We start from the raw sequence: 112,399 nt of genomic DNA on the forward strand, positions 1-112,399 counted from the left end.
CATCGTAGCCGTCGGCGAGCGCGCTGATGAACTCGTGCGCTTCGGCGGCATCGGCGGCTTCGCGCACCTCGTCATCGCTCGCCGCCTGGCGGCCGAAGCGGATGTTGTCGGCGGCGCTGCCGGCGAAGATCACCGTTTCCTGCGGTACCAGCGCGATGGTGCCGCGCAATTCCTGCAGGGCGAGCGCACGCAGGTCCATGCCGTCGAGCCGGATGGCGCCGGTCTGCGGGTCGTAGAAGCGCAACAGCAGGGCGAACACGGTGCTCTTGCCGGCGCCGGAGGGGCCGACCAGTGCCACCGTTTCGCCGGGACGGATGTCCAGGCTGAAGTCGTGCAGCGCCGGCGCATCCGGCCGCGTGGGGTAGTGGAAGCCGACGTGCTCGAAACGCAGCGCGCCGCTGACCGGACGGGGCAGGGCGAGCGGCTGCGGCGGATCGGCAATGTGCGCCTGTTCGCCGAACAGTTCGCCGATCCTTTCCATGGCGCCGGCTGCGCGCAAAACGTCGCCCCAGACTTCCGACAGCCCGGCTACCGAGCCCGCGGCGAACACGGCATACAGCACGAACTGGCCGAGGATGCCCGCATTGAGCGTGCCGCCCAGCACGTCCCGCGCGCCGACCCAGAGCACCAGCGTGATGGCGCCGAAGAACAGCACGATCACCGCCGCGGTGAGCAGCGCGCGCATGCCGATGCGCCGGCGTGCGCTGTCCAGCGCACGGTCGATGGCGTCGCCATAGCGCCGGCTCTCGATGCCTTCACGCGCATAGGCCTTCACCGCGGGCGCGGCGTTGAGGGTTTCGTTGGCGATCGCCGCGGCGTCGGCGAGACGGTCCTGGCTGGCGCGCGACAGCCTTTGCACGCGGCGCCCGAACACCAGGATCGGCAGCATCACTGCCGGTATCACCAGCGCCGTGAGACCGGCCAACCGCGGGCTGGTCCACACCATCATGGCGCTGGCGCCCAGCAGCATCACCGCGCTGCGCAGGGCGACCGAGATGCCCGAGCCGATCAGCGCCTGTACCACTTCGGTGTCGGTACCCAGGCGTGAGGTCAATTCGCCCACGCGCGAGCGCTCGAAGAAGCCCACGTCCAGCCGGATCACGTGGGCGTAAAGCTTCGTGCGCAGCGCCGCGAGCGAGCGCTCACCGAGCAACGTGATGCAGAAGTAACGCGCCGCGGTGGCGAAGGCGAGCACCAGCGCCACGGCGAACAGGCCCAGGAAGGTGCGGTTGATCGTGTCGCTGCTGGCATGGCCGAAGCCGGCGTCGATCATGTGCCGCACGGCCATCGGCAACACCAGGGTCGAGCCCGAGGACAGGCCCAGGAACACCAGCCAGCCGATCGCCAACGCCTTGTGCGGCTTGAGGAAAGGCCACAGCTGGCGCAGGGCGCCGACGCGGGCGGTGGGCTTGCCGGGGGGCGTGGGGTCGCTCATCGAGGCGCCTGGAGGGGTGGAAGCCTCAAGAGGTGGGGGCGGGCGGGGATTCCCCAAGCGCTGCGCGGCTGCTCCCTTCCCTGTGCCGAGACAGGGAGCCGCGGTCGTTCGAGGCTTTGAGGCAAGGCTTCCCCCATCCGCCCTGTCGGGCACCTTCCCCCGTCGAACGGGGGAAGGATCACGAACCGGAATCCGGCGAGTGGGCCCTGGGAGGGTTTCAAGGCATCAGGCGGTGCCGCGGCCCATGCGGGCGATCCAGCGGTACATCACCACGATGCTGGCGACGAAGACGATGCCGCCGATCCAGATCGCCGGGGTATCAAAGCCATCACCGACCAGCGCCAGCGGGGTCTGCTTGCCGGAGATCGCCACGATCGCGGCGACCACCACGCCGAGCAGGCTTTCGCCCACGATCAGGCCGGAAGCGAGCAATACGCCCAGCTGCTTGGTCGCTTCGCCGTCCGGGCGACGGTCGGCGCGGTTGTCGAACCAGGCCCCGACCAGCGCGCCGACCACCACCATCAGCGTGGTCGAGGTCGGCAGGTAGATGCCCAGGCCGACCGCCAGCGGGGGCAGGCGCGCGCGGCTGGTGCGCACCAGCAGTTCGTCCACGATGATCAGTGCCACGCCGATGCCGGCGCCGATGGTGATCAGGCTCCAGTCGATGTTGCCGGTGATCACGCCCTGGGCGAGCGCCGAGATAAGGCCGGCCTGCGGTGCCGGCAATGCGCGGGCGGGATCGACGCCCGGGGCGCCGAGGAAACCGTAGGCCTGGTTGAGCAGGTCCAGCACCGGCGGGATCACCACCGCGCCGGCGATCACGCCGATCACCAGCGCCCACTGTTGCAGCGAGGGGGTGGCGTCGACCAGCTGGCCGGTCTTGAGGTCCTGCAGGTTGTTGTTGGCGATCGAGGCCACCGCGAACACGATCGCGGTAATGAACAGCGCGAACGCCACCAGCGCCTTGCCGGCGCTCTCGGGCATCATCGCCTTGACGCCCAGCACCAGCAGCAGCGCGGCGATGATCACCACCAGGATGCCGATGCCCGACAGCGGGCTATTGGACGAACCGATCAGGCCGGCCATGTAGCCACACACGGCCGAGACCAGGAAGCTCAGCACCAGCACGAAGATCACGCCGCCGATCACCAGCAGCGCGGTATGCGAGCCCAGCCCGCTGACGTTGGCGAAGTGGCCGAGCAACCAGGCCACCGGCACCAGGCAGATCGCCGTGATGAGGCCGACCACGCCGATCGGGATGTCGTGCTCGGTGCGCGGCAGGGTTTCCAGCTTGCCGGCCTTGCGCACGCGCGAGGCGGCCATGGCCCCGGCCAGGCCGCTGATCACCGGGTTGACCAGCTTGGCCAAGGTCCAGATCGCCGCCACGCCGATGGTGCCGGCGCCGACGAAGCGCACGTAGTGGCTCCAGGTCGCCTGCGCGGCATCCGCCGCTGAACCGGCTTCCGGGTGCAGCAGCAGGAAGTGCGGCACCGCCCAGCCCCAGCCGATCAGCGCGCCGACCAGCATCGCCACACCCACCCACAGGCCGACCAGGTGGCCGACCGCGAACAACGCGAAGGACAGGCTGAAGTCGAAACCGGTCGCCGCGCCGCGGTCCCCGACGCGGAAGTAGTCCGAGACCGCCTCGGCGAACACGCGCGTCTTGACGATCACGTAGAACACCGCCGAAACGATCGAACCCACGATCACCGCCTTGAGGCCGGCGCCGCCGGATTCGACCGACTCGGCCGCCTCGGCCGAATTGCTGGAGCCGACCTTGAGCACCTCGGCGCAGGCCACGCCTTCGGGGTAGGGCAGGTCCGAGTCGGTGACCAGCGCGCGGCGCAGCGGGATCGTGTACATCACGCCCAGCACGCCGCCGGTGGCGCAGATGCCGAAGGACATCCAGAACGGGAAGCCATTCCACCAGCCGATGATGATCAGGCCCGGCAGCACGAAGATGATCGCCGAGAGCGTACCGGCGGCCGAGGCCACCGTCTGCACGATGTTGTTCTCCTGCACGGTGGAGTTCTTCATCGCCCGCAGGATCGCCATCGAGATCACCGCCGCCGGGATCGAGGTGGCGAAGGTCAGGCCGGCCTTCAGGCCGAAGAACACGTTGGCCGCGGTGAACACCACGGTGATCACGATGCCGATGATCAGGCCGCGTAGGGTGAATTCGGTGCGCTTGGCGCCTTGGGATTGGACATTCACGAAAGCGGTTTCCGTTCTGGTTGGTTCCCCTGCGCGCCGATGGCGCGCCCCTCGCGACCGCTCCCCGGCAGGCCGCGGTGGGGAGCATAGCGTGGATGGGTGCGATGCAGCCTTCCCGGCCCGTCGGGCTTTCCGTTGCGCCACCTCTCGCGGATGTAGGAGCGCACCCTGTGCGCGACCGCCATGCGCAAGATGGCGCGATGGCCGTCCTCGAGAGGTGGGATGGAAAGGCAAGCACGAGCCCCGCGGTCGCGCACAGGGTGCGCTCCTACAGGATCAGGCGGGCACGGTTCCGGTCAGGGCTGCGGCAGGTGGGTGCGCAGGTCGTCGGGAAGGGCGATGTCCGGGTGGGCTTTGCGGAAGCGGGTGAGCCGCTCGCTTCCTTCCTTGTCGTTGCCCTGGGCGAACAAGTGGCGGATCACTTCGAGTTCGGCGGCCGGGTTTTCCGCCGCGAAGTTGGCGGCCGTTGCTGCGGGGGGCGCGGGGGGGGCGGGAGGCGCGGGCAGCGGCGCGACGAGGGCCGGTGCGGGGGTGGTGGTTTCTATGACCGCAGGCGGCGCCGGCATGGGTGCCGGCATCGGCACGGCAACCTGCTGCCTGATTTGTGGTTTGGCTTCCGGCTGTGCGAACGCCTTGCGGGCCGGTGGCTGCGACGCCCTCGCTGCCACGGCCTGCCGGGCTGGCGCTGGCTCGGCCATGGCTGGGGCGGGGGGCGCTGGTGGCGGTGGTGGGACGGCTGGGGCGGTCGGCGCCTGCGCGCTCCGCTCGGCCATGTCGGCGGGTGCTTGCGCGGCCGGCGCGGTCGCTTCGGGCAACTCGCGCATGTGCCAGGCCAGGCCGGCGACGAGCACGAGTGCGGCGGCGCTGCCCAGGGCCACCGGCCAGCGGGGACGGCGCACGGCGTGCGTGGCGGTTGCACGCTCGGCGTCGTCGGCCAGCGCCTTCGCGGCGGCCCGGAGCACGGCCTGGTCCAGCGCCGGGCCGGGCTCGGCCTGCGGCAGCTTGCGATACAGCGCCGCGAGCTCGACCTCGCCAGGCAGCTTTTCCGGTTCCTGCGGTGGCAGCGGAGTGTTCATTCGGCAAGCGCCTCGCGCAGTTTGTCCATGGCGTAGCGCAGGCGCGACTTCACCGTTTCGCGGCCCGCGCCGGTCACCTCGGCGATTTCCTCCAGGCTCAGTTCGTGTTCCAGCCGCAGCAGCACGGCAGTGTGCTGTTCGTCCGGCAGTTGTTCGATGGCACGTTGCAGGTGGCGACGCCGTTCGAACTCGGACAGCGCGTGCTCCGGCTGCTCGCCCTCGGGCGTGGCCAGGTGGGCGAACACCACCTCGGTTTCCTCGCTGCCGGCCTGCGGCCTGCGCGTGCGGAACTGGTCGACGACCAGGTGGTGGGCGATCTGCAGCAGCCAGGTGCGGAAGCGGGCCTGCGGCTGGTAGCGCGAGCGGGTGGCGATCACCCGGCTCCAGGTCTCCTGGAACACCTCCTCGGCCAGCGCCGCGTCGCGCAGGCTGCGCAGCACGAAGCGGTAGAGCGTGGCGCGGTGGCGTGCGTAGAGCGCCTCGAACGCGGCCAGGTCGCCGCGGGCATAGGCCAGCATCAGCATCGCATCCGGGTCGACCGCGGCGTCCATGGCCGGCGAGGGTACGCGATTTGTTTCGATGGTTGCCATCGGGTCCGGCCCCGCCGCGCGCCGGCGGCCGGGGAGGGATGCGCAAGGAGGGTGCGCATCCGCTGCCGCCGTCGCTGCGGCGGGGCCGGTGGCCTCAGCGCGCCGCGGTGGACGCGTTCCCATCGGGCGCGTGGGTGGCCAGGCCGTCGGCCAGTCCCACCAGTTGCACGAAGCCGGCGCGGTAGCCGTCCGGGTCGCGGCCGCGCGCCGCGTTTGCCAGATCCATGATGCGGCGATAACCGAAGTCGCCCGTGCCCTTGCCACCGCGCAACTGGTCGGCGAAGGCCGCCACCGCGGCGGCGAAGCGCAGCCGATCGCTGGCGCGGGCCGAGGCCTGTGCGGCGATCGGCTGTTCGATCAGGCGGCTGTGCGACTGCCCTGGCAGCTTGTAGCGCAGGCGCAGGAAGGCCAGCTCGTTGCCGTGCGTGCCGGACACCTTCGCTTCGCCATAGCGCAGCGGATCGATGCGCCCACCGTCCGAGCCTTGCGGCACGATTTCATACAGCGCGGTGACGTTGGCGCCGGCGCCGATCTCGCCGGCATCGACCTTGTCGTTGTTGAAGTCCTCGCGGCGCAGCACGCGCTTCTCGTAGCCGATCAGGCGGTACTCCTTCACCTGCGCCGGATTGAACTCGACCTGGATCTTCACGTCCCTGGCGATCGTCAGCAGCGTGGCGGACATCTCCTCCACCAGCACGCGGCGGCCTTCCTGCAGGCTGTCGATGTAGTGGTGGCTGCCGTTGCCGACGTCGGCGAGCATCACCGCCATGGCATCGTTGTAGTTGCCTTCGCCGAAGCCCAGCGTGGTCAGCGCGATGCCGCTCCTGCGGTGGTCTTCGATGCGCGTCCTGAGCGCCTGCTCGTCCACCGTGCCGACGTTGAAGTCGCCATCGGTGGCGAGGATCACGCGGTTGACGCCACCCTCGATGAAGCCCTGTTCGGCCTGTGCGTAGGCCAGGTCGATGCCGGCGCCCCCGTTGGTGGAACCGTAGGCGCCAAGCGCGTCGATGGCCGCCTCGATGGTGGCGTGCTTGTCGCCCGGCGTGGACGGCAGCGCCACGCCCGCGCTGCCGGCATAGGTGACGATCGCCACGCGGTCCTGCCTGCGCAACTGGCGCACCAGCTGCCGCAGCGAGGCCTTGAGCAACGGCAGCTTGTCCGATTCGTCCATGGAGCCGGAGGTGTCGATGAGGAACACCAGGTTGGCGGCCGGGATCTGCGCCGCCGGTACGCGGTAGCCCTGGATGCCGATCAGCAGCAACCGACGTTTGGCGTTCCACGGCGCCGGAGCCAGTTCGGTAGTGACGCTGAAGGGCTGCGCGCGGTCGGCTGGCAGCGCGTAGCCGTAGTCGAAGTAGTTGACGAACTCCTCGGCGCGCACGGCGTCGGCCGGCGGCAGAGCGCCTTCGTTCAACATGCGCCGCACGTTGGTGTAGGAGCCGGTGTCGACGTCGATGCCGAAGGTGGACACCGGCTGCTCGGCGGCCAGCTGCACCGGGTTGTCCTCGTGGTGGGTGTAGCGCTCGGTGTTGACCGGTGGCTGGCTCCACGAAGGTACGGATACGGCGTAGAGGGCGTTCGGGGCGACCGCTTGTGCCATCACTTCCATGGCGGGCGGGGCGGGCGGCGCGACCTTGCGCGTGATGTAGGGTCCCGGTGGCGTGGCGGGTGGCGGAGGCGGGGGCGCGGGCGTCGGAGCCGATGGGATGGTCGAAACGGGCGGGGCCTCGGCCGCGGGTTGTCGCGCGGACGGCTTTGCCGTGCAACCGACCAGGAGCACGAGCAATGCAAGCAGCAGGCTACGCAGGGCGTTCATCGGCGGATCTCCCTCTGGGTGTGGGAGATGAAACGGAGCGTCGACCCAAAAGGGGTTAAGCGATTTTTGTAGGAGCCCGCTCGCGGGCGATGCTCTTCGCGCGGGAAGCCAGGAGCATCGCCCACAAGTGGGCTCCTACAGGGGTGGCACCGTGCGCACGCGCGCCTGGCCACGGGTGAGGTCGACGATGCGCGCACAGGCTTCGTCGATCCGGTCGGCCGGCAGCTCCAGCTCCAGCGTGGCGCCTTCGGCGTCGAAACTCTCGTGTTCGATGCGCGCCTGCCAGCCGGGGCAACGGGCCTTGACCAACGCCAGGTCGGCGAACGGGCAGTGCACGATCAGCTGTGCCATCGCCACCAGTGGCACGCGTTCGGCCAGGCGCAGGCATTCGGCGGCGGTGCCGCCATAGGCACGCACCAGCCCGCCGGCGCCGAGCTTGATGCCGCCGTACCAGCGGGTCACCACGACCATCACGCGGTCCACGCCGGCCCCCTCGATCGCCTGCAGGATCGGGCGGCCGGCAGTGCCGCCGGGTTCGCCGTCATCGTTGAAGCGGTAGTCCTGCCCGATGCGGTAGGCCCAGCAGTTGTGCGTGGCCGCCGGGTCGGCGACCTCGTGCAGGAAGGCCATCGCCTGCCCGATCGACGTGACCGGTGCGGCCTGTGCAAGGAACCGGCTTTTGCGGATGTCCTGCGCGTGCCGGCAGGCGGCGACGAGGACGTGCAGGGTCTCGGACATGCAGATGGGCAGTGGCGTAACGGCGGCACGGTACCACGCCGTGCCGGCCTGGCCGCCTCAATTGCCGATCGACGGGCCCGGATCGGGATGGCGGAAATCCTGCGGCACGAGGTCCCGCGTCAGCCGGAACACGCCTTCGTGGACTCGTCGCGGCAGCACCACGTCGAGCACGGTGGTCTGGTGCGGCCCCAGCATCGCGAACAGGTCCTCGTCCGCGGCGCTGGCGGCGAGGACGTGGTGCACCAGTCCGGCCAGGTCGGCCGGTTGTACGCGCGCACCGTACGGGCGGTGGCTGGCCACGGCAGCACGCAGGGTGCGCCGGGGGTTGCGCGGGTCGGGCACGCGGGCGTCGCCGGCGAGCAGCGCATGGTTGAGGAACAGGGTGACGGTACAGGGATCGGCTGCGTTGGCCTGCCGGTCGGTCAGGAAGCCGGGCGGCAACTGGTCCAGGCTGGCCTCCGGACCGGCGGTGAGCAGGAAACCCGCGCCGGTGAGCGGCTCGCCCGTGTCGTCGGCCAGCCGCAGGACAAGCATGCTGCGCGGGTCGTGGATGTGCACGCGCGGGGCGAACGGGCCAGCCGGCTCCAACTCCACCTTGTCGGCATCGCGGGCCCGGTTCTCGGTGTCGAAGGCATCGCACACGGCCGCGTAGGCGCCAGCGTCGTTGACGGCGAGGCAGCGCACGATGGCGTCGACGGTCGCCGGGGCCGCGGCGGCGAGGATGCCCTGGTCCTCGCCCGAGTGCGCGGCGCCCGCAATCAGCTTGAACGCGCAACGCGGGCCACGCAGGAGGCTGAGCGAAAGCGTGTCGGCCGCGAGGCCGCGCTTCCCGGCCGCCACCGCCAGCACGGCATGGCGCGCGTTGAGATTGGCCGAGGCGATGCGCACCACGCCGTCGGAGCCGTTCTCGCCGGTGTAGCTGTTGAGGTGGTCGTAGAGCGAACGGTCGGGCCGGTCGCCGGTCAGCACGAACAGGAACTGGCCCTTCGCCGCCGGGTCGGCGCCATGGATGTGGTCGAGGTTGAGCGAAAGTGAAGCGGCGCTGCCCAGTTCCAGCCAGTCGAGGATGCGCTGCCCGGGCTCGACGCCGTTGAACCAGGCCTTGAGCCGGCCCAGCGTGCCTTTGCCCAGCCTGGCCAGCGCCGAGCCAAAATTCGCCGGCGCCAGCATCACCAGGTGGCTGAGCCGGATGGTGCTGTAGCTGCCTGGCGTGTCGCGTTGCGCACGCAGCCATTCGCGCACCACCGGACCGCCGGTCGAATGGGTGATGCAGGCGACGCTGCCGGTCGACAGGTGCAGGTCGCGCAGGGCGCGGTCGAACGCGCGCACCAGGTCGCCCATGGTCACCGCATCGTCGAAGCTCACGTATTCGGACAGGTAGATGTCGTGGACCGTCAGCGCCAGGCCCGCGCTGCGCGCGGCTTCCTGCACGCGCCGCGGCATGGCGCCGTAGACGGCGGTGCTGGTCACGCTCCAGCCATGGACGAAGACGAGCGTCGTCATGCGGTGGTCCTTCGTGGGGTGGCTGGAGCGTAGCAGGCGCGATGACGTCTCCCCGCAAGAGCGCAGCCTGCGTGCGACTGCCCGCACGGTCGCGTACAGGGTGCGTTCCTGCACGACCTTCCGCTCATCTTTGCGTCCGCATAATGCCGGACTCGACCGTGGAGAGCGCCGCCGATGACCGTGCACCTGCTGATCGCGTTGTTCGTCCTCGCCTGGCTGGCCGGCCGGCTGGGTTGGCGACGCTTGCGACTCACCGGCATCGTGCTCGCGCTGGCGTTCCTGGTCGCGGCCGGTTGCGGCGCGCTGCCTAAGCTGCTGCTGCGGGTATGGCAGTCACCCTACGCGCAGCGGCCGGCGCTGGACTGGGCGCCGTCCAATGCGATCGTCCTGCTCACTGCCGGGGCGACCTATCCACCGGGCGGGCCGCTAGAGCCGGGTCACACCGCCTATTCGCGCATCGCCGAGGCGGTCGTGCTCTACCGCGACTGCCGTGCGTCCGGCGCACGCTGCACGCTGCTGGTCAGCGGCGGTGATGCGGAAAACACGGGCGAGCCGCTCGCTCGCACCTACAAGCGCACGCTGATGCAACTGGGCGTGCCGCGCGAGGACATGGTGCTGGAAAAGCACAGCCTCACCACCTGGGGTAACGCCCTGTACGCGCGCGGCATGCTCCGGCAGATCGGCGCCGACCGCGTCTGGCTGGTCACCTCGGCGCACCACCTGCGGCGGGCGGTGTTCGCGTTCGAGCACTTCGGGATCAAGGTGACGCCGGTACGCGCGGACTATCTGCGCGGCGTGTGGTCGCTATTGCCCAGCGCGTACAACCTCTACGTCACCAATGCCGCCATGCACGAATACGTCGGCATGGCGCTGTATCACTGGTACGCGTGGCGCGGGCGGACCGACGTGCCGACGGAGAACGAGGGGCCGGCGGAGGACTGAGCTTCACGCCGGCCGGCGCATCACCATCAACCGCACTTCGCTCATGTCATCGATGGCATAGCGCACACCCTCGCGGCCGAAGCCGGACAGCTTGATGCCGCCGTAGGGCATGTTGTCGACGCGGAAACTGGGGATGTCGTTGACGATCACGCCGCCCTGTTCCAGCTCGTCCCAGGCGCGCATGGCGTGTTCGAGCCGGTCGGTGAAGATGCCCGCCTGCAGGCCGTAGTCCGAGTCGTTGACCAGCCCGATGGCCTCGTCGAACGTGTCGAACGGGGCAAGCAAGGCGAACGGGCCGAAGGCTTCCATGCGGTTGGCCCTGGCGTCGCGCGGCACGCCTTCCATCAGGGTCGCTTCCAGCATGTTGCCTTCGCGCTTGCCGCCGCAGAGCAATGTCGCGCCGGCGCGACGCGCTTCTTCGATCCAGCCGTGCAGGCGCTTGGCCGCGGCCTCGTCGATCATCGGGCCGATGAACACGTCCTTCCTCTTCGGATCGCCTGCCTTGAGCTTCTTCGTGGCGCTGACCAGCTTCTTCTTCAGGGCCTCGTAGAGCGAGGCGTGCGCGTAGATCCGCTGCACGCCGATGCAACTCTGGCCGGACTGGTAGAACGCACCGAACACCAGCCGCTGCACGATGGCATCGAGCTTGTCGCCCTGGTCGGCATCGACGATGCAGGCCGCGTTGCCGCCCAGCTCCAGCACCACCTTCTTGCGGCCTGCGCGGGCCTTGAGGTCCCAGCCGATCTGGCCGCCGGTGAAGGAAAGCAGCTTGAAGCGCTCGTCCTCGACCAGCGGCGAGGCTTCCTTGCCGCCGACGGGCAGGATCGAGAACGCGCCCTTGGGCAGGTCGGTCTCGGCCAGCACCTGGCCGATGATCAGCGCGCCGATGGGGGTCTTCTCGGAGGGCTTGAGCACGAACGGGCAGCCGGCGGCGATCGCCGGGGCGACCTTGTGCGCGACCAGGTTGAGGGGAAAGTTGAACGGCGTGATGAAGGAGACCGGCCCGATCGGCACCCGCCTGGTGAAGCCGTGATAGCCGTCCAGGCGCGGCGCGAGTTCCAGGTTGAGCGTCTCGCCATCCAGGCGCACCGCTTCGGCGGCGGCGATGCGGAAGGTCTCGATCAGCCGCGTCACCTCGCCGGCGGCGTCCTTGATCGGTTTGCCTGCTTCCACGCACAGCGCCAGCGCCAGTTCGTCGCGGCGCTGCTCGAAGCGCGCCACGCAGTGTTCCAGCACCGCCTGGCGCGCCCAGGGCTTGAACGCGCGCATCGGCGCGGTGGCCTTGACCGCCGCCGCGATCGCCTTCTCCATCGCGCGTGCATCGGGCACGGCCACGCGGGTGGCGACCTTGCCGCTGTACTTGTCGCGGACCTCGAGGTCGGCGTTGGGGTGCTGCGGGCGGTTGGCCAGGTAGTAGGGGTAGGTCTTCTCGAGCATGGACGTCTCCCGGAGGGGCAAGGGGCAGGGTGCCGCCGACGGCGTTGCCGACACGTGAGCCGATGGGCGTAGGGTGGGCTTCAGCCCACCATGGCCGCACGGGGAAGGTGGGCTGAAGCCCACCCTCCTAGGAGTTGTCGATCACCTTCAGCGACAACTGGCCGTCGGCCAGCCGCGCGCGCAGGGGCGTCCCCGGCGGCGCGTCCTTCGCGGTGCGCAACACGTGGCCTTCGCTGTCGAACACGATCGCGTAGCCGCGCTCCAGCGTCGCCAGCGGGCTGACCGCCTGCAGCGCGCGGGCGGACTGGCGCAGCGTCAGGCGGGCGCGTTCCAGTCGATGGCCCATGCATTGCTGCAGCGAGCGTTCGCGTTCGGCCAGTCGCCGCTGCAGCAACTGCAGTCGCTGGCGCGGATGCTGCGCCAGCAGGCGCGCGTGCAGTCGCTCGAGCCGGGTCGAGCGAGTGCGGACCTGCTCGCGCAGCGCCGCGTGCAGGCGACGGTGCAGTTGCACGAGCCGTTCGCGGTCGCGCGCCAGCCGTGCCTGCGGGCGCTGCGCGTGCAGGCGGGCGAGCAGGTGGTCGAGGCGCTGGGTCTGCGCCTGCAACCGGCGGCTTTGCAGCAGTTGCAGGCGTTGCGCCAACTGGCCCAGGTGCCGCCGCAGGGCAAGCGCGTCCGGCACCAGCAGCTCGGCGGCGGCCGAGGGGGTGGCCGCGCGCAGATCGGCGACGAAATCGGCAATGGAAAAGTCGATCTCGTGCCCGACCGCGCTCACCACCGGAACCGCGCTGGCATGCACGGCGCGGGCGACCGCTTCGTCGCTGAAGGCCATCAGGTCTTCCAGCGAGCCGCCGCCACGGGTCAGCAACAGCACGTCGTGGCGGCGCGTGGCCGAAGCCCTGCGCAGCATCGCCACGATCGCCGGTGGCGCCTCGCGGCCCTGTACCGGCACCGGTAATACTTCCACCTCGACCAGCGGCCAGCGCCGCCGCAACACGCTCAGCACGTCGCGGATCGCCGCGCCGGTGGCCGAGGTGATCACGCCGATGCGCCGGGCGAAGCGGGGCAGGGCGCGCTTGCGGGAGGCCTCGAACAGGCCTTCCGCCTCGAGCCGCGCCTTGAGCAGATCGAACTCGCGTCGCAGCGCGCCCTCGCCGGCCAGCTCCATGTGTTCGGCGACCAGCTGGAATTCGCCGCGGGGTTCGTACAGGCCGACCCGCGCGCGCACCAGCACGTGCATGCCGTCGGCCGGCTTGAAGCGCAGCCAGCTGCTCTTGGGCTTGAACATCGCCGCGCGCACCTGGGCGCCGGCGTCCTTCAGGGTGAAGTAGAGGTGCCCCGAGGCCGGGCGCGACACGTTGCGCAGCTCGCCCTCGATCCACACCAGCGGCAGCGCGTCCTCCAGCAGCCCGCGCACCAGCCGGTTGAGCGTGCTCGGGGTGAGGATGTTGCGCGGCGGGGCGGCGGGTTGGTCGGGGGTGCGCATGGACCGTCGAGCCTAGCACGAAGCGCTTGTTGAACATGCGCTTGGGCGAGGAAGTGCATGTTGGGTGTCAGTTCGTGGCGAGGCTTCCCCCATCCGCCTTCGGCACCTTCCCCCGCAGGCGGGGGAAGGCTCGATCGGGAGTTTTCCCGCGTGTACGGGTAGCCCTCCCCGCACCGCCGCCCGCTCGCCCCGGGCGGGCGGGAGAGGGCTCTACGGGATTTGCCCGTAGGTGGGAGGAAGCTCGCTCACGGTCCTTCCCCCGCGCGCGGGGAAAGGTGCCCGAAGGGCGGATGGGGGAAGCCTGGCCTCAGTCCCGCCGCCGGCGCAGCCGCCAGACCCGGATCGCCAGGTTCAACGCGAACCACGCGGACAGCACCGCGATAGGCCAGCTCACCACCTTTGGCCAGGCCAGTGACACCACCGCCAGCACGATCAACACGGCGATGCCGGCGAGCAGCGGCCCGCGCGCCGTATCGCCGAGCACGCGGCGGTCGGTCAGTGCGGCGCCGACCGTGTTGGCGATGCGCAGCGCGCCGGCCGCGGCCCGGCTGGTGCTGCCGCCCGGGCGCTTGGGGCGCGGCGGACGTTCGGTGCTGCTTTTTACCCGCGCGATATGCGGCCGGTGCCGACGCGGTGCCAGCACGATCTCGGTGGCGTTGGTGAGATCGCGTTCGTACTGCTCGGCCAGCAGCCCGGCGAAGCCGGTGTCCTCGACCGCCACGTCGATCTCGCGGTTGCCCAGCCAGCTGGCGATGTTGAGGTTGGACGAGCCCACGCGCGCCCACTGGCCGTCGGCCACGGCCGTCTTGGCGTGCAGCATCGAGCCGTTCCATTCGAACACGCGGATGCCGGCCTTGAGCAGCGGCCGGTAACCGGAGCGGGACATGCCGGCGACCAGCGGGATGTCGCTGGTGCCCGGCACCAGCAGGCGCACGTCCACGCCGTCGCGTGCGGCCGAGGCCAGCGCCTGCACGTACGGGGCCATGCCGACGAAGTAGGCGTCGGTGATCCACAGCGTGCGGCGCGCCATCGCGGCGACCTGCTGGTCGAGCCGGTACATGCCGGCGGTCGAAGGCTGGGTGGCGATCACGCGCAGGGCGATCTCGCCGGCCGTGTGGTCTTCCGGCGGCGGCAGCGCGAGGGGCTTGCCCATGCTCGCCCAGCTCTGCGCGAAGGCCTGTTCCAGCTCGGCCACCGCCGGACCGTGAAGCGCCACGCCCGTGTCGCGCCATGGCGGCACGCCGCGCGCGGCGTTGCCCAGCCAGCGCGCGCTGATGCACACGCCCGATAGAAAGCCGAGGTGGCCGTCGACCACCAGCAGCTTGCGATGGTCGCGGGTGATCCAGCCGAACGGCTTGCCCAACTGGGGCGGGTTGAATACGCGCACCTCGCCGCCGGCGCGGCGCAGGGGCTGCCAGAACGCGTAGCCGGACTGGCCCAGGCAGCCGAGCCAGTCGCACGCCACCGCGACCATCACCCCGGCCCGCGCGCGTTCGACCAGCGCGTCGCGGAAGGCGCGGCCCACCTCGTCGTCGCTGATCAGGTAGTTCTCCAGCAGGATGCGCTGGCGGGCGCCGCGGATCGCGGCGAGCCAGGCGTCGAAATGGGCCTGCGCATCGATCAGCAGCTCGACCGCGTTGCCGCCGATCAGCGGCGCACCGGCAGCACGGCTCAGGGCCTGTTCGGCCAGGAAGCGGCTGGGCGCGGAGGGAATCAGCGGGGTCGTCGCCATGGCGGCGAGTTTAGGGCATGGGCGGTGCGGTAAATGTCGCCGGGTCGATGCGCGTCTCTTGCGGCTTCTGCCATGATCGGCACATGCCGCCCGCGACGCGCCTCGACGACACTGCCGCCTGCGCACAGCTCATCGCCGACCGGCTGGGGGCGCATCTGTGCGTCGCCGCGCCGCTGGGCCTGGGCAAGCCGCATGGCCTGCTCAACGCGCTGTACCGGCTGACCGTGGCCGATCCGGCCCGGTCGCTGACGATCTACACCGCATTGTCGTTGACCCGGCCGCAGCCGAAGCCCGGGCTCGAAGCTCGCTTCCTCGCGCCTTTCCTGGAGCGGCACTTCGGCGCCGACTACGAGGATCTCGAGTACGCCCTGGCCGAGCAGCGCCACGCACTTCCCCCCAACGTGGCCGTTCACGAGTTCTATCTGCAGTCCGGCGCCTTGCTGCACGCGCCGCGCGCGCAGCGCGATTACATCAGCCAGAACTACACCCACGTCGCGCGCGACCTGGCCGCGCAGGACGTGAACCTCCTGGTGCAACTGGTGGCGCGGCGCGAGACGCCGGAGGGCGTGCGCTACAGCCTCTCCAGCAACCCGGACCTGACGCTCGACTTCCTGGCCCAGTGCGCCCGTGCCGGCAAGCCGCGGCCGCTGTGCGTGGCGGTGCTGCATCCGGACCTGCCCTACCTCAGCGGGCATGCGGAGGTCGCGGCCGACTTCTTCGACATGGAACTCGTTCCGGCGCGTTCGCCGCGCCTGTTCGCCCTCCCGCGCACGCCGGTGGGCGTGGCCGAATACGCGATCGGCCTCAACGCGAGTGCGCTGGTGAAAGACGGCGGCTGCCTGCAGATCGGCATCGGCGCACTGTCCGACGCACTGGTCCACAGCCTGCTGCTGCGCCAGCAGGACAACGCCGCCTGGCGTGACGGCCTGCGCGCGCTCGACGGCGAGAGCCCGACCCTGGCGCTGGCCCGGCGCATCGGCGGCCTGGAGCCGTTCGAGGCCGGCCTGTACGGCGCCAGCGAGATGGTGATGGACGGCTTCATGCACCTGGCCCGCGCCGGCATCCTCAAGCGCCGCAGCTGGGATAACCTGGCACTGGAGAAGGCCGCCGCCGCTGGCCGGCTCAATCCGGCCACGCCGGGCGGGCATTACCTGCGTGGCGCGTTCTTCCTGGGCAGCCGCGAGCTGTACGCGTGGCTCGACGCCACCGAGGCTACCGATCCGGATGCCATCGACATGTGCCCGGTCTCCAACGTCAACCAGCTCTATGGCGACCACCAGCCGCTGGCGGCCCTGCAGCGCCGGGGCGCGCGCTTCTTCAATACCTGCATGATGGCCACGTTGCTGGGCGGGGCGGTGTCCGACGCGCTGGAGGACGGCCAGGTGGTCAGCGGCGTGGGCGGCCAGTACAACTTCGTCGCGATGGCCCACGAGCTGGACGACGGCCGCTCGATCCTGCTGCTGCGCGCGACCCGCCGCGAGGGCGGCGAGGTACGCACCAACATCCGCTTCAACTACGGTTACACCACCATCCCGCGCCACCTGCGCGACATCGTGGTGACCGAGTACGGCGCCGCCGACCTGCGCGGCAAGAGCGACAGCGAATGCATCGAGGCGATGCTTTCGATCTGCGACGCGCGCTTCCTCGATGCGCTGGCTGCCGAGGCCAAGGCGAACGGCAAGCTTGCGCCGGGTTTCCGGATTCCCGAGGCATGGCGCCGGCATCGACCGGACTGCCTGGAACAGGCATTGGCGCCGCTCAGGCGCGGGGGGCTGCTGCCGACGTTTCCGTTCGGCAGCGACTTCACGGGCGACGAGTTGCGGCTCGTTCCCGCACTGGGCTGGCTCAAGGAGCATGGTGCGACGTGGCGCGGACGTCTTGCCGTGGCCAGCGCTTTCCTGCGGCCGGGCGAACCGGTGGCGGGCGAAGCGCCGGCGCTCGAGCGTATGCGGCTAGGCAAGCCCAAGGGCGTCGGCGAGCGCCTGCAACAGCGCCTCGTCCTGGCCGCCCTGCGCAAAAGTCGCCCCTTGTAGGAGCGCACCTGTGCGCGACCGCCATGCCGCAAGTCCGCGCACAGGGTGCGCTCCTACAACGGCGGCTTGACCACCATCAGGTAGAACACCGCCACGAAGGCGAAGAAGGCCGGGATGCCCAGCGCCACCCACAGCCGGAAGGCCCGCCAGTATCCCGGCGGCAAGGGCTCGCCGCGCGCCGCCGCGTCGACCGCCAGGTCCCGCATGCGCACCTGCAACACCACCACCGGCAACCAGCAGGCCACCGCCAGCGCGTAGAGCAGCGTGGACCAGCCGACCCAGCCGCTGCGCCAGGGAATCCCTGCCCAGTGCACCATCCAGAAGCCGCTCGCGGGCTGGAACACCACGGTGGTCGCGGTGAACAGCCAGTCGGCAATCACGACGTAGCGTGCCACCACTGCTACCACGCGCACGTCGCGGTGCAGGCTGACCACCAGCAGGTAGAAGGCCGTACCGATGCCGGTGCCGAACAGCAGCGTGGACGACAGCACATGCAGCCATTTGACGATGAGATAGGCCATCAGCGTCGCTCGGTGGCGTACAACGCGCCGATCAGCGCCAGCATCGGCAGGTTCTTCAGGATCGGCCCGAACGGGTGCAGCCAGAACGCCGGCAGGGCGATCGTGATGATGGCCGTGTAGGAAAGGATGAGCGCCACCTGCGCCAGGTAAGTGATCCGCAGCGCACGGCCGTGCAACGCCAACGTGGCGATGCCCAGCACAAGGTCGAGCAGTGCGCCGCCATAGAGCGCGGCGGACGCCATGGGACCGTGCAAACCGACGTGGGCCAGCAGGTCGAAACTGCCTGCCACCGGATACACGCCGAGCGACAGCAGCGCGGTCACCAGCCATACCAGCGCGACGGCGACCCGGCCCACGAGGGCCCAGACACGCCAGGCGAGCAGCACCCGCATGTCCGCCGCCTCGGCCCGCGACAGGAACAGGCGCGGCGGTCGCGGCGGATGGCCCAGCCAGTGCGTGGCGGACGCGGCATTGGCCGTGTTTCCGCGGTCGAGCATGGCCAGCGCCTCGCGGTCCACCCAGTGCCCGCCGAGCCGGCCGACGCGCGCCAGCCAGGTCGTCGGGATGCCGAGCACGCGCAATCGCCCACCACCGAGCGCACGCCGCAGCACCGACAGGTAGCGCGCCAGCGAGAGCGCCTGCGGCCCCACCGCGGCCAGGCTGGGTGGGCGCGCGTCGTCTTCCAGCAGGCGCACGGTCAGCGCCGCAACGTCATCGACGTGGATCGGCTGGATGCGCTGGCGCCCGCTGCCGGGCAGCACCGCCAGCGGCAGCCAGGAAAGCAGCATCAGCATCCGGCTGCTGGCACCGGTCGAGCCGAACACGAGCGAAGGCTGCAGCGCCGTCCCGGTCGGCACCATCGCGTGCAGCGCCGCGTCCCCGGCTCGCTTGCTGCGATGGAAGCGACTCGTCGCGTGTTCGTCGGCACCCAGTGCGGAGATCTGCACGGCGCGCGTGATGCCCGCGGCGCGACAGGCCGCAAACAGCGCACGCGGCGTCTGTGTGTGGATGCGCCGGAACGTCTGCGCGCCATGCTCGGCGAAGATGCCCACGGCATTGACCACCGCGTCGATGCCCTGGAGCCGTGGCAGCCAGTCGGCCTGATGGGTGTCGTGCGCGAAGTCCGCTTCGACATGGCCTACACCCGCGCCACCGCTACCCTGCCTGTGCCGGACGCCGCGCACGGGGCGATGGCCGGCCGCCTGCAGCGCATCGCACACGGCGCGGCCGATCAGCCCATCCGCGCCAAGCACCAGCACGCGCAAGCGCGCCTTGTTCCCTCCGGAGGCTTCCGTCATGCCCACGCCGCTCGCGCGCCTCAAACCCTCGTGGATTGCCCGCACCAACCTCAGCGGCGCGATCGCCGCAGTGCTGTCGAGCGTGGTGGTGGCGGCGTGTAGTGCGTGCGAAGCGCGCGCGCCGCTGGCCGGCGTGAATGCGGCCAGCCAATGGTTGTGGGGTCGGCGGGCGAAGCGGCACGTCGGGCCGAGTTGGCGCTACACGGCGGTGGGGTACGTGGTGCATCACTTCAGCTCGCTGTTGTGGGCGGGCATTTACGAGGCATGGTGTCTGCGCTGGCCCGCGCCGCCCCGGGTGTCGGCCGCGCGCGCCGCGGCGGTGGCGACGGCCGCTTGCGTGGTGGATTACACGATCACGCCGCCCCGGTTCCGCCCGGGTTTCGAGCGGCATATCGGGCGGGCCTCGATTGCAGCCGTGTACGTGGCTTTCGGCGTCGGCCTGTTCGCTGGCGCCTGGGCTCGGCGCCGGTACGCCCGCTAGGGCGTGGTGCTTTTCTGAGCTCCCTCTCCCCTCCGGGGAGAGGGTTGGGGTGAGGGGCCGGGGCTCGCGGGGGCGCCTCCTGCATAAGAGGGGGGCTTTGCTTGTCGTTCCTGCGTGGTATCCCCGCGACTTGGCTCGCCTGCGGCGGGCTTCCGATCGCCTGTCGGCGCTCGGGTCACTTTCTTTGCTGGCCCAAAGAAAGTAACCAAAGAAATGGCCTGGCTAAGCACGGGGTGGCTAAAAAGCTAGGTGCCTGTGCGCTTTGCTTGGTCAGTCGCTTGCTCTTAGAGGAGCTGCCGCCGCTTTACCGCGGGCGCTCGGGAGCTGAGGCCAGGGAGGCAATCCAGAGGCTTGGCTGGTATCGGCGTTTTGTGACTCTCCCTCTCGCGAAGCAGACATTCGTCATTGATACCCGTAGGGCTCGCGATCACGAAGCGAAACCAACAGTTTGCCGTCGAGCCAAGAGGTCATGCCGGTGCGCCCGAACACGACCGCTTTGAAGGCAAAATTGGTAGCCATTCCACGCCGCCGCAAAGCCACCCTTGCCCCAACTCCCGAGCGCCCGCGGTAAAGCGGCGGCAGCTCCTCTAAGAGCGAGCGACCAACCCATCAAAGCGAGGCGGCACCTAGCTCTTATCTCTCACCGGGTTTAGCAGGCCATTTCTTTTGGTTACTTTTCTTTGGGCCAGCAAAGAAAAGTGACCCGAGCGCCGGCAGGCGATCGGAAGCCCGCGGCAGGCGAGCCAAGTTGCGGTGAGGCCACGCAAGGGCGACAACCAAGCAACCTCCGTAGGAACCATCCCCGCGAGCCCCGGCCCCTCACCCCAGCCCTCTCCCCGGAGGGGAGAGGGAGCAGAGCGCGGCGAGCGTGCACAACCTCGCTCTCTTCCTGCATCAGCTCCCGAGCGCGCGCGGTAAAGCGGCGGCAGCTCCTCTAAGAGCAGGCGACTGACCCATCAAGGCGAGGCGGCACCTAGTTCTTATCTCTCACCGGGCTTAGCAGGCCATTTCTTTTGGTTACTTTCCTTTGGGCCGGCAAAGAAAAGTGACCCGAGCGCCGGCAGGCGATCGGAAGCCCGCGGCAGGCGAGCCAAGTTGCGGTGAGAGCACGCACGAACGACAGGCAAAACACCGCTCTCGCAGGCATCCCCGCGAGCCCCGGCCCCTCACCCCAACCCTCTCGCCGGAGGGGAGAGGGAGCGGGGCAGTGGTATTCTTGTGCATTGCCGCAGCCAAGGCGGCCCACTTTTCGTAGCGACCCATGAGCGACTCCATTCCCCAGCAGCCACGCCCCGCCGGCCCGGCAACTCGCCGCCCGAGCGTAGGCGTAAGCGTGGGCAAAGTCATGGTGGGCGGCGGCGCGCCGGTGGTGGTGCAGTCGATGACCAATACCGACACCGAAGACCCCGCCAGCACCGCGAAGCAGATCGCTGAACTGGCCCGCGCAGGCTCCGAAGTCGTGCGCATCACCGTGAACACGCCGGCGGCTGCCGCGGCAGTGCCGCGCATCGCCGAAAAGCTGGCCATGATGGGCGTGGACGTCCCCATCGTGGGCGACTTCCACTACAACGGCCATCAGTTGCTCGAAGCCGAACCGGCCTGCGCCGAGGTGCTCGCCAAGTACCGCATCAACCCGGGCAACGTCGGCTTCGGCAAGAAGAAAGACAGCCAGTTCGCATCGATCATCGAGAAGGCTATCCAGTACGGCAAGCCCGTGCGCATCGGCGCCAACTGGGGCTCGCTCGACCAGGGCATGGTCGCCACGCTGATGGACGAGAACGCGCAACGCGCCCAGCCGTGGGACGCCGGCGTAGTCGCGCGCGAGGCGCTGATCCGTTCCGCGCTCGATTCGGCCACCCGCGCCGAGCAGATCGGCCTGCCGCGCGATCGCATCATCCTTTCCTGCAAGGTGTCCGGCGTGCAGGAACTGATCGCGGTCTACCGCGACCTGGCCACCCGCTGCGATTACGCACTGCACCTGGGCCTCACCGAGGCCGGCATGGGCTCCAAGGGCATCACCGCCTCGGCGGCGGCGCTCGCGGTGCTGCTGCAGGAGGGCATCGGCGACACCATCCGCATCTCGCTAACGCCCGAGCCCGGTGGCTCGCGCACGCAGGAGGTGATCGTCGCGCAGGAATTGCTGCAGACCATGGGGCTGCGCGCGTTCACCCCGCTGGTCACCGCCTGCCCGGGCTGCGGACGTACCACCAGCGAGTTCTTCCAGGAACTGGCCAAGACCGTGCAGGGCCATGTGCGGGCCAAGATGCCGGAATGGCGCGTGATGTACGACGGCGTGGAAAACCTCACCCTCGCGGTGATGGGCTGCGTGGTCAACGGACCGGGCGAATCCAAACACGCCAACATCGGCATCTCGCTGCCGGGCAATGGCGAGGCGCCCTCGGCACCGGTGTTCATCGACGGCGAAAAGGCGATGACCCTGCGTGGCGACCACATCGCCGAGGAATTCGTCGGCATCCTGGACGATTACGTGGCACGCAAGTACGCCACCCGGACTGCCTGACCCCCGGCACCCGGCAGCCGCCAGGTTGCCGGGATGTGCGCTGGATCACGCGTTTCACATCCGGCTGTACAGGCTGGGGACAGTCTGTCGACAGTCCTCCTCATGGCGGGGAAGAATGCCGTCCGTGCCACCTGGTGCCTGGAGCCTGGCGTGTCGATCAGCCCGCAATTCCGAATCGCGTTTCTCTACGTCGCGCTCGCTTCCCTGTGGATCTGGCTCTCGGATCGTGCGCTCGCGTCGCTGGTGCTGGACCCCGACGCACGGGTGTGGGCGCAGAGCGCCAAGGGCTGGTTCTTCGTGGTGATGACCGGCGCGATGCTGTACTGGATGATCGGCAAGGACGTGCGACGACTGGCCGCAATCAACCGCCAACTGATGCGCGGCCACGAACAGACGCTGCGCGTGCTGGTGTCTGCCATGGATATCCGCCACAAGGAAACCCGCGACCACTCCGACCGCGTCATGCGCATGGCGATGGGCCTGGCACGGCTGGCCGGCATGCACGGGGAGGCGTTGCTGGCGGTCAAGTTCGGCGCGTTGCTGCATGACATCGGCAAGCTGGCGATTCCCGATGCCATCCTGATCAAGCCGGGCAAGCTGGACGACGCCGAGATGGCGCACATGCGCCGGCATCCGGAGATCGGGCGCGAGCTGATGGAGCAGGTCGACTTCCTGCGCGGCGCGATCGACATTCCCTATGCGCATCACGAGCGCTGGGACGGCGGCGGCTATCCGCGCGGATTGCGCGGCGAGGAGATTCCGCTGGCCGCGCGCGTCTTCAGCATCGTGGATGTGTGGGACGCGCTGAGCTTCCCGCGCGTCTACAAGCCGGCGTGGCCGGAGGAGGAGGTGCTGGCCTACCTGCGCGAGGCGGCCGGCAGCCAACTCGATCCGCAGCTGGTCGAACTGTTCCTCACCCATTACCCGGACCTCAAGGCGCTCGGCATGGCCGAGTCGCACCCGTCGCTGGAGCTGGCGCAGGCCTAGAGGCAGTCGGCAGCGGCTCGCGGGGCCACCTTGCGCCAGCGCAACGGATCGCACGGCTGCGCCGCCAGCGTGCGCACCTGCGCCAGGAACGCATCGCGCGGTAGTTCGCGCGCCCCAAGCCCCAGCAGGTGGGGGTTGCTGACCTGCGCATCGAGCAGCGGAAAGCCCCACTCGCGCAGCAGGGCCGCCAGTGCCACCAGCGCCAGCTTCGAGCCACCGCTGCGGGCGCTGAACATCGACTCGCCGCAGAACAGCCGTCCCACGCTCACGCCGTACACGCCGCCGACCAGCGCGTCGCCTTCCCACACTTCGACGCTGTGCGCGTGGCCCTGCGTATGCAGCGAGGCGTAGGCGTCGATGATCGCCTGGCCGATCCAGGTTCCGTGCTGGCCGGGCCGCGGCGCGGCGCAGGCGCGCATCACGCGCACGAAGGCCTCGTCGACGGTCACCCGCCAGTCCTTGCCAGCCAGTGCACGCCGCAGGCTGCGATTGGCGCGGAAGGTCGCCGTGTCGAACACGCAACGCGGATCGGGGGACCACCACAGGATCGGCTCGCCCGGGTTGAACCAGGGAAAGATGCCGCGCTCGTAAGCGGCCAGCAGCCGTCGCGGCGACAGGTCGCCGCCGAAGGCGAGCAGGCCGTTGGGCTCGGCCAGCGCATGGCGAGGGTCGGGGAAGCGCTCGGGCGCCATCGGATCGAGCAGCGGCAGGCGGATCACCGGCAGGCCCCGGCGTAGGGCGCGTGCGCGCCCAGTTCGGCAATGTAATCGTCCATCGCCTGTGCTTCGTGGACCAGCGCTTCGCGCACGGCCCGGCGGAATTGCGGATGGGCGAGGTAGTGACGCGAGTGCGTGCGTACCGGCACGAAGCCGCGCGCGAGCTTGTGCTCGCCCTGCGCACCAGGCTTGAAACCTGCGAGGCCACGGGCGATCGCATGCTCGATGCCGCGGTAGTAGCACAGTTCGAAATGCAACCCCGGCACCTCCACCCGCGCGCCCCAGTAGCGTCCGTAGAGCGTCGTGTCGCTTTGCAGGAACAGGGCCATGGCCTCGATGCGTTCGCCGTCCATCGCGCAGGCTACCTGCACGGCGCTGCCTAGATGGCCCAGTGCCTGGAAGAACGCGCGCGTCAGCGCGGCATGGTTGCCCTTGGCGTCGAAGGTGGCCGTGTAGAGCGCATGGATCTGGCGCCAGTCGTCTGCGTCCATGGTCCTGCCGTCGCGCATGCGGATGTCCAGGCCATATGCACTTACCTGCGCCCGTTCCTGCCGGATGTTCTTGCGCTTCTTGGACTTCAGCGTCGCCAGGAAGTCTTCGAAGTGCCCGTAGCCCTGGTTGTGCCAGTGGAACTGCACGTCCGAGCGCGCCAGCCAGTCGCTGCCGAACGCGTCCAGCTCCTGGTCCTCCAGGAAATTGGCGTGTACCGAGGACAGGCCCAGGCGATCGGCCTCCGCCCGCATTGCCTCCACCAGCGCCTGCCGCAGGCGCGGCGCGCGTGCATCGCGGCCGGCCAGCAGCCGCGGGCCCGGCACCGGCGAGTAAGGCACGGCATTGAGCAGCTTGGGGTAGTAGTCGCCCCCGGCGCGTTCCCAGGCACCGGCCCAGCTCCAGTCGAACACGAACTCGCCATGCGAGTTGCCCTTCAGGTACACCGGTGCGGCCGCGACCAGGCGGTCGTCCTCGTACAGGCCCAGGTGGTGCGCCTGCCAACCCCAGTCCGGACGGATGCAGCCAGTGCTTTCGAGCGTGTGCAGGAAGGCATGCGAGACGAACGGGTTGGCGCTCGCCCGCAGTGCGTCCCAGGTCGCCGCGGGAAGCTCGGCGATGGCAGCGTGGAAGCGGGCAGTGAGCATCGGCTGGGAGGCGGTGAGCTGGTGAGGCACCTGGCAAGACTAGCGAACTTGCGCGGGCTGACCCAAGCCTTCCATCGCCGTATATGGCCCCGCCTAAGAGATCATTTGACGCCCGCATGTTGCACCGCGCCATAATGCCCGCTCATCCCATGAGGACACGCGCAGTGGGCAAGGTCTGGAACTTCAGTGCGGGGCCGGCGGCATTGCCGCAGGCGGTGCTCGAACAGGCGCAGCGCGAGTTGCTGGACTGGCAGGGCAGTGGTGTGTCGGTGATGGAGCAGTCGCACCGCGGCAAGCGCTTCATCGCGATGGCCGAGCGCACGGAAGCGGACCTGCGCGAACTTCTGGAGATCCCCGGCGACTACGCGGTGTTGTTCCTGCAGGGCGGTGCGACCCAGCACTTCGCGCAGATCCCGATGAACCTGGCGGGCCCGGACGACACGGCCGACTACATCGTGAGCGGGCACTGGAGCGAGAAGGCCGCCGGCGAGGCCAGTCCCTACCTGCGCGTGAACGTCGCCGCGAGCAGCCAGGCCGACGGCTACCTGCACCTGCCGTCCCGCGGCGGGTGGCAGCTGAACCCGCAGGCCGCGTACGTGCACTACACCTCCAACGAGACCATCCACGGCGTCGAGTTCCATGACGTGCCGGACGTCGGCGAGGTGCCGCTGGTGGCGGACATGTCTTCCAACATCCTGTCCGGGCCGCTGGACGTGCGCCGCTTCGGCCTGATCTACGCCGGCGCGCAGAAGAACATCGGACCGTCCGGCCTGGTGGTGATGATCGTCCGCCGTGACCTGCTGGCGCGGCCGGGTCGGCCGATGGCTCGCATCTTCCGCTACGCCGAGCACGCCGCGGCCGGTTCCATGCTCAACACGCCCAATACCTTCGGCTGGTACCTGGCCGGGCTGACGTTCCAGTGGCTCAAGGGGCAGGGCGGGCTGGCCGCCATGGGCGAGCGAAACCGCGCCAAGGCGGCGCTGCTGTACGGAGCGATCGACAGTTCGGGCGGCTTCTACCGCAACCCGATCGACCCGGCGTCGCGTTCGCGCATGAACGTGCCGTTCACCCTGCACGAAGGCACCCTCGACGCGGCCTTCCTGGCCGAATCGGAGGCCGCCGGCCTGCTCGCGCTGAAGGGCCACAAGGCGCTGGGCGGCATGCGTGCCTCCCTCTACAACGCCGTGCCGCTGGAGGCAGTCGAGGCACTGGTGGCGTTCATGCGCGACTTCGCACGGCGCCATGGCTGAGCGCTCACCTGCTAACGTTTGGACTTCTTTACTGCTGGAACGCCAGATGACCGATCCCAAGGAATCGCTGGGCAAGGTGCGCGACCGCATCGACAGCATCGACCGTCAGATCCAGGAGCTGATCTCCGAGCGCGCCAACTGGGCGCAGGAGGTCGCGCGGGTCAAGGGCGAGGGCCTGTCGGCGATCGACTATTACCGGCCCGAGCGCGAGGCGCACGTGCTGCGCATGGTGGTCGATCGCAACCACGGCCCGCTGTCGGACACCGAGATGGTGCGGCTGTTTCGCGAGATCATGTCCTCGTGCCTGGCGCAGGAGGATCCGCTCAAGGTCGGTTTCCTCGGGCCCGAGGGCACCTTCAGCGAGCAGGCGGTGCGCAAGCACTTCGGCCACGCGGCCTACGGCCTGCCGCTGGGCAGCATCGAGGAGGTGTTCCAGGAGGTCGCTGCCGGGCATGCCGACTTCGGCGTGGTGCCGGTGGAGAACTCGGGGCAGGGCATGATCCAGGTGACGCTGGACATGTTCCTCACCTCCGAGGCGCGCATCTGCGGCGAGATCGAGCTGCGCGTGCACCAGTGCCTGCTGTCGAAAGCCGCATCGCCGGGTGACATCCGTCGCGTGTTCGCCCACGCGCAGTCGCTGCAGCAGTGCAAGACCTGGCTGAGGATCAACCTGCCGGATGTCGAGTGCGTGGCGGTCGGCAGCAATGCCGAGGCGGCCCGGCTGGCGCGGCACGCGGACGATGCGGCGGCCATCGCGGGCAAGACCGCCGGCAAGGTCTACGGCCTCAAGCCGCTGGCCGAAGGCATCGAGGACCGCGCCGACAACACCACGCGCTTCCTGGTGATCGGCCGCTCGCTGTTCCCGCCCTCGGGCAATGATCGGACCTCGCTGCTGATTACCGTCAACGACAAGCCGGGCGCGCTGTATGACGTGCTGAACCCGTTCGCCAAACATGGCGTGAGCATGAACCGCATCGAATCGCGCCCGGCGCACACCGGCAAATGGCAGTACGCGTTTTTCATCGACGTTTCCGGGCATATCGACGACGCGCCGTTGCAGGCGGCCCTGAAGGACATGGGACCGGTCGCCACGCAGGTGCGCGTGCTGGGCTCCTACCCGGTGGCCTTGCCGTGAGCGTCGGCAACCATGCCGCCGCGCGCCTGGACTGGATCAGCCGCCGCGGCGGACCGCTGCGCGGTGCGATCACGGTGCCGGGCGACAAATCCATTTCCCATCGGGCGTTGATGCTGGCTGCGTTGGCCGAAGGTACCTCGCGCATCAGCGGCTTCCTCGAAGGCGAGGACACCCGCGCCACCGCCGCCGTACTCGCGCAGCTGGGCGTCACCATCGAAACGCCAGCACCGGGCGAGCGATGGGTGCATGGCGCGGGCCTGCACGGCCTGCGCGGTTCCAGCCAACCGCTGGATTGCGGCAACGCCGGCACCGGCATGCGGCTGCTCGCCGGCTTGCTGGCAGGTCAGGCGTTCGATGTCACGCTGGTCGGGGACGAGTCGCTTTCGCGCCGCCCCATGCGACGGGTCACCGAACCGCTGGTGTGGATGGGCGCTCGCATCGACACCCGTGAGGGCCTGCCGCCGCTGCATATCCACGGCGGCCGGCGCCTGCGCGGCATCCGCTACGAATCGCCCGTGGCCAGCGCCCAGGTGAAATCCGCCCTGCTGCTGGCCGGCCTGTATGCCGAGGGCGAAACCGAGATCCTCGAACCGCATCCGACCCGCGACTACACCGAGCGCATGTTGTCGGCGTTCGGCTGGCCGATCCGGTTCGCGCCTGGCCAAGCGAGCCTGACCGGCGGACACGTGCTGCAGGCCACCGATGTACAGGTGCCGGCCGATTTCTCCTCCGCAGCATTCTTCCTGGTTGCCGCCAGCCTGGTGCCCGGTTCGGAATTGCGGCTGCGTGCGGTGGGTCTGAATCCGCGACGCACCGGACTGCTGCTGGCGCTCAAGCTCATGGGAGCGGACATCGAGGTGCTGGATGAGCGCAGCAGCGGCGGCGAAACCGTGGCCGACCTGTGCGTGCGCCATGCACCGCTGCATGGCATCGAGTTGCCGCCGGCGCTGGTGCCGGACATGATCGATGAGTTCCCCGCGCTATTCATTGCGGCCGCAGCGGCGCAAGGCACCACCGTGATCCGTGGCGCCGCCGAGTTGCGCGTGAAGGAGTCTGACCGCATCGCCAGCATGGCGGCCGGCTTGCGTGGGCTGGGTGTGCAGGTGGCGGAGACGCCCGACGGCGCCGTCATTACCGGCGGTGAGCTGGGTACGGGCATCGTCCAGGGCCATGGCGATCATCGCGTGGCCATGAGCTTCGCGGTCGCGGGGCTGGTCACCACGGGCGGTGGCGTGCATATCGAAGACTGCCGCAACGTGGCTACCTCCTTCCCCGGCTTCATGGAACTGGCCAACGGCTGCGGCTTCGCGCTGGCGGACGCGTAGCCGGAGGCCTCGCGACACTCTTCCGCAGGGGGCTTGAGTGAGGATCGGGGCGAGGCGTGCGCCTTGCGCTGCCCCACCTCCCGCTCTGCGGACGCTCTCTTCCGGCAGGAGAGGGACGAAGCGCGCGCTTCCGGCCAGCCCGATGCTAGGCTCGCTGCTTTTCCACCATGCGCCTCGTCATGTCCGTCCCGCCTTTCATCGTTGCCATTCCCGCCCGATACGGCTCCACCCGTCTGCCAGCCAAGCCGCTGCGTAGTCTCGGTGGTTTGCCGATGGTCGTCCGGGTAGCGCAACGTGCGCTGCAGGCCGGGGCGGGCCAGGTGGTCGTTGCAGTGGACGACACGCGTGTTGCCGCAGCGCTCGCCGGGCAGGGCGTCGATGTCTGCATGACCCGCGCCGACCACGCGTCCGGCAGCGACCGCCTGGCCGAAGTCGCCGACCACTACGGTTGGCCCGATGACGCCATCGTGGTGAATCTGCAGGGTGACGAGCCGTTCGCTCCGGCGGCCGGTATCCGCGAGGTCGCGCGCGCACTGGCCGAGGACGACGCGCCCATGGCCACGCTGGCCACGCTGATCACCCAAGCGCACGAGCTGTTCGATCCCAACGTGGTCAAGCTGGTGCGCGGGGCCGACGGGCACGCGCTGTATTTCAGCCGGGCGCCATTGCCCTGGGCCCGCGACGCGTTCGCCGCCGACCGCGAAACGCTGCCCCCGAACGTGCCGTTTCTGCGCCATATCGGGATCTATGCCTATCGCGCCGGTTTCCTTGGCCGCTACACGGGGCTGTCGCGCACGCCGCTGGAACAGGCCGAGTCGCTTGAGCAGCTTCGGGTACTGGAACATGGCTTTCCGATCGCGGTACGACTGACGCCCGAACCGTTCCCTCCCGGCATCGACACAGAGGCGGACGTGGAGCGTGCGGAGCGCTGGCTTGCCAGCCAGCCGTAAGCCGTAGGGTGGACTTCAGTCCACCGGCCGGTGACCCGGAGGGCGGGCTGAAGCCTCCCCGGGCACATGCCGCCGCCTGTTCGGCCACCGGTCACGGCGCCGCTTGCCGGAGCGGCTAGAATCGTCACATGCAGTCGCCCCAGACGCCGCCGTTCGACGGCAAGGCCTTCGTCCAGACCCTGACTACCTCGCCCGGCGTCTACCGCTATTTCGACGCCGATGGTGAGCTGCTGTACGTGGGCAAGGCAGGCAGCCTCAAGAAGCGTGTCGGTAGCTACTTCCTCAAGCCGCGAATGGAGCCGCGCATCAACGCGATGGTGTCCCAGATCGCGCGCTGCGAGGTCACCGTCACGCGCACCGAAGGCGAGGCGTTGCTGCTCGAATCGCAGCTGATCAAGTCGCTCAAGCCGCGCTACAACATCCTGCTGCGGGACGACAAAAGCTATCCGTACATCTATCTGTCCGGTGGCGAGGATTATCCACGCCTGGCCTTCCACCGCGGCGCCAAGAACCTCAAGGGCCGGTTTTTCGGACCGTACCCGAGCGCCTTTGCCGTGCGCGAAAGCCTCAACCTGATGCAGAAGCTGTTCAAGGTGCGCCAGTGCGAGGACAGTTACTTCCGCAACCGCTCGCGCCCGTGCCTGCAACATCAAATCGGCCGCTGCACGGCCCCTTGCGTGGGCTTGGTGTCGGTGGAGGACTACCGCAACGACGTGCGCCACGCCGAGATGTTCCTGGAAGGGCGCAGCAGCGCGGTCATCGATGAGTTGGCCGCTTCCATGGAAAAGGCCGCCGTCGAGCTCAACTTCGAGCGCGCCGCCGCGCTGCGTGACCAGGTTGCCGCGTTGCGGAAGCTGCAGGCGCAGCATCACGTGCAAGGGGCCAGCGCCGACATGGACGTGGTCGCCTGCCGTATCGAAGGCGGCATGGCGTGCGTGAGCGTGCTGTTCTTCCGCAATGGCATCAGCCTGGGCACCCGCGACTTCTTTCCGCGGCTGCCGCTGGATGCCGAGCCAGCCGACGTGCTGGCGCAGTTCATCGCCCAGTACTACCTGGAACGACCGGTCCCGCGCGAGATCATTCTGTGCGAGACGATTCCCGACCAGGCGCTGCTGGCGCAAGTGTTGTGCGAGCAGGCCGGCCACGCGGTGGAGATCAAGTCCAGCGTCCGCGGCGAGCGGGCGCGTTTCCTGCAGATGGCCGAGCGCAACGCGCAGGCGTCGTTGACCTCGCGGCTGGCCAGCCGGCAGACCCTCGGCGCGCGCTTCGACGACCTGCAGAAGCTGCTGGAGCTATCCGGCCCACCCCGGCGCATCGAATGCTTCGACATCAGCCACACCATGGGCGAGGCGACTGTTGCCTCCTGCGTGGTGTTTGGTCCGGAAGGGCCAGAGAAGTCGCACTATCGCCGCTTCAACATCGCTGGTATCACGCCGGGCGACGATTACGCCGCCATGCACCAGGCGCTCACCCGGCGCTTCCGCAAGGTGGCGGCGGGCGAGGGCGCCAAGCCCGACGTGCTGCTGATCGACGGTGGAAGCGGGCAGGTCGCACAGGCGCTGGACGTGCTGACCGAGCTTGGCGTGAGCGGCATCGAGGTGGTCGGCGTGGCCAAGGGCCCGGGGCGCCGTGCGGGCGAGGAAACCCTGGTGCTGGCCAACTCCGGCCGCGAGATCCATCCCGGCTCGGCCTCGCCCGCACTGCATCTGGTCGCAGCCGTGCGCGACGAGGCCCACCGCTTCGCCATCAGCGGGCATCGCAAGCGCCGCGAGAAGGCGCGCGAGCGCAGCATTCTGGAAGAGGTGCCGGGCATCGGCGCGCGGCGGCGCGCGGCGCTGCTCAAGGCATTCGGCGGCTTGGCCGGGGTCGAGGCCGCCGGCGTGGAAGAGCTGGCCTCGATCAAAGGCATCGATCGGGGCTTGGCCGAACGCATCTACAACACGTTACACGGCTGAAACGCAGACTCCCGTGCGACACTGATGATCGACAACCGACGGAAAGCATGATGCGCATCAATCTACCTACCTGGTTGACTCTGTTCCGAGTGGCGCTACTGCCGGTGATGGTAGTGGTGTTCTACCTGCCGTTCCGCGGGCACAACTTCACGGCCGCCATCGTCTTCATGCTGGCCGCCGTCACCGACTGGCTGGACGGATACCTGGCACGCCGGCTCAACCAGACTTCTGCGTTCGGCGCGTTCCTCGATCCGGTCGCCGACAAGCTGATGGTCGCGGTGACGCTGTTCCTGCTGGTCGAATCCCATCGCGGCGGCTGGCCGGGCATTCTGATGGCGGTGACCGCGGCGGTCATCGTGGGCCGCGAAATCAGCATCTCCGCCTTGCGCGAATGGATGGCCGAAATCGGCATGCGCGCCACGGTGAAGGTGGCGTTCGTCGGCAAGCTCAAGACCGTCATGCAGATGATCGCGCTGGTCGTGCTCATCGTGCAGCACGAGAAGGAAGCGGAGGCGCTGCGGCTGTACCACATTGGTGAAGGGCTGCTGGTGATCGCCGGTGGGCTGACCATCTGGTCGGGCATGCACTACCTGCGCGCGGCGTGGCCGATGCTGCGCGGCGAGCCGCCGAAGCAGCCCGGTGCCAACAAGCGTGCGGAGGCTTGACGAGTTCGTTTTCGCCGCTAAAATGCGCGGCTCCGATGCGGGAATAGCTCAGTTGGTAGAGCACGACCTTGCCAAGGTCGGGGTCGCGAGTTCGAGTCTCGTTTCCCGCTCCAGTTTCTCCGAAGCCCTGGCCTGAGCCGGGGCTTCGTCGTTTCCGGCAGCCGCTACGGAAACATGCAAAAAGCGCGGCCGGGGCCTTCACATCCGGCCCGGTTCTGCTATCCTTTCTGACTCTGACGCGGGAATAGCTCAGTTGGTAGAGCACGACCTTGCCAAGGTCGGGGTCGCGAGTTCGAGTCTCGTTTCCCGCTCCAGTTTCCGCAAAACCTCGGTTCACCGGGGTTTTGTTTTTTTAAGCGGACCGCAACCATGCGCTCCGTGCGCGATGGCCAGGTGGCAGAGTGGTCATGCAGCGGCCTGCAAAGCCGCGTACGCCGGTTCGATTCCGACCCTGGCCTCCATTGCGCGATCGTCGAGAGCCCGCCACCGGCGGGCTTTTTTCGTTTGGCGCCTCGAAGCAGCAGGAGCCCGCTTGCGGGCGATGCCTTTCTTGCGGTCGCGGCGAGCATCGCCTGCAAGCGGGCTCCTACAAAGGCAGGCGGGTGCTACGATCCCTGCCTTATGCCCGGATGGCGAAACTGGTAGACGCAAGGGACTTAAAATCCCTCGGCCGCAAGGCCATGCGGGTTCGACCCCCGCTCCGGGCACCAATGAAAACAAAAGCTTGCGTAGCATCTTAGCTTTTGCACGTACAACAAAAATCAGTGCGCGTCCCTACGTAGTCCCTGTGCGAGCGCATGTCGCGTTGAACCAGGCCTACGTGCATTCGCCGGCGGGCAGATAGCGTCGCCCGGGCACGCGATTCATCGCTTGCTGCCATAAGCCGTCACTGACGCCGTTGACAGCCGTTCTCAACCAGCTTGCCGCGGATTGGTATCCATTCGCGGCCTGCCTGTGCGCTTTGCCTGGTCGCCACCTGACGAAGCGCCGGGCGTCCGCGGGTACAGGGAGTTGCAAGGATTGAGGCCGTATGCAAGGATTGGCCTAAATTAGGCCACCTAAGTCATGATAAAAAAAGAACAACAACAATTAGATAAGAAAGATTCGGCCCAAATTGATAGATTAAGGTCAGAATTGGTCCAGATCGCGCGACTTGGCGCCAGGGGTGACGGTGAGCGGCTACGGATCCAGGTGCTCCGGCTGATCCGCGCCTTGCGCGCTGAAGGCGACGACTTGGCCGATGTTCTACAGGCAGCGGTTTTCGGTCGGGATGAGGCGACCACGGCCAGCGCCATTCGGTCGGTCCGCGGTCAGGGCGGGACCAGTCTGTCGGTGCCGGTACCAACTGACGGCGATAGCCGTCTTGATCTGCTAAGGGTCGAAGACCCGCCAGTAATGCCGCACCCGTTGGTGCAATCCCCCAACGTCATCCGGCGCCTCGACACGCTAGTTGCCGAACGTCGCTCTGCTTCCAAGCTCGCCCGTGCCAACTTGCAGCCATCGCGCGCGGTGCTGTTCACCGGTCCACCCGGCGTTGGCAAAACGCTAGCCGCGCGTCACCTGGCGCTGCAGCTACAACTGCCGCTGCTCGTCCTTGATCTGGCGAGTGTGATCAGCAGCTTCCTCGGCCGCACCGGGAACAACATTAAGCAGGCCTTTGATTTTGCCAAGCGCCGGGACTGTGTCTTCTTCCTCGACGAGCTGGATGCGATTGCCAAGCGTCGCGACGACGACAGTGATATAGGCGAGCTAAAGCGCCTGGTGACGGTGCTGCTGCAGGAGATTGATCTTTGGGGCCCGAACAATCTACTTGTTGCCGCGACCAACCACGCCAACCTTCTTGACCCTGCAGTCTGGCGGCGCTTTGACAGTACGGTCGAGTTCCCCTCGCCCACCGCAGATCAACTACGAGAGCTCGGTGAACTGGTTTCGGACAAGTCCGACCTAGTGCCACGAGAGTGGCGCGATGCGCTGGCGATGGTCGGGGCCAACAGTTCTCAAAGCGACTACATCCGTGATCTCAACAGCCTACGCAGGGCCACGCTACTAGGCGGCAAGACTAACGGTCGGCAGGTACTCACCGAGCTCTTGGCTGCCCGCGCTCCCGATCTCAAACTCGGCGACCGCAAGCGGCTCGCAGTATCGCTGGTGAAGGCTGGCATCTCGCAACGGGAAGCCAGCAAGCTGGCCAAAGTTGCCCGCGAAACATTACGTTCGACGCTCTAGGGAAATAAATCATGGCAAGCGAACCGAAGTTTCTGTTGGGTCGAGGCGAGACGCTTAACCGGGAAAGCCGCTACCGCAGCGGTCCAAATGATGCGAAGCCGCCGTACACCTGGGACGTTCAGCGCGCACACCTCCTACCTCAGATGGCGGCACAACAGGAGGTGTTTCGCCAGCTGCCGCTGGAGGCATGCCCGGGAGACCGCGTAGTTTCGGCCGTCACCCTGCACCCACAGTACTACTCCCGTTCCGCCTTTCCCTCGGAGCTCGCGGGCAGCATAGGCCTGCGGTTGGTAGGGAGTAGACCCATCATGGTGAAGCCGCGCGACGGGCGTGGCAGCAATAAAGAGGGTGGCATCCCTTCGACAGTCCTGTTTCTAGCCGGTCGCCGGGTCCAGTTCCAGCGCCTCCTCGAAATCAGTACTGGAGACATCGAGGACTCGCTGATCCAAGACCTGATAAAGATCGAGTCGATGGCGGCCATGCAAGCGGAAGACCGGCTAATGGGCTCGCTCGGCAGCTCGCCCGAACTCGTCGAAATCGTGCTGCACCACGACGCCGAAGTCGATATGAACTGGGAAGACGCTTTCCTTGAGTTCGCGTCGGCGAGCGGCGTAGAACTGGATCAGGCGCGGGAGTACCAGTCACGTGGTCTTTGGTTCATGCCTGCGTTGGCGAGCGCGGCCGCCGCTACGCGGCTTGCGAATTTTGCCTTTGTCCGCGCCATCCGGCCAATGCCGAAATTGCGCCCACTCAAGCGCCCGCAGATGTTGCGCGCGATGCAGAACGTGCCGCATATCGCCTTGCCTAGCGAAGAGGCGCTGGATTCGTCCTTTCGCGTCGCCATTTTCGATGGAGGCCTGCCGATGGACCACCCTTTCGGTTTATGGGCGAACCGGATTGAACCGGCGGCAAAGGATGGCATCGGCAGCTCGATTGATGAATACGTTGAGCACGGGCTCGCCGTAACTTCTGCGCTCCTGTTCGGCAGCGTGCAAAGCGGCCTGCAGCCGCGCCCGTATTCTGGTGTAGACCATTTCCGGGTTCTCGGCGACCAGACTGTCGATGCCAAGTTGTATCCCGTCATGCTCTACATCGATCAGATTCTTAGCCAGTCCAACTACGAGTTCGCGACGCTGAGTATTGGTCCTGTCGAGATCGTCGGCGACGACAAGGTCACGGCGTGGACCACCATGCTCGACGATCACTTTCAACAGGGTCAAATGCTCGGGACCATCGCGGTCGGTAACGCCGGGGAAGCACCGGTACCTATGAACCGTGTGCAGGTACCGAGCGACTGCGTCAATGCCTTGGCGATCGGTGCGTCCAGTTCCGGGGCGCCAGGCTGGGCGCGAGCGCCTTATAGCTGCGTCGGCCCGGGGCGTGCCCCAGGGCTGGTGAAGCCCGACCTGTTGCAGTTCGGTGGTATCGCGGCCAGCCAGTTCAAGTTTGTCTTCCCTGGGCCGAGCATCGCCGAGGCGATCGGCACGAGTTTCGCGACACCGGCAGTTATGCGAATTGCCAGCGGCGTGCGCGCCCATTTCGGAGCGGGCATCTCAACGGTCGGCATTCGCGCCTTGCTCATCCACAGCGCCGTAAACCCGGACGAACATCCGCGCGAAGAGGTGGGCTGGGGCCTGGTGCCTAGCGACCTTTCAGCGATTACGGTCTGTCCGGACGGGAGCGTGCGCGTGCTATACCAAGGCCACCTCGACCCGTCGAAGGTGATCCGGACCGAGGTCCCGCTGCCCCCAGGAGAGCTGGAAGGCATGGTCGAGATCGCGGCGACCTTCTGCTACCTCTGCCAGACCGACCCGCACACGCCCGGCGACTACACCCGCGCAGGGTTGGGAATTACGTTCCGCCCGCATCAGGGCCGGTTCCCGAAACCTTCGCCGCCGAATTTCAGGACCGACCCTGACTTTCCGGAGTCCAAATCGTTCTTCGAGGGAGTGGGTCGGAACACCGAGCAGGCTCTGCGTCATGACTCCTTCAAGTGGGACACTACCCGGCATGCGCGGCACCGCTTCCGTGCCAGCTCGCTGGACCGGCCAGTGTTCGATATCCATTACCAGGCACGCGAACCGGGGTCGAAGCTGAGCCCTTCCAGCGCTATCAAGCTACCTTACGCGCTGGTGGTGACAGTCACCGCAAGCAAGCATCCGGACTTATACGACCAAGTCGTCGCCCACTACCCGACGCTGGCCGCGATCCGTCCGCGGACGCATTTGCCACTCCCGATCCGGGTTTGAGTGGCGGGAATTTCCCCGGGCTTCCGTGCATCTGACCGATTGGTCGCTTGCTGAATTTCGCCATTCCAATAACGTCATGTGAAGGGCTTTGTGGCGAGAGCAGCCAGTCCAGCCCGCGGTAGTTTGAACCTAAGTGGCCGGTCGGTAAGCTTTCCCGCAAGCGCCTCTTGCCGAAGGAAGGGCGGTGGCTCAGTGATCGCAGAATCGTGCACTGTGCACGCGAGCCTTGGCCGCAAGCCCCGATCATGGCTTGCAGCTCGCTCGCGAGTGAAGCGAGTTCACGCTGCTTATCCTTCACTTGGGCCAAGTGTTCGCGGGCCATGGCATCAACCTCAGCGCACGAAAGCGCCGATTCGGAGGCCAGCCGCAGCAGACTTCGGACTTCGTCCAGATGGAAGCCGAGGGCGCGGCTGCCCACGATGAAATTCAGACGCTCCACATCGGTGACGGTGTACTGCCGGTAGCCGGACAAGGAGCGCGGTGGGGATGGCATCAGTCCAATCCGCTCGTAGTAGCGGATGGTTTCCAGATGGCAACCCGATTTCTTCGCCAACTCACCGATGCGCATGGCTTGACCCTGTATCTGCTACGGACATTAGCCTAGTGACCTATCTCGATTAGGGGCCAGCGATGCCTTGCTGTGAGTGCGAGTCGACCGGCCAAGCCCTGGTCCAGTCCAAGGTACAGCGTCGTGTGCTGTGGGCCGTGCTGGCCATCAACATCTTCATCTTCCTGGCTGAGTTTGGCGCGGGTGTTTGGGCCGACTCAACGGCCCTGCAAGGCGATTCGCTGGACAGCTTGGGGGATGCCCTGGTGTACGGGCTGAGCCTGATGGTGCTGGGACGATCGCTGCGCGCTCGTGCCGGAGCAGCCCTAGCCAAGGGCGGCACCCAGCTCGTCTTCGCCGGCGCCGTGCTGGCTGAGGTCGCACGCAAGTTGATCGTTGGTGCTGCACCGCTCCCATCGGTGATGGCGGTTGCCGCCAGCGTGGCTTTGATCGCCAACGTCACCTGCCTGGCACTGTTGACCCGCTTCCGCCGCGACGACATCAACATGCGTTCGGTATGGCTGTGCTCGCGCAATGACGTGATCGGCAATGCCGGCGTGCTGCTCACAACGGCACTCATCGCATGGACAGGCTGGCGGTGGCTGGATCTGATCTTCGGTGCGGGGCTGGCTTTGCTGTTCCTCCGAACTGGGATCGAGGTGCTGAGCACGGCGTGGCCACAATTCTCTTCCCAGCACCTTAACCCTAACGTGGGTGACTGACCTAAAGGGGATGCTTGCTTCAGCTACGTTCAAAACTGCAACTGGCTGAACCCGCTTGAGAGTGCCCGTGATCGGTCTGCAGCGTCGTGTGCAGGATATTGAAGCGATCATGCAGCATGGCTTCCACCCGGCCGCGCACTTCGTGGCAATCGATATCTTCGTGGACGACGAGATGCCCCGATAGCGCGGGCATGCCAGAGGTGACCTCCCACACGTGCAGGTCGTCGAGCCGCACCACGTCCGGTACCCCGCAGATGGCGGCGGCGATGGCTTCCGGGTCGAGCCCGCGTGGCGCCGCTTCCAGGAAGATACGGCCGGAATCGCGCACCAGGCCGACGCCAGCCTTGAGCATCAGTCCGGCGACGACCAGCGCCGCCAGCGCATCGACGCGGTTCCAGCCGCTCCACCAGATGATGGCGCCGGCAATAGCGGTAGCGATGAAGGCGTAGAGATCGGTGAGGATGTGCTGGAAGCTGCCTTCCACGTTGAGGCTCTGCCGATTGGCTTTGCTCATCGCCCACACGGCGAGCAGGTTCACGCCGATACCTACTACGGCGATCACGGTGACCAGGACGCCTTCCACCTGAGGCGGATGGATCAGCCGACGCACGGCCTCGACGACGAACCACACCGAGAGCAGGAGCAGCGTCAGGCCATTGGCCTGGGCGCTCAAAATTTCCACCCGCTTGAGCCCGTAGGTATAGCTGCCGCTGGCTGGACGCGCGGCCAGACGCATGGCGACCAGCGCCAGGCCGATGGAGCCGACGTCGGTGAGCATGTGGCCGGCATCGGAGATCAGCGCCAGCGACTTGGCGAGGATGCCCACGACCACCTCGATGGCCATGAAGCCCAGCAACAGCAACAGCGCAATGACCAGGTAGCGCTTGTCCGCATCCTTGGCAACGCCATGGCTGTGGTCGTGATGATGGCCGTGGTCGTGACTATGCGGGGACGTATCGCTCATGGGATTCTCCGGAGGCGGCGGCCACCTTACGCGGCCGCCACGGTGTTATGTCATCACGCACGACGAGGCGGCGCGGCGCGCCGCCTTTCCATCAGTCCGTGCGCCCGTCGATCGGCCAGGCGTGATCGACGGTGCTCTGGTACACCCAGCCGGCGACGGTCTGGCCCGTGCGTCCGTGCAGCCGGATGAGCCCGACCGCACGTTCGGCCTGCTCGTCCTCGCAGAACACTTCGAGCTTGACCTCGTCGGTGACGCGGTCGCCGATCTCGATCGAGTAGTTCTGCTCTCGATCGCTCAGTGCTCGCAGCAGCCCCTTGACGTCGATGATGGACAGGTGGCGAAAGCCCGCCTGTTCCAACGCATGGACGATGTCGGCGATGCGCCCGCGATGAATGAACGCTTTGACTTCTTTCACGGTTGGGTCTCCTGTTGGGCCAGGCGTCGCGCGGCGCGCTCTTCGATCCAGTCGTAGAGCACTGGCAGCAGCACGAGGGTGAGCAAAGTGGAGGTGATCAGGCCGCCGACCACCACGGTGGCGAGCGGGCGCTGGGTCTCGGCGCCGACGCCGCTGGAGAGCAGCATCGGTACCAGGCCGAGGATCGCCACACTGGCGGTCATCATCACCGGGCGCATGCGCAAGGCGGTGCCGCGGATCACCGCCTCGCGTACGGGCAAGCCCTTTTCACGCTGTTCGTTCAAGAAGCTCACCAGCACGATGCCGTTCAACATCGCCACACCGAACACCGCGATGAAGCCGATCGCCGAGGGCACCGACAGGTATTGCCCGGTGATCGCCAGGCCGACGATGCCGCCGATGGTCGCGAACGGCACGTTGGCAAGGATCAGTCCCGCGTACTTGACCGAATTGAAGGCGGTGTAGAGCAGCACGAAGATGAAGAAGATCGTCGCCGGCACGATCAGCGACAGCCGCTTCAGTGCGCGTTGCTGGTTCTCGAACGCGCCGCCCCATTCGACGTAGTAGCCGGTCGGCAGCTTCACCTGCTGGGCGATCTTCGCGTTGGCGTCCTTGACGAAGCCGTCGATGTCGCGGCCGCGCACGTCCATCTGGATCACCGCGTAGCGCTGCAACTGCTCGCGGCGGATGAACGAGTAGCCTTCCGCATCGCTGACCTTGGCGACCTGCGCCAGGCGCACGATGGCGCCGTTGGACGTGCGCAGCGGAATGCGCTCGATCGCCTGCAACGAGGCCTTGTCGTCCTTGTCCAGCCGCACGGTGATGTCGAAGCGCCGGACGCCGTCGAGCAGGGTGGAGACCGGTTCGCCGCCGATGCCGTTCTTGACCACGGTGAGCACGTCGTCGGCATTGAGCCCGTATCGCGCCAGCGCATCGCGGTCGACCTGGATGCGAATCTGCGGCTTGCCGATGTTCGCTTCCAGTACGAGGTCCGCCACGCCGGGTACACCGGCCAGCACGTCCTTGATCCGCCCGCTCAACCGGTCGAGCTCACCCAGATCGTCGCCGTAGAGCTTCAACGCCAGGGTGGCACGCACGCCGGAAATCAGTTCCTCGATGCGCATCTGGATCGGCTGCGTGTAGCTCACCACCGCGGTGGGCAGCGCCGCGGTCAGTTCCATTTGCATGGCCTCCTCGATGCTCTCCAGCGTCTGCCCGTCGCGCCACTGGTCCTTCGGCTTGAGCGGCGTGTACACCTCCATGTAGTTGACGTCCGCCGTCTCACCCTTCTCGGCACGGCCGATCATCGCCAGCGTGGTTTCCACCTCAGGAAACTTTTGCTTGATCAGCGTGGCGACCTGCTTGGAGATGTCGATCGATTCATCCAGCGAGGCCGAAGGAATGGACGTGATGCGCCACATGATCGCGCCCTCCTTGAGGTTGGGCATGAACTCCTTGCCCAGGAAGGGGAACAGCGCCAGGCTGCCGACCAGCGCCGCGGCGGCGATGGCGAGCACGATCTTGCGGCGGGCCAGCGACCAGGCCAGCACCGTGGCGTAGTGGCGCTTGAGGAAGGCCACCAGGCGGGTGTCCTTCTCCTCCTTGGGCTTGAGCACCAGCGCGGCGAGCACCGGGATCAGCGTCAGCGCGAGCAGCAGGGAGCCGCCCATGGCGAAGCTGATGTTGAAGGCCATCGGCTTGAACATCTTGCCTTCGAGCCCCTGCAGGCTGAACAGCGGCAGGAACACCACGATGATGATGAGGATGGCGAACGCCACCGGGTTGGCGACCTCGCGGGCGGCCGCCAGCACGGCAGCGGTGCGGTCCACCGGCAATCCGTGGGCCTTGCGCTCGGCCATGATGCGGAAGGCGTTCTCCACCATGACCACCGCACCGTCCACCATCATGCCGATGCCGATCGCCAGGCCGGCCAGCGACATCAAGTTGGCCGAAAGGCCGACTTGGTCCATGCAGATGAAGGCGATCAGCATGGCGAGCGGCAAGGCCACCACCACGACCAACGCGCTGCGGAACTCGCCCAGGAACAGGAAGAGGATGATCGCGACCAGGATCGAGCCTTCGATCAGCGCACGCACCGCGGTTTCCACCGCCGCGTTGACGAGCTCGGTGCGTTCGTACACCGGCTTGACCACCACGCCCGGCGGCAACGCCTGCTTGACCGTGTCGAGCTTGGCCTTGACCGCATCGACTACGCTCTTGGCGTTCTCGCCGATGCGTGCCAGCGCCTGGCCCATCACCACTTCCTTGCCGTCGCGGGTGACCGCGCCGGTGCGCGGTGCGCCGCCTTCGACGATGTCGGCGACGTCGCGCACATAGACCGGCGTGCCGTCCTCGCTCTTGAGCACGATGCTGCCGATGTCCTTGGCGTCCTGCACCAACCCTAAGCCACGCACGAGGTACTGCTCGCGGCCGACGTCGATGAAGTTGCCGCCCACTTGCGCGTTGTTCGCCTGCAAGACCTCGATCACGTCCTTGAAGCCAAGGCCATGGGCGATCAGCTTCATCGGATCGATGCGCACCTGGTACTGCTTCTCCTGGCCGCCCCAGGAGGTGACATCGTCCACGCCCGGTGCGGTGCGCAGGATCAGGCGAATGGTCCAGTCCTGCAGCGTGCGCAGGTCCATGTCGTTGGGTGCCTTGGTGGCATCCTTGAGCTTGGCGTCGTCGCGTTCGACGGTGTACCAGAACACCTGGCCCAGGCCCGACGTGTTCGGGCCCATCTCCGGCTTGCCGTAGCCGGCTGGCAGGCGATCGCCCACCTGTTGCAGCCGTTCGTTGACGAGCTGGCGGGCGAAGTAGATGTCCATGTCGTCATCGAAGTAGACCGACACGTAGGACAGACCGAATAGGCTGACCGAGCGGATCTGCTGCACCTTCGGCAGGCCGGCGAGCGCCGATTCGACCGGCGTGGTGAGTAATTGCTCCACATCCTCGGCGGCGAGGCCGGACGCCTCGGTGTAGACGTTGACCTGCACCGGCGTGACGTCGGGGAAGGCATCGATGGGAAGCTGGCGCACGGCCTGGAAGCCGAGGAAGCCGATCACTGCGAAGGCGATCAGCACCAGCACCTTGTAGCGCAGGGAGAGTTCGACGAGGCGTTCGAGCATCATTCCTCTCCCAGTTGCGAGCGCAGCAAGCGCGCCTTCAAGGCGAACGCGCCCTTGCGCACGTAGGTATCGCCGGGCTTGAGGCCCTGCGTGATGACGGTCCAGCCATCACGCGTGTCGCCGGTGACCACCGGTGCCGGCTCGAACTGACCTTTTCCCTTGGCAAGGAACACGGTGGGCTGGTTCTGCAGCAGCACGATCGCTTCGGCAGGCACCGCCAGTGCATTGAAACTGCCGCCGACGGCCAGGCGCGCTTCCACCAGTTCGCCCGGGTGCAGCAGGTCCTTACGGTTGTCGACCTCGATGCGCACGGGCACCGTGCGGGTGCGTTCGTTGGTCTGGTGCGAGCGCTGCACCACGGTGCCGGGAAGGGAGGTGTCGTGTGCGATCGCGCGGGCCTGGCCGCCGGCCTCGACCCGCTCGGCATCGGCGGGCGCAAGCTGTGCCTCGACCCACACCGAATCTTCCTTGACCAATGTGAACAGTGTGCGGCCGGGTTCGACACGCTCGCCGACCAGGAAGTCATCGGTGGTGACACGGCCAGCAGCCGGGGCCAGCAGCTCGAAGCTGCCGTCGGCCGCCGATGATCCCTTGCGCAGCAATCCGTTGATCTGTCCTTCGGACAGGCCGTAGGCGCGAAGCTTGGCGCGGGCCTGGTCGCGAGCCACCTTGGCTTCGTTGTAGCGACGGGCCGAAACGGCTTGCGGACCCAGCGCCGCGATGCGCTGCCAATCCTGCGCGGCCACGATCAGCGCGCCTTGGGTTTCCGCTACTTCGACGCTGGAGAGCACTACGAGCGGATCGCCGGCCTTCACCACGTCGCCGAGCTTGGCCTTGCGGGCCAGCACCTGCGATTCCACCCGCGGCGAGACCAGCACCGTGGAATAGGCATCCGCCTTCACTTCACCGGGCGCCTTCAGCTCGTCGGTCAACGTGCGCGGCGCGGCCTTGGCGAGCACGATGCCCGCCTCCTGCAGAGCCTTGGCATCCAGCGCCAGCGGATCGGCGGGCGCCGGCTCCTGGGCCATGGCGGGCGCGGCCAGCGCGGCCAACAAGGCCCAGCCAAGCAGGTGTCGTTTCATATTTGTCGTTTTCATCGGAAAGCATCCTGTGGGCGGCCATCGATCCAGTCGGCGAGGCGGCCGGCCGCGGTGAGGTAGTCGAACCAGGCCTGCCAGGCCTGGCTTTCCAGCTCCTGGCCGGACAGTGCGGTGTCCAGGCTCTGCTTGAGCTGCACGAGGTAGTCGGAGGTGCTGATCTCGCCGGCGCGCCAGAGCTTTTCCAGCAGCGTGGTGCGGTCCTCGAAGGCGGCGGCGCGACCGTGGCGGAACGCCCCGGCGGCAGAGCGCAAGGCGCCGTAGCGTGCTTGCGCCTCCTGCAGCGCGGCACGCGCCGTCTGCTCCTGTGCCCGCACGTTGGCGCTCGCGGCATCGGCTTCGGCGTTGGCCGCCAGCACCTCGGCCCGGCCCGTATTGAGCACGGGCAAGGGGATGGACACGGCCAGGCCAATCACTTGATCGGTACGCGGGCCGCTGCGGACTCGGCCACCGGTGAGGCTTAACGTGGGATCGGGGATGCGGGCGCGCCGCGCGACCTTAACGCCGGCCTCGGCGCTCGCGAGTTCGGCCCGCGCCCGGGTGAGTTGCGGCAGATCGTCGAGCGGACGTGGCGCGATGCTCGCGGCGTCCGGCGGCAGGGCCTTGGGCAGTGGCGGCAAGTCCCCGCTGCCGCTGGCTTGGTCGCCGATCGCCAGGAGCGCCGCACGCGCAGCGGCCTCGTTGCCCTCCAGCGTCGCCTGCTGGACCTGGGCCTCGCCGAGCGCGAGGCCGGCCAGGTCCCGCTCCGGGCTGCTGATGTCACCGACCTTGAGCCGCTGGGCGGCCAGCGTGTCGAAGCGCTGCATCAGCGCGAGCCGCTGACGGCCCAGTTCCGCTTGGCGCGCCGCCAGCGAAGCGGTCGACCAGGCAGTCAGCCAGCGTGTCGCGATGTCCCGCCGCAGGAGCGCGTAGCCCGCCTCGCTGGCACGCAGCTCCGCCTCGCCCTGGCTCGCACGGGCCCGGCGCTTGCCGGAGAGATCCAACGCCAGGCTGACGCCGGCGGTACGCCGATCCACGTCGGCGTTCTCGGCGGCCAGATCGAGCGAGGGGTTGTACAGCGACTGCGCGGCCGCCTGCGCTCGCGCCCGGGCGGCATCGAGCTCGGCACGCGCGGCTTGCACTTGGGGACTGGCGTCCCAGACGCGGCGCATCGCCACCTGTAACGCGCCGGGCGCGGTTATCGCTACCGCGGTAGTGGACGAAGGGGAAAGGGATTGATCGGGTTGCGGCGCGGCGTGCAACGCCAGCGCGGACAACAGACACGCGGCACCCACGGGCACCAGACGCAAAACAGCCATGCAGCCATCTCCTGAAAAAACGTTCACGGGCGAGGCAGCCGCAAGGCGGCTACCTCAGGACGGGAGCGATTTCAGGCGATGGGAGGGCGCAACAGCGAGCCGGTGACGGCTGGCACCCACCCGGACGAAAGGGCGGGTACAGGGAGCTGGGGCTCCTGCGCGAGGGCAGGTGTTGCCGCACTGGAGGGCAAGGTCATCGAGTGGGCGCAGGCGCAATGGCAACGACTGCCTTCGCCCAGCCAACAGGTGCCATCGTCGCTTGCCGAGGGTGCGTCGATGGCGAGGTCAGATGAGGTGTCGAGATGGGCTATTGCCGTGGAGTCTGTCGCACGAGAGGTGCCCGGACCATCGGCCAGGCACACGGTACCCGAGGCAAACTTGACCAGCAACACGAACACGGCCAACACCCACAGGCCGCGGTGGCGGCGCAGTCGGGTCAGCAGTGGCGTGGCGTGCGGAGGCATCCCTTGATGCTAAGTGGCGCTCACGCCGTTACACAATCGCATGCCGTCATTTGACGCGACCAGACAGCACCTTTACCCTCGCCGCTCCCTTGGGGAGTAGCCGCCTTCGTATCCAGAAGGGGTCGCGTCAACACACTTGGCCTCATGGCCATGGCGCAACCGGTCATAAGCGACTTGGCAAGACCATTGGTACCTGCGTTCGTCCCGGTCGGGCGAGAGCGCAGGCGCCATTGGCTTTTTCGCCCGGCCCAAGGTTCCTCGATGCAAAGCTTATTGCTAACGCTGGCCTTCCTCTTGGGCTCGGCTGTCGTGATCTATCTCGCCTGCGAATATTTCGTCAATGGCGTGGAATGGGTGGGGCGCAAGCTCGCCGTCGGCCAGCAGGCCACGGGCTCCATCCTTGCCGCCTTCGGCACTGCGTTGCCCGAGAGCGTGGTTACCTTCATCGCCGTGGTTTTCGGCGCCGACGCCAGCCAGAAGGCGATCGGTGTGGGCGCGGCGCTCGGTGGTCCCCTGGTACTGGCTACGATCGCCTACGCGGTGGTGGGCGCCACCTTGCTCGCGACCCGTAAGTCGTTGCCGCAGACCGAAGCAGTTGCGCGCCAGTTCAAGCGCCTGGCGCACGACCAAGGCTGGTTCCTTGCCATCTTCCTGGTGAAGATCACCTTGGGCTTGGTGGTGTTTTCCTACAAGCCTTGGTTGGGCGCGCTGTTCCTGGCGGCTTATGCCTTCTATTTCTGGAAGGAGATGGGCGGTGAGCAGGTGGAGGAAGAGGGGGAACTGGAGCCGTTGAAGTTCCAACCCAGACGCGACACGCCCCATGCGTGGGCGGCGGGGGCGCAGACGTTGATCGCCCTGGTGGTCATCTTCGTAACTTCTCACTTCTTCGTGGCCCAGCTCGACGCCCTGGCGCCGATGCTCGGCATGGACTCCCAACTGCTCGCGCTGCTGCTGAGCCCCATCGCCACCGAACTGCCCGAGACCCTCAACGCCATCATCTGGGTACGCCAAGGCAAGCATCGTCTGGCGCTGGCCAATATCAGCGGAGCGATGATGATCCAGGCTACGGTGCCCACCGCGTTAGGTCTGTTTTTCACCCCGTGGGTGTTCGATCGCGCCCTGGTGCTTGCCGCGGTCATCACCATGGTGGCCGTCGGAACGATGTTTGTGGCGTTCTGCCATGGCGTGATCTCGCGCAAGCTCCTGGCGTCGATGGCCCTGTGGTACGTAGTGTTTGCGGTGCTGCTGGTCGCCCTGCACTTGGCCTAAGTCTTGCTGCCTACTGGCAGCACACCTTGTGAGACGACCACCACCGCTTAAGGGGACGGAAACGGCACGCGTGCCGTTTCCGTCCGGTTAGGCGCGTGCTTCGTACCAGTGGCGCGAGCGATTGACGATGCGCACCACCGAAAGCATCACTGGCACTTCGATCAGCACGCCCACGACGGTTGCCAATGCCGCGCCCGAATGCACCCCGAAGAGGCCCACGGCGGTTGCGACAGCCAACTCGAAGAAGTTGCTGGCGCCGATCAGGGCCGAAGGGCCTGCCACGCAATGCGGCACGTCGAAGCGGCGGTTGAGCCAGTACGCCAGCCCCGAATTGAAATACACCTGGATCAGAATAGGCACGGCAAGCATCACGATGACAGCCGGCTGGGCGAGAATCTGCTGACCCTGGAAGCCAAACAGCAAGACCAGTGTGGCCAGCAGGGCCACCAGCGACACGGGCCCCAACCGCTGCAGCAGCGCCTGCAGCTGGGCCGCGCCACCCCGCGCCAGAATGACGCGTCGAAGAAACACGCTACAGGCGACCGGCACCACGATGTAGAGCAACACAGAAAGAATGAGCGTGTTCCACGGCACCGTGATCGAGGAAATTCCGAGCAGCAAGGCCACGATGGGCGCGAAGGCCACGACCATGATGGCGTCGTTCAGGGCCACCTGGCTCAAGGTGAAGTTTGGCTCGCCCTGACACAGATTGCTCCACACAAAGACCATGGCGGTACACGGTGCGGCAGCAAGCAGGATCAGCCCAGCGATGTAGGAATCCAACTGCTCCGCCGGCAGGTAGGCCGCGAACACGTGGCGTACGAAGATCCAGCCCAGCAGCGCCATCGAAAACGGCTTGACAGCCCAATTGACGAACAGGGTCACGCCAATGCCTTTCCATTGCCGCCTCACACCGGCCAATGCACCGAAGTCGATCTTCAGCAGCATGGGGATGATCATCAGCCAGATGAGCGCCGCGACCGGCAGGTTCACCTGGGCGACCTCCATATGGCCAAGGGCCTCGAAGGCGCGCGGCAGGATGTGACCGAGCAGCGTGCCCGTGACGATGCACAGCGCGACCCACGCTGTGAGGTAGCGCTCGAAGAAGCCGATACGAGCTGCTTTCGGGGTGGCCCGATGTGGGCTCGTCGCCTGGTTCATGCGGCGTCCTCCGCACGGTCCGCTTTCAGCGCACCGATGCCGTCGAGCGTCCGCTTGAGCTCTTCCCGGTCCATCGTTTCCACTGGCAGTTGCAGGAACGCCATGATCCGGTCGGTAATCAGCCTGTGCGCCTTGTGGAATGCCTTCTGGACCACCTCGGCACTTCCCGTGGCCGCTGCCGGATCGGGCAGGCCCCAATGGGTGCGCACGAAATCCCCAAAGAGCACAGGGCACGGCTCGCTTGCTGCGCTGTCGCACACGGTGATGACGATGTCGAGCGCAGGCGCCTGCTCACCGACGAACCGGTCCCAGGACTTGCTGGACAATCCCTCGACGGGAATGCGTGCGGTCGCCAGTTCCTCCAGGGCGTAGGGGTTCACCTGACCGGTCGGTTTGCTGCCCGCGCTGCAGGCTTCGAATCGGCCTTTACCCAGGTAGTTGAGCGTGGCCTCCGACAGGATGCTGCGCGCGGAATTGCCCGTGCAGATGAAGAGGACGCGGCAAGGGTGCATGGGGATCTCTCGTCGTGAAATGGATCAGAAGCATTTGGGCGGTCGGCATTGCTCGGGCTGCCCCTCGCAGCAGTGCTCCGTCAGGTAATCGATCAGCTCCCGCATGGCGGGAAAATTCGCGCGATAGCGGATGTAGCGTCCTTCAGCGAAGGATTCCGCCAAACCTGCTTGCACCAGACCCTTCAGATGGAATGACAGGTTGGACCCGCTCAGCCCGGTGTGCTCGCTGATCTCACCCACCACGGCACCCTCCGGGCCACGCGTGACCAGGTAGCGAAAGATGCCCAGCCGGTTGTCTTGCGCCAGGCCGGCCAGTGCGCGAACGGCGGTCTTGGTTTCCATATTTCAATAATGATAGAATTGTTGAACGAAAGCAAATCGGAACGCGTGTTTGCCATGACGCTCAAGGATCTTCTTCCTCACGTCCAGGCCGAAGCCCTGGATTACCCGACCCTGGACAAGCTTGATCTTCCGTCCGGCGCCGACCATCCACCGCGCATCCTGATCCTCTACGGCTCCTTGCGGCCGCAGTCCTTCAGCCGGAAGCTGGCGCTGGAGGCCGAACGCATCCTCAAGCAGTTTGGTGCCGAAACCCGGGTGTTCGACCCGCACGACCTGCCGATGCTGGATAGTGTGCCGGCCACCCACCCGAAAGTGCAGGAACTGCGCGCATTGTCCCAGTGGTCCGAGGGGCAGGTCTGGGTGAGCCCCGAACGGCACGGCACCATCACCGGGGTATTCAAGAACCAGATCGACTGGTTGCCGCTGGAAGATGGCAGCGTTCGTCCGACGCAGGGCCGGACCCTGGCCGTGATGCAGGTATGCGGCGGCTCGCAGTCGTTCAACGTCGTCAACACCCTGCGCGTGCTCGGCCGTTGGATGCGCATGGTGACCATCCCCAACCAGTCCTCTGTCGCCAAGGCATGGCAAGAGTTCGACGAGCACGGCCGCATGAAGCCCTCCTCGTTCTACGACCGGGTGGTCGACGTCATGGAGGAGCTGTTCAAGTTCACCCTGATGGTCCGTGATCGGTCGGACTACCTGGCAAGCCGTTACAGCGAGCGCAAGGGTGCAGCGGCAGCTGCAATGCTTGCGCAAGCCGCCGGAGGCGCTGAAGGCTCCGTCGTGCCCGCGGCAAGCGCCGAGGCTACCTCGACGCCGCGTCCAGCACCTGCGCGTACGGCCTGTTGCAGCGCGGCCGGGGCCTGCGCATGACGGAGGCTGTCGGTGTTCGATCTTGAAAACCCTGCCGGTGATGCCGCGCAAGCCGGCCATTGCGGGAAATAGATGACAGGCCAGGAACAGCGGCGGGCTGGCTTTGCGCCGGCCTCCGTGCCTGGTCGGCGCTGGGTTCAGAGGCCCCGCACATAAGCAATTTGCCTATTTCAGGTAGCTCCTGAGCACGGCCAGCACGGGCTCAAGCTCCGCTTGGCGTTTGGAGGCGGAGCCGGTGGCCACGTGCTCCTGCAGGTGGCCTTCGAGCACTTGCAGCATCAACCCCTGGATTGCGCCGCGCACGGCGGCCACCTGATGGAGGATCGCGCCGCATTCGGCCTGCGCTTCGAGGCTACGTTCCAGGGCGGCAACCTGGCCGCCGATCCGGCGCACGCGCGCGACGAGCTTCTTGTTGTCGGTGGACATGTGGGACATGGATCGGCTGCCTCTGGTCGTATACCCTAGGGGGCTATCCTACCTGAGCGACGCCTATGAGCCAGCCCGACGCATCCGCCTACGTGCATGCCCACCAGTTCAACGAGGGCAACCCGCTGGCGGAGAAGAACACACTGCGCGCAGTGGTCATCACGGCCGTGATGATGGTGGTCGAGATCACGGGCGGCTATCTTCTCAACTCGATGGCCTTGCTGGCCGACGGCTGGCACATGAGCTCGCATGCGCTGGCGCTTGGCCTGTCGGTGGGCGCCTATGCTCTTGCCCGGCGGCTGGCGAAGGATCGGCGGTTCGCGTTTGGCACGTGGAAGATCGAGGTGCTGGGCGGCTACAGCAGCGCACTGCTGCTGGGCGTCGTGGCGGCGTTGATGCTCTTCCAATCGGTAGAACGCCTGTTCTCGCCGGTGCCCATCCACTACATCGACGCCATGGTCATCGCCGCCATCGGCCTGGCCGTCAACCTGCTATGTGCCTGGCTGCTGAAGGACGGGCACCACAGCCATGATCACGGTCATGGGCACGAACACGGACACGATCACGCCGATCACCACCATGACATCAACCTGCGCTCGGCCTATGTGCATGTGCTCGCGGATGCCGCGACCTCAGTAATGGCCATTGTGGCGCTGGCTGGCGGCAAGTACTTCGGCTGGAACTGGCTCGATCCGGTCATGGGCATCGCCGGCGCCTGCCTGGTCGCCAACTGGGCCTATGGGTTGCTGAAGCAGTCGGGCAAGGTCTTGCTCGATGCCGAGATGGACAGCCCGGTGGTGGAGGAAATCCGCGACGTGGTGGCCGAGCGTTTTCCCCAGGCAGCGATCAGCGACCTGCATGTCTGGCGGGTGGGGAAGGGGCGCTATTCGTGCATCCTGGCGCTCGTGAGCCGATCGGAGCTCGCCCCTGCCGCAGTGCGTGAAGCGCTCGCCATCCACGAAGAGCTCGTACATGTCACGGTCGAGGTCGCAAAGCCGACCGCTGCTTAGGCTTCCCTGCCACCGTCATGAAAGGCGGATGGACGGTCTCCCTGGTGACGTAGGAGCACGGCGGTTCGGATCTCTTGCTGCGGGTAGCTCAGTGTCGGCTTCCCGCGGGCCACCGCGGGTGCATGTCGTCAATGACATACGGATGGGCATGGGGGCTCCCTGCCCGATTGCCGGCGGACATCAGGTGGGGGTGATCCGGAGGAAGCTCGTCATGTCGGTGTGCAATGGTTTCAGGATCGCTGCGTGGCCAGAGCAACCAGCTCACGGAAATGGCTAGGACGACGACCGCCGCCATCGGGGCTGCGCCCCAAGCTGGCGATGGCAAGGTTCCGAGCCAGCCGGCCAGTGGATACATGAGCAGCCAGCAGGCGTGGGACAGGGAGAACTGGGCGGCGAACAGGGCGGGGCGGTCCTGCGCATTGGCGGAGCGTTTCAAGAGGCGGCCTCCGGGCGTGAGGATGGCCGCGTAACCGGCGCCGATCAATGCCCATGCCACGGCGATCAACCATTGCCGCTGGTCCGGCGACACGACCGACGCAAGCGCCGCAAAGAGGGCAAGCCCCAGTCCTGCCAACATCGCTCCGCCGAGCATCACGGCGCGGTCGGGCCAGCGCTTGAGCAAGCGTGGCAGGGCCAGCGCGGCGATCATTGAAAACCCGCCGAATACCGCGGTGGTCAGCGCCACGTCCCGATTGTTGCCGCCCAGCCAATCGCGCACGTACACCACGGTGTTGACGATCACCAAGGAGCCTGCGGCCGCCTCGGCCAGGCTGAGGCCGAGCATGCCGCGCAGCCGTGGCGTCGCCAGATACCGGCGCAGGCCAGCCAGTACCCGCGGCCGGGCACTGGGCGGCGCCAGCCGCTGTGGAAGTGCGATGGTCCAAACCAGTACCGCGGAGCTGACGAAGCCCAGCAAAGTGAAGCCGAACAGGGCGCGGAAACTGACGATGCCCAGCAGTAGCGCCGCGAGCAGCGGGCTGAGCAGGTTCTCGAGGTCGTACGCGAGCCGTGACAGCGAGAGCGCGCGGGTGTATTGCGCCTCGTCGATCAACACGTCCGGAATGGTCGCCTGGAAAGTGGGCGTAAAGGCCGCCGAGCAGGTCTGCAGCACCGCGACCAGGACATAAATCTGCCAAGTGGCAGTGACCCACGGCAGGCACAGCGCCAGCGCGGCGCGGGCCAGGTCCATGCTGACCAGGAAGGGCTTGCGCGGCCAGCGCGCGGCATACGCCGTGGCCAGCGGAGAAACCAGCACGTACACCACCATCTTGATGCCCAGTGCAGTGCCCAGCACTACGGAGGCGCGCTCGCCCGCCAGGTCGTAGGCCAGCAGGCCCAGCGCCACGGTCATCAGGCCGGTGCCGACCAGCGACGTGGCCTGGGCAGCGAACAGATGCCGGTAGACCCGATCGGTAAGGACTTCGAACAACATGGCGGGCTCCGTATCACGGGCAAGCGCTACGCACGCGGTGGAAGGCCGGCCGGGCGGAAACCTCCCGGCGTTCGCATACCTACTCGTGGGCAAGTTTCCAGATGCCGTGCGCGTCGATCTGCAGCCGATAGTACGCATGCAATGCGGTCACGCGCGCGTCAAGCGCTGCCTGCGCAGCGTCCAGCGACTGGCGTCGCGCCAGCAGCATGGTCTGCACATCCGCCTCGCCGAGCGCATAGGCACGCTGGGTCAGCTGCGCCGTATCGCGTGCGTTGCGGGCGCTGTCTTCTGCCGCTTGCCAGCGCGTGAGATGCTGGTGGCATCGGTATAGGCCGCTTCGATGATCCGTCGTTCGCGATCCAATGCGACGGTCACCGCATCGACAGGCTGAGGCCGACGGCACGCGCGCGCCGCGTGTGCCAGGCCCTTCGTCAGTGTCGCCGAGATCGTCTGTGGCTCGCTGCTAATCGTCTGCCGGCTGACGCGGTTTGCAACAGCTTCCTTGATCGTCGGCGTAATCTTCACCGCGGCACCATCGGGAGCATGGGTTCCTCCGCTCCAGAAGTCGCCGCTATTTCTTCGCGCCATTTGCGCTTTCGGCGCAACAACGGCCATCGGTCAAGGTACTGAGGAGCCTCCATGAATCGCCAGCAGCACTGGGAAACGGTCTATGGCAACAAGGCATCGGACGCGGTCAGCTGGTACCGCCCGCATCTGGATCATTCGCTGCGGGTCATTGAGCGGGTCGCACCCGATCGCGGCACCGCCATCCTCGATGTCGGCGGCGGCGCGTCCACCCTGGTCGATGACCTGCTTTCGGCGGGCTATCGCGACCTCAGCGTGCTGGATATTTCCGCACAGGCGCTGGACGTCGCCCGCCGGCGCCTCGGGGAACGGGCCCATAGCGCGACCTGGCTGGCCGCGGATCTGCTCGACGCGCCTCTACCGGCGGCGCGCTATCAGCTATGGCACGACCGCGCCGTCTTCCACTTCCTGATCCAGCCGAAGCAACAAGCGCGCTACGTCGCCCAGCTCAATCACGCGATCCGACCGGGCGGCTATGCGGCTATGGCGACGTTTGGCCCCGAAGGTCCGATGAAATGCAGCGGGCTCGACGCGATGCGCTACGACGCCGACGGACTAGCGCGCGTACTCGGCAGCGATTGGGCGCTGCTGGATAGTGAGCTGGCGATGCACGCGACACCCTCGGGCACGAGCCAGCAGTTCCTCCATGCCTTGTTCCAGCGCCGGTCTGACGGAGCGCAGGCGCGGTAGTGAGGTAGCGACCGTAGTGCTTGGTCATTGCATCCGGCCGCTGCGGAGAGGTCAAGCCCCGATCGGCCGTGGCCGACCTGCTGCCTGAGTCAGGTACGGCACTATCCGCAGCAGGTCTTCTGCTGCTGGATGGGCGGGCAGGGCACGGTGCCGTAGGAACAGAACACGCAGCAATCGCCAGGTTTCGGTCGCAACAATTCGCCACACCCGGTGCAGTCGTAGAAGAACTGGCAGGCATCGGTTGGCATGGTCTCGGTCGCCTGATGGCCGCACTGGGGGCACGTCAACGTGCTCTGCAGCGTCATGTCAGCCGCCATGAGGCATCGCCTGGATCGTGGAAGGGTAACCCGCCTCGCCCGTGGCCTTGGCCAGTTGATCCGGACGCGCCTTGGTGTCCTCGTAGCTGACGGTGACGGTTTTCCTGGCCAGGTCCACCGCCACGTTGCCGACCCCGTCGATCTTCTGCAGCGCTTTCGTGATGGTGAGGGGACAGGTCGGGCAGGTCATCCCCGGTACGGCCAGGGTGACTTGCCGCGTGGACGCCAGGCTCACGCTCGAGACGGCGCAAGCGAGGACAAAAGCGATGGCAGGCAGGGTTTTCATGCGGGGCTCCTCAATAGAACCATGGGGCAACGTAGGGAAAGGCGAAGGCGATCAATACCAAAACCGCCACGCTCCAGAACACCAGCTTGTAGGCCCGGCGCACCGCAGGCACCGCACAGACCTCGCCCGGCCGGCAGGCCGCCATAGGGCGATGGATGCGGCGGTAGGCAAGCACCAGCGCGACAAGGGATACCGTCAGGAACAACGGCCGCAACGGTTCGAGCCGGGTCAACTGGCCGATCCAGGCGCCACTCAGCCCGATGCTCACCAGGACAAGCGGCCCCAGGCAGCAGGCCGACGCCAGAATGGCCGCCAAGCCACCGATCGCCAGGGTGCTCTTTTCGCTGGTGCGCTGGGCCATGACCGAACCGGTGTCGTTTGAAGGTTTCACGGCGTAACCTTACTTCCGTAGTCGACTACGGGGTCAACCATGACGAGCTTCACCATCGGCCTCCTTGCCAAGGCGACGGATGTCCACGTCGAGACAATCCGCTACTACCAGCGCCGTGGGCTGGTGGCCGAGCCGTCCAAACCGCCAGGCGGTATTCGCCGCTACGACGAAACGCACGCGCGCCGTTTGCGATTCATCAAGCATGCGCAGGTGCTGGGCTTCAGTCTGGATGAAGTCGCCGACCTGCTCGCATTGGATGACGGGCGGCATTGCCGTGATGCCGAACGCATCGGTGCCAAAAAGCTGGCGATGGTGCGCGAACGCATCGACCAGCTGCGCCGGGTAGAGCAGGCGCTCGCCGGGCTTGTCCAGCAGTGCCACCGCAACCGCGGCAAGGTGCAATGTCCCATGATGGCCTCGCTGGAGGCGGATGTGGCGGTTTGAGGTGGCTTGGCGCGAGCAGACGGACGCCCGCCACCGGGCAAACAACAAGCTGATGCGCAGGCGCTGCAACACATGCGCGAGCTTGGAGCGTACTCATGCCATCGGTACGTAGGAGTCCACCGCCGTGGGTCCAGGCCGCCAAACCCCATCCGTTTGTGGCTGAGCGTCTGGACTCTCCTTGTGCGCGGCTGATCGAGGGGTACGCCCGTGCAAGCTCGGCACGGTGATGCGTCCGCCGCTGTCGCAGGCGAGACATGTTGCCGTCAGGATTGCGTGCTCTTGAGCGCAGTGACCACGCTGTTCATGCCATCCGGGCGAAGCGTGAACTGCACCTTCTCGCCTACCTTGGCCTGCTTGAGCACCTCGGGTGTGGCGTGGAAAGGCATGGTCATGGCGGGCCAGCCGATCGCCGGGATCGCCTGGTGCTGCAAGGTGATGGTGCCCTGCTTGAGGTCGATGCCTTTGATGACGCCTACTGCTTGTGCCTCGGTCGGCTTGGCAGTGTGCTGCATGCCCGGCATGTTGGGGTCCATCTGCAGCGGACCGGCGAAGGCCGGCGCGACTGCGAGCGTGCCGATCAGGCAAAGGGCCGGTACTTTCGTCTTCATGGGTCAGTCTCCTTGCGGGTTGGGTGAAGCGGTGGAAGGGCGCTGCGCCTTGCGCAGGCGGCGCAGCACCAGCAGGTGGAAGGCGGCCGGCAGCACCACCATCGACAGCAGCGGCGCGGTGAGCATGCCGCCGATCATCGGCGCGGCGATGCGTTGCATGACCTCGGAGCCGGCGCCATGGCCGAGCAGGATCGGAAACAGGCCGGCGAGGATCACGGCCACCGTCATGGCCTTGGGCCGCACGCGCTGCACGGCGCCCTCGCGGATGGCCTCGTCCAAGGCCGCGGGCCCGGCCTGCGGATCGAGCGCGAGCCGGCGATCCCAGGCCTGGCGCAGGTAGAGCAGCATCACCACGCCGAATTCGGCGGCCACGCCGGCCAGCGCGATGAAGCCGATGATGGTCGCCACCGACACCGCGTGGCCAAGCAGCCAGATCAGCCACAGCCCGCCGACCAGCGCCAGCGGCACGCTGAGCATGATCAGCGCCGCCTCGCTCGCACGCCGGAACACGGCGTAAATCAATCCGAAGATGATCACCAGCGCAATCGGCACCACCAGCTTGAGCCGCTGCATGGCGCTGGCGAGGAACTCGAACTGGCCCGACCAGGCCACGGTGACGCCCGGCGGCAGCTCGATCTGCTGCGCGACTGCATGTTGCAGGCGGCCGACGACGGTGCCCAGATCGCTGCCATCGGTATCGACGTACACGTAGGTCGCCAGTTGGCCATCCTCGCTCTTGAGCATGGACGGCCCGGCCGCCAGCGTGATGTCGGCCACCTGGCTCAAGGTCAGCTGAGCGCCATCGGGGGCGACGAGGGGTAACTGCCGCAGGGCGCCGACCGAATCGCGTTCGGTACGCGGATAACGCACCACGATGGGGTAGCGCTCGCGGCCTTCGATGGTCTGCCCGATCGGGTCGCCGCCAACCACGGTGGCCACCAGCTGCTGGACGCGTGCCTGCGTGAGACCGTAGCGCGCCGCATCGATCGGCCGCACGTGCACGTCGACGTAGCGGCCGCTGGTGGGTCGCTCAGCGATGGCCGAGCTGACCCCGGGCAAGCCTTTGGCCAGCGTCTCGATGCGGTCGGCCACGTCCTGCAAGGTCTTGAGGTCGGTACCGAGCACCTTGATGCCGATCGGGCTCTTGATGCCGGTGGATAGCATGTCGATGCGGTTGCGGATCGGCGGCACAAACAGGTTGGTGAGGCCGGGCACCTTCACCGCCTTATTGAGCTCGTCCTTGATCTTGGCCATCGTCATGCCGGGCCGCCATTGGTCCTTCGGCTTGAACGTGATGGTGGTCTCGAACATCTCCAGCGGCGCCGGGTCGGTCGCCGTCTCCGCGCGGCCGGCCTTGCCGAAGACATGCGCGACCTCCGGTACCGTCTTGATCATGCGGTCGGTGAGCTGCAGCAACTGGCTGGCCTTGCCGGCGGAGAGGCCGGGCAGGGCGGTAGGCATGTACAGCAGGGTGCCTTCGTCCATCGGCGGCATGAACTCGCTGCCCAGGCGGCCCATCGGTATCACGGCGCTCAGCAGCAGCAGGCCGGCGAGCGCCAGGGTCGTCTTGGGCCAGCGCAGCACCGCATCGATGACCGGCCGGTAGCCACGCATCAGCCACCGGTTGAGGGGGTTCTCCATCTCGCTGCGGATGCGCCCGCGTACCAGATAGCCCATCAACACGGGCACCAGCGTCACGGCTAGGCCGGCGGCCGCTGCCATCGCATAGGTCTTGGTGAAGGCCAGCGGCGAGAACAGCTTGCCTTCCTGGCCCTGCAGCGCGAACACCGGCACGAACGAGAGCGCGATGATGAGCAGGCTCACGAACAAGGCCGGGCCGACTTCGGCGCTGGCTTGGGCGATCAGCGACCAGCGCTGCGCGCCCTGTGGCTCGTCGCCGTGATTCTCCCGCCAGTGTTCCAGGTGCTTGTGGGTGTTCTCGATCATCACGATGGCCGCATCGACCATCGCGCCGATGGCGATCGCGATGCCGGCCAGCGACATCAGGTTGGCGGTTACGCCTTGCAGGTCCATCACGATGAAAGCCGCCAGCACGCCCAGCGGCAGCGTGATCACCGCCACCAGGGAGGAGCGCAGGTGGCCCAGGAACAGCGCACAGACCAACGCGACGACGAGGAATTCTTCCAGCAGCTTGCCCCAGACGTTCTCGACCGCCGCATCGATGAGCCGGGAGCGGTCGTAGGTCGGCACGATCTCGACCCCGGCGGGCAGGCTGCGTTTGAGCTCGGTGAGCTTCGCTTTCACCGCGGCGATGGCGGCCTTGGCGTTCTTGCCCGTCCGCAACACGATCACGCCGCCGGCGACTTCGCCCTGGCCGTCCAGCTCCGTGATGCCGCGACGGAAGGTGGGGCCACGGCGCACGGTGGCGACGTCACGCAACAGCACGGGTACGCCGCTGCCAGTGGCGGTGACGGGTACGTTCTCGAAGTCGGCCTTGCTGCGCAGGTACCCCTGACTGCGCACCATGAGTTCAGCCTCGCCCTGCTCGATCACCGAACCCCCGTTGGCACCGTTGGTGGCCTTCACCGCATCGACGAGTTGCTGCACGGTGATGCCGCGCGCGGCCAGCGCCTGCGGGTCGGGCACGATCTGCCAGGCGCGCTCCATGCCGCCCAGGCTCGCCACCTCGGCCACGTCCGGCACGGTCTTCAACTGGAAGCGCAGGAACCAGTCCTGCAAGGCGCGCAGCTGGCCGAGGTCGTGCTTGCCGGTGCGGTCGACCAGCGCGTACTCGTAGATCCAACCCAGGCCCGTCGCGTCCGGGCCGAGCGCGGGGCTCACGTCCGCCGGCAGGCTGGCGCGCACCTGGCTCAGGTATTCGAGCACACGCGAGCGCGCCCAATACAGGTCGGTGTGGTCGTCGAACAGCACGTAGACGTAGGAGTCGCCGAAGAACGAATAGCCGCGCACGGTCTTCGCGCCGGGCACCGAGAGCATGGTGGTCGCCAGCGGGTAGGTGACCTGATCCTCGACCACCTGCGGCGACTGGCCCGGCCAGGAGGTGCGAATGATCACCTGGGTGTCGGACAGATCCGGCAGCGCATCGATGGGCGTGTGCAGCGCCGCGAACACGCCGGCCAGCGCCAACGCGAGTGCCGCCAGCAGCACCATCACGCGGTGCGCGATGGCCGCGCGGATCAGGGCGGCGATCATGGCTGGTCCCCGGGGCGCATGGGCATCCCCGGCATCGAGCGCGCGCTGGATGCCGGCGCCGGATGGGCCGGAGTATCCAGGCGCTCCAGCGCGCCGGACAGACTTGCCTCCGAGTCGATCAGGAACTGGCCGGAGGTGACGACCTGCTCGCCGCCCTTGAGGCCGTCGAGCACCTGCGTGTAGCCGCCGGCCGAACGGCCGGTGCGTACCGGCACGGCGCGGAAGCGGCCTTCGCCTTCAGCGAGGATCACTCGGGTGTGGGTGCCCGTGGCAATCACGGCCTCGTCGGGCACCACCGGCACCGCCTGGTCCCGCGAAGGCGCGAGCTGCACGGACGCGAACATGCCCGGGCTCAGGACGCCGTCGGGGTTGTCGATGACGATGCGCGCCTTTTGCGTGCGGGTGGCATTGTCGATGTCGGGCAGCAGCGTCTCGACCTTGCCGTGGAACGTGCGGCCGGGTACCGCGTCGACGGTGACCGTCACCGGTGTGCCGGCCGGCACCGCGCCGGCCGTCCCTTGCGGCAGCGCCGCTTCCACCCACACGGTCGCCAGGCTGTTGAGCGTCATCAGGGTCTGTCCGGCGGCCACGCGTTGGCCCTCGCGCACGTCCAGCGTGGTGACCACGCCGGCTTGCGGCGCATGCAGGGTGATGGCCGTGTTGCCGCCCGGGTGGGCGGCCCGGATGTCCGCATCGGTCAGGCCCAGCACCCGCAGCCGTTCGCGCGCCGCGGCGCGCAGTGCCTTTGCATCGGCCGATTGCGCCTGCTGCAAGGCGCGGTATTCGGCCAGCGCGCTGTTCCATTGCGGCGCCAGCAGTTCGGCCAGCGGCTCGCCGGCAGTGACGGTGGTGTAGGGCGCGCGCACGTCGAGCTTGGTGATCACGGCATCGACCCGGGCGCTGATCGTGGTTGCCTCGCGCAGGTTCCAGGTCACCGTGCCGGGCACCTGCACCGCGGCGCGGAGCAGGCGCCGCTCGACCGGCGCGGTGCGCACGCCCAGGTTCTGCACGGTGGCCGGGTTGATCTTCACCACGCCCGCCGGGTTGCCCGCCGCCTCGTCGGCGTACTTGGGCACCATCTGCATGCCCATCGGCGACAGGCCCGGATGGTCGAAGTGCTGCTGCGGCACCATCGTGTCGTACCAGTAGAGGACTTTGCGGCCGCCGGCGTCGGTCTTGCCCGTGTTCGTCGAAGCGGGGGATGCGGGCGCCTGGCGGCGGCCCACGACGTAGCCGGCGATGAGCAACATCAGGCCCAGCACCGCGATCAGCAGTGCGATCAAAAGCCGTTTCATGGGGCATCCTCCGTGCTGGGCAACAGGTAGGCAAGCGCCGCCCACAGCCGCGCATGGGCGGCCAGCGCGTCGGCGTAGGCCAGCCGGCGTTCGATCTCGTCGCGCCGTGCGTCCAACCACGGCTGCAGGTCGCCACCGCCGCGGTAGCCGGCCAGCGCTGTCTTCGCGCGGTCGTGATCCAGCGGCAGCAAGGTGTCGCGGTAGCGCTGGAGCTGATCGCCCCAGCCCTGCCAGGCCGCCACCGCGCGCGCCACGGCCTCGCGCTGGGCGCGGCGGGCGTCCTCATGGGCGGCCTGCACCGCATCGCGTTGCGCCTGTTTTGCGCTGATGCCGCGGTCTTGCCGGTTGCGGGTGAACAGGGGCAGGCTCACGCCCACTTCCAGCATCACCATGTCGGACAGGCCGGAAGCACGGCGGCCATAGCTGGCGCTCACACTCCAGTCCGGATGCTTGGCAGCGCGCGCTTGGGTCAGTGCCGCCTCGGCGAGTGCCTCGCGGGCTTGCCAGGCTTGCATGGGCGCTTGGCGATCGATCGCCTGTTCCAGTAGTGCCGGCGCGACCGGCAGGCGGCCGAAGTCCGGTGCCTCGCCAAGGGTTGTCACGGGTTCGCCAAGCCAGCGCTGCAGACCGGCCTGCGCGGCGGACAGCTCGGCCTTGACACCATCCAGGCGATTGTCCAACGACGCGGCCTCGGCGCGCGCGGCCAACGCGTCGGAGGCGCTGCCTTCGCCGCCGCGCAGGCGAGCCTGGGTCAGCTTGACGGCCAGGCCGCTCTCGTCGCGCAAGGCGATGAGCAAGTCGCGCTTGCGTTGCACTGCCCACAGTTCGATCCAGGCATCGGCGATCTGCTCGCGCACGTTCTGTGTGGTGGCCGCGCGATCAGCCGTGGCCGCCGTGATCTTCGCATCGGCGAAGTGGCGATCGGCCTCGCGCGCCGCGTGCGACGGAATCGTCTGCGTCACGCCGACCGTGCGCATGGTCATCGTGTCCGAATCCACGCTGAAGGCGCCCGGCCCGGTGACCGGGTAATTGGAGATGCCGAACGTCAACGAGGGATCAGGCAGCCGGCCGGCACGCATGGCGTCGTCGCGGGCCGCTTCGATATCGGCGTCACGCGCGGAAAGCAGGGGAGCTTGCGTGACGCCCTGGCGAACGGCCTGTTCGAGTGAAACAGGCGCTTCGGCGGCATAGGCGGCAGTGACCGTCACCCACGCAAGGGCAACGGCCAGGCCCGACGCCAAGCCGCGTCGGGCAGAAGGTAAGTAGAGCATGGAAGAACACTCCCGGTGATCGAGGGACCTCGTGCGCGGCGGCACGAGGGCGCACGCAGTGGCGCGCGCCGGCCTAGATCAGGAGTGAGCAGTACAACAACGTGGCGGGTGGCGGTGGAGCTCGAAGCCGGACGAACCGCTCCGGCACACGGCTCGGCATGGCGACGATGAGCGCCGGGTCGGGCCAGTACACGGGCAGGGCGGCCAGCGCGCTGGGCGGCACCGACCCCGTGCGTGCGTCCGGCTGGGTCGCACGATCCGGATGGCAGTGCGCCTGGCACAGCGCGCCCTGGTGCTCCGGCCCCTGGCCCATCGAGGCACAGGTCTCCGACATCGCCATGCCGGCGGCCGAGGCCATCGCCATGGGCGGAGCGGTCGGAGTCATCGCGCAGGCGTAGGCGGCCAATGCGAGCTGGTGCCACGTAAGCAGCACGACCGCCAGCCAGGTCAGCCGGCGGCGGGTGCGGGAACGGAGGCGGTGCGTGGGACGCATGCGGCGATGGTACACCGCGCCGCGGCATGGACCCGGGTCCACGGTTCGCTGCCGCGTTCACGACGTGCTCACCGGCATCCGACGGCAGCTGGAGGAGCATGCGATTGGGGAATCCGATTGCCCGGAGCCATCCATGCCCGATGCCCGCAAACCCGTGGTGCTTATCACGGGGTCCTCAGGCTTCATCGGAAGCACCCTGGTGCAGCGCCTTGCCCGGGACTACACCCTGGTGGGCCTGGATCGCCCCGGGTTCGATGAGGATGGTGCGCCTATCGAACGGATCGCCTGTGACCTGGGCGATGCCGCCTCGATCCAGCAGGCCATGGCGGAGGTAGCCGAGCGCGTGGGCCGGCAGATCGCCTCCGTGGTTCACCTGGCCGGCTACTATGACCTGAGCGGCGAACCGAGCCCGCTCTATGCGCGCATCACGGTCGAGGGCACGCGGCGGCTGATCGAGGCGCTGGATGGGTTCGAGGTGGCGCAGTTCGTCTACGCGAGCACCATGCTCGTTTACGAACCCAGGCAAGGCCCGAACGAGCCGATCAGCGAGGACTCACCGCTGGGCGCGACGTGGCCCTATCCGCAATCCAAGCTCGAAGCCGAGGCGGTACTTCGCGCGCGCCACGGTGCGGTCCCCCTCGTTCTGATGCGCATCGCCGGCGTGTATGACGACATGGGCCATTCGCCGTTCCCGGTCCAGCAGATCGCGCGCATCTACGAGGGTGGCGTCCTGTCCCACGTCTACCCCGGCATGCTTTGCGCGGGGCAGGCGTTCGTGCACGTGGCGGACCTGGCCGAGGCCTTCGCGCGGGCCATCGCTTGCCGCGAGCAACTGCCGCCGGAGTGGCCGGTACTGATTGGCGAGGCCGAAGCCCTGGGCTATGCCGAGATCCAGAACATCATCGGTGAGTCCCTGCGGGGACATGCCTGGAAGACCGTGCGCGTGCCGGAGACGGCCGCCGAGATCGGCGCCTGGCTCCAGACCAACGTGCTGGGGGATCGCGAGTTCATCCAGCCGTGGATGGTCGAGCAGGCCAACGATCACTACCTGCTCGATACGCATCGGGCCAGGGATGTCCTGGGCTGGCAGCCCGCGCACAGTTTGCGCGACACCCTGCCCACGATGGTGCGGGCACTGCAGGACGATCCGACCGGTTGGTACAAGGCCAACCGGCTCGATGCGGCGCGGGTGGCCTGGCGCAGCCCGGGGCACGAAGCCGGCCATGGCAGCTCGCGCCACGGTTCGAAACAGCCGCAGGGAACATCGCAACCCGATCATCACGCCATGGACCACGACGGGGCGCCGACCCGTTGGCCGCACTTGGCCAACATCGGGCTCGGCTTCTGGTTGATGACCACGTCGTGGGTCACCGGCTTCACGACTCCCGCCACAATTACCCGCCGGGTCTATGAAGTCACGCTGGAGCGGCAGCTGCCACCGGTCGAGTGGCGCGCCGCCGCGTTGACGTTGAGCGACTTGGCCAGCGGCGCGCTGCTGGTGATCGCCGGTGGCCTGTCCCTCTCCCGCCGCACGGCCTGGTTTGGCCAGTGGATGGCCGCATTCATCGGTGTCTGGTTGCTGTTCGCGCCGTTGGCGCTGTGGAGCCCGAGCGCCGCGCAGTTCCAGAACGACCTGTTGGTAGGCGCGCTGGCGATCGCCTTTTCCGTCCTGGTCGTCATGATGCCGGGCATGAGCATGGAAGGGATGATGGATACCAAGGTCGTGCCACCGGGCTGGACCTACTGCCCCTCCACCGGCGCGCAGCGCTTGCCGATCGCCGCCCTGGCCCTCATCGGCCTGCTGATCTCGCGCATGCTGGCGGCCTACCAGCTCGGCCACGTCGATTCGGTGTGGGAGCCGTTCTTCGCGGGCAACCCGCTCGACGCGCGCAACGGCACGGAGGAAATCATTACTTCCAGCGTCTCCAAAGCCTGGCCGATCCCCGACGCCGGCCTCGGTGCGGTCAGCTACATGCTGGAAATCCTGATGGCGGTCATGGGCACGCGGGCACGCTGGCGCACCATGCCGTGGATGGTCACCTTCTTCGGCATCCTGGTGATCCCGCTGGGCGTGGTGAGCATCTACTTCATCATCATCCAGCCGATCGTCATTGGTACCTGGAGCACGCCGGCCCTCGTCGCCGCACTGGCGATGGTGGTCATGATCCCGTTCGCGCTGGACGAAGTGATCGCCATGGGGCAGTACCTGCTCCGGGCGTACCGGCAAGGCAAGCCGTTGCTGGCGGTCTTCTTCCGCGGCGGCGCGGTGACGGCGGGGGAGGAGACGTCCGCCGACCATCTGATCGATCCGACCACCTTCTGGCAGGACACGCGGCGCGGCCTGAGCCTGCCGTGGACGCTGGTCGCGAGCATGGCGATCGGCGCGTTCCTCATGTTCACCCGGTTGGCGCTGGAGTCGTCCGGCGCCATGGCCAACAGCGATCACCTGATCGGCTCCTTGACCATCACGGTGGCGATCATTGCGACCGCCGAGGTGGCCCGCGCCCTACGCTTGGTGAACGTCGCGCTCGGTGCGTGGCTCTTCATCGCGCCGTGGGTGCTCACCGGCCATTCGGCCGTGGCGACCGTGGTCAGCCTGGCGCTGGGTGTGGCCTTGATCGCGCTCAGCCTGCCCCGCGGTCCGCGTAGTCAGGAGCACTATGCCGGCTGGGATCGGTACATCCTCTAGCCCCGTGCGCAGCGAAGCGCTGCGTGCGTTGCCTGCGAGCCGACACCACCGTCAAGCTCTTTAACGCCACCTCGACCGCAGCTGCGTTTGACTGGCGGCTCGCGCGATCCGTGCATCGCGCCTCATCGACAACCAAGGGATCGACCAAGGCCCATGGCTTTTCTGACGTATCGCGCGGCGCTCGGGCGGACCTTTCGCGGCGCCACCGGCGGACCTTCCCAACAGCAAGAGGCGCAGCTCATCCCAGAGAGATGGGCGCCTCTGTGGAACGTTGTGGCGGTCGCTTGCGCGCCGGCCCTGCTGGCGATCCTGGAGATGTTCCATCCTCACCCGGATGACCTCATGGCTTTGGACGTGCGCACCTGGCTCACCGTCCACTACATCCAGGTGCCGCTGTTTGCCTTGTCCGCACTCGCCATCGCCAGGCTGGTGCGCGCTCGCCCGGATCCAGCCGCGGCGCTATGCCGCCTGGCCTTGTTCGTGTTTGCCATGAGCTTCGTGGTGTTCGACACCGCGGCCGGCATCGTGGTCGGCAGCCTGGTGCAGATTGCACACACCTCGGGTACGCCGATGGCTTGGCGTGAGGCCATCGAAGCGATCTGGACCCATCCCATCCTGGGTGGCACGGACAGCCCGATACTGGCTATCGCAGGCCGCGTGTCCTTGTCGGTAGCCACGATCAGCGCCGCCGTCTCTCTCTGGCGAGCAGGCCGTCCGTGGGCTCCACTCCTGCTGCTGGCAGCTTCCGGTTGCGTGATGAACGTTGTCCACGCCCATTCCTGGCCCGGCGGTCCGTTGACGTTCGGTGGTATCGCCTGCGCAGCCGCCTGGCTGCAGTGGTCCATGCGATCGCCCCTTGCAGAGGCACCGGCCTGCGTCCATCCATTGCGCCTGGCGGTGGCTCGGGACGACAGGGTGGCAACTATCGGAACCTCCGTGTCGAGGAGACCGCAGGCGCCATCGGTCCGGTAGCAGCGGCTTCAAAAATGCAGGCGCGGCGAGCGCCGAAGGTCACACGTGGTCGAGTCCTGCTGTCAACCCGAGTCCCGCGGCGCGGCGACCTTTGCGGTGATCCACTTGCGTGCGATGGTCACCACCAGGTTGCGCGCCTCGTGGATCTCCATGGGTGCGTTTGGAGCGGCAAACTTGCGTGCGCCATGCCTGCGGTTGCCCCAGCCACCTTTGGGTTGTTGGCGGTGGCGCGAAAGGTCTTGATCGCCTGTGCATCCACCCATCCAAGCGCAACCAGGCTGTCACGACCACCAAGGTCATGTTCGATTGCTTCGATGATCCGGCCCAAGTTGCTCCAGTCATCGAGCGGCCCTTGCATGTACTTGAACACGTCTTCGACCACTGCCTCGCGCTGCACCAGCGCTCGCCAGGCCGAAGGTCCGGGGCCGCGACGAGTGGCCATTACGACGGCCTCGTCCTCGCCCAGCCTGATCGCAACGATCTCAGCGGAGAGCTTCAATCCGTCCTTGATCGAAGCAAAGTGCATTTTCGGCTTGGCCTGCTTGCTCCAGGCTGACAGGGCCAAACGCGAGTGGCTGGCATCCGGTGAGGAAGAGCCGCACATAGCCATTGAGATAGTCGACCTCCTGCTGTGCGATGGCCCTGACCGCAGCGTGGTCATCAAGCTTCGCGAAGAGTGCTGGATCGAGTCGATACCGGCCGTCTGCAAGGACCAGGGGCACCTGCCCAGGGAAGCTCTGGTCCAGCTTCTGCAGGCCGTGTTGATCACCACTTAGCTCAACTATCCACGTCATGTGCCATCTCCATCCGTCCGGCAGGAAGCGCTTCCAGCTTTGTCGCAAGCCCTGAGAATGGTGCCGGGCACACTGGAGAAAAAGGAACCCGCGCCATGGCTGCCCACCATTTCGAACCGGCCCACGACCGCACCCACGAGCACGTCCTGGATCGGGACGCGGGAACCTGGATCAGCTTGACCGACTACATGGGGGTTGGCGACTACGGATCGGTCATCGAAAAAAAGCGGGTGGCGCTCAAGCTCAAGCTGAACAGCGGGGAGCTGCGTTACGTATGCCCCAGATGCGAAGAGGCCATGACGTTGGCCTCCCATCCGATCACGCACAAGAGCGTCCAGCGCTTTTACTTCAAGCACCGTGACCGGAGCAGCCTTTGCACCGGGATACAAGGGCTGAGCGCGGCGGCGATCTGCGCGAGGAAGTTCGCCCACTGCAAGGAGGGTGAGGCCCACAAGCAGGTCAAAGCATGGCTGGTCGAGAGCATGCAGGCTGATCCGGCGTTCTCCGAAATCAACCAGGAGAAGCATTGGAAGGACGTCGCTGGAATACGCTGGCGCCAGCCCGATGTGCAGAGCCTGTGGCGCACTGAGCGCATTGCATTCGAAGCGCAGCTGTCGACAACCTTCCTCCACGTGATCACCGAGCGGATGCACTTCTACGAGCGCAATCAAGGGCGTCTGTTGTGGCTGTTCCGTGATCTTGAGCTCGAACACTTCAAGTTGTCCGAGGACGACATCTTCTACTCGAACAACCGGAACGGTTTCTGCGTCAACCGGGAGACCGTCGCCCTTTCGAGGGAGCACAGGCGCTTTGCCCTTGAGTGCGTGTGGTGCGAGCCCGTCGACCTGGGCGGCCACGCCGTCGACGAGGTCAGGCGGCAGACTGTGTTCTTCGACCAGTTGCACTTCGACGTAAGCGCCGACGGCGTCCCCAGGACCTACTTTTTCCACTACGACGCAGCCATCGACGGTCTGCAGCGAAAGTGGAAGGACGCGTGTGAGATGGCCCAGCGGCTTGCCAAGCAGAAGCAATTGGCGCAGGCGGAGGCACGGGATCGGGCGCTCAGGGATGAACTGGAAGCATTGTTCGCGGCATTCCCGAAAGACCGGGACAAGAACAAGCGCCGTTGGCGGATACTCCGGGACAAATTCAAGCTCAGGGGCTTCCAGTTGCCGGATGAGATCTACCGCACGAGCGGACCCTTCTATCTGCTGATGGCGGCCTACTCGGCGAAACGCGGAGAAGTGGTCGCCTGCAATCTGGGCAACTTCATCTCGTTGGCAAACAGCCTGTACGACCGGCACAAGGAAGCGTTGTGGGCCTTCAGCGTGATGATGAAGCACTACCGTCGCGCCCCGCAGATGCGCGCGTACGGTGACATGCAAAAGTGGCGGACGCGGCGGGACACCTACCAGCGGGCCTGGAAAAGCGGCGATCCGGCGTTTGCGCCGGATCGCCGCTTCGATGATCTGCTGGTGTTCCTGTTCCCCAAGGCAGGAGCAGATCTGCTGAGCGATCCGGCCGGTCTCGCGGTTGGGCAGCGTGACTTGTCCGGCACGGGCGCGTCTGCCCATCCATGAGGCTGCGCCCTCAGCTCGGCCCGTGGGTGGCGAAGTGCCTGATGCTTCCGTCAGCCGCGATCAACACGACGTCGTAACGCTGCGGCGTTCCCATCTCCATGCCGGGCGAGCCGATCGGCATGCCTGGCGCGGCCAGTCCTCGAGCGCGAGGACGGTTCGCAAGGAGCCGCTGGATATCCTCGACCGGCACGTGGCCCTCGATTACGTAACCATCCACCGAAGCCGTATGACAGGAGGCCGCCTGTTTGGGCACACCCAGGCGCGCCTTCACGGTAGGCATGGCGGTATCTTCATGGACGATCGGGGCAAAGCCATGCGCCCGTAGGTATGCGACCCACGCTTCGCAGCAACCACAGGACGGGTCACGGTAGACATCGATCGTTTGCGCGGCGAACGCGGGAAGCGTGATGAGGCACCAGCCAAGCACGAGGCCACCCAACATGCGCTGGTTCATCACTGGGGCGCCTCCTCGGATTGCCACTGCACTGACGTGATCTTCCAGGCCGATCCAAATTTCCTGAGCGTGAGCTTTTCCTTGCTACGCAGCGTGACCGGCTTGCTTTGGCGGCGGGTGACGATGCGCTGTTCACTGCCGACCATGGCGGTATCGCCCATGGACTTGGAGCCCATCCACACCGGGGTCACAGTGGCGCTTTTCAGGAACGCGAGATCCTCGCCCAGGTGATGGGCGGCGTAGTCTTCGCGCGTTTGCGTTTGCCCGTCTTCGCTGACCGTCGCCTCCGGCGCCAGCATGGCGAGCGCTATCGTGCGGTCGCCATGCTGCAGGGCGCCGTGGAAGGCCTGGGCTGCCGCTTCGGCATCCGGCGCGGCGCGTGGGGTAAGGCCGTCGAACGCCAGCGGCATCCCGTCGCTTGCCTGCGCGGCATGGTCATGGTCCCTGTCGTCGGCATCCGCGTGCGTGTTCTGCAGCGCGGTGCCGTCGGCCATGCTGCCGGCCCCGCCCTGGTGATGCGCCTCGGCTTCCGCTCCATGATGGTGGCCACTTTCTTCGCCACCCATGTCCATGTCCTCATCCGGCGGTGCCTTGGCGACCATGTCCCGGTACTGCTGCGGCGTCAGGTCCGGCAGCTTTTGGAGGAAAGCGACCATGCTCCAGATCGTCGGGTCGTCATGGCTGATGCCCCAGGCCGGCATGGCGCTCATCTTTACGCCGTGCTTGATGACCCAGAAGGCGTCCTTGGGATCGACCCGCACCTGCGAGAGGTTGGGCGGCTGCGGGTAAAGGCCGGGACGAATTTCGGAATCGCTCATGCCGGGTTTGAGGTGACAATCGGTGCACATCGCCGCGTACTGGCCAGCGCCCTTGAGGATCAGCTGCGGGTCCTCCAGGTTTGGCACGGTGACGCCTTCCGAGCGTGCATGGATCGAGCGCTCGCGCAGTGTCTGCATGATCGCGTAGACCGGCTTGGTGTGGTGGTCGTCGGCGGCGATGTTGTAGACGCCCGAGTAGACGAAAACCGCACCGCCGGCGATCAGGATGGCGAGCAGCACCACGATCGCGATGCTGTAGTGCTTGACGTGTTGTTTCATGGTCGACCCCAATCAGAACCAGATGCGTACGCCGGCCACCCATTGCCGGTTGAATCGACCCTGTCCCGCATTGCGGGCAAAGTCGGCTGTGCCACCCCACCGTCGTGTCCAGACCACGCCGACATACGGCGCGAACTGTCGATGGAACTCGTAGCGCAAGCGTAAGCCCAGGGAAGTGTCGGACAACCCGCTGCCCAGTCGCCGCGCGCGGTCGGAGCTGCCGTAGGCGTTCGCCTCGAACTCCGGCTGCAGGATCAACCGCTGGGTGAAAAGCAGTTCGTACTCGGCACGGAAGCGGGCGGCGGTGCGACCGGAAGGTCCGACATAGCCGGTAGCCTCCAACTCGAACCAATAAGGGGCCAGGCCCTGGATGCCGAAGGCTGCCCACTGCCGATGGGGGCCTTCGCCGCCATCGGCGCGCACGCCAAGCTGGGTGCTCCAGAAGGTGGCAACCGTGTGGTTCCAAAGTGCTTCGAGGCTGGCATCCTGCAGCGTGTCGCCACTGCGTTCCCCCTCAGAGCGCAGCCAGAGCTTGTCGTAGTCGTTGCCGTAGTAGCCTTCGATGTCCCATTGCTGGCCGTTGCCGTCCTTGGCATGGTAGGCCTCAAGCTGGTCGATCAGTAGCTTGCTGAAACTGGCGTTGTCATCCATCGCCGTATGCATGCCCGCATGAGGACCATACCCGACACCGGCGGAGTAGTCCGGGTCACGGGCATCGGGTGGCGGGCTGCCGCCCTGCATCGGGCCCATCGTCATGGCCTGCATGGAGCCGTGATCCATGTTTTGTATCGAACCATGATTCATGGCTTGCATCGACCCGTGGTCCATGCCTGACATCGAGCCGTGACCCATGCTCTGCATGGACCCGTGGTCCATCCCGTGCGTGCCGTGCATTGTCCCGTCTGGGGTTGGGCTCGCCATCGTGGCAGGAGATTCCGATGGTGGAACGGTCGCCGCAGGAGCAGGCATCGCCGTGCTAGGCATGCTGCCCATATCCATGCCGGTCATGGAACCCATGCTGGCAGGCGACCCGCTGCTCGCCGGTGCCGGGGCATCCTGGGCCGGTGCGATCAATGCCATCCAGGGGCCGAGCACAATGACCAGTGCCAAGTGCTTGAGGGAAAGGGAAGGGCGCCGGCTCATGACACCACCACCTCGCGGAACATGCCCGCTTCCATGTGGTAGAGCAGGTGGCAGTGGTAGGCCCAACGACCGGGGTTGTCCGCACTCACGCGGTAGGTGATGCGCTGGGCCGGCTGCACGTTGATGGTGTGTTTGCGCGCCAGGAACTGGCCGTTTGGGTCTTCCAGTTCGCTGAACATGCCGTGCAGATGGATCGGGTGATTCATCATCGTGTCGTTGACCAGCACGATGCGCAGCCGCTCGCCGAAGTTGAAGTGCACCGGCTTGGCCTCGGAGAACTTCTGTCCGTCGAAGGACCACATGAAACGCTCCATGTTGCCGGTCAGGTGCAACTCAATCTCGCGTTCGGGTTCGCGCGACTCGATGGGACCGTCGAGTGAGTGCAGATCGGCGTAGGTAAGCACGCGTCGGCCGTTGTCGCGCAGACCAATGCCCGGATCGTCGAGGTTGGTCCGCGGCATGTCGACATGCATGTCCACACCCGGACCGTATTCGGTACGCGCGTGGTGGACCATGGGCATGCCACCGGGCGTCAGGTTCTGCATGCCGGGCATCTGCATGCCGGGCATCGAGCCATGCTCCATGCCCTGCATGCCAGCCATGTCCATGCCGGACGTTCCACCCTGGTTGGCTCCATGGCCCATGCCGCCCATCGGCATCGCGCCCATCATGTCCTTCATGCTGAGCCAGACGCGTGGGTCCATCGTCGGAACTGCGGCCTCCATGCCTGGCCGCGGCGCCAGCGTGCCGCGGGCGTAACCGGTGCGGTCGATCGACTGGGCGAACACCGTGTAGGCGCGATTGTCCTGCGGCTCGACGATGACGTCGTAGGTTTCGGCGACCGAGATGCGGAACTCATCCACCGGCACTGGCGCCACATCCTGGCCGTCGGCCGAGATCACCGTCATCTTCAGGCCGGGAATGCGTACATCGAACAGGGTAGAGGCCGAACCGTTGATGAAGCGCAGGCGGACTTTTTCGCCCGGCTTGAACAGGCCCGTCCAGTTGCCCGCCGGCGCGGCGCCGTTCATCAGGTAGGTATAGGTAGAACCGCCCACGTCGGAGAGGTCGGTAGGGTTCATCCGCATCTCGTTCCACATCTTGCGCATCGCCAGTGCCTGGCTGAGGCCCTGCTCGCGCACGTCGCGGACGAAGTCCGGTGCCGTGGGCTGGTGGAAGTTGAAGTAGTCGCTCTGCTTCTTGAGCTTGGCGTAGATGCGCTCGGGATCCTCATCGGTCCAGTCGTTGAGCATCACCACGTAGTCGCGATCGGTGGGGTAGCGCTCACGGCCGGCCGGCTCGATCACCAGCGGACCAAACACGCCCGTCTGCTCCTGGAAGCGCGAGTGCGAGTGGTACCAGTAGGTGCCCGACTGACGCACCTCGAAGCGGTAGACGAACGTCTCGCCGGGCGCAATTCCATCGAAGGCGATGCCGGGCACGCCGTCCATCTGGAACGGCAGCAGGATGCCGTGCCAGTGGATCGAGGTGGGCACGCGCAGGCGGTTGCTCACGCGCAAGGTCACGCTGATGCCTTCCTTCCAGCGCAGGATCGGACCGGGCAGGCTGCCGTTGACGGTGGTGGCGGGGCGCACCACGCCCGTGTAGTTGACCGGGACTTCGGCGATATCGAGATGGAAATCGGTGCCGCTGAGTACGGGAAGCTGGCCGGGGTGGGCCGGCTGCCCCCAGGCGTTCCCTGGGCGCAGCAGACCCAGGCCTGCGGCTGCACTGCCCAAGGCCACGCCCTGCACGAAACGTCGTCGCGACAGATCCGCGGGAGATGGGGGAAACAGCTTCATGGAGACTCTCCAAAGATGCGTGGGCATCGCCATGCGACGCCGACCGCGACAGCGAGCGAAGTGCCCGCTATCGCCAGGAAATCAAACGAGGAGAGTCAGACGGACGGAGGCCGCAAAGGCGGTGCGGCAGGGAGCGTAGGAGCATGGATGCGCGTCGGATGCCCATAGCCTGCGCTTACCGCCGATGCGGTGAGCAGACTGGCTGGCATCGGCGCCAAGGCGCTGGCGCACATGCCGACACAACCGCAGACGTGGGCGGTGGCATGCCCGCAGCAGCCATCGTGCTGCTCGCAGCAATCGTGTGAAGGCACGTGGCTCAAACCGTGATGATGCAAGGGTTCACCGACCGCCGCGGTCGCTTCATGCACGGAATGCGCATACGCGCTCCCCATGCCCAGCGGCGCGGCGGCCAGCGAGGTGACGACCAACATCAGCCATGCCAGCAGGCCCATGGCGAACAGGCCACGGGAGCGGGCAAAGGGGCGAAGCGAGGCGGTCATGGCCTGGAGCGTACCCGCCGGACCTGCCTCCTCTCAACCCTGGAGGAAGGTCCATGAGGGCCTAGGGCTTGCTGTAACCCATGTGCAGGGTGATCTTGTCGCCGGCCTTGAGGTTCGCCACGGCCGACGCCGGGAAGTGCACCTTGAGCATCATGCCTTCGGCGTTGACGTCCACCACGCCCGTCTGCTTGTCCACCGAGCCGACGGTAGCCGGCATGGCATGCATGCCCATCATGTTCTTGTGCATGCCACTCATGTCGCGGCCGCTGTGCGTGGCGCCCATGGTATCGCTGGCGTGGGCACTGTCGGTTGGCGTGGTGTCTTGTGCGAGGGCCACGCCACTTCCCGCCAGCACGAAGAGTGCGGCACCGAGTACGGTTGCGAACGGTTTGCGTGCGATCTGCATGGCTGCCTCCGGTGTAGAGAATGGCGCGAGCCTGCGCTTCATGCTGTGTAGACGGTTTGAAATGTCGCGGCGGAGGCCGCTTGCGCCACGAGCGGGAGCCGCAAGAACGGCGTTGGATTGGTAAATCCCACCGGCGATTCCTCTCTTGGAACCTCTTCTGCCCACCCCATGCGCCCTCACGCTACTCGCACGGCCTGGCTGATTATGGTTGGAGATTCATTCGATCTGCGAGAAGCCACCGATGAAAGGGAGCTACGGAAGATTTGCAGCCATGGTCGCTGTGTCGACGGTGGCGATGTTCATCCTTATGTACTTCGACATTGTCGAACTCGACCATGCGTACTGGAGTCAGACCATGGCATGGATGGCAGTGGTGATGGGCGCCACCATGGCGCTGATCATGTTGGCTTTCATGCTCGGCATGTACACAAACCGCGCGGCTAACCTGGTGATCGCCATCATCGCGGTCGTGGTGTTCGCTGGCGCGCTGTACCTGGTCCGCAGCCAGGCCACCGTGGGTGACGTGTCGTATATGAAGGCGATGATTCCGCATCACTCGATCGCGATCATGACCAGCGAGCGCGCCCACATTTCCGATCCGCGCGTGCGCAAGCTGGCGGACGAGATCATTGCCTCGCAACGCCGCGAGATTGGCGAGATGAAGGCGCTGATCAAAGAACTGGACCACGCCAAGTAACTATAGGCTATTCCTATGCTGAAGCTCGCAGGAAGTGAAGTAGAGATCGGTCCTGGTGAGCGCGAATTGGGTCGCGACCGGTGACGCGTGCGCTCGAAAGTAGAGTTTGCGCTTGGATATGGTCAGTGCTCGATGCATGTTTTCGAAGCCAAAAAAATTTCAGACACATATCACACGAAAGAGACCGGGAAGTGCTGGTCTCGCGTGCGGCGCATCCGCTCTGATGCGCTCGTCTGGGAAGAATGATGATCCCGCAAAAAACTGACGCGCTCACCTGCGTTCTCGTCGTGACGGCTGCCTTGCTGCTGGGCTTTGTCCGCTGCAACGGTTGCCTGACAAAGACACCCTGATCCAACCACCAAAGGCAGATGCGCCAAAGGCCCGGGCTAACCGGGCCTTTGGCGTTTCTATGCCCTCAAAGGAGGCAAAAACATGCATCTGGTCGAGACAATGGCCTACGCCGGGGAGAAGCCCTGGCATGGCTTGGGTAACAAGCTGGCACCGCAGCAGCCGGTCGACGTCTGGAAGAAGCAGGCCGGCATGGACTGGCGCATCGAGGCGTCCGAGGTCCGTTACGTGACCGGTAGCAGCCACCTGGGCGCAATCCACGCATTCCCCGAACAGAAGGTGTTGTATCGGTCGGATACCCACGCCCCGCTTGCGGTGGTGAGCAAACGCTTTCAAGTGGTGCAACCGGAGGAAGTGCTGGAGTTCTACCGCGATCTCACCGAGGTAAGCGGCTTTGAACTGGAGACCGCTGGTGTCCTGCGTGAAGGCCGCAAGTTCTGGGCTCTGGCCCGCACCGGTCAAAGCGTGTCGCTGAAGGGCCGCGACCGGGTGGATGGCTTCCTACTGCTCGCCACGGCGTGCGATGGCACGCTCGCCACCACGGCGCAATTCACCAGCGTGCGGGTGGTCTGCAATAACACCCTGCAGATCGCGCTGGGCCACTCCAGTGGAGCCATCAAGGTGCCGCACCGCAGCCAGTTCGATCCCGAAGCGGTCAAGCGGCAGTTGGGCATTACCGTCTCCTCATGGGACGGCTTTGTTGCGCGTATGAAGGCCCTGGTCGAGCGACCCGTAGACCCGGACTCTGTGGAAGCGCTGCTGCGCCGGGTCCTGACCTACCCGGGGCCGGACAGCAATACTGGAGTGGTCAACGAGCAGGCAGTAGCCAATGTCCGAGCACTGTACGAAGGCGGCGGCCGGGGCGCATTGATGGCCTCCAGTCGCGGAACGGCCTGGGGCGTGCTTAACAGCGTGACCGAGTTCGTCGACTTCCACCGCCGGGCACGGACGGAGGACCACCGTCGCGATGCCGCCTGGTTCGGGCAGGGCGCCCAGATAAAGCAGCGGGCGTGGGACGAACTGATGAGGCTGGTGGCCTGATGCGCGCGCTCTCCACTTCACGGGCACGCGTGCCGATGAAAGAGGCGGACGTTGGTCGCCCGTGCCAGCCCAGCGAAGACTGGGCGATCGAACGGGCGCTGCGCATCCTGGAGAGCCGGGCCACTACCGTCGGCGAACTGCTGAGTGACCCGCAGACTTGTGGGCACTTCTTTCGGCTGAGGTTGGGCGAGGAAGTGCGGGAACACTTCGAGGTCGCGTTTCTCGACAACCAGCATCGACTGATCGCGGCCGAGCGGCTGTTCTCTGGTTCTATCCAGGCTACGGAGGTGCATCCGCGCGTGGTGGTCCAGCGTGCGTTGGCCTTGAACGCGGCGGCGGTACTGCTTGCCCACAACCACCCCAGCGGGCAAGCGGAACCGTCGACCGCAGACCGGGCTATCACAACGCGCTTGCGGGAGGCCTTGGCGCTGATCGACGTGCGAGTACTTGATCACTTTGTTGTCACCGCACAGCAGTCGGTCTCGATGGCAACACGGGGCTTGATATAGGTCGGCAGAAGGCGATCGCCCGACGCCGAGACCCAGCCGGCATCCAGCAAGGCAACGGCATACCGCCCGGCCATAAGGCCGGGCGTTTCTTTTTGGGAGATCACATGAAGAAGCAAGCAGCACTACGGCTGGTTGACACGCGCACCCTTGACCGACGCCAGTGGCTGGAAGTGCGTCGTGGCGGCATCGGCAGTTCCGATGCGGCGGCGGCGGTGGGCCTCAACCCATACAAGAGCCCGCTGGCGTTGTGGATGGACAAGACCGGGCGCAGCCCGACTGACGAGGCCAGTGGCCAGGACATGGACGATCCGCGCTACTGGGGCACCCTCCTGGAGCCTTATGTGGCTGCGGCATACCAGGCCAAGACCCAGCGCAAGGTTCGCAAGGTCAACGCGGTCCTGCAGCACCCCACGTTTCCTTTCATGCTTGCGAACCTGGACCGGGAAATCGTTGGCGATCCGGACGTGCAGATCCTTGAGTGCAAGACCGCAGGTGAATTCGGGTCACGGCTGTGGAAGGACGGGGTGCCCGACTACGTGCAGCTGCAGGTTCAGCATCAGCTGGCCGTCACGGGCAAGCAGGCGGCGGACGTGGCGGTATTGCTCTGCGGGCAGCAGCTGGCCGTTCACCGGATCGAGCGGGACAACGACCTGATCGCCCGCCTGATCATCTTGGAGACGCGGTTCTGGGAATACGTTGAATCGGACACGCCACCGCCGGCGGATGGCAGTGCCTCGGCCGCCCAGGCCCTGCGTCAGCTGTACCGGGGAAACGACACCAGTCTCGACTTCTCCGAGGATGCCGCACTGAACACCGCTTTCGACACCTTGGTGGAACTCAAGGTGGAGCTCGAAGCAAAGGACGGCCGAGCCGAGCAGCTCAAGCAGACGATCCAGGCTGCGATGGGGGACGCCAGCAAGGCGCATTTTGCTCGCGGCGAAGTGACGTTCAAGCGCGCCAAGGAAGGCACCACCGTCGACCTGAAACGGCTGGTCGCGGAGCACCCGGCGATCGCGGCCCAATACACCGTGACCCGCCCCGGATCTCGTCGATTCGTGCTTGCCCCCGCCACCGACAACTCAAAGAGGACAGAACCATGCTGAAAGGTCTGGCGATTACCCCGCCTGTGATCGGGCGGATATCCATCGGTCGCGTGGTGGAGCGCAACGGGAAGCGCCTGCCGGAAAAGGATGACCAGTTCACCTTGACCACCCAGGTGCAGCACCGCGACGGGTGGGTGCTGCACCCGCTTGATGACGAGCTGCGCAAGGCTGCCGGCGGCAAGCTGCGGTCCATGCCGGTGCGCATGCTCTTCAACGACCCTGCGCTCAACTTGCGGGCGGACTATTCGCTCTTCGATCGCAGCAAGGGGCGGCCGGTATGCGTGGGCAATGGCGAAACGTGTCGTCGGCGTGGCAAAGACGCGATCGAGCAACTGCCTTGCCCCGGCGCGGACAGCTGCCAATTCGCCCAGGGCGATTGCAAGGCTTACGCCCGGCTGCATGTGCTGATGGGGGATGGCGAAAGCGATGCGCTCGGCAGCTTTGTGCTTCGCACCACCTCGTTCAACACCATCCGCACGCTCGCGGCTCGCCTGGAGTATTTCCAGGCAGTGTCGGGCGGGCTGTTGGCCTGCATGCCGCTGGAACTCAAGTTGCGCGGCAAGTCCACGGCGATGAGCTACGGCACGCCGATCTACTACGTCGACTTGGTGATCCGCGCAGGGCTGACGCTCGACCAGGCAATGGGTGAGGCGAGGGCGTTGGCTGAACATCGCCGAGCTGCGGGCTTCGACCAGGACGCGCTGGACAGCGCTGCCTACAAGGGCTTCGCCAATGGGGCGTTCGAGGAGCTCGAAGAGGATGGCTCCGCCGTGGTGGAAGAGTTCTTTCCGGCGGAAGTCGGAGCGAGCCCATCGGCGCAACCGCCGACCGGAGACTTGCGCGGGCGCCTCGACGACAAAGTGAAACAGGTGGCAACCAATTAGGGAGTGGACACGATGCTGAAAGTGATTGGCGGCCTGGCGGTCTACGGCTTTGCTCTGTTCGGTCTGGGCGTGTACCTCACCCGCGCGCATGGGCGAGGTACTCGCGGGGATTGAGGGGGAGGGGGCTTCGGCCCCCTCCACGCCTGTGCGACGCTCGATTTTTTTCAATGGTCTTCCGGCACAACCGCTCGGTTGTTGCACGTTACGGAAACCCTCGCCGGATGCACCGCCCCGCCCCTAGAATCGACGGGGTAGGGGAGTCCTCGCTGTCGCATCCGAGCACCTCGGTGATTGCGAAGCAGCAGCTGCTGATGCCCCTCACATGGCCCGCATCAGGAAAGCACGTCTACGGCCTACTGCACTCACACGAGTACCGCGCCCGCTTCGCCGATAACGTGACGAAGGAACTGCCACGCATCCCATGCGTCAAGAGCGCCGACGACTTCTGGGCGTTCTCCCGCGCAGGCCACGCGCTTGCCGAGTTGCACCTGGGCTACGAGGCCGTCGCCCCCTACCCGGAGAAGATCGACACCGGCGGCAAGTGCCTGACCGACGCCGACTACCGCGTGGAGAAAATGCGCTACGGCAAGCAGGGCAAGGAAACGGACCTCACCACCCTGCACTACAACGACACCATCACTCTGACCGGCATCCCGCTGGAAGCCTACGACTACGTGGTCAACGGCAAGCCAGCGCTGACTGGGTGGTGGAGCGACAGTGCGTGAAGATCGACAAGGCCAGCGGCATCGTCAACGACGCCAACGACTGGGCCATCGAAACCATGGGCAATCCCAAGTACCCCCCTGGAGCTGTTCCAGCGCGTGATCACTGTCAGCCTGGAAACGCTCAAGATCGTTCAGGTCTTGCCCACCCTCGACATTCGGGATGGCGGCTGAGGCAGCCCGCACTGCCTAAGCCGCCACAGGACGCTTGCGCGTTGCTCGACTTGATGCGAGAAGTTACAGCGCCGACATCGCTGGTGTGATGGCTTTCGCAAAGCCCATCTCAGCAAAGAAGGGCGGGTGAAACCGAAGAATCGGGTCCCTGCCTCCGAGCACCTCGATCTGCTGGGTGCTCTTCATGTGGGCGACCACGGTCTTGAACTTGTGTGCGCTCAGCCAGGACAGCTCCTGGGCAAGGCTCCAGGGCATGGTGTCTGCGCCACTCCGACGCAGGTGATCGTACAAGTGTCCCTTCGCGATGCGGGTTTCTTCCAGTTGACGTTCTCTCACGCGCGAGATCCTGAGCGGCTTGGGTTTCGGTGGTGGAAAGACCAGCTGGAACTGTGTGATTGACCATCGAACGATTTCCCATGCCGCACTGATCGCTTCAGGCGGGATTGGAGATATCGACGGCAGGGGTTCCGCGGACGAGGAAGGGAGTGGCAACGCGTTGAAGCAGTGCAAGATCGCGGCTATTCGCCACGTCTTCTCTGTCGCACGACCGGCTGAGTCCTGGGCGTACGGGAAGTCAAATACCATGCGCTCGTCGATCTGCTGTTTCAGCTGCACCCAGCGCGCCTCCGCTTCGGTGGATAAACTTAGCTCCACGCGCTCTGTGTTGCCAGCTAGGAGGCGCTGGTGTCGCAGTTCGAGCAACCAGGTAGTCAACAGATGGATTTCGTTGAGACTTGGCGTTGGCAGCGATGGTAGCTGCGGGCCGCGACCGTCCATGGTATGGGCATACATGAACCTGGAAGCCAACCCGGACTTCCGGTCAGCGTAGTGCGCCGCGATCTGGTGTTCGGTGTAGATCTCCGGTTGCGTCAAGCAACAGATCCCAACTGACGGGTAGTAGGCCACCAGAGGATCGTGGTCCCGCCGGATAAGTGACTCCTTTACCGGACCGTCGAAAAAGCGGTTGAGCTTGCCACGTTTCCGCATGACATCGCTTTTCAGCTGGTCGATGCAATCATCATCCGCAATCGTCAAGCCGTTACCGGTGCCATCAAGTGCTTCGAGCAGGGATCCCCAGGTTGCATCTAGCTGCAACACATCACGGAACGCTGGGTGGTGGCGCCATTCGGCGGTCGACGCGCGTCGCGCGGAAAGTGTGGAATCGAACTCCCGAATCGGTTTGTAGAACTCGGACATGGCGGAGGACTTGCCGCACACAGGCGGGCCAATCCCCATGCAATAGAGTGCAGGCGACATCAGACCGCCATTGGGAGTACGAAGAGCGAACCCGTGCAAGGCGGTGGACATTGCAGACAACGCCACCAGCATGACGAGCTCGACTGGTGCGCCCGTTTTGTGGTGGACCTCTACGATGGCAGCAGTGACCCGGGGCGGCAAACACTGAAGCGAGTTGTAATAAGAACCAAATGCGCTAATAGCCACGTGCCTCTCCACGTATGTTGACTGTGATCAGAACAACGCGTGTCGCATCTTCCGGGAGATTAGTAGCCTTGCAGGCACCCTCGACACGGCGTTCCCTTGTAGCAGGCGGACTCCTTAGTAGCCGGCCAACAAGGAACATCGCACATCGATCTACCTCTTGCCCGACCGAAAAGCGGCAGTTGAGCGGGAAACTGTCAGCACTCGGCCAAGTAACTAGCGTAGATCAACGGCTTATGTGGTTCTAAAGTCAGGCGTGAAGGTGGCCGCATGAGGGGTGCTTCGCGTTTCGGGCAGGCGGTAGTTATTTTTTTTTGTGGTTAGTTGGCGCAACCTGTTGACTTGTCATCGATAGGCGCGCTGCTCCGAAAAAAATTAGTTTGTCGCATATGGTGGCACTCGCCTGGCAACGAGGCGCAGCGCGCGCTTTGGGCGAGCGCGTGACTTTGGCTGTGAGTTCATCGAATCCAAGCGCTTGAAATGCCGACGTAATTCGGCCTGGACGGTACCGTCCAGCCACAAAACCCTGCGAAACCGTAGACCGCTTTCTCCCTTGGTCGCGTTATGGTGGCAAGGCGCGTAACACGCGCTCTACGCTTGGCAAGACGGACGCTTGGCCGCGGCTGCTTGCCTTCGGCCCGTGGCCTGTCAACGGTTGCGCGCTTGCAGAAATCCATACGTTGTTCCGCGCTATCTCAACATGGCATGAGAGCGACAAACCGTGTGTTGCATGGCACGTTTAGTCTGGTCTTGGTGGTGTATTCGTGGGTGCATTCGATGGACTGAATATCGGTTCCTAGTCTTTTGTTTTGCATCCAGTTCTAATAACAGGCATTCGATTGAGTGAGCACAACAATAGCCTCGGAGTAACTATGGCATGCAGCTGAACATGATGAAGGCCGCTCCGTTGAGCGGCGAGCGTTTCCATAACCTGGTTTCGTCTGGCATTCTGGGTCCGCTTGAATGGATTGACGAACAGGGTGATCGCCATTACGCGTACGAGGTTGGTGAAAACAAGCAGGCAACGGACTACCTCAGCAACCTGCGGGCCGCCGTCAAACGAGTTGCAAAGAGTAAGGCGCCGGCATGGACGCCAGTGGGCACTGGTCGTTGGGCTCGCTACGCCATTTCGCGCGAAGCCAGGGCCCTGTGGCACGCAATCAGAGGGGTTGATATTGCGCACAAGGCACGAGGGAGGGAGAGTGAGATGTACCCTTATCTGCAGGTAGGGATGAGGTTGGCCGAGAAGTGGGAGCCCCGCCTTCGTTTCTTTACTAACACCGATTCTGAACTACTTCTCAGCGAGGACTACCCGAGGCGAATGCTAGCCCACCTGGTGCACGTCATCAGGCGCGTGTGCACAGCACCCCGATTTCTCCAGCGTGTCGAGCAGTTGGAGCGCTTGCAACGGGTGAATTTCCGGGAGTGCTGCCGGTACTTCCTGTCCATTCTCCGAGTGCACGCTCGCCTGCTGGTGCTACGCGTGGATCTCTATGTTGAAGGACCGGCAAAAAGGGCTGCGGCGGAAGGCAAGATCGAGCAGGCGGTAGAAAAGTTCATCCGAAACCTCCGTGAGGATCGCATCATCCCCGACGTTCTCGGTTACATCATCAAACGCGAGCATGCCTACGACAGGGGTGTCCACCTTCATTTGATGGTAATCGTTGATGGGGATAAGCATTACCAATCGTACAATCTCGCCGAGAGGCTGAAGATGTACTGGATCCATGATTGCGTTGGATCCCGGGAGTTTGCTTCAGGATTCAACTGCTACCTGCGCAAGGACGAATATCGCTTCAATGCAATAGGCCACGTTCACTACGCCGACGAAGCGATGCTGCGCGGAGTTCGTGATGCGATCGGGTATCTGACCAAGACGGATGGCCATTTTCTTCTCCCACGGGGCTTCGGTAAAAATCTGCGCAAGGGTCAGCCGCCAAAGCAACAAGAGGGCGCCCGGCGCCGCGGGGCGCCTCGAAAGTTCGCAGACACCTCGCTCGCGGAAAGCATCTTGCTTGGCAAGCCGGCGCAGGGCCGATAGCAGGTCTTGGTCTCGCTTGTTCTCATGAGCGCCGACGTGGCAAAAGCGGGCGAGTCCCGAGCGTAAGGTTGTTAGTTGCCAGGGACCCGAAAAAAAGCCGCTCGCATGTCGCGAGCGGCTTTTTGCGCTGCAGTTTCGGCAAGGGTGCCTACCGCTGGTTGCGGTCTCGCCGGAGCATCCGGCAGATCGCTTGACGTTCCCCGGCAAGGAACCCGAACGCCTTCAACTTCTCGTCCAGGTCTGAAGTGGTCAAGGGACTCGCGCGAGGCAGGACCGATCGATGCCCTTGCTCATGAATCCACCATTTCGAGGCGCACAGCAGCAACGTGAAGCCTGCGGTCAGATGCGCCTCGGCGGGATACGCTTGCCGAAACCAACCCAAGGTCTCGTTGCTGAATCGCCCACTGTTAGCGCCATGGCCGTGGGGGTTGATCAGCTTGAATGCCTGGCGTGCGACGTACCCCCGGTTGAAAGCAGATTTAGGCGTCAGTTTGCGCAGGCGATGGATGACCTCCTCCTCTCGTAGCGTGCGGTTCGAAAGCCGCGGGTAACACTCAAGGGCAGTACGGTACGCGGCAAAGGCCAAGGGCGCACTGTCCCGGAGACCATGGGGGTCTAAACAGACTCGTGGCTCTGCTTCCGGGTTCCTCTGTGCGTCAGGGCTGGCCCTGGACTCGCAGAGGGATGCTTCCGGGAACGTGCTTGGCTTCGACGCGAGCTTGGATGTGTCGTTTTGAGCATGGGGCCTGGCATAACGGGTAGACGTGTCCATGGCCGCTCACCCCCTCGCCTGGCGAATGCGCCAGCGCAGGATGTCAATCGTCCAGTAGCGCCGAGAAGCCTTACGAGAGCGTCGTCCGCCAATCGGCTCGGGATAAGAGGGATCGAACAGCTTGTCGTTCGGATCCTGCCGGCCGTAGAAATCCGTCCTGGTGTCTCCCGTGACCGCAATGACTTCGGACGTGCGCAGCACGGGATCGAGGGCGAACAGCCTGATCAATTGCGATATCTGTTCTTCCTCAGACTGCTGACCGAACGGCGTAAACGGCGCGGATGCGCCCATCCCAGGCGCATGCTTGTTGGGAGCATTCATGGGTCATGCCTCCGTCCAGCAGCGGCGGAGGTCGGGGCGGACCATCCTTGCCCGGTGCACGGTGCGACCGCTAACCATGGGCGGGGGCATGAACTCGAAAGGCAGATCGGGAAAATAGCGGTTGGCGAGTGCGCTAGTTGCCTCCTGCACGGTCTTAGGCACCGTGAGGATCGGCGAAAGGGCGTCCCCGCGCAGTTGGATCTCAACGAAATCGACCAGCGGATTCAGGGAGAAGCCGCCGAAGCGATGAGCCCGTGGATGAATTGCGTGTCCAGAGACCGCACCGTTCTGGTGGTGGACAAAGAGGACCCAGCCGTCGTACGTGTCGAAGGCCATGTTGGTGAGCTCGTGCTCACTGACCGCTTTTGCGAAATCCCAGAGGTGCAGAGGGCCTTCTGCGAACGTTTCACGGTCTGCAGGGGCGAACGGGCTGGGGTCGCGAAGGATCTCATCCTTGCAGTTAAAGACGGCGTCGTACGACTCGAAGCCAAACTTCGCCGCCATCGCATCTACGTACTGAAGCAGACGCTTGAGCTCGCCACGGCTTATTCCATACTCACTCGCGGCACTGTTCTCGCGTGCGACAGCGTCCTTCCTGAAAGCCTGGGAATCAGCGTGCGGCTCCAGCTTGTTCACCCGTTCTGCGTGGGTGATAAAGCGGCCGTAGCTAGTCGGCAGCGGCGCGAAGCCGAGGTAAGCGCTGGCCAACAGGCCATAAGGCGGCAGCTGCTCTGACCAAATGTGATGGTTCAGATGAAACGACTTGAGCCGGGCAAATTCGCGGAGCGCGGGCGGGAAAATATCCCTCCACGCGTAGACGATGGAGAGGTAAAAAACACCTTCGTCGTCGAGGGGGACAGCGTCAGGAACATTCTTGATCTTGGTCATAGAGGGAAGCATCCATAACAAAAGTGCCGGGCAAAAACCGGCGCGACGCAATCAAACCGACTTGCGTACTTCTGCTCATGAAGGCTTCTTGCCTCTCTAGACCTGGCTTGGCCTACCAGCGCCGCTGGCAGGTTCAGCGTACGCGTAGTGGGCTGCTTGGGTCAATCCACCGCTGTATACCGCTGTTCAACGTAGTCCGTCCGGTAGCGTCGGTTAACTCCGCGTGCTCAGTGGTTGGAGAGTTAGGCCTTCACGCGGGATGGTCGCCTTAGTCGGTGGTGCTCGCCCTCCAGCAACCTGTGCAGTGCTTCCAGTGCAGCGCGCTTCTCTTCCATGTACTTGTGCTTGTTGTAGTGGCGTGCTTGCACCCCACCAAGTCCGTGGCTCTGCAGTTGCGCCAGGTCACCCGGCTGCAGGCCCGCGGCAGCGAGTCGTGTCTCGACGGTGCGGCGTAGATCGCCGACCGTGAACGGACCTTTTTCTAGTTCACCGGCCGCAGTCATCTCGTCGCGGACGGCAACCAGATGATCGCGCATCGATTCGTAGCTAGCCGACGTTGCGCCCTTAGTGAGGGTAAATAGATGCGGTCCCAGTGCATGGCCCATCGCCTCCATCGCATCGAGCGCAGCCGGAGTCAGGGGTACGTCGTGATCGCGAGCTGTCTTCCTTCGACCTTTTATGTCCCTGAGGCGCACGCTCTGGGTGTCGACATCGTAGTCATCCATAGTAAGCCGACAGAGCTGCTTGACCCGCTGCCCACCGGTGAGCACGTGGAACCGTAGCAGTGCGCCGGGAGGGTCGGGCAGGGCGCATACCCGCTTCCAGTACGCACGAAGCTCTGCCACTGATAGCACGCGCTCGCGGGACTTGGTCGCCCCCTCGATCGTTGTCAGGTCGCGTGCAGGATTGTGCGAGATATGGAGATCTCGCAGCGCGGGTAGGCCACGGGCATCCTGCCGCGCGCGAATTCCTGCCGCATACGCCGCGTGTATGTAGCTTCGGAGCTTGGCCGCTTCACGCAACTTGTTGGCATTGGCAAGGCGCGCAATCACTGGCAAAAGATCAACGAGGCCGACGTTCTCGGCGGGTGTGTGCCAGAGTGCCGGCCACGGTACGGCGACGTGGCGTTCCAGCGCGGTTTCGACACTGGTAGCGCTAGTCTTCCCGTCTCGCTTCAACTGGGCCATGTAGGCCAGCAGGAGCGCACCTAATGTTGCTCGCTTTTTGGCTGCGTCGGCGGCTGCCGCCTTGGCCTGTGCCTCTTCCTCAAGCTGATGTTCGCGCTCCTCAGCCAGGAGGGCCGCCCGCAGATCGCGAGCGCCGGACAGGTAGCGGGTACGGAGCTGCTTGGCCCGCTCCCTTGCTTCTTCCAGCGTGATGCCATGCTTGCCGTCACGGTGGAATCTTCCCATCGGCAAGTCATCGTAATGACCCTCTATGTTCCGGTAGCGGAAGTAGAAGCGTGCGCCATGCGGCCCGCCCTTGGCGCGCAATGCTCCTTCATTCTTGTGTCCGCCCTCGCTTAGCCACTTGCCCGGCTTTAGCGTGTCCAACCCCCGTACAGTGATACCCATGGAAATGTAACCCCGACGTCAGATGGGGCTAGTCCGCCCCAGTCCCTACACAGTCCCTACGCGAACGGAGATTGTACGGGACGGCGGAGGACTACCATGTACGTTCAATTCAACCCCATCAACGGTTGCCTGATGTCATGCGGACGAGAAAGGACGATTGTGGACACCTTCCGTGGGACTTAAAATCCCTCACCCTCGCGGGTATGCGGGTTCGACCCCCGCTCCGGGCACCAACGACGATTCGCACCCATGTCCAATCCGCACATTTCAGATGCCACGGGCCGCTACGACGCTGCCTCTTCGGCTGCGCACGAGCCAAGGCGAGCGGACGCGAATTCAGGTCCGCCAGACGCATTGACGGTTCTGCTGGTCGAGGATGATGCACTCATCCGCATGGACGCCGCCGACATGCTACGGGAAATGGGTTACGAGGTCCTGGAGGCCGAGTACGGGCCGGACGCGGTGGTGCAGCTGCGCGAACGACCGATTGACGTGCTGGTGACCGACGTGGGATTGCCGGGCATGTCGGGTACCGAACTTGCCGAACGCGCACGCCAGTTGCAGCCGGACATAGGGTTGGTCTTCGCCACCGGCGATACGGAACTGGAAAGCCGTGAAGGGCGACCGCGCGCCGCGATCCTCTGCAAGCCCTACGACAGCGCGAGCCTGGCCGAGAGCGTGCGTCGCGCGCTGGCGCGTCCCTGAACCACCCAAAGAAAACCGGCACCGCGCTTGCGCGTCGGTGCCGGCTGGTCTGGCATCGCGTGGATGCCGTATTGGTGGAGGTGGCGGGAGTCGAACCCGCGTCCGAAGGCGCTTGACGCCCGGTACTACATGCTTAGCTCACCGTTGGATCTCGTCCCGCGACAGCACGATGTGCGAAGCGCATCGAAGGACCAGCCCGCTTGATTTGACCCTAAGCCGACGGGCGGCAGCTTCGGGCGATCCCGTGATAATGACCCTACATCCACGAGCACAGGCACAAGTGGGTTCGGGGCTAGGCCTTAAGCGGCCAGAGCGTAGTTGTCGTCGTTGGCAACTATGAGTTTGCGGCTGGATTTACGAGGAAAGCTGCCCCCTCGGCATGCACCAAGCCATCTCACTACCCCCGTCGAAGCCAGGACACCCCCGGGGAAGATCTGAGCTGGTCAGTCGAACAAGTATATGGGGCCGGCACGTCGCGCTTCAATGCGCGCGCCGGTGGCCGTTCAGGCCTCGCGGTTATGCGCGCGCATGGTGCGCTGTTTCTCGCGCTGCCAGTCGCGTTCCTTCTCCGCGTCGCGCTTGTCGTGCGCCTGCTTGCCGCGGGCCAGGCCGATCTCGACCTTCACTTTGTTTCCTTTCCAGTACATCGCGATCGGGACCAGGGTATAACCCTTGCGCTCGACCGCACCGATCAGCTGGTCGATCTCCTGCTTGTGCAGCAGCAGCTTGCGCGTGCGCCGGTCCTCGGCGATGACGTGGGTAGAAGCGCTGATGAGCGGCGGAATCGACGTGCCCACCAGGAAGATCTCGCCCTTGAGCACGACCGCGTAGCCGTCGCCGAAATTGATCCGACCGGCGCGCAGGGCCTTCAGCTCCCAGCCCTGCAGCGCGATGCCGGCCTCGTAGCGCTGGTCGATGTGGTACTCGTGGCGGGCGCGCTTGTTGAGCGCGATCGTCCCGCCAGCGTGTTTATCCTTGTCCTTCGCTTTTGCCATGTCCGCTAGACTTGCGCCTTTGCGGTGCGCCGGAAGCCGTCGCACCCGAATGATGGAAGAGGTAGCCGTGATCGAAATCCGACGAAGCGCCCTGGTCAATTACACGCCGGCGCAAATGTTCGATCTGGTCAACGACGTGGAAGCATACCCAAAGCGCTTCGCCTGGTGTGCCGATGCGCAGGTGCTCGAGCGCGAGGGCGACGTACTGGTGGCGCGGCTGGACCTACGGTATGCCGGCCTCAAGCAGAGCTTCACCACCCGCAACACCACCGAACCGCCACGACGCCTGCACATGCAACTGGTGGAAGGGCCGTTCCGCAGCCTGGATGGACTCTGGGAATTCGTCCCTCTCGGCGAGCAAGGTTGCAAGATCGCTTTCGCGCTGGACTTCGACTATGTGGGTCTGGGCGCTACGGCGATCAAGCTCGGCTTCCAGGCGCTGGCGAGCAAGATGGTCGACGACTTCGGCCGCGAAGCCCGACGTGCGTATGGCTGAGATCTCGGTGGAAGTGGTGCTCGCGCTGCCTGAGCGTACGCTGCTCAGGCAGCTGGTGCTGGCCTCGGGCTCGACCGTAGGCGATGCGATCGCAGCGGCGCAGCTGGGCGATGAAAGCGTACGGATCGATCTGCAGCGCGTGGGTGTGTTCGGCCGGCGCGTGCCACCAGAGCATCGGTTGCGCGACGGCGACCGGGTGGAAATCTACCGTGTGCTGATGGTCGATCCCAAGGAGGCGCGGCGTCGCCGCGCCCGCTGACCTCAGCGCGTGCCGTCATCCGGCGGCATGGTGCCGCTGTCTTCGGTGCCGCCGGTGCTCTTGTCGCCCTGGGTTTCGTCGACCGGGTAGGTGACGTGGTACTTCTTGCTGTCCTCGAGCATCTTTTGCGGATCCTGCGCGAAGAAGTCGCCGTCAGTGCGCACCAGCGTGTCGTTGTTGAAGGTCAGCGTGAACGTGCGGATCTTGATCTTGCCGCCGCGGTGTTGCTGGGTGGACACGTAGTCCCAGCGGTTCTGGTTGAACGGGGTATGCACGGAAGGCGAGCCCAGCAGCACGAGTACCTGGTGCTTGGTCATGCCCGGCTTGAGCTGATCGACATCCTTCTTGTCGAGGAAGTTGCCCTGCTGCACGTCGGGAACATAGACCAGTCCGCAGCCCACCAGCGAGAGCGCCAGCATGGCGGAACCGAGCGTGCGAATCAGCTTGTGCATGCGTGTTTGCGTCCGGATCGTGAAGGTGTCGATGATACACTAACGGCCTTGGTACGCCGTGCGTGGAGCTTGCTATGGAACAGGAAACCAGAGAGCTGCGCCGGGTCGGCCTGAAGGTCACCCACCCGCGCATGCGGATCCTGCAGATCTTCGAGGAGGAGGGCGTCCAGCACCTCACCGCCGAAGACGTCTACAAGAAGCTGCTGGCCGAGCAGGAAGACATCGGCCTGGCAACGGTCTATCGCGTGCTCACCCAGTTCGAGGCCGCGGGCATCGTGGTCAAGCACAACTTCGAAGGCGGCCAGGCCGTCTACGAGCTCGACCGCGGCAAGCACCACGACCACATGATCGACGTAGACAGCGGCAAGGTCATCGAGTTCGTCAGCGAGGAGATCGAGCGGCTGCAGAAGGAAATTGCCGCCAAGCACGGCTACGTGCTGGAGGATCACAGCCTGGTGCTGTACGTGCGGCCCAAGAACAAGGTCCGCTGAGCCCGGAAACCCGTGTAGGAGCCCGCTTGCGGGCGATGCTCCTTGGCGGGTGAAAAGCATCGCCCGCAAGCGGACCCCTACAAGAGCGCCGCGGTGAGCGCAAAAAAAAGCCGCGGGAGGACTCCTGTCCACCCACGGCTGATCCGTTACCACATAGCGCCTCGGCAGTGCGAATTGCTCGCTGGCCGGGTGGCGCCGTTGGTACCGGCGGAACGGCATCCTGCCGTTCTTCGTGGCCACCGTCCCCACGGTGACCACGGCACGCCATCTTGCGATGGCGGCTCCCCCACATCGATGGACCGATGCTAACGAGCTGTTCACGACTGCGGTATTGGAAAAATTCCTATGCCAGTCGACCGGGTTCATGGTTCGGCATGCTGCCCCGCAACAAAACCCGCAGGTGGACGCCCTGGCGGTCGGGCCGCAGCCGGAACAGGCCACCCAGCGAGGTGACGCGGTCGCGCATGCCTTGCAGGCCGCGGCCCCCGCGGGGCAGGCGGCTGGGCAGGCCCACGCCATCGTCGCGGATGTCGAGCAGGGCCAGCACCACCCCGTGACGCTCGCCGATACGCAGGCGCAAGCGGAATTCGCTGGCCTGGGCGTGCTTGACCGCGTTGGTGGCACTTTCCTGTACCAGTCGGTACACCGCGATGCGAGTGTCCTCGTCGAGCAACCGTGGATCGCCGCGCATGTCGGTGTGGAAGACGATGCCGGCGGTGGTCAGCAGGTCGCGGATCGGGCCTTCGTCCAGCGCGCGCATCAGGCCGAACTCGTCCAGTACGGCCGGGCGCAGGTCGTCCAGCAGGCGGTGCAGGGCGCGGCGCATGTAACCGAGGATGGTATTGATCGAGACGCTGATGTCATCCAGCCCGGCCTGGCGCAGCCGCACCTGCGCCAGCTTCATGTGGGTCTGGATGGCGGTGATGTTCTGCCCCAGCTCGTCGTGCAGTTCGGAGGCCATGTGCCGACGCTGGTTTTCCTCCGCCTGCAGGTTGCCTCTGGCTGCATCGCGCAACTGGCGCGCGAGCTGGTCCAGCCGGCGGTTGACCGCGCCCAGGTAGACGTTCTGCTCGGCCACCCGTTCACTGCTGCGGCGCAGGGCGTCGGTCGCCGCACCGAGCATCAGGGCGCCAGTGCCGGCAACGGCCAGGAACAGATAGCCGGCCGCGCTTTGTGCATGACCAGGCTGATGGTCGACTGCGGTCATGCCCAGGCACGAGATCAGCATCGCCAATGTCGCGCCACGCCAGCCATGGCGAAAGGCGAAGAACAATACCGGCGCCAGCGACAACACACGGGCGAATTCGGGCTGGGGCGCGGCATGCTCGGAAAGCATCAGCAGCAAGGCCATCGCCGGCAGCATCACCAGCAACCCGTCCATCACCAGGCTGGCCACCATCTTCCGGTTCGGCCGTGCGCGCAGCAGCATGATCGACAGCGGCGCCACCAGCAGCACGCCCAGGTAATTGCCCAGCAGCTCGCGGCCGAGTGCGCGCACCATCGCCGCGGGGGCCGCGCTTTGGTGAAGGAGGGCCAGCAGCACGGCATCGGTCGCCGCCACTGCGACGACCACGAGCACGGCCGAAAGCAGCAGACGAGTGGCCTCTTCCGGGTCGCGCAGGCTGGCGTGCAGGTTGACCCGGCGCAGCAGCCACAGGCCGATCGCCATGACCAGCGGTTCGGGCAGATCGCCGATGACGAAGGTCTCCCAGCCCATCGGTAGGCCGGAACGCAGGTCCAGGATGACCGTCGCGGCCAGTTCCAACCCCAACGGCCAGAACCACTGCCGCGTCGGCACGATAAGCAACGCAGCGAAGCGCAGGCCGAAAGGCAGCATCCAGTACGGCTGCTGCGTAGGCAGCAGCGCCAGCCACAGCAGCACGTAGATGACGCCCAGCAGCGGGCCGGAGTCAGGCAGGGAAAGGGGCTTCGATCGCATGCCGGCGATGGTACATGCGACTGTCGCCTGTCCAGCGCGCGGCGCGCGTTCGGGCAGGGGCGGCCGGAGTCTTATAGACTCGGAAGGATAGGGCCGGACGCGGGGGCGTCCGAAGCGGTCGAGCCGCATCGCGGCACACCGCCCGAAAACGGAGAGTCAGCGGGGCAGCATGTACAGCATCGTTCTGGTCGACGACCACGCCATCGTCCGCGAGGGGTTCAAACGGCTCATCGAGCTGGAGCCGGACCTGGAGGTGATTGCCGAATGCCGGTGCGCCGACGACGCGGTGGACGCGATCAACCAGCGCCGGCCCGACCTGGTCGCGCTGGATCTCTCGCTTCCCGACGGCAGCGGCCTGCCGCTCATCGAGCATCTGCACAGCTTGGCCCCGGATACGCATATCGTGGTGCTGAGCATGCATGACGGCGAGCCTTACGTTTCCGAAGCGCTGCGCCGTGGCGCCAGTGGCTACGTCACCAAGGGCGCCGCGCCGGAAGAACTGGTGGCGGGCCTGCGCCAGGTGATGCAGGGCGAGACGTTCCTGAGTTCGGACCTGCGCCAGCGCCGTGCCGAGCGGCCCAGCGAGGCGCTCGATCCGGTCAACCGGCTGACCGCGCGTGAGCGCGAGGTATTCCTGCTGCTCGCGGCCGGCAAGGCGCCCAAGCAGGTGGCCGCTGCACTCGGAGTGGGGCAGAAGACGATCTACATCCACCGCGCCAGCCTGATGGGCAAACTCGGCGCGGGCTCGGAACTGGATCTTTACCGCATGGCCAGCGAGCGCGGTCTTTTGTCCGAGCGGAAGAATTAGCGCGTTGTTGCAGGAGCCCGCTTGCGGGCGAGGCTCTTCGACCTGGTCGCGCGAGAGCATCGCCCGCAAGCGCTCTCCTGCAGGGGCTTGGCGCTCTCAGGCGCTTTGCGCGCGTTCCAGCATCTGCCTGGCGTGGGCGCGTGTTTCGCGCGAAATCTCCACGCCACCCAGCATCCGCGCCAGTTCGTCGCGGCGCCCGGCGGCATCCAGCTTCTCGATCTGGGTGCGGGTAGTGTCGCCGTCGCTGTGCTTGCTCACACGCAGGTGCGCGTGCCCCTGGGCGGCGACCTGCGGCAGGTGGGTGACGCACAGCACCTGTCGCTCGCCGCCGAGCGCCCGCAGCTTCTGCCCGACCACTTCGGCCACCGCCCCGCCGATGCCGGTATCGACCTCGTCGAACACCATGCAGCCGATCGTGTCCTTGCCCAGCGTGGCCACCTCGATGGCCAGGCTGATGCGCGCCAGCTCGCCGCCGGAAGCGACCTTGCGCAATGCGCGCGGCGGTTGGCCGGGATTGGCGCTGACCAGCAGCTCGCAGCGATCGCGACCCTGCGCGTCGGGTTCGTCGCCGTCGACCGGCTCGAGTTCGACGACCAGCCGGCCGCCCGCCATGCCCAGTTCGCCCATCAATGCGCTGACTTCCTCGCCCAGGCGCGCGGCCGCCGTGCGGCGGGCGAGGCCCAGGGCATCGGCGGCCTTGGCGTAATCGCGCTCCAGTCGCGCGCGCTCGGCGGCGAGCCGCTCGAGCGCGTCGCCGGCGCCTTCCAGTTCGGCCAGCTCCGTCTGCAGCGCGCCAAGCCGTTCGTGCAGCTCGGCGACCGGCAGACGGTGGCGGCGCGCCAGTTCATGCAGCCGGGTGAGGTGCGTGTCCACCTCGGCGTAGCGTTCGGGGTCGAGGTCGACGTCCTGGGCGTAGCGCGAGAGTCCGTCGGACGCTTCGCCGAGCTGGATCTCGGCATTGTCGAGTAGTTCCAGCAGCGGCGCGAGGCGCGGATCGAGTGCAGCCAGCTTGCCCAGCTCGCCGTGCGCGCGTCCGAGCGCGCGGCGCAGCGCGAATTCGCTGTCGCCATCGAGCAGTTCGACCACGCCCGAGGCGCCCTCGGCCAGCCGGCCGGCGTTGGCCAGGCGTTTGTGGCTCGCCTCGAGTTCGGCCAGCTCCGCCGGCGGCAATGCCCAGCGTTCGAGATCGTCCGCTTCGTGACGCAGCAGTTCCAGCCGCTGCTCGCGGTCGTCGCCACCGCTGAGCTTGCGGATTCGCGCGCCCAGCTCCCGCCACTGCGTGGCCAGCGCGCGCACCTGCACGACCTGTTCCTCGTTCCCGGCGTAGGCGTCCAGCAGGTCCAACTGGTGGCTGCGCGAGAGCAGTGCCTGGTGTTCGTGCTGGCCATGGATCTCCACCAGCAGCGTGGCCAGTTCGCCGAGCTGGCTGGCGTTGGCCGGGCGGCCGTTGATCCAGGCGCGCGAGCTGCCCTCGGCGCGGACCACGCGGCGCAGCTGGCAGGCCCCTTCGTCGTCCAGTTCCTCCCGCGCCAGCCAGGCGCGGGCTTCGGGCAGGGCGGAGAGGTCGAATTCCGCAATAAGTTCGGCGCGATCGAAGCCTTCGCGCACCATCCCGCTGTCGGCGCGCGCGCCGGCCAGCAGCATCAGCGCGTCGACCAGCAGCGACTTGCCGGCGCCGGTTTCGCCGCTGACCACGGTCAGGCCCGGGCCGAAGGTGACTTCGGCCTCTTCGACGACGGCGAAATGGCGGACATACAGGGAAGTAAGCATGGCGTGGAATTGTACGGGCAGAATGGGCGCGCGGCGCGGCTACCGCCGCGGCCGGCGTTCTTGCAAACTCGGCGGCGACACCTTATTTCTGTTCCGTCTCACCGTTTGCCACAGCGCATGACCCGACCCCACGACCTCGACGCCCGCGCCCGCCGCCTGCTGCGCACCCTGATCGCGCAGTACCTGGCCGATGGCGAGCCGGTGGGGTCGCGCACGCTGTCCCGCTCTTCGGGCCTGGACGTGAGCCCGGCGACGATCCGCAACATCATGGCGGACCTGGAGGAAGCGGGTCTGGTCGCTTCACCCCATACTTCGGCCGGACGCGTGCCCACGCCAAGGGGGCTTCGCCTGTTCGTCGACAGTCTGATCGAGTTGCAACCGCTGCCGCGCGAGGACATGGCGCGGCTCAAGCGCGAGCTGCCGCCCGGTCCCACGACCACGCGCGACCTGCTGGGCAACGTATCCACGCTGCTTTCGGCGATGACCCACTTTGCCGGCGTGGTGACGGTGCCGCGCCAGGGCGATTTTCCGCTGCGCCACATCGACTTCGTGCCGCTGCCGGACGCACGCGTGCTGGTGATCCTGGTGTTCTCCGACAACCAGGTGCAGAACCGCATCGTGCAGCTGGCCAAACCGCTGGACAGCCGCGAGCTGGAGCAGGCAGCCAACTACCTCAACACGCACTTCGCCGGACTTCGCGTGGACGACATCCGCAGCCATCTACTGCGTGAGTTGCGCGAGGCGGGCAGCGAACTCAACCGCCTGGTCGCCAGTGCGACAGAGCTCGCGGCGGCCTCTTTCGCGCCGCAGGGCGGTGGGGATGACGTCCTGGTCAGTGGGCAGACCAACCTCATGGGCTACGCCGAGCTGGCCGACTTGGACCGGCTGCGCGAGCTGTTCGAGGCCTTCCAGAAGAAGAATGAACTGCTCCAACTGATGGAGGTGTGCGCCCGGGCGCCGGGCGTGCGCCTGTTCATCGGCGAGGAATCGGGTTTCGCGGCGCTCGACGGGTGCAGCGTGGTGACCGCCAGCTACGGCGTGCAGGGCCGCATGCTGGGCGCGGTCGGCGTGATCGGACCCACCCGCATGGCCTACGACCGGGTGATCCCGGTGGTGCAGGCGACCGCCGGATTGCTCAGCGACGCCTTGAATCGCGCCGCGACGTCCCTATAACCGCCCCCGGAGGGCGGGTTTCCCGCGTTTTTTTGGCGGCCGGCACGGAGGTGCCGGTCCGGACTTGTCTTTGGGAGTAACGCATGCAGAACAACGAGCAGACGCCGGACCAGGTGCAGGAACCCGGCTCCCCGGAAGCGCAAGGGGCCGACGCCCTGCAGGCACGGATCGCCGAGCTTGAGGCGAGCAACGCGGAGTTGCGCGAATCGGTGCTGCGCGAACACGCAGAGCTGGAGAACCAGCGCCGACGCCTGCATCGCGACCTGGAACAGGCGCGCCGCTTCGCCAACGAGAAGCTGCTGAACGAGTTGCTGCCGGTCTACGACAGCCTGGAGCGCGGCCTGGCGATCGAAAGCGGCGACGCGGCTGCCGTGCGCGAAGGCCTGGCGCTGACCCTGAAGGCGCTGCTGAAGGTGGCCGAGAGCCACGGCCTGGTGCAGGTCGATCCGGTCGACCAGCCGCTCGACCCGGAACGCCACCACGCCGTGAGCATGGTCGAGGCGCCCGGCAAGTCGCCCGGCACCGTGGTGAACGTGCTGCAGAAGGGTTACGTGCTCAACGACCGGCTGCTTCGTCCGGCGCTGGTCGCCGTCGCCAGAGACTGACGCATCACTCGCTGAACACACATGCGGCCCCGCGGCATTGAATCGCCGGGCGCGGGCCACCATCTGGAAAACCATCGCGGCCGCGGGGGCCGCCTAGAAAGCATTGGAGCTAGACACTATGGGCAAGATCATCGGCATCGACCTGGGTACCACCAATTCCTGCGTCGCCGTGATGGATGGCAGCAGCGCGAAGGTGATCGAGAACGCCGAGGGCGATCGCACCACGCCGTCCATCGTCGCCTTCAGCAAGGACAACGAGGTGCTGGTCGGCGCACCGGCCAAGCGCCAGAGCGTGACCAACCCCAAGAACACCTTCTATGCGGTCAAGCGCCTGATCGGCCGCAAGTTCACCGACGCCGAGGTCCAGAAGGACCTGCACATCGTGCCTTACGGCATCGTTGCCCACGAGAACGGTGACGCCTGGGTGCAGACCTCCGACGGCAAGAAGATGGCGCCGCAGGAGATCTCCGCGAAGGTGCTGATGAAGATGAAGAAGACCGCCGAGGACTATCTCGGCGAGCCGGTGACCGAGGCGGTGATCACGGTGCCGGCCTACTTCAACGACAGCCAGCGCCAGGCGACCAAGGACGCCGGCCGCATCGCGGGTCTTGAGGTCAAGCGCATCATCAACGAGCCGACCGCGGCCGCGCTGGCCTATGGGCTGGACAAGAAGGGCGGCGACCGCAAGATCGCGGTGTACGACCTCGGCGGCGGTACGTTCGACGTGTCGATCATCGAGATCGCCGAAGTCGACGGCGAGAAGCAGTTCGAGGTGCTGGCCACCAATGGCGACACCTTCCTCGGCGGCGAGGACTTCGACAAGCGCGTCATCGACTACCTGGTCGACGAGTTCCAGAAGGACCAGGGCATCGACCTGCGCAAGGACCCGCTGGCGCTGCAGCGCCTGAAGGACGCGGCCGAGCGCGCCAAGATCGAGCTCTCCTCCGCGCACCAGACCGAGGTGAACCTGCCGTACGTGACGGCCGATGCCTCCGGTCCGAAGCACCTGAACATCAAGCTGACCCGCGCCAAGCTGGAGGCGCTGGTGGAAGACCTGGTCAAGCGCACCATCGAGCCGTGCCGCATCGCGCTCAACGACGCCGGCCTGCGCGTATCCGACATCAACGAGGTGATCCTGGTCGGTGGCCAGACCCGCATGCCCAAGGTGCAGGAGTCGGTCAAGGACTTCTTCGGCAAGGAGCCGCGCAAGGACGTCAACCCGGACGAGGCCGTCGCCGTGGGCGCGGCGATCCAGGGCGGCGTGCTGGGTGGCTCGGTCAAGGACGTGCTGCTGCTGGACGTCACTCCGCTGTCGCTCGGCATCGAGACGATGGGTGGCGTGATGACCAAGCTGATCGAGAAGAACACCACCGTGCCGACCAAGGCCGCGCAGACCTTCTCGACCGCCGATGACAACCAGACTGCAGTGACCGTGCACGTGCTGCAGGGTGAGCGCGAGCGCGCCAGCGCGAACAAGTCGCTGGGCCGCTTCGACTTGTCCGGCATCGACCCGGCGCCGCGCGGCATGCCGCAGATCGAGGTCACCTTCGACATCGACGCCAATGGCATCCTGCACGTGTCGGCCAAGGACAAGAAGACCGGCAAGGAACAGAAGATCGAGATCAAGGCCGGCTCGGGCCTGTCCGAGGAGGAGATCCAGCGGATGGTCGCCGACGCCGAGGCGAACAAGGAAGAGGACAAGAAGTTCCACGAGCTCGTCGCCACCCGCAACAAGGCCGACCAACTGGTGCACGCCACCCGCAGTGCGCTGAAGGAGCACGGCGGCAAGGTCGGCGGGCAGATCGGCTCGATCGAGGAAGCGCTGTCCGAGCTTGAGAAGGTCAAGGACGGCGACGACAAGGCGCAGATCGAGGCCAAGATGGAGAAGCTCGAGCAGGCCGCGCAGGCGCTCTACGCCGCGGCCCAGGGCGGCGGCGCGGAGGCCGGCCCGCAGGCCGCACCGGGCGGCGGCTCGGCCCAGCCCGACGACGTGGTCGATGCCGAGTTCACCGAGGTCAAGGACGAGAAGAAGTAATCGAGGGAACGCGACCGAGCCGATGAGACAGCCCGCGCCGGCTATCATGTCGCGCGGGCTGTCTGTTGATCGGGCGGCCAGATCTGGATCAGGGGTGTGGTTGAAGTCATGAGTGCAGCAACGGGAAAGCGTGATTACTACGAGGTGCTCGGCGTCGAGCGCACCGTTACCGAGGTCGAGCTGAAGAAATCCTTCCGCCGCCTGGCGATGAAGTACCACCCGGACCGCTGCCCGGACGATCCCACCGCGCAGGAGAAGTTCAAGGAGGCCAAGGAGGCCTACGAGGTCCTCTCCGACACGCAGAAGCGTGCCATGTACGACCAGCACGGCCACGCCGCCTTCGAGGGCGGCATGGGTGGCCGCGGTGGCTTCGGCGACATGGGCGACATCTTCGGGGACATTTTCGGCGACATCTTCGGCATGGGCGGTGGTGGTCGCGGCCGGCCGCGCCGCGGCGCGGACCTGCGCTACGTGATGGAGCTGGATCTGGAAGAAGCGGTCTTCGGCGTCGAGAAGACGATCGAGATCCCGACCCAGGTCAATTGCCACCATTGCAACGGCAGTGGCTCGGCCGACGGCAAGACCACCCAATGCAAGACCTGCCACGGCCACGGCCGCGTGCGCATGCAGAACGGTATCTTCTCGATCCAGCAGGCGTGCCCGCATTGCGGCGGCAGCGGCCAGACGATCGAGAAGCCCTGCAAGGCCTGCCGCGGCGAAGGCCTGCTGGAGGAGCGGCGCACGCTGTCGGTGCACATTCCGGCCGGCGTGGACAACGGCGACCGTATCCGGCTCTCGGGCCAGGGCGAAGCCGGTCCGGCCGGTGCCGAGGCGGGCGACCTATACGTGGACGTGCGTGTACGGGAACACGCGATCTTCCAGCGCGACGGCAACGATCTGCACTGCGAAGTGCCGATCCGCTTTTCGCAAGCGGCGTTGGGCGCCGAGCTCAAGGTCCCCACGCTGGAAGGGGAAGTACCGGTGTCGATCCCGCCGGAAACCCAGACCGGCCAGACGTTCCGCCTGCGCGGGCGCGGCGTGAAATCGGTCCGCTCCGGTCGCGTAGGCGACCTGATCTGCCGTGTCATGGTGGAAACCCCCGTACGCCTGACCCGCGAGCAGCGCGAGCTGCTGGAGCAGCTCGAGGCCACCTTCAGCGGAGGCGACGCCGACGCCCATACACCGCGCGCCAAGAGCTGGGTCGACGGGGTCAAGGACTTCCTCTCCCGCGTCACCTCGTAAAGCCATGCACGAGTGCCTGCCCCTCACCCCAACCCTCGCCCCTCTGGGAGAGGGTTGGGGTGAGGGGCAGAGCTAGAGGGGAGTTTGTCCTTCGAAGACAGCAGTGGCTCTTGGTGGGCAAGGGCTGCGGCCTTGGCTCGGGCCAGTCCTGTCGCAGGCCCGGCACCTTTCCCCGTGGGGAGAGAGGCAAAGCATGGCGAATGCGCATCCTTTCCCTCCCGGTTACGCTACGCGTTCCAGTACGCAGGGAACCACGCGATGACCCGACCGCTACGCCTCGCCGTCAACGGCGCCACCGGCCGCATGGGACGCGTATTGCTCGATCTATTGCATGACGACGCCCGCTTCGAGGTCACCGGCGCACTCACCGGGCCGGGCATGCTGCAACTGGGCGACCGCGCCTGGCACGACCGCGCCTCGCCCTGCTTCCAGGCGGAGTGGCCACAGGATCGGCTGGACGCGGTAATCGACTTCAGTGGCCCAGCTGGGCTGGCCTCCGCGCTGGATTACTGCACCGCCCACGGCGTGGCGCTGGTCAGCGGCACCACCGGGATCGACGCCGCGCTCAAGGCGCGCGTGGAGCAAGCGGCCGCGCGCATCCCGCTGATCCATGCGAGCAATTTCAGCCTCGGCGTGGCCGTACTCACCCGGTTGCTCCGTCAGGCCGCCGCGGCCTTGCCTCAATGGGATCTGGAGATCGTCGAGGCGCACCACCTTCGCAAGACGGACGCGCCCTCGGGCACCGCGCTGTCGCTCGGCGAGGCCGCCGCGGCGGCACGCGGCACAACGCTTGCGCAGGATGGCGTCACCGGCCCGCGCGAGGGGATGCGCCGCGTTGGGAGTATCGGCTTCGCCGTGGTGCGCGGCGGCGACATCGTGGGGGAACACACCGCCATGCTCATCGGCGCCGGCGAGCGTGTGGAGCTGACCCACCGCGCGACCGATCGCAGCATCTTCGCGCGCGGTGCGATCGAGGCGGCTCACTGGCTGCACGGGCAGCCGCCCGGCGCCTACGACCTCGAGGCACTGCTGGCTGCCCGATTGGACGGCTGATCCGCAGGGCGGGCTTCAGCCCACCATGCCATGCGGGCCTGGCGTGGTGCGCAGCCCTGCATCGGCGCTGCTTGTCCCGCTTGCGCCTCGCCGCTACCATCTCGCCCGTTGTCATTGGGGAGTAGCCATCCTCACCCCCGAAGGTCCTGCGCCTTCGTTCCCCGAGGAATCCGCGTCAACAGACTTGGAGCCAACGCTCCATGGCGTGGATGGCCGCACCGCCGGAGCCCGGCGAGGCGCGTGCCCGGCGAGACCTTTGGCCACGATGCGCTCGAACCCCTGCCGGGCGGGCCGCATCGTCGCGCCATCGGTTTTCCGCTCGCCCGGCCGGATCATGTGTTGATGCTCACCGCCTTGTGGTTCCTGCTCTCCGCCGGCGCGATCTATGCCGCCTGCGAGTATTTCGTCAACGGTATCGAATGGTTGGGCCGCAAGTTTCGACTCGACGCCACGGCGACCGGTACGGTGCTCGCCGCCTTCGGCACCGCATTGCCCGAGAGTGCCGTCACCTTTATTGCGGTGGTATTCGGGCATACGCCCGAGCAACGGGGTATCGGCGTCGGTGCCGCCCTGGGCGGGCCGCTCGTGCTGGGGACTATCGCTTATGCGGTCGTCGGCATCGCGCTGTGGAGTAACCGACACCGACTGCGACGACCCGATGCGGTGGTGAAGGTCGACCACGCGCGGCTCGCGCGCGACCAGCGCTGGTTCCTTTCCATCTTCGTGGTCAAGTGCGCACTGGGCCTGGTCGCGTTCGCGCTGAAGCCGTGGCTGGGTGTGTTGTTCATCGGCGCCTACGGCCTGTACGTCTGGCGCGAGCTCAAGGCCGGCGACATGGCGGCTGACGAGGAGGAGCTCGAACCGCTGAAGTTCCAACCCCGCGCGGCCGACCCGGCGATGTGGCGCGTGGTCGCCCAGAGTGGGCTCGCGCTGGTGGTGATCGCGATCGCATCGCGCATCTTCGTGACGCAGATCGAGGTGATCGGGCTGGCCTTTGGCCTGTCCGCACACGTCGTGGCGCTGGTTCTCAGCCCGGTGGCGACCGAATTGCCGGAAACGGTCAATGCGCTGATCTGGGTCCGCCAGGGCAAGGAGCGGCTGGCGCTGGCGAACATCTCCGGCGCCATGATGATCCAGGCGACCATTCCCAGTTCGCTGGCACTGTTCTTCACGCCGTGGCTGTTCGACCTGCCGCTGATCGTGGCGGGCACCTTGACCACGGTGGCGGTCGGTTATCTGTGGTGGCTCTTCCAGCGCGGGCATGTGAAGGCGCGCTGGCTGGTACCGGTGGGCCTGCTCTACGGCGTGTTCGCCGCGTTCGTGGTCTGGCACCTGGCCTGAAGGATCAGCCCCGGTGCGCGGCGCTGCGGTCGCGCCCGGCGCCGAAACGGCGGTCCAGCGCACCGACCAGCTTCTTGAAGGCCCGCGAGAACTTGCCGCGCCGGGTCTTGCGCAGTTTTTCTTCTTCGCTGGTCAGCCAGGCGACCTGGATGACCCGGCGCTCGCCCTCGAAGGGCAAGTGGCCGTGGAAGGAGTTCTCGCAACGCTTGAACACCGCGAACTCGCCGTACAGCGGCGTCAGCTCGGGGGCCACCAGGTCGTCGATATCGTCGATGCGGCGCAGGAAGCGCAGGCAACCATTGCTGGTATCCGTCCACTGCCGATTGAGGTAGAGCAGGGCGGTGGCGACCTTGGACTTGCTGTCCGTGTGGATCGTGCCGTGGCGCTTGTTGAGGTAGCGGCACAGCGTTACCAGCGTGGGGTACTCACCCAGATTCGGAATGCCCAGCCGCTCGCCGATCGCACTGGCGAAGGCCGGCGCGGTGAGGTCGGCCACCAGGGCGTTGATCGACGGGCCGCAATCGACCGGATCGTAGGGAAAAAAGCCGGCGCTGCTGTAGCGGGGAAAGTCGCGATCCAGGTCATTGCGCGCATCTTCCGGCAGCTGGCCGTGGGCGATCAGGAACGGAAACGGTTCCTTTCGCACGTCCGTGTCGGGGCGGTCGAGGCGGGCAGGATCAAGCAGGACGGTGGCTTTCATGGACGCCTTCGTGGGCCGGGTACCGACCAGTTTAGCGCGCACCGAGCACACGCAGAGGCCCTTGTGGATGTCTTGTTCACGCTTCACGCGGTGGACAGAATCGGCCCTCGCACCTATCATTGCGACCCGCCCGAGACTTCTTCCGACCCAAGGTCCACAAGCCTGCTAGCAGCGGCTTGCGGACTTTGCTGCACCTAAAGGCGGCTCCCCCATGCCCATTCCCGCTCTGCTTGCCCTCGAAGATGGCAGCGTGTTCCACGGCCACGCCGTGGGCGCGACTGGCGAAACCGTCGGCGAGGTGGTTTTCAATACAGCGATGACGGGCTACCAGGAGATCCTCACCGATCCCTCCTATGCCCGCCAGATAGTCACCCTGACCTATCCCCACGTGGGCAACACCGGCGTGAACCCGGCCGACGCCGAGTCCACGCGCGTGCAGGCCGCCGGCCTGATCGTGCGCGATGTTCCGCGCCGGCCGAGCAACTGGCGCAGCACCGAGAGCCTGCCCGAGTACCTGGCGCGCCAGAACATCGTGGCGATCGCCGGCATCGACACCCGCCGCCTGACCCGCATCCTGCGCGACAAGGGTGCGCTGAACGGCTGCATTCTGGCGGGCGAGGGCATCGACGCCGAGACGGCCCTGGCCAAGGCGCGCGCCTTCCCGGGCCTCAACGGCATGGACCTGGCCAAGGTGGTCAGCGTGCGCGAGCCGTACCGCTGGACCGAAGGCGTGTACAACCTCGACCGCGCCGCGTTCACCGAGCCGACCACGCGCTACAAGGTCGTCGCCTACGACTACGGCACCAAGCTCAATATCCTGCGCCTGCTCGCCAGCCACGGCTGCGACATCACCGTGGTGCCGGCGCAGACGCCCGCCGCTGACGTGCTGGCGATGAAGCCCGACGGCGTGTTCCTCTCCAACGGCCCGGGCGACCCGGCCGCGTGCGACTACGCCATCGCGGCGACCAAGGCATTTCTGGAAGCGAAGATTCCGCTGTTCGGCATCTGCCTGGGTCACCAGCTGATGGGCCTGGCGCTGGGCGCGAAGACCATCAAGATGAAGTTCGGCCACCACGGCGCCAACCACCCGGTGAAGGACCACGACGACGGGCGCGTGCTGATCACCAGCCAGAACCACGGCTTCGCGGTGGATCCGGCCACGCTGCCGGCCAACGTGCGCGTCACCCACACCTCGTTGTTCGACGGTTCGCTGCAGGGCTTCGCGCTCACCGACCGCCCGGCGTTCTGCTTCCAGGGCCACCCGGAAGCAGCGCCTGGTCCGCATGACGTCGGCTATCTCTTCGCGCGCTTCGCGCAGCTCATGCAGGAGGCCCGCTAATGCCCAAGCGCACTGACATCAAGAGCGTGCTGATCATCGGCGCCGGCCCGATCGTGATCGGCCAGGCCTGCGAGTTCGACTACTCCGGCGCGCAGGCGTGCAAAGCACTGCGGGAGGAGGGCTACCGGGTGATCCTGGTCAACTCCAACCCGGCCACGATCATGACCGACCCGGAGATGGCCGACGCGGTCTACATCGAGCCGATCAACTGGCAGACGGTCGAGCGCATCATCGCCAAGGAAAAGCCCGACGCGGTGCTGCCGACGATGGGCGGCCAGACCGCGCTCAATTGCGCGCTGGACCTGGCCGACAACGGGGTGCTCGAGAAGCATGGCGTCGAGCTGATCGGCGCCTCGCGCGATGCCATCCGCATGGCCGAAGACCGCGAGCTGTTCAAGCAGGCGATGGCCGAGATCGGCCTGGACTGCCCGAAGGCGGAAGTGGCGCGCAGCTACGAGCAGGCCGTCGACATCCAGACGCGGGTCGGCTTCCCGACCATCATCCGTCCGAGCTTCACCCTGGGCGGCTCCGGTGGCGGCATCGCCTACAACGTCGAGGAGTTCGAGGAGATCGTCAAGCGCGGTCTCGAGCTTTCGCCGGTGCATGAAGTGCTGGTCGAGGAATCGGTGCTCGGCTGGAAGGAATTCGAGATGGAAGTGGTCCGCGATCATGCGGACAACTGCATCATCGTCTGCTCGATCGAGAACCTCGACCCGATGGGCGTGCATACCGGCGACTCGATCACCGTGGCGCCGGCGCAGACGCTCACCGACAAGGAATACCAGCGCCTGCGTGATGCCAGTCTTGCAGTGTTGCGCAAGATCGGTGTGGACACCGGCGGTTCCAACGTGCAGTTCGGCATCAATGCCGAGAATGGCCGCGTGGTGGTGATCGAGATGAACCCGCGCGTGTCGCGTTCGTCCGCGCTGGCCTCCAAGGCGACCGGTTTCCCGATCGCCAAGGTCGCTGCCAAGCTCGCCGTGGGCTACACGCTGGACGAGCTGAAGAACGACATCACCGGCGGCCTCACGCCGGCCTCGTTCGAGCCGACCATCGACTACGTGGTCACCAAGATTCCGCGCTTTGCGTTCGAGAAGTTTCCTTCGGCCGATGCGCGCCTGACCACGCAGATGAAGTCGGTGGGCGAGGTGATGGCCATGGGCCGCACCTTCCACGAGTCGCTGCAGAAGGCGCTGCGCGGGCTGGAGATCGGCAAGACGGGCCTCAACCCGACGGGCCTGGACCTGGCCAGCGCCGAGGGCCAGGCGAGGGTCCGGCGCGAACTGCGCGAACCGCGTCCAGAGCGCGTGTTCTACGTAGCCGACGCCTTCCGCGCGGGCCTGTCGCTGGAAGAGATCTTCGACTGCAGCCGCATCGACCCATGGTTCCTGGCCGCCTTCGAGGACATCGTCCTCACCGAGAAGGAGGTCAAGGCGCAGGGCATGACCGCGCTGAACGCGCCGCGCATGCGCGAGTTGAAGCGCATGGGTTTTGCCGACGCGCGCATTGCACAGTTGCTCAACACGGACGAAGCGGCCGTGCGCCACCTGCGCCACACGCTGGGCGTGCGCCCCGTGTACAAGCGCGTGGATTCCTGCGCCGCGGAATTTGCCACCAGCACGGCGTACATGTACTCGACCTACGAGGAAGAGTGCGAGGCCAACCCGTCCGACCGCGAGAAGATCGTGGTGCTGGGTGGCGGCCCCAACCGCATCGGCCAGGGCATCGAGTTCGACTACTGCTGCGTGCATGCGGCGCTCGCCCTGCGCGAGGACGGGTTCGAGACCATCATGGTCAACTGCAACCCGGAAACCGTCTCGACCGACTACGACACCTCCGACCGTCTGTACTTCGAGCCGCTGACGCTGGAAGACGTGCTGGAGATCGTCGAGCTGGAGAAGCCCAAGGGCGTGATCGTGCAGTACGGCGGCCAGACGCCGCTCAAGCTCGCACGCGCGCTGGAAGCCGCGGGCGTGCCGGTGATTGGCACCTCGCCTGATTCCATCGACCTGGCTGAAGACCGCGAGCGATTCCAGCAGATGATCCACAAGCTGGGCCTGCGCCAGCCGCCGAACCGCACCGCGCGCAACGCCGACGAGGCGCTCGCGCTGGCGCGCGAGATCGGCTATCCGATGGTGGTGCGCCCGAGCTACGTGCTGGGCGGCCGCGCCATGGAAGTGGTCTACGACGACGCCGATCTTTCGCGCTACATCCGCGAGGCGGTGCAGGTGTCCAACGATTCGCCAGTGCTGCTGGACCGCTTCCTCGACCACGCCGTCGAGGTCGACGTCGACATCATTGCCGACGCCGAGGGCAACGTGCTGGTCGGCGGCATCATGGAGCACATCGAAGAGGCCGGCGTGCATTCGGGCGATTCGTCCTGCTCGCTGCCGCCGTACTCGCTATCGGCCGAAATCCAGGATGAGCTTCGCCGCCAGGCCGCCGCGATGGCCAAGGAGCTCAAGGTCGTCGGCCTGATGAATACGCAGTTCGCGATCCAGGGCGACACGGTGTACATCCTGGAAGTGAATCCGCGCGCTTCGCGCACGGTGCCCTTCGTCTCCAAGGCCACGGGCGTGCCGCTGGCCAAGATCGCGGCCCGCTGCATGGCAGGCCGCACGCTGGCAAGCCAGGATGCGACACGGGAAGTCATCCCCGATTACTTCTCGGTGAAGGAAGCCATCTTCCCGTTCCTGAAGTTCCAGAACGTCGACCCGATTCTGGGGCCGGAAATGCGTTCGACCGGCGAGGTCATGGGCGTGGGCCGCAAGTTCGGGGCAGCTTTCGCGCGCGGCCATGAAGCGGCAGGCATCAAGGCGCCGGCCAGGGGCAAGGTCTTCCTGTCGGTGCGTGACGCGGACAAGGAACGCCTGCTGCCGGTCGCAAAGGAAGTCCTTGCCCGCGGTTTCAGCCTGGTCGCCACCAGCGGCACGGCGGCCTTCCTCAACGAACACGAGGTTCCATGCGAGCGCATCAACAAGGTGCTCGAGGGCCGGCCGCACATCGTCGACCTGATCAAGAACGGCGAGATCGTCTATATCGTCAACACGACCGAGGGCAAGCAGGCGATCGCCGACTCGTTCTCGATCCGGCGCGAAGCCTTGCAGCACCGCGTCACCTACTCGACCACCGTGGCAGGCGCGCGTGCGCTCGTCCACTCGCTGGATTTCCACGGCGAGGCGGACGTGCACAGCCTGCAGGAACTGCACAAGGAGCTGTCCGCATGAGTCGCGCCCCCATGACCAAGGCCGGTTCAGAACGCCTTCGCGGTGAACTGGAGCGCCTCAAGTCGGTTGAGCGTCCGCGCATCATCGCGGCGATCGCCGAGGCCCGCGCCCACGGCGACCTGAAGGAAAACGCCGAGTATCACGCCGCGCGCGAGCAGCAGAGCTTCATCGAGGGGCGCATCGCCGAGCTCGAGGCTTCGCTGTCGACCGCCGAAGTGATCGACGTGTCGCGGCTTGGCGCCGGCAGCAAGGTGGTGTTCGGCGCCACCGTGGATCTGGAGGACGAAGATTCAGGCGACGCGGTGACCTACCAGATCGTGGGTGACCTGGAAGCGGACATCAAGCAACGCCTTATCGCCGTTTCCTCGCCGATCGCTCGGGCGCTGATCGGCAAAAGCGAAGGCGACAGCTTCGAGTTCAGGGCGCCCAACGGCGTCAAGCACTACGAGATCACCGGCGTCCGCTACGAGTAAGCGGCCAGGATGGGCAGGGTGGGCTCCAGCCCACCCTGCCGTAACTGCGATGGTCGGCTGATGCCCATTCTGCGTGTCCTGGCCAGAAACGCAGGCAACAAAAAAGGCCGCTTCGAGCGGCCTTTTTTGTGTCAACCCGGAAGGCTTAGCGCTGGCGCGCCTTGAAACGCGGGTTGCTCTTGCAGATCACGAAGACCTTGCCGCGACGGCGCACGACCTTGCAGTCACGGTGCCGCTGCTTGGCGGACTTCAAAGAGGAAAGCACCTTCACGGCCAGCTCCTGGGACAATTCGGGAAAATTCAAGCCGCTAAGTGTAGCCACAGTTGGCCGGCTTCACAAGTCTGCGTCTTCCACACCCTTGACGATCTGCAGGAACTTGGCCAGTACCGGGGACGGGTTGTCCTTGCGGCTGGCGACCGCCAACAGGAGGTAGGCGTCTGGATCTTCCAGCGAGACGTAACTGACGCCGCCCAGCTGAACGGCACGCATGCTGGCCGGCACCAGCGCCAGCCCGATGCCGGCGGCGACCAGCGCCAGCAAGCCATTGATCTGCTGGGCCTGTTGGCCGATCAGCGGGTGAAAGCCCGCCTTGCCCGCCAGCTGCACCAGGCGGTCGTACAGGGTCGCGGCCAGTTCCCGGGGTTGGCTGACGAACACTTCGTTGGACAGAGCACCGAACTGCACGCTGTCCTTCCCCGAGAGCGGATGGCCGCAAGGCACGGCCAGCACCAGCGGTTCATAGTCGATCACGTCGATCCGCAGCGTACGGGCGTCCGATTCGTGGCGCGGCTCGTCACGCACGAAACCGACGTCGATCTGGTCGGCGCGCAAGGCGGTGAATTGCGGTTCGCTGTACATCTCCTGCAACTGCATCCGAACCTTCGGCACGTGCTGGCGGAAGCGCAGCAGGGTCTGCGGCAGCGCTCGGTGGAAGGTGACCGAGATCGTGTAAGCCAGCCGCAGTGCTCCGCTGAAGCCTGCCGCCGCGTCGCTTACGTGGGCGCGGGCCTGTTCGGCCTGGCTCAGGATCTGCCGCGCCTGCTCCAGCAGGATGCGCCCAGGCTCGGTCAGTGCGACGTTGCGCTTGTCCCGGTCGAACAGGCGGGTGCCCAGATCGTGCTCCAGTGCCTGGATCTGCTGCGACAGCGGGGGCTGGGAGATGTGCAGGCGCTGAGCGGCGCGGGTGAAGCTCAGTTCCTCGGCGACGGCCACGAAATAGCGAAGCTGGCGGAAGTCGAACATAGTCGATTCGCAAATAAATCGGTATGCAAATATATATTGGAAGGGTGTTTGTGACGAGGGTATCGTTTGCCTCGTCCCGCCACCTTCCCCCTCCCCCCAGGTGGCGGTGACCCTCGCTCCGCAGCGACGCTATCCCCGCGGTCCCGGTCCTCCTCCCCCAGAGCCGGCACCGACGCGTCGTTCGCGGAGCGCTTTCTTTTTCCGCTTTCGCTAAAGCGCCGCGGCCAGTCGCGTGCCCTGAGCGATCGCCCGCTTGGCATCGAGCTCCGCCGCGACGTCGGCGCCGCCGATAACGTGGGGCTTGAAACCGGCGGCAAGCAGGGCATCGGCCAGGCCCCGGGCCGGCTCCTGACCCGCACAGACCACCACGTTGTCGACCGGCAGCACCTGCGGCTTGCCGTCCAGCAGAATGTGCAGGCCCGCGTCGTCGAAGCGCTCGTAGTGCACGCCGCCAAGCATCTGCACCTGATGGGCCTTGAGCGTGGACCGATGCACCCAGCCGGTGGTCTTGTTGAGGCGGGCGCCGGGACGGCCTTCGCTCCGTTGCAGCAGCCAGACCTGCCGTGCGGGCGATTCCGGCGCCGGAGCAATCAGGCCGCCGCGGGCGGCCAGCGTACGATCCACGCCCCAGGCCTGCGCCCAGCGAACGGGATCCAGCGCAGGGGAGGGTGGCTGCTCGACCAGGAACTCGGCCACGTCAAAACCGATGCCCCCGGCGCCAATGATGGCTACCCGCGGACCCACCGGGTGATCGTGGGCGAGCACGTCCAGGTAGCCGAGCACGCGCGGGTCGTCGCTGCCGGGAAAACGGACCTGCCGCGGCGTGACGCCGGTGGCGACCACGATCTCGTCGAAGCTGCGCAGTTCCTCCACGCCCGCCCGGCGGCCTAGCCGCTGCTCCACGCCCAGTTCGGACATGCGATGGCGGTAGTAGCGCAGCGTTTCGTGGAACTCCTCCTTGCCGGGAATGCGCTTGGCGTAGTTGAACTGGCCGCCGATGTCGGCTGCCTGTTCGAAAAGCGTCACCGCATGCCCTCGCTCGGCCAGTGTGGTGGCGCAGGCCAGCCCGGCCGGGCCAGCGCCGACCACGGCGATGCGCTTTGGCTGCGCAGCCGGCCCGACCACCAGTTCGGTTTCGTGGCAGGCGCGCGGGTTGACCAGGCAACTGGCGCGCTTGTTCTGGAATACGTGATCGAGGCAGGCCTGATTGCAGGCGATGCACGTGTTGATGGCCGCGCCACGGCCGGAACGTGCCTTGGCCGCCCAGTCCGGATCAGCCAGGAACGGGCGCGCCATCGAGACCATGTCCGCCTCGCCGGTGACAAGCACCCGCTCGGCCACATCGGGCATGTTGATGCGATTGGTGGCCACCAGTGGCAGACCGACCTCGCGCTTGAGCCGCTGGGTGACCCAGGCGAAGCCGGCGCGTGGCACCGAGGTGACGATCGTCGGCACGCGCGCCTCGTGCCAGCCGATGCCGGTGTTGATGATGCTGGCACCCGCCGCTTCGATGGCCTTGGCCAGCAGGACGATCTCGTCCCAGGACTGGCCGCCCTCGACCAGTTCCAGCATGGACAAGCGGTAGATGATGATGAAGTCGCGCCCTAGCGCCTCGCGCGTGCGCCGCACGATCTCGACCGGAAAGCGCATGCGTCCGGTGGCATCGCCGCCCCAGGCATCGTCGCGATGGTTGGTACGCGCGGCCAGGAACTGGTTGATCAGGTAGCCCTCCGAGCCCATCACCTCCACGCCGTCGTAGCCGGCTTCCCGGGCGAGCTGCGCACAGCGCACGAAATCGGTGATCGTACGCTCGACGCCGCGGGCGGAGAGGGCGCGTGGCGTGAAGGGCGTGATCGGCGACTTGATCTTCGAGGGCGCCACCGACAGGGGGTGATAGCCATAGCGGCCCGCATGCAGGATCTGCAGGCAGACGTGCCCACCCTCGGCATGCACGGCGTGGGTGAGCTTGCGGTGGCGCTGCACATGCCAGGGCATCGAGAGCCGGCCACCGAACGGTTTCAGCCAGCCCTGGATGCTGGGCGCGATGCCGCCCGTCACCATCAGGCCCACGCCGCCCCGGGCGCGTTCGGCGAAATAGGCAGCCAACTTGTCGTAGTCCGCCGCCCGGTCTTCCAGTCCCGTGTGCATCGAACCCATGAGGATGCGGTTGGGCAGGGTGACGTGGCCCAGGTCCAGCGGGGCGAACAGGTGCGGATAATGCATGCCGGCGTCCATTCAAACGATCGTATGAATGTGCCGGGTGGGCGCGACGAAAGCAAGCCGCGAACATGGCTTGGAGGGGCGTGGCCCTGCTCCCCATTCGGGGAGGGCTCAAGCGAGGAGCTGGCGCACCAAGGCGATATACCGCCGCATCGCCTCGTCTTGCTGCATGCCGGCCAGCTGCGCCCAGGCCTCGTGTTTGGCGGTGCCGACGAAATCGAAGAAACCGGGCGGGTGGGCCTGGATGTCACCCAGCGAGCCCTGCTTGTAGAGGGCATAGAGCCTGAGCAACGTATCGTTGTCGGGCCGGGTGCCAAGCCGTTTGACATCCTCGGCGGCTTGTTCGAACTCGCGGCGAAGATCGGTCATGACTCGGGATGCAGCGGCGGTGCGCGGCTAGATAGCATGCGCCCCCGGGGTGGTCAACGCGTTACCATGGCGTTTTGCCGATTCCAAGGGAGCCCCATGAGCCGCACGCAGCCGGTCCCGGTCCTCACTATCGACGGGCCGTCCGGATCGGGGAAGGGCACCATCAGTCGGCGGGTCGCCGAGCAACTGGGCTGGCGTCTGCTCGATTCGGGCGCGCTGTACCGGGCGGTCGGTTATGCAGCAGGCGCCGAGGGCCTGGACCTGTCCGACGCGGACGCGGTGACCCGTTGCGCCCAGACCACGAAGATCCGCTTCCAGGCAGCCGCCGATGGCGGCGAGACGCGAGTGATCGTCAATGGCCACGACGCCACCGACGAGCTGCGCACAGAGACCGCGGGTGCGGCGGCTTCGGCGATCGCCTCGATCCCCTCGGTGCGGCAGGCCCTGGTCGACCTGCAACTGGGCTTCCGCAAGAGCCCGGGCCTGGTCGCCGACGGGCGGGACATGGGTACGGTGATCTTCCCGGACGCACCCTTCAAGGTGTTCCTCACGGCCAGTGCCGCCGAGCGGGCGAAAAGGCGCTATAAGCAGTTGAAGGAAAAGGGGCTGAACGTTACACTTGCAGCCCTTCATCGCGAGATCGAGGCGCGCGACGAACGCGATGCGTCGCGTAAGGTCGCCCCGCTTCGCCCGGCCGAAGATGCGGTTCTGGTGGATACCACCGGCATGCCCATCGAGGTCGTCGTCGCGAGAGTATTCGCCGTCGTGCAGCCCCGATAAGGCTGCACGCGGCTTTAGGCGCCTCCGCCGCGGCGGGGGTTTTGGTCAACGGTGCCGACAGGGCGGTCCGTCACAGGGCGCGTTTTCTGCGACACCCACAACCGGTGGGCCGGTTAGCCCGTGCGCATTTCATCCGACGGCGCGCACAGGGGGCTACGGCCTTTTCTCATTTCTGGAATCAACATGACTGAAAGTTTTGCCGAGCTGTTTGAACAGAGCCAGCAGGCCATCGCCAAGCTGAAGCCGGGTGCCATCGTCACCGGTATCGTTGTGGAAATCCGCAACGACGTCGTCGTGATCAACGCCGGCCTCAAGAGCGAAGGCATCGTCCCGATCGAGCAGTTCAAGGACGAAGAGGGCACGCTGGAAGTGCAGGTTGGCGACGAGGTGAAGGTTGCCCTCGACGCCCTGGAAGACGGCTTCGGCGAGACCAAGCTCTCCCGCGAGAAGGCCAAGCGTTCGATGGTGTGGGACGACCTCGAGCAGGCTTTCGACAAGGAAGAGACCATCACCGGCAAGATTTCCGGCAAGGTCAAGGGCGGCTTCACCGTCGACATCAAGGACGTCCGCGCGTTCCTGCCGGGCTCCTTGGTCGACGTGCGTCCGGTCCGTGACCCGGTGTACCTCGAGGGCAAGGATCTCGAGTTCAAGATCATCAAGCTGGACCGCAAGCGCAACAACGTGGTCGTCAGCCGCCGCGCCGTCGTCGAGACCGAGTTCTCCGAGGAGCGCGAGAAGCTGCTGGAGCGCCTGACCGAAGGCGCGGTGGTCAAGGGCACGGTCAAGAACCTCACCGACTACGGCGCGTTCGTGGACCTGGGCGGCATCGACGGCCTGCTGCACATCACCGACATGGCGTGGAAGCGCGTGCGCCATCCGTCCGAGGTGGTCAACGTCGGCGACGAGCTGGACGTGCGCGTGCTCAAGTACGACCGCGAGCGCAACCGCGTGTCGCTGGGCCTGAAGCAGTTGGGCGACGATCCGTGGGTCGCGATCTCGCGCCGCTACCCGGTCGGCAGCCGCATCTTCGGCAAGGTCTCCAACGTCACCGATTACGGCTGCTTCGTCGAGATCGAGCCGGGCGTCGAGGGCCTGGTGCACGTGT

Annotated in this window: 103 protein-coding genes, 4 tRNA genes, 1 other RNA gene and 2 riboswitches (2 of these 110 cut by a window edge); of the genes, 49 read left to right on the forward strand and 59 right to left on the reverse strand. The window is 66.3% G+C overall.

Going from position 1 to position 112,399, the window contains the following annotated elements; all coding sequences use genetic code 11:
* The 7 genes from ACFWZ3_RS05110 to ACFWZ3_RS05140 all read right to left on the reverse strand — a co-directional run.
* Nucleotides 1–1,435 carry the 5' portion of an ABC transporter transmembrane domain-containing protein gene (locus ACFWZ3_RS05110; RefSeq protein WP_439706703.1) on the reverse strand. Its footprint begins 335 nt before the window's first position, so only the first 1,435 of its 1,770 coding nucleotides appear in the window; the start codon lies at nt 1,433–1,435; its stop codon lies beyond the left edge, outside the window.
* Between the two features lie 225 nt (nt 1,436–1,660).
* A complete protein-coding gene (locus ACFWZ3_RS05115; protein WP_439706704.1) occupies nt 1,661–3,649 on the reverse strand; it encodes an OPT family oligopeptide transporter in 1,989 nt (662 codons plus the stop codon).
* Nucleotides 3,650–3,945: 296 nt separating this feature from the next.
* Complete coding sequence (locus ACFWZ3_RS05120) at nt 3,946–4,725, reverse strand: hypothetical protein (RefSeq protein ID WP_439706705.1); 780 nt, start codon at nt 4,723–4,725, stop codon at nt 3,946–3,948.
* A complete protein-coding gene (locus tag ACFWZ3_RS05125) occupies nt 4,722–5,276 on the reverse strand; it encodes an RNA polymerase sigma factor (RefSeq protein WP_439706870.1) in 555 nt (184 codons plus the stop codon). The genes ACFWZ3_RS05120 and ACFWZ3_RS05125 overlap by 4 nt, the downstream gene beginning before the upstream one ends.
* A gap of 133 nt (nt 5,277–5,409) precedes the next feature.
* Nucleotides 5,410–7,131 (reverse strand): vWA domain-containing protein, encoded by a 1,722-nt coding sequence (locus ACFWZ3_RS05130; protein WP_439706706.1) that lies wholly within the window; start codon nt 7,129–7,131, stop codon nt 5,410–5,412.
* Between the two features lie 135 nt (nt 7,132–7,266).
* The gene (locus ACFWZ3_RS05135; protein ID WP_439706707.1) at nt 7,267–7,869 is read right to left on the reverse strand and encodes an IMPACT family protein; all 603 of its coding nucleotides are present in this window, start codon (nt 7,867–7,869) and stop codon (nt 7,267–7,269) included.
* A gap of 57 nt (nt 7,870–7,926) precedes the next feature.
* On the reverse strand, nt 7,927–9,372 hold the full coding sequence (locus ACFWZ3_RS05140) for an esterase/lipase family protein (RefSeq protein WP_439706708.1): 1,446 nt from the start codon (nt 9,370–9,372) through the stop codon (nt 7,927–7,929).
* A gap of 174 nt (nt 9,373–9,546) precedes the next feature.
* Here ACFWZ3_RS05140 and ACFWZ3_RS05145 point away from each other — a divergent pair, with 174 nt between their 5' ends.
* Nucleotides 9,547–10,314 carry a YdcF family protein gene (locus ACFWZ3_RS05145; protein WP_439706709.1) on the forward strand — a complete coding sequence of 256 codons (768 nt, stop codon included), beginning with the start codon at nt 9,547–9,549 and terminating at the stop codon, nt 10,312–10,314.
* Nucleotides 10,315–10,317: 3 nt separating this feature from the next.
* On the opposite strand, the gene ACFWZ3_RS05150 is transcribed toward ACFWZ3_RS05145, so the two are convergent.
* From ACFWZ3_RS05150 to ACFWZ3_RS05160, 3 genes are all read right to left on the reverse strand, one after another.
* Complete coding sequence (locus ACFWZ3_RS05150; protein WP_439706710.1) at nt 10,318–11,751, reverse strand: aldehyde dehydrogenase family protein; 1,434 nt, start codon at nt 11,749–11,751, stop codon at nt 10,318–10,320.
* Between the two features lie 127 nt (nt 11,752–11,878).
* Nucleotides 11,879–13,234, reverse strand: a complete 1,356-nt coding sequence (gene xseA, locus ACFWZ3_RS05155; RefSeq protein ID WP_439706711.1) for an exodeoxyribonuclease VII large subunit — start codon at nt 13,232–13,234, stop codon at nt 11,879–11,881.
* Nucleotides 13,235–13,541: 307 nt separating this feature from the next.
* Nucleotides 13,542–14,966 carry a phospholipase D-like domain-containing protein gene (locus ACFWZ3_RS05160; protein WP_439706712.1) on the reverse strand — a complete coding sequence of 475 codons (1,425 nt, stop codon included), beginning with the start codon at nt 14,964–14,966 and terminating at the stop codon, nt 13,542–13,544.
* Nucleotides 14,967–15,049: 83 nt separating this feature from the next.
* Here ACFWZ3_RS05160 and ACFWZ3_RS05165 point away from each other — a divergent pair, with 83 nt between their 5' ends.
* Nucleotides 15,050–16,999: an acetyl-CoA hydrolase/transferase C-terminal domain-containing protein gene (locus ACFWZ3_RS05165; protein WP_439706713.1), complete on the forward strand. Its 1,950-nt coding sequence runs from the start codon at nt 15,050–15,052 to the stop codon at nt 16,997–16,999.
* Nucleotides 17,000–17,052: 53 nt separating this feature from the next.
* On the opposite strand, the gene ACFWZ3_RS05170 is transcribed toward ACFWZ3_RS05165, so the two are convergent.
* The gene (locus ACFWZ3_RS05170) at nt 17,053–17,520 is read right to left on the reverse strand and encodes a DUF2269 family protein (RefSeq protein WP_439702040.1); all 468 of its coding nucleotides are present in this window, start codon (nt 17,518–17,520) and stop codon (nt 17,053–17,055) included.
* A complete protein-coding gene (locus ACFWZ3_RS05175) occupies nt 17,520–18,818 on the reverse strand; it encodes an SDR family oxidoreductase (protein ID WP_439706714.1) in 1,299 nt (432 codons plus the stop codon). The genes ACFWZ3_RS05170 and ACFWZ3_RS05175 overlap by 1 nt, the downstream gene beginning before the upstream one ends.
* Between ACFWZ3_RS05175 and ACFWZ3_RS05180 the strand changes: the two genes are divergently transcribed.
* The 3 genes from ACFWZ3_RS05180 to ACFWZ3_RS05190 all read left to right on the forward strand — a co-directional run bounded on the left by ACFWZ3_RS05180 (nt 18,817) and on the right by ACFWZ3_RS05190 (nt 22,807).
* A complete protein-coding gene (locus tag ACFWZ3_RS05180) occupies nt 18,817–19,299 on the forward strand; it encodes a hypothetical protein (RefSeq protein ID WP_439706715.1) in 483 nt (160 codons plus the stop codon). The two genes, ACFWZ3_RS05175 and ACFWZ3_RS05180, sit on opposite strands and share 2 nt — an antisense overlap.
* A 1,261-nt stretch (nt 19,300–20,560) precedes the next feature.
* On the forward strand, nt 20,561–21,820 hold the full coding sequence (gene ispG / locus ACFWZ3_RS05185; RefSeq protein WP_439706716.1) for a flavodoxin-dependent (E)-4-hydroxy-3-methylbut-2-enyl-diphosphate synthase: 1,260 nt from the start codon (nt 20,561–20,563) through the stop codon (nt 21,818–21,820).
* 150 nt (nt 21,821–21,970) lie between these two features.
* Entirely contained in the window at nt 21,971–22,807 is an 837-nt protein-coding gene (locus tag ACFWZ3_RS05190; protein ID WP_439706717.1) for an HD-GYP domain-containing protein, read from the forward strand.
* Here the strand turns inward: ACFWZ3_RS05190 and aat are convergent.
* Nucleotides 22,804–23,526 (reverse strand): leucyl/phenylalanyl-tRNA--protein transferase, encoded by a 723-nt coding sequence (gene aat / locus ACFWZ3_RS05195; RefSeq protein WP_439706718.1) that lies wholly within the window; start codon nt 23,524–23,526, stop codon nt 22,804–22,806. The genes ACFWZ3_RS05190 and aat overlap by 4 nt on opposite strands.
* Nucleotides 23,523–24,659, reverse strand: coding sequence for a GNAT family N-acetyltransferase (locus tag ACFWZ3_RS05200; protein WP_439706871.1), 1,137 nt, complete (start codon nt 24,657–24,659; stop codon nt 23,523–23,525). Before ACFWZ3_RS05200 ends, aat begins: the two co-directional genes overlap by 4 nt.
* A 164-nt stretch (nt 24,660–24,823) precedes the next feature.
* On the opposite strand from ACFWZ3_RS05200, the gene serC reads away from it, so the two are divergent.
* The 12 genes from serC (at nt 24,824) to ACFWZ3_RS05260 (ending at nt 36,414) form a co-directional block, all read left to right on the forward strand.
* Complete coding sequence (gene serC / locus ACFWZ3_RS05205; RefSeq protein ID WP_439706872.1) at nt 24,824–25,909, forward strand: 3-phosphoserine/phosphohydroxythreonine transaminase; 1,086 nt, start codon at nt 24,824–24,826, stop codon at nt 25,907–25,909.
* Between the two features lie 46 nt (nt 25,910–25,955).
* Nucleotides 25,956–27,044: a prephenate dehydratase gene (pheA, locus tag ACFWZ3_RS05210; RefSeq protein WP_439706719.1), complete on the forward strand. Its 1,089-nt coding sequence runs from the start codon at nt 25,956–25,958 to the stop codon at nt 27,042–27,044.
* On the forward strand, nt 27,041–28,369 hold the full coding sequence (gene aroA / locus ACFWZ3_RS05215; RefSeq protein WP_439706720.1) for a 3-phosphoshikimate 1-carboxyvinyltransferase: 1,329 nt from the start codon (nt 27,041–27,043) through the stop codon (nt 28,367–28,369). Before pheA ends, aroA begins: the two co-directional genes overlap by 4 nt.
* Nucleotides 28,370–28,548: 179 nt before the next feature.
* Nucleotides 28,549–29,319 carry a 3-deoxy-manno-octulosonate cytidylyltransferase gene (gene kdsB / locus ACFWZ3_RS05220; RefSeq protein ID WP_439706721.1) on the forward strand — a complete coding sequence of 257 codons (771 nt, stop codon included), beginning with the start codon at nt 28,549–28,551 and terminating at the stop codon, nt 29,317–29,319.
* A 128-nt stretch (nt 29,320–29,447) separates the two neighbouring features.
* Nucleotides 29,448–31,274: an excinuclease ABC subunit UvrC gene (gene uvrC / locus ACFWZ3_RS05225; protein WP_439706722.1), complete on the forward strand. Its 1,827-nt coding sequence runs from the start codon at nt 29,448–29,450 to the stop codon at nt 31,272–31,274.
* Between the two features lie 50 nt (nt 31,275–31,324).
* Nucleotides 31,325–31,939, forward strand: a complete 615-nt coding sequence (gene pgsA, locus ACFWZ3_RS05230; RefSeq protein WP_439706723.1) for a CDP-diacylglycerol--glycerol-3-phosphate 3-phosphatidyltransferase — start codon at nt 31,325–31,327, stop codon at nt 31,937–31,939.
* Nucleotides 31,940–31,976: 37 nt separating this feature from the next.
* A tRNA-Gly gene (locus ACFWZ3_RS05235) sits at nt 31,977–32,052 on the forward strand.
* A gap of 125 nt (nt 32,053–32,177) precedes the next feature.
* Nucleotides 32,178–32,253: transfer RNA gene (locus tag ACFWZ3_RS05240), tRNA-Gly, on the forward strand.
* 73 nt (nt 32,254–32,326) lie between these two features.
* Nucleotides 32,327–32,400: transfer RNA gene (locus ACFWZ3_RS05245), tRNA-Cys, on the forward strand.
* Nucleotides 32,401–32,562: 162 nt separating this feature from the next.
* Nucleotides 32,563–32,649: transfer RNA gene (locus ACFWZ3_RS05250), tRNA-Leu, on the forward strand.
* Between the two features lie 355 nt (nt 32,650–33,004).
* The gene (locus ACFWZ3_RS05255; protein WP_439706724.1) at nt 33,005–34,165 is read left to right on the forward strand and encodes an AAA family ATPase; all 1,161 of its coding nucleotides are present in this window, start codon (nt 33,005–33,007) and stop codon (nt 34,163–34,165) included.
* 11 nt (nt 34,166–34,176) lie between these two features.
* Nucleotides 34,177–36,414, forward strand: coding sequence for a S8 family peptidase (locus tag ACFWZ3_RS05260; protein WP_267171819.1), 2,238 nt, complete (start codon nt 34,177–34,179; stop codon nt 36,412–36,414).
* On the opposite strand, the gene ACFWZ3_RS05265 is transcribed toward ACFWZ3_RS05260, so the two are convergent.
* Nucleotides 36,308–36,982 carry a MerR family transcriptional regulator gene (locus ACFWZ3_RS05265; RefSeq protein ID WP_267171820.1) on the reverse strand — a complete coding sequence of 225 codons (675 nt, stop codon included), beginning with the start codon at nt 36,980–36,982 and terminating at the stop codon, nt 36,308–36,310. The genes ACFWZ3_RS05260 and ACFWZ3_RS05265 overlap by 107 nt on opposite strands.
* Before the next feature lie 137 nt (nt 36,983–37,119).
* Here ACFWZ3_RS05265 and ACFWZ3_RS05270 point away from each other — a divergent pair, with 137 nt between their 5' ends.
* On the forward strand, nt 37,120–37,683 hold the full coding sequence (locus ACFWZ3_RS05270) for a cation transporter (protein ID WP_439706725.1): 564 nt from the start codon (nt 37,120–37,122) through the stop codon (nt 37,681–37,683).
* A gap of 19 nt (nt 37,684–37,702) precedes the next feature.
* On the opposite strand, the gene ACFWZ3_RS05275 is transcribed toward ACFWZ3_RS05270, so the two are convergent.
* From ACFWZ3_RS05275 to ACFWZ3_RS05300, 6 genes are all read right to left on the reverse strand, one after another.
* Nucleotides 37,703–38,647, reverse strand: coding sequence for a cation diffusion facilitator family transporter (locus ACFWZ3_RS05275; RefSeq protein WP_267171822.1), 945 nt, complete (start codon nt 38,645–38,647; stop codon nt 37,703–37,705).
* A 91-nt stretch (nt 38,648–38,738) separates the two neighbouring features.
* Nucleotides 38,739–39,062: a P-II family nitrogen regulator gene (locus ACFWZ3_RS05280; RefSeq protein ID WP_439706726.1), complete on the reverse strand. Its 324-nt coding sequence runs from the start codon at nt 39,060–39,062 to the stop codon at nt 38,739–38,741.
* Nucleotides 39,059–42,190, reverse strand: a complete 3,132-nt coding sequence (locus ACFWZ3_RS05285) for an efflux RND transporter permease subunit (RefSeq protein WP_439706727.1) — start codon at nt 42,188–42,190, stop codon at nt 39,059–39,061. The genes ACFWZ3_RS05280 and ACFWZ3_RS05285 overlap by 4 nt, the downstream gene beginning before the upstream one ends.
* Complete coding sequence (locus ACFWZ3_RS05290; protein ID WP_439706728.1) at nt 42,190–43,272, reverse strand: efflux RND transporter periplasmic adaptor subunit; 1,083 nt, start codon at nt 43,270–43,272, stop codon at nt 42,190–42,192. The genes ACFWZ3_RS05285 and ACFWZ3_RS05290 overlap by 1 nt, the downstream gene beginning before the upstream one ends.
* Before the next feature lie 11 nt (nt 43,273–43,283).
* Nucleotides 43,284–44,438, reverse strand: coding sequence for a TolC family protein (locus ACFWZ3_RS05295; RefSeq protein ID WP_439706873.1), 1,155 nt, complete (start codon nt 44,436–44,438; stop codon nt 43,284–43,286).
* 218 nt (nt 44,439–44,656) lie between these two features.
* Entirely contained in the window at nt 44,657–45,049 is a 393-nt protein-coding gene (locus tag ACFWZ3_RS05300) for a hypothetical protein (protein ID WP_439706729.1), read from the reverse strand.
* Between the two features lie 84 nt (nt 45,050–45,133).
* A riboswitch (yybP-ykoY riboswitch) is annotated at nt 45,134–45,309 on the forward strand.
* Between the two features lies 1 nt (nt 45,310).
* Here ACFWZ3_RS05300 and ACFWZ3_RS05305 point away from each other — a divergent pair.
* On the forward strand, nt 45,311–46,318 hold the full coding sequence (locus ACFWZ3_RS05305) for a sodium:calcium antiporter (RefSeq protein ID WP_439706730.1): 1,008 nt from the start codon (nt 45,311–45,313) through the stop codon (nt 46,316–46,318).
* Nucleotides 46,319–46,405: 87 nt separating this feature from the next.
* Here ACFWZ3_RS05305 and arsB read toward each other — a convergent pair whose 3' ends face one another.
* From arsB to ACFWZ3_RS05320, 3 genes are read right to left on the reverse strand one after another with little or no spacing between them, the layout of a single operon-like run.
* Nucleotides 46,406–47,479 (reverse strand): ACR3 family arsenite efflux transporter, encoded by a 1,074-nt coding sequence (gene arsB / locus ACFWZ3_RS05310; protein WP_439706731.1) that lies wholly within the window; start codon nt 47,477–47,479, stop codon nt 46,406–46,408.
* Entirely contained in the window at nt 47,476–47,991 is a 516-nt protein-coding gene (locus ACFWZ3_RS05315; RefSeq protein ID WP_439706732.1) for an arsenate reductase ArsC, read from the reverse strand. The genes arsB and ACFWZ3_RS05315 overlap by 4 nt, the downstream gene beginning before the upstream one ends.
* Nucleotides 47,992–48,015: 24 nt before the next feature.
* Nucleotides 48,016–48,333, reverse strand: coding sequence for an ArsR/SmtB family transcription factor (locus ACFWZ3_RS05320; RefSeq protein WP_267171830.1), 318 nt, complete (start codon nt 48,331–48,333; stop codon nt 48,016–48,018).
* 54 nt (nt 48,334–48,387) lie between these two features.
* On the opposite strand from ACFWZ3_RS05320, the gene arsH reads away from it, so the two are divergent.
* Nucleotides 48,388–49,206, forward strand: a complete 819-nt coding sequence (gene arsH / locus ACFWZ3_RS05325; RefSeq protein ID WP_267171867.1) for an arsenical resistance protein ArsH — start codon at nt 48,388–48,390, stop codon at nt 49,204–49,206.
* A 165-nt stretch (nt 49,207–49,371) separates the two neighbouring features.
* Here the strand turns inward: arsH and ACFWZ3_RS05330 are convergent, their stop codons facing one another.
* A complete protein-coding gene (locus ACFWZ3_RS05330) occupies nt 49,372–49,632 on the reverse strand; it encodes a metal/formaldehyde-sensitive transcriptional repressor (RefSeq protein ID WP_425474741.1) in 261 nt (86 codons plus the stop codon).
* A gap of 65 nt (nt 49,633–49,697) precedes the next feature.
* On the opposite strand from ACFWZ3_RS05330, the gene dmeF reads away from it, so the two are divergent.
* On the forward strand, nt 49,698–50,642 hold the full coding sequence (dmeF, locus tag ACFWZ3_RS05335; protein ID WP_267171832.1) for a CDF family Co(II)/Ni(II) efflux transporter DmeF: 945 nt from the start codon (nt 49,698–49,700) through the stop codon (nt 50,640–50,642).
* 88 nt (nt 50,643–50,730) lie between these two features.
* Here dmeF and ACFWZ3_RS05340 read toward each other — a convergent pair whose 3' ends face one another.
* The 3 genes from ACFWZ3_RS05340 to ACFWZ3_RS05350 form a co-directional block, all read right to left on the reverse strand.
* Nucleotides 50,731–52,074 (reverse strand): MFS transporter, encoded by a 1,344-nt coding sequence (locus ACFWZ3_RS05340; protein WP_425474742.1) that lies wholly within the window; start codon nt 52,072–52,074, stop codon nt 50,731–50,733.
* 79 nt (nt 52,075–52,153) lie between these two features.
* Entirely contained in the window at nt 52,154–52,291 is a 138-nt protein-coding gene (locus ACFWZ3_RS05345; RefSeq protein WP_439706733.1) for a hypothetical protein, read from the reverse strand.
* Between the two features lie 32 nt (nt 52,292–52,323).
* Complete coding sequence (locus ACFWZ3_RS05350) at nt 52,324–52,689, reverse strand: hypothetical protein (RefSeq protein WP_267171834.1); 366 nt, start codon at nt 52,687–52,689, stop codon at nt 52,324–52,326.
* Nucleotides 52,690–52,713: 24 nt separating this feature from the next.
* On the opposite strand from ACFWZ3_RS05350, the gene ACFWZ3_RS05355 reads away from it, so the two are divergent.
* Complete coding sequence (locus tag ACFWZ3_RS05355) at nt 52,714–53,349, forward strand: class I SAM-dependent methyltransferase (protein ID WP_267171835.1); 636 nt, start codon at nt 52,714–52,716, stop codon at nt 53,347–53,349.
* A 101-nt stretch (nt 53,350–53,450) separates the two neighbouring features.
* Here ACFWZ3_RS05355 and ACFWZ3_RS05360 read toward each other — a convergent pair whose 3' ends face one another.
* Genes ACFWZ3_RS05360 through merT form a run of 3 tightly spaced genes read right to left on the reverse strand, consistent with a single transcriptional unit; the run spans nt 53,451 to nt 54,313 of the window.
* Entirely contained in the window at nt 53,451–53,666 is a 216-nt protein-coding gene (locus tag ACFWZ3_RS05360; RefSeq protein WP_267171836.1) for a GDCCVxC domain-containing (seleno)protein, read from the reverse strand.
* A complete protein-coding gene (gene merP, locus ACFWZ3_RS05365) occupies nt 53,656–53,952 on the reverse strand; it encodes a mercury resistance system periplasmic binding protein MerP (RefSeq protein ID WP_267171837.1) in 297 nt (98 codons plus the stop codon). Before merP ends, ACFWZ3_RS05360 begins: the two co-directional genes overlap by 11 nt.
* Nucleotides 53,953–53,962: 10 nt before the next feature.
* Nucleotides 53,963–54,313, reverse strand: a complete 351-nt coding sequence (gene merT / locus ACFWZ3_RS05370; RefSeq protein ID WP_267171838.1) for a mercuric ion transporter MerT — start codon at nt 54,311–54,313, stop codon at nt 53,963–53,965.
* A gap of 69 nt (nt 54,314–54,382) precedes the next feature.
* Here merT and merR point away from each other — a divergent pair, with 69 nt between their 5' ends.
* Entirely contained in the window at nt 54,383–54,787 is a 405-nt protein-coding gene (gene merR, locus ACFWZ3_RS05375) for an Hg(II)-responsive transcriptional regulator (RefSeq protein WP_267171839.1), read from the forward strand.
* A 263-nt stretch (nt 54,788–55,050) separates the two neighbouring features.
* Here merR and ACFWZ3_RS05380 read toward each other — a convergent pair whose 3' ends face one another.
* The 5 genes from ACFWZ3_RS05380 to ACFWZ3_RS05400 all read right to left on the reverse strand — a co-directional run bounded on the left by ACFWZ3_RS05380 (nt 55,051) and on the right by ACFWZ3_RS05400 (nt 61,628).
* Nucleotides 55,051–55,395, reverse strand: a complete 345-nt coding sequence (locus ACFWZ3_RS05380) for a copper-binding protein (RefSeq protein ID WP_267171840.1) — start codon at nt 55,393–55,395, stop codon at nt 55,051–55,053.
* A 3-nt stretch (nt 55,396–55,398) separates the two neighbouring features.
* Entirely contained in the window at nt 55,399–58,569 is a 3,171-nt protein-coding gene (locus tag ACFWZ3_RS05385; RefSeq protein WP_267171841.1) for an efflux RND transporter permease subunit, read from the reverse strand.
* Nucleotides 58,566–59,864: an efflux RND transporter periplasmic adaptor subunit gene (locus ACFWZ3_RS05390; RefSeq protein WP_267171842.1), complete on the reverse strand. Its 1,299-nt coding sequence runs from the start codon at nt 59,862–59,864 to the stop codon at nt 58,566–58,568. The genes ACFWZ3_RS05385 and ACFWZ3_RS05390 overlap by 4 nt, the downstream gene beginning before the upstream one ends.
* Nucleotides 59,861–61,135, reverse strand: a complete 1,275-nt coding sequence (locus tag ACFWZ3_RS05395; RefSeq protein ID WP_439706734.1) for a TolC family protein — start codon at nt 61,133–61,135, stop codon at nt 59,861–59,863. The genes ACFWZ3_RS05390 and ACFWZ3_RS05395 overlap by 4 nt, the downstream gene beginning before the upstream one ends.
* Nucleotides 61,136–61,208: 73 nt before the next feature.
* Nucleotides 61,209–61,628, reverse strand: coding sequence for a hypothetical protein (locus tag ACFWZ3_RS05400; protein ID WP_439706735.1), 420 nt, complete (start codon nt 61,626–61,628; stop codon nt 61,209–61,211).
* A gap of 133 nt (nt 61,629–61,761) precedes the next feature.
* Here ACFWZ3_RS05400 and ACFWZ3_RS05405 point away from each other — a divergent pair, with 133 nt between their 5' ends.
* Together ACFWZ3_RS05405 and ACFWZ3_RS05410 are read left to right on the forward strand one after the other, a co-directional pair.
* Nucleotides 61,762–64,317, forward strand: coding sequence for an NAD-dependent epimerase/dehydratase family protein (locus tag ACFWZ3_RS05405; RefSeq protein ID WP_439706736.1), 2,556 nt, complete (start codon nt 61,762–61,764; stop codon nt 64,315–64,317).
* A gap of 153 nt (nt 64,318–64,470) precedes the next feature.
* Nucleotides 64,471–65,289 carry a hypothetical protein gene (locus ACFWZ3_RS05410; protein WP_267171846.1) on the forward strand — a complete coding sequence of 273 codons (819 nt, stop codon included), beginning with the start codon at nt 64,471–64,473 and terminating at the stop codon, nt 65,287–65,289.
* 118 nt (nt 65,290–65,407) lie between these two features.
* Here ACFWZ3_RS05410 and ACFWZ3_RS05415 read toward each other — a convergent pair whose 3' ends face one another.
* Nucleotides 65,408–65,815: a hypothetical protein gene (locus ACFWZ3_RS05415; RefSeq protein ID WP_267171847.1), complete on the reverse strand. Its 408-nt coding sequence runs from the start codon at nt 65,813–65,815 to the stop codon at nt 65,408–65,410.
* Nucleotides 65,772–66,083: a hypothetical protein gene (locus tag ACFWZ3_RS05420; protein WP_267171848.1), complete on the reverse strand. Its 312-nt coding sequence runs from the start codon at nt 66,081–66,083 to the stop codon at nt 65,772–65,774. Before ACFWZ3_RS05420 ends, ACFWZ3_RS05415 begins: the two co-directional genes overlap by 44 nt.
* Nucleotides 66,084–66,178: 95 nt before the next feature.
* On the opposite strand from ACFWZ3_RS05420, the gene ACFWZ3_RS05425 reads away from it, so the two are divergent.
* The gene (locus tag ACFWZ3_RS05425) at nt 66,179–67,663 is read left to right on the forward strand and encodes a DUF6035 family protein (RefSeq protein ID WP_267171849.1); all 1,485 of its coding nucleotides are present in this window, start codon (nt 66,179–66,181) and stop codon (nt 67,661–67,663) included.
* Between the two features lie 10 nt (nt 67,664–67,673).
* Here the strand turns inward: ACFWZ3_RS05425 and ACFWZ3_RS05430 are convergent, their stop codons facing one another.
* The 6 genes from ACFWZ3_RS05430 to ACFWZ3_RS05455 form a co-directional block, all read right to left on the reverse strand.
* On the reverse strand, nt 67,674–68,117 hold the full coding sequence (locus ACFWZ3_RS05430) for a DUF411 domain-containing protein (RefSeq protein ID WP_267171850.1): 444 nt from the start codon (nt 68,115–68,117) through the stop codon (nt 67,674–67,676).
* Nucleotides 68,117–69,214 carry a c-type cytochrome gene (locus ACFWZ3_RS05435; RefSeq protein ID WP_439706737.1) on the reverse strand — a complete coding sequence of 366 codons (1,098 nt, stop codon included), beginning with the start codon at nt 69,212–69,214 and terminating at the stop codon, nt 68,117–68,119. Before ACFWZ3_RS05435 ends, ACFWZ3_RS05430 begins: the two co-directional genes overlap by 1 nt.
* A 12-nt stretch (nt 69,215–69,226) precedes the next feature.
* A complete protein-coding gene (locus tag ACFWZ3_RS05440; protein ID WP_439706738.1) occupies nt 69,227–70,357 on the reverse strand; it encodes a copper resistance protein B in 1,131 nt (376 codons plus the stop codon).
* Entirely contained in the window at nt 70,354–72,159 is a 1,806-nt protein-coding gene (locus ACFWZ3_RS05445; protein ID WP_439706739.1) for a copper resistance system multicopper oxidase, read from the reverse strand. Before ACFWZ3_RS05445 ends, ACFWZ3_RS05440 begins: the two co-directional genes overlap by 4 nt.
* Nucleotides 72,160–72,254: 95 nt before the next feature.
* The gene (locus ACFWZ3_RS05450) at nt 72,255–72,659 is read right to left on the reverse strand and encodes a hypothetical protein (protein WP_439706740.1); all 405 of its coding nucleotides are present in this window, start codon (nt 72,657–72,659) and stop codon (nt 72,255–72,257) included.
* 61 nt (nt 72,660–72,720) lie between these two features.
* Nucleotides 72,721–73,065 (reverse strand): hypothetical protein, encoded by a 345-nt coding sequence (locus tag ACFWZ3_RS05455; protein WP_439706741.1) that lies wholly within the window; start codon nt 73,063–73,065, stop codon nt 72,721–72,723.
* Nucleotides 73,066–73,336: 271 nt separating this feature from the next.
* On the opposite strand from ACFWZ3_RS05455, the gene ACFWZ3_RS05460 reads away from it, so the two are divergent.
* The 6 genes from ACFWZ3_RS05460 (at nt 73,337) to ACFWZ3_RS05485 (ending at nt 78,372) form a co-directional block, all read left to right on the forward strand.
* A complete protein-coding gene (locus ACFWZ3_RS05460) occupies nt 73,337–73,762 on the forward strand; it encodes a DUF305 domain-containing protein (protein WP_267171856.1) in 426 nt (141 codons plus the stop codon).
* Nucleotides 73,763–74,194: 432 nt separating this feature from the next.
* Nucleotides 74,195–75,151: a DUF932 domain-containing protein gene (locus tag ACFWZ3_RS05465; RefSeq protein ID WP_439706742.1), complete on the forward strand. Its 957-nt coding sequence runs from the start codon at nt 74,195–74,197 to the stop codon at nt 75,149–75,151.
* On the forward strand, nt 75,151–75,660 hold the full coding sequence (radC, locus tag ACFWZ3_RS05470; RefSeq protein WP_439706743.1) for a RadC family protein: 510 nt from the start codon (nt 75,151–75,153) through the stop codon (nt 75,658–75,660). The genes ACFWZ3_RS05465 and radC overlap by 1 nt, the downstream gene beginning before the upstream one ends.
* A gap of 104 nt (nt 75,661–75,764) precedes the next feature.
* Nucleotides 75,765–76,763 carry a YqaJ viral recombinase family protein gene (locus tag ACFWZ3_RS05475; protein ID WP_439706744.1) on the forward strand — a complete coding sequence of 333 codons (999 nt, stop codon included), beginning with the start codon at nt 75,765–75,767 and terminating at the stop codon, nt 76,761–76,763.
* Nucleotides 76,757–77,647, forward strand: a complete 891-nt coding sequence (locus ACFWZ3_RS05480; RefSeq protein ID WP_439706745.1) for a recombination directionality factor — start codon at nt 76,757–76,759, stop codon at nt 77,645–77,647. Before ACFWZ3_RS05475 ends, ACFWZ3_RS05480 begins: the two co-directional genes overlap by 7 nt.
* A gap of 311 nt (nt 77,648–77,958) precedes the next feature.
* Entirely contained in the window at nt 77,959–78,372 is a 414-nt protein-coding gene (locus ACFWZ3_RS05485) for a type ISP restriction/modification enzyme (RefSeq protein WP_439706746.1), read from the forward strand.
* Nucleotides 78,373–78,606: 234 nt separating this feature from the next.
* On the opposite strand, the gene ACFWZ3_RS05490 is transcribed toward ACFWZ3_RS05485, so the two are convergent.
* Complete coding sequence (locus ACFWZ3_RS05490; protein ID WP_439706747.1) at nt 78,607–79,998, reverse strand: DUF3987 domain-containing protein; 1,392 nt, start codon at nt 79,996–79,998, stop codon at nt 78,607–78,609.
* An 862-nt stretch (nt 79,999–80,860) separates the two neighbouring features.
* Here ACFWZ3_RS05490 and ACFWZ3_RS05495 point away from each other — a divergent pair.
* A complete protein-coding gene (locus tag ACFWZ3_RS05495; RefSeq protein WP_439706748.1) occupies nt 80,861–82,024 on the forward strand; it encodes a hypothetical protein in 1,164 nt (387 codons plus the stop codon).
* Nucleotides 82,025–82,172: 148 nt separating this feature from the next.
* On the opposite strand, the gene ACFWZ3_RS05500 is transcribed toward ACFWZ3_RS05495, so the two are convergent.
* The 4 genes from ACFWZ3_RS05500 to ACFWZ3_RS05515 form a co-directional block, all read right to left on the reverse strand.
* Entirely contained in the window at nt 82,173–82,610 is a 438-nt protein-coding gene (locus tag ACFWZ3_RS05500) for a hypothetical protein (RefSeq protein WP_267172802.1), read from the reverse strand.
* Nucleotides 82,611–82,802: 192 nt separating this feature from the next.
* A complete protein-coding gene (locus ACFWZ3_RS05505) occupies nt 82,803–83,117 on the reverse strand; it encodes a hypothetical protein (protein ID WP_267172803.1) in 315 nt (104 codons plus the stop codon).
* A gap of 3 nt (nt 83,118–83,120) precedes the next feature.
* Entirely contained in the window at nt 83,121–84,005 is an 885-nt protein-coding gene (locus tag ACFWZ3_RS05510) for a hypothetical protein (RefSeq protein WP_267172804.1), read from the reverse strand.
* 242 nt (nt 84,006–84,247) lie between these two features.
* Complete coding sequence (locus ACFWZ3_RS05515; RefSeq protein ID WP_267172805.1) at nt 84,248–85,579, reverse strand: tyrosine-type recombinase/integrase; 1,332 nt, start codon at nt 85,577–85,579, stop codon at nt 84,248–84,250.
* A 354-nt stretch (nt 85,580–85,933) separates the two neighbouring features.
* Between ACFWZ3_RS05515 and ACFWZ3_RS05520 the strand changes: the two genes are divergently transcribed.
* The gene (locus tag ACFWZ3_RS05520; RefSeq protein WP_439706749.1) at nt 85,934–86,284 is read left to right on the forward strand and encodes a response regulator; all 351 of its coding nucleotides are present in this window, start codon (nt 85,934–85,936) and stop codon (nt 86,282–86,284) included.
* 72 nt (nt 86,285–86,356) lie between these two features.
* On the opposite strand, the gene ssrA is transcribed toward ACFWZ3_RS05520, so the two are convergent.
* Together ssrA and smpB are read right to left on the reverse strand one after the other, a co-directional pair.
* Nucleotides 86,357–86,709: a transfer-messenger RNA gene (gene ssrA, locus ACFWZ3_RS05525) on the reverse strand.
* A 78-nt stretch (nt 86,710–86,787) separates the two neighbouring features.
* Nucleotides 86,788–87,279 (reverse strand): SsrA-binding protein SmpB, encoded by a 492-nt coding sequence (smpB, locus tag ACFWZ3_RS05530; RefSeq protein ID WP_091336452.1) that lies wholly within the window; start codon nt 87,277–87,279, stop codon nt 86,788–86,790.
* 67 nt (nt 87,280–87,346) lie between these two features.
* Between smpB and ACFWZ3_RS05535 the strand changes: the two genes are divergently transcribed.
* Entirely contained in the window at nt 87,347–87,775 is a 429-nt protein-coding gene (locus ACFWZ3_RS05535; RefSeq protein WP_439706750.1) for a type II toxin-antitoxin system RatA family toxin, read from the forward strand.
* Nucleotides 87,768–88,034: an RnfH family protein gene (locus ACFWZ3_RS05540; RefSeq protein WP_439706751.1), complete on the forward strand. Its 267-nt coding sequence runs from the start codon at nt 87,768–87,770 to the stop codon at nt 88,032–88,034. Before ACFWZ3_RS05535 ends, ACFWZ3_RS05540 begins: the two co-directional genes overlap by 8 nt.
* Nucleotides 88,035–88,036: 2 nt before the next feature.
* Here ACFWZ3_RS05540 and ACFWZ3_RS05545 read toward each other — a convergent pair whose 3' ends face one another.
* A complete protein-coding gene (locus tag ACFWZ3_RS05545) occupies nt 88,037–88,486 on the reverse strand; it encodes an outer membrane protein assembly factor BamE (RefSeq protein WP_439706752.1) in 450 nt (149 codons plus the stop codon).
* 74 nt (nt 88,487–88,560) lie between these two features.
* On the opposite strand from ACFWZ3_RS05545, the gene fur reads away from it, so the two are divergent.
* On the forward strand, nt 88,561–88,977 hold the full coding sequence (gene fur / locus ACFWZ3_RS05550; RefSeq protein WP_439706753.1) for a ferric iron uptake transcriptional regulator: 417 nt from the start codon (nt 88,561–88,563) through the stop codon (nt 88,975–88,977).
* Between the two features lie 343 nt (nt 88,978–89,320).
* On the opposite strand, the gene ACFWZ3_RS05555 is transcribed toward fur, so the two are convergent.
* The gene (locus ACFWZ3_RS05555) at nt 89,321–90,916 is read right to left on the reverse strand and encodes an MASE1 domain-containing sensor histidine kinase (protein WP_439706754.1); all 1,596 of its coding nucleotides are present in this window, start codon (nt 90,914–90,916) and stop codon (nt 89,321–89,323) included.
* Nucleotides 90,917–91,085: 169 nt separating this feature from the next.
* Between ACFWZ3_RS05555 and ACFWZ3_RS05560 the strand changes: the two genes are divergently transcribed.
* Nucleotides 91,086–91,724 (forward strand): response regulator transcription factor, encoded by a 639-nt coding sequence (locus ACFWZ3_RS05560; protein WP_209622913.1) that lies wholly within the window; start codon nt 91,086–91,088, stop codon nt 91,722–91,724.
* 96 nt (nt 91,725–91,820) lie between these two features.
* Here ACFWZ3_RS05560 and recN read toward each other — a convergent pair whose 3' ends face one another.
* On the reverse strand, nt 91,821–93,494 hold the full coding sequence (gene recN / locus ACFWZ3_RS05565; RefSeq protein WP_439706755.1) for a DNA repair protein RecN: 1,674 nt from the start codon (nt 93,492–93,494) through the stop codon (nt 91,821–91,823).
* 117 nt (nt 93,495–93,611) lie between these two features.
* Between recN and hrcA the strand changes: the two genes are divergently transcribed.
* The 6 genes from hrcA to ACFWZ3_RS05595 all read left to right on the forward strand — a co-directional run bounded on the left by hrcA (nt 93,612) and on the right by ACFWZ3_RS05595 (nt 100,943).
* Complete coding sequence (gene hrcA, locus ACFWZ3_RS05570) at nt 93,612–94,667, forward strand: heat-inducible transcriptional repressor HrcA (protein ID WP_439706756.1); 1,056 nt, start codon at nt 93,612–93,614, stop codon at nt 94,665–94,667.
* Nucleotides 94,668–94,750: 83 nt separating this feature from the next.
* Nucleotides 94,751–95,272, forward strand: coding sequence for a nucleotide exchange factor GrpE (gene grpE, locus ACFWZ3_RS05575; protein ID WP_439706757.1), 522 nt, complete (start codon nt 94,751–94,753; stop codon nt 95,270–95,272).
* A gap of 118 nt (nt 95,273–95,390) precedes the next feature.
* Entirely contained in the window at nt 95,391–97,307 is a 1,917-nt protein-coding gene (gene dnaK, locus ACFWZ3_RS05580; RefSeq protein WP_439706758.1) for a molecular chaperone DnaK, read from the forward strand.
* A gap of 108 nt (nt 97,308–97,415) precedes the next feature.
* Nucleotides 97,416–98,549: a molecular chaperone DnaJ gene (gene dnaJ / locus ACFWZ3_RS05585; RefSeq protein WP_439706759.1), complete on the forward strand. Its 1,134-nt coding sequence runs from the start codon at nt 97,416–97,418 to the stop codon at nt 98,547–98,549.
* Between the two features lie 258 nt (nt 98,550–98,807).
* The gene (gene dapB / locus ACFWZ3_RS05590) at nt 98,808–99,602 is read left to right on the forward strand and encodes a 4-hydroxy-tetrahydrodipicolinate reductase (RefSeq protein WP_439706760.1); all 795 of its coding nucleotides are present in this window, start codon (nt 98,808–98,810) and stop codon (nt 99,600–99,602) included.
* Between the two features lie 104 nt (nt 99,603–99,706).
* Nucleotides 99,707–99,848, forward strand: a riboswitch (yybP-ykoY riboswitch).
* Nucleotides 99,843–100,943, forward strand: a complete 1,101-nt coding sequence (locus tag ACFWZ3_RS05595) for a sodium:calcium antiporter (protein WP_439706761.1) — start codon at nt 99,843–99,845, stop codon at nt 100,941–100,943. (Overlaps the previous riboswitch by 6 nt.)
* A gap of 4 nt (nt 100,944–100,947) precedes the next feature.
* Here ACFWZ3_RS05595 and ACFWZ3_RS05600 read toward each other — a convergent pair whose 3' ends face one another.
* Entirely contained in the window at nt 100,948–101,643 is a 696-nt protein-coding gene (locus ACFWZ3_RS05600) for a 2OG-Fe(II) oxygenase (protein ID WP_439706762.1), read from the reverse strand.
* A 211-nt stretch (nt 101,644–101,854) separates the two neighbouring features.
* On the opposite strand from ACFWZ3_RS05600, the gene carA reads away from it, so the two are divergent.
* The 3 genes from carA to greA are packed head-to-tail and all read left to right on the forward strand — an operon-like array spanning nt 101,855 to nt 106,682.
* Nucleotides 101,855–102,982, forward strand: a complete 1,128-nt coding sequence (carA, locus tag ACFWZ3_RS05605) for a glutamine-hydrolyzing carbamoyl-phosphate synthase small subunit (protein WP_439706763.1) — start codon at nt 101,855–101,857, stop codon at nt 102,980–102,982.
* Nucleotides 102,982–106,209 (forward strand): carbamoyl-phosphate synthase large subunit, encoded by a 3,228-nt coding sequence (gene carB / locus ACFWZ3_RS05610; RefSeq protein ID WP_439706764.1) that lies wholly within the window; start codon nt 102,982–102,984, stop codon nt 106,207–106,209. Before carA ends, carB begins: the two co-directional genes overlap by 1 nt.
* A complete protein-coding gene (gene greA, locus ACFWZ3_RS05615; protein WP_209622953.1) occupies nt 106,206–106,682 on the forward strand; it encodes a transcription elongation factor GreA in 477 nt (158 codons plus the stop codon). The genes carB and greA overlap by 4 nt, the downstream gene beginning before the upstream one ends.
* 145 nt (nt 106,683–106,827) lie before the next feature.
* Here the strand turns inward: greA and ykgO are convergent, their stop codons facing one another.
* From ykgO to ACFWZ3_RS05635, 4 genes are all read right to left on the reverse strand, one after another.
* A complete protein-coding gene (gene ykgO, locus ACFWZ3_RS05620; RefSeq protein WP_008215056.1) occupies nt 106,828–106,953 on the reverse strand; it encodes a type B 50S ribosomal protein L36 in 126 nt (41 codons plus the stop codon).
* A gap of 63 nt (nt 106,954–107,016) precedes the next feature.
* The gene (locus ACFWZ3_RS05625; RefSeq protein ID WP_439706765.1) at nt 107,017–107,925 is read right to left on the reverse strand and encodes a LysR substrate-binding domain-containing protein; all 909 of its coding nucleotides are present in this window, start codon (nt 107,923–107,925) and stop codon (nt 107,017–107,019) included.
* A gap of 210 nt (nt 107,926–108,135) precedes the next feature.
* The gene (locus ACFWZ3_RS05630) at nt 108,136–110,148 is read right to left on the reverse strand and encodes an FAD-dependent oxidoreductase (RefSeq protein WP_439706766.1); all 2,013 of its coding nucleotides are present in this window, start codon (nt 110,146–110,148) and stop codon (nt 108,136–108,138) included.
* A 108-nt stretch (nt 110,149–110,256) separates the two neighbouring features.
* Complete coding sequence (locus ACFWZ3_RS05635; RefSeq protein WP_439706767.1) at nt 110,257–110,514, reverse strand: acyl-CoA-binding protein; 258 nt, start codon at nt 110,512–110,514, stop codon at nt 110,257–110,259.
* A 96-nt stretch (nt 110,515–110,610) separates the two neighbouring features.
* Between ACFWZ3_RS05635 and cmk the strand changes: the two genes are divergently transcribed.
* Nucleotides 110,611–111,294 carry a (d)CMP kinase gene (gene cmk, locus ACFWZ3_RS05640; RefSeq protein ID WP_439706768.1) on the forward strand — a complete coding sequence of 228 codons (684 nt, stop codon included), beginning with the start codon at nt 110,611–110,613 and terminating at the stop codon, nt 111,292–111,294.
* A gap of 183 nt (nt 111,295–111,477) precedes the next feature.
* Nucleotides 111,478–112,399: the 5' portion of a 30S ribosomal protein S1 gene (rpsA, locus tag ACFWZ3_RS05645; protein WP_209622963.1), read on the forward strand. Its footprint extends 752 nt past the window's final position; only the first 922 of its 1,674 coding nucleotides appear in the window; the start codon lies at nt 111,478–111,480; its stop codon lies off the right edge, out of view.

Origin of the sequence: Frateuria sp. GZRR35 (genome assembly GCF_051900415.1) — a bacterium.
Taxonomy (GTDB): domain Bacteria; phylum Pseudomonadota; class Gammaproteobacteria; order Xanthomonadales; family Rhodanobacteraceae; genus Frateuria_A.

Coding starts and splice junctions, on each gene's coding strand:
- ACFWZ3_RS05350 (WP_267171834.1), bottom strand. CDS start 52,689: ATGGCCGTTGTTGCGCCGAAAGCGCAAATGGCGCGAAGAAATAGCGGC.
- ACFWZ3_RS05315 (WP_439706732.1), bottom strand. CDS start 47,991: ATGCACCCTTGCCGCGTCCTCTTCATCTGCACGGGCAATTCCGCGCGC.
- recN (WP_439706755.1), bottom strand. CDS start 93,494: ATGCTTACTTCCCTGTATGTCCGCCATTTCGCCGTCGTCGAAGAGGCC.
- ACFWZ3_RS05395 (WP_439706734.1), bottom strand. CDS start 61,135: ATGCTCTACTTACCTTCTGCCCGACGCGGCTTGGCGTCGGGCCTGGCC.
- ACFWZ3_RS05385 (WP_267171841.1), bottom strand. CDS start 58,569: ATGATCGCCGCCCTGATCCGCGCGGCCATCGCGCACCGCGTGATGGTG.
- dnaJ (WP_439706759.1), top strand. CDS start 97,416: ATGAGTGCAGCAACGGGAAAGCGTGATTACTACGAGGTGCTCGGCGTC.
- dapB (WP_439706760.1), top strand. CDS start 98,808: ATGACCCGACCGCTACGCCTCGCCGTCAACGGCGCCACCGGCCGCATG.
- ACFWZ3_RS05305 (WP_439706730.1), top strand. CDS start 45,311: ATGCAAAGCTTATTGCTAACGCTGGCCTTCCTCTTGGGCTCGGCTGTC.
- grpE (WP_439706757.1), top strand. CDS start 94,751: ATGCAGAACAACGAGCAGACGCCGGACCAGGTGCAGGAACCCGGCTCC.
- ACFWZ3_RS05625 (WP_439706765.1), bottom strand. CDS start 107,925: ATGTTCGACTTCCGCCAGCTTCGCTATTTCGTGGCCGTCGCCGAGGAA.
- ACFWZ3_RS05415 (WP_267171847.1), bottom strand. CDS start 65,815: ATGCACTTTGCTTCGATCAAGGACGGATTGAAGCTCTCCGCTGAGATC.
- radC (WP_439706743.1), top strand. CDS start 75,151: ATGCGCGCGCTCTCCACTTCACGGGCACGCGTGCCGATGAAAGAGGCG.
- ACFWZ3_RS05465 (WP_439706742.1), top strand. CDS start 74,195: ATGCATCTGGTCGAGACAATGGCCTACGCCGGGGAGAAGCCCTGGCAT.
- uvrC (WP_439706722.1), top strand. CDS start 29,448: ATGCAGTCGCCCCAGACGCCGCCGTTCGACGGCAAGGCCTTCGTCCAG.
- ACFWZ3_RS05600 (WP_439706762.1), bottom strand. CDS start 101,643: ATGAAAGCCACCGTCCTGCTTGATCCTGCCCGCCTCGACCGCCCCGAC.
- ACFWZ3_RS05485 (WP_439706746.1), top strand. CDS start 77,959: ATGCCCCTCACATGGCCCGCATCAGGAAAGCACGTCTACGGCCTACTG.
- ACFWZ3_RS05460 (WP_267171856.1), top strand. CDS start 73,337: ATGGTCGCTGTGTCGACGGTGGCGATGTTCATCCTTATGTACTTCGAC.
- merR (WP_267171839.1), top strand. CDS start 54,383: ATGACGAGCTTCACCATCGGCCTCCTTGCCAAGGCGACGGATGTCCAC.
- greA (WP_209622953.1), top strand. CDS start 106,206: ATGAGTCGCGCCCCCATGACCAAGGCCGGTTCAGAACGCCTTCGCGGT.
- ACFWZ3_RS05630 (WP_439706766.1), bottom strand. CDS start 110,148: ATGCATTATCCGCACCTGTTCGCCCCGCTGGACCTGGGCCACGTCACC.
- arsB (WP_439706731.1), bottom strand. CDS start 47,479: ATGAACCAGGCGACGAGCCCACATCGGGCCACCCCGAAAGCAGCTCGT.
- fur (WP_439706753.1), top strand. CDS start 88,561: ATGGAACAGGAAACCAGAGAGCTGCGCCGGGTCGGCCTGAAGGTCACC.
- ispG (WP_439706716.1), top strand. CDS start 20,561: ATGAGCGACTCCATTCCCCAGCAGCCACGCCCCGCCGGCCCGGCAACT.
- ACFWZ3_RS05420 (WP_267171848.1), bottom strand. CDS start 66,083: ATGACGTGGATAGTTGAGCTAAGTGGTGATCAACACGGCCTGCAGAAG.
- ACFWZ3_RS05545 (WP_439706752.1), bottom strand. CDS start 88,486: ATGCACAAGCTGATTCGCACGCTCGGTTCCGCCATGCTGGCGCTCTCG.
- ACFWZ3_RS05445 (WP_439706739.1), bottom strand. CDS start 72,159: ATGAAGCTGTTTCCCCCATCTCCCGCGGATCTGTCGCGACGACGTTTC.
- kdsB (WP_439706721.1), top strand. CDS start 28,549: ATGTCCGTCCCGCCTTTCATCGTTGCCATTCCCGCCCGATACGGCTCC.
- ACFWZ3_RS05260 (WP_267171819.1), top strand. CDS start 34,177: ATGGCAAGCGAACCGAAGTTTCTGTTGGGTCGAGGCGAGACGCTTAAC.
- dmeF (WP_267171832.1), top strand. CDS start 49,698: ATGAGCCAGCCCGACGCATCCGCCTACGTGCATGCCCACCAGTTCAAC.
- ACFWZ3_RS05145 (WP_439706709.1), top strand. CDS start 9,547: ATGACCGTGCACCTGCTGATCGCGTTGTTCGTCCTCGCCTGGCTGGCC.
- ACFWZ3_RS05355 (WP_267171835.1), top strand. CDS start 52,714: ATGAATCGCCAGCAGCACTGGGAAACGGTCTATGGCAACAAGGCATCG.
- xseA (WP_439706711.1), bottom strand. CDS start 13,234: ATGCGCACCCCCGACCAACCCGCCGCCCCGCCGCGCAACATCCTCACC.
- arsH (WP_267171867.1), top strand. CDS start 48,388: ATGACGCTCAAGGATCTTCTTCCTCACGTCCAGGCCGAAGCCCTGGAT.
- hrcA (WP_439706756.1), top strand. CDS start 93,612: ATGACCCGACCCCACGACCTCGACGCCCGCGCCCGCCGCCTGCTGCGC.
- ACFWZ3_RS05340 (WP_425474742.1), bottom strand. CDS start 52,074: ATGTTGTTCGAAGTCCTTACCGATCGGGTCTACCGGCATCTGTTCGCT.
- ACFWZ3_RS05405 (WP_439706736.1), top strand. CDS start 61,762: ATGCCCGATGCCCGCAAACCCGTGGTGCTTATCACGGGGTCCTCAGGC.
- ACFWZ3_RS05505 (WP_267172803.1), bottom strand. CDS start 83,117: ATGAATGCTCCCAACAAGCATGCGCCTGGGATGGGCGCATCCGCGCCG.
- ACFWZ3_RS05450 (WP_439706740.1), bottom strand. CDS start 72,659: ATGACCGCCTCGCTTCGCCCCTTTGCCCGCTCCCGTGGCCTGTTCGCC.
- ACFWZ3_RS05480 (WP_439706745.1), top strand. CDS start 76,757: ATGCTGAAAGGTCTGGCGATTACCCCGCCTGTGATCGGGCGGATATCC.
- pgsA (WP_439706723.1), top strand. CDS start 31,325: ATGCGCATCAATCTACCTACCTGGTTGACTCTGTTCCGAGTGGCGCTA.
- ACFWZ3_RS05290 (WP_439706728.1), bottom strand. CDS start 43,272: ATGAAACGACACCTGCTTGGCTGGGCCTTGTTGGCCGCGCTGGCCGCG.
- ACFWZ3_RS05165 (WP_439706713.1), top strand. CDS start 15,050: ATGCCGCCCGCGACGCGCCTCGACGACACTGCCGCCTGCGCACAGCTC.
- ACFWZ3_RS05510 (WP_267172804.1), bottom strand. CDS start 84,005: ATGACCAAGATCAAGAATGTTCCTGACGCTGTCCCCCTCGACGACGAA.
- ACFWZ3_RS05540 (WP_439706751.1), top strand. CDS start 87,768: ATGGCTGAGATCTCGGTGGAAGTGGTGCTCGCGCTGCCTGAGCGTACG.
- ACFWZ3_RS05140 (WP_439706708.1), bottom strand. CDS start 9,372: ATGACGACGCTCGTCTTCGTCCATGGCTGGAGCGTGACCAGCACCGCC.
- ACFWZ3_RS05150 (WP_439706710.1), bottom strand. CDS start 11,751: ATGCTCGAGAAGACCTACCCCTACTACCTGGCCAACCGCCCGCAGCAC.
- ACFWZ3_RS05120 (WP_439706705.1), bottom strand. CDS start 4,725: ATGAACACTCCGCTGCCACCGCAGGAACCGGAAAAGCTGCCTGGCGAG.
- ACFWZ3_RS05255 (WP_439706724.1), top strand. CDS start 33,005: ATGATAAAAAAAGAACAACAACAATTAGATAAGAAAGATTCGGCCCAA.
- ACFWZ3_RS05380 (WP_267171840.1), bottom strand. CDS start 55,395: ATGAAGACGAAAGTACCGGCCCTTTGCCTGATCGGCACGCTCGCAGTC.
- ACFWZ3_RS05200 (WP_439706871.1), bottom strand. CDS start 24,659: ATGCTCACTGCCCGCTTCCACGCTGCCATCGCCGAGCTTCCCGCGGCG.
- ACFWZ3_RS05320 (WP_267171830.1), bottom strand. CDS start 48,333: ATGGAAACCAAGACCGCCGTTCGCGCACTGGCCGGCCTGGCGCAAGAC.
- cmk (WP_439706768.1), top strand. CDS start 110,611: ATGAGCCGCACGCAGCCGGTCCCGGTCCTCACTATCGACGGGCCGTCC.
- ACFWZ3_RS05300 (WP_439706729.1), bottom strand. CDS start 45,049: ATGCCTCCGCACGCCACGCCACTGCTGACCCGACTGCGCCGCCACCGC.
- ACFWZ3_RS05410 (WP_267171846.1), top strand. CDS start 64,471: ATGGCTTTTCTGACGTATCGCGCGGCGCTCGGGCGGACCTTTCGCGGC.
- ACFWZ3_RS05175 (WP_439706714.1), bottom strand. CDS start 18,818: ATGACGGAAGCCTCCGGAGGGAACAAGGCGCGCTTGCGCGTGCTGGTG.
- ACFWZ3_RS05515 (WP_267172805.1), bottom strand. CDS start 85,579: ATGGGTATCACTGTACGGGGGTTGGACACGCTAAAGCCGGGCAAGTGG.
- ACFWZ3_RS05400 (WP_439706735.1), bottom strand. CDS start 61,628: ATGCGTCCCACGCACCGCCTCCGTTCCCGCACCCGCCGCCGGCTGACC.
- ACFWZ3_RS05635 (WP_439706767.1), bottom strand. CDS start 110,514: ATGACCGATCTTCGCCGCGAGTTCGAACAAGCCGCCGAGGATGTCAAA.
- ACFWZ3_RS05295 (WP_439706873.1), bottom strand. CDS start 44,438: ATGCGCCGCGTCTGGGACGCCAGTCCCCAAGTGCAAGCCGCGCGTGCC.
- ACFWZ3_RS05425 (WP_267171849.1), top strand. CDS start 66,179: ATGGCTGCCCACCATTTCGAACCGGCCCACGACCGCACCCACGAGCAC.
- carA (WP_439706763.1), top strand. CDS start 101,855: ATGCCCATTCCCGCTCTGCTTGCCCTCGAAGATGGCAGCGTGTTCCAC.
- carB (WP_439706764.1), top strand. CDS start 102,982: ATGCCCAAGCGCACTGACATCAAGAGCGTGCTGATCATCGGCGCCGGC.
- ACFWZ3_RS05170 (WP_439702040.1), bottom strand. CDS start 17,520: ATGGCCTATCTCATCGTCAAATGGCTGCATGTGCTGTCGTCCACGCTG.
- ACFWZ3_RS05180 (WP_439706715.1), top strand. CDS start 18,817: ATGCCCACGCCGCTCGCGCGCCTCAAACCCTCGTGGATTGCCCGCACC.
- smpB (WP_091336452.1), bottom strand. CDS start 87,279: ATGGCAAAAGCGAAGGACAAGGATAAACACGCTGGCGGGACGATCGCG.
- ACFWZ3_RS05135 (WP_439706707.1), bottom strand. CDS start 7,869: ATGTCCGAGACCCTGCACGTCCTCGTCGCCGCCTGCCGGCACGCGCAG.
- ACFWZ3_RS05440 (WP_439706738.1), bottom strand. CDS start 70,357: ATGAGCCGGCGCCCTTCCCTTTCCCTCAAGCACTTGGCACTGGTCATT.
- ACFWZ3_RS05495 (WP_439706748.1), top strand. CDS start 80,861: ATGCAGCTGAACATGATGAAGGCCGCTCCGTTGAGCGGCGAGCGTTTC.
- ACFWZ3_RS05275 (WP_267171822.1), bottom strand. CDS start 38,647: ATGAGCGATACGTCCCCGCATAGTCACGACCACGGCCATCATCACGAC.
- ACFWZ3_RS05360 (WP_267171836.1), bottom strand. CDS start 53,666: ATGGCGGCTGACATGACGCTGCAGAGCACGTTGACGTGCCCCCAGTGC.
- ACFWZ3_RS05265 (WP_267171820.1), bottom strand. CDS start 36,982: ATGCGCATCGGTGAGTTGGCGAAGAAATCGGGTTGCCATCTGGAAACC.
- ACFWZ3_RS05390 (WP_267171842.1), bottom strand. CDS start 59,864: ATGAAACGGCTTTTGATCGCACTGCTGATCGCGGTGCTGGGCCTGATG.
- pheA (WP_439706719.1), top strand. CDS start 25,956: ATGACCGATCCCAAGGAATCGCTGGGCAAGGTGCGCGACCGCATCGAC.
- ACFWZ3_RS05475 (WP_439706744.1), top strand. CDS start 75,765: ATGAAGAAGCAAGCAGCACTACGGCTGGTTGACACGCGCACCCTTGAC.
- merT (WP_267171838.1), bottom strand. CDS start 54,313: ATGGCCCAGCGCACCAGCGAAAAGAGCACCCTGGCGATCGGTGGCTTG.
- ACFWZ3_RS05285 (WP_439706727.1), bottom strand. CDS start 42,190: ATGCTCGAACGCCTCGTCGAACTCTCCCTGCGCTACAAGGTGCTGGTG.
- dnaK (WP_439706758.1), top strand. CDS start 95,391: ATGGGCAAGATCATCGGCATCGACCTGGGTACCACCAATTCCTGCGTC.
- ACFWZ3_RS05430 (WP_267171850.1), bottom strand. CDS start 68,117: ATGAACCAGCGCATGTTGGGTGGCCTCGTGCTTGGCTGGTGCCTCATC.
- merP (WP_267171837.1), bottom strand. CDS start 53,952: ATGAAAACCCTGCCTGCCATCGCTTTTGTCCTCGCTTGCGCCGTCTCG.
- ACFWZ3_RS05125 (WP_439706870.1), bottom strand. CDS start 5,276: ATGGACGCCGCGGTCGACCCGGATGCGATGCTGATGCTGGCCTATGCC.
- ACFWZ3_RS05560 (WP_209622913.1), top strand. CDS start 91,086: ATGTACAGCATCGTTCTGGTCGACGACCACGCCATCGTCCGCGAGGGG.
- ACFWZ3_RS05555 (WP_439706754.1), bottom strand. CDS start 90,916: ATGCGATCGAAGCCCCTTTCCCTGCCTGACTCCGGCCCGCTGCTGGGC.
- ACFWZ3_RS05435 (WP_439706737.1), bottom strand. CDS start 69,214: ATGAAACAACACGTCAAGCACTACAGCATCGCGATCGTGGTGCTGCTC.
- ACFWZ3_RS05330 (WP_425474741.1), bottom strand. CDS start 49,632: ATGTCCACCGACAACAAGAAGCTCGTCGCGCGCGTGCGCCGGATCGGC.
- ACFWZ3_RS05130 (WP_439706706.1), bottom strand. CDS start 7,131: ATGAACGCCCTGCGTAGCCTGCTGCTTGCATTGCTCGTGCTCCTGGTC.
- ACFWZ3_RS05455 (WP_439706741.1), bottom strand. CDS start 73,065: ATGCAGATCGCACGCAAACCGTTCGCAACCGTACTCGGTGCCGCACTC.
- ACFWZ3_RS05160 (WP_439706712.1), bottom strand. CDS start 14,966: ATGGCGACGACCCCGCTGATTCCCTCCGCGCCCAGCCGCTTCCTGGCC.